Origin of the sequence: Bacteroides sp. AF39-11AC (assembly GCF_003474285.1) — a bacterium.
Lineage (GTDB): Bacteria > Bacteroidota > Bacteroidia > Bacteroidales > Bacteroidaceae > Bacteroides.
This window is the reverse complement of the sequence record NZ_QROH01000010.1, coordinates 57,672-173,014: the sequence shown is the minus strand read 5'-3', so window position 1 is coordinate 173,014 and position 115,343 is coordinate 57,672. Positions and strand designations below refer to the sequence as shown.

Here is a 115,343-nt window from a genome sequence, read left to right as displayed (position 1 = left end):
TGGCATCCATATAATTCACAGCATCGTAGTAACGGTCATAGAACTTTTCCGAACCCATTTCGTCGATGAATGCGGATGCATAGTTGTAAGAAAGGCGGATACTCAACCCTGACTTCTCAAAGAAGAGTGAAGCATTGGCTGTGTGCTCCGGAGATCCCGGCAGGCGCAGATCGCTTTCATTCTCGCGTCCTTCAAAGTTGAAGTTATCTACCCGGGAATAAGAATAGGTGTATGTTCCGTAGAAACCAATGCATTTCAATGACGGGGCGATGAAACTGAAATCGCGTTGGTAGGCTACTTCCACACCCAGCAGATCGGCATTGCCGGAGTTGCGCGGCTGACTGAATTTGGTATAAGTAGTTCCATTATAATTATAATTGCGCAAAGTCTGGTCTACAATGAAGTCGTTGATCTTCTTGTAGAAGACACCGGCACTGACGAGGCCGATACTTTTGAAATAGTATTCACCACTCAGGTCGAAGTTGTAGGAAAGTGTCGGCTTTAATCCCGGATTACCGAGAGAAATTTCGTTGTCACTGCGTTTAATTGTGATGTTAGGTGCCAGGGCGGAATACTTGGGACGTGCAATGGTGTTAGTGAATGAAGCACGTACCTTGAAGTCATCGTTTACATCATACTTTACCAGAACGGAGGGAAGTACATTCAGGTAACTGTCAGATTCGTAGGGTGTACGGGTTGTCTTTTCTTCGTCTGCATCAAACTGGCTGCCGGAATATTTCACATGTGTATTTTCCAGACGTAATCCGAGCATCAGATCCCATTTCTTGCCAAGTTTCTGGTCGAAACGGAGATAGCCTGCTGCAACGGTTTCTTTAGCGTTAAAATTGGTGGCGAGTTCCTCTTGCACTTGATCCTTTTCGAACAGACTTGCATTATTCAGGTCAAGTTCTCCCAAATACTCTTTGCTAACGAAGCTACCTACTTTATATTGATCTCCCGGAATGTAACCATCACGGTTCTGGTCAACTGCAGCAGCCAGGCTGGCTTTGTCGAAACCTTTTTCATCCAGTGGGGTATATTCGTAGAAGTCAATCTCCTTGTTCTTAGTCTTATGCACTACTTTGGTACCAAAGCGCAGGTGATTTCCAAATTCTCCTTTTGTTAGTGGTAGGCTGAAGTCGAGTTTGAACTTAAAGTCTTTCTCCTGAATGTCTTCTTGTTGTTCGGTCACTTCTTTTAGACTGAAATCATCATTCAGATACATCGTTGAACCTTCTTGTGGAGTAAGCAGTGGTTTGCGTTCATCGCTCAGGTCCATATTGAACTTCTGTTTCTTCAACTGATAGTCGATGTAACGTTCGTTGGGACGTTCTTCGCTGGCTTTGGCATAGTTGACACTCCATCTTGTATCAAGCTTGCCGAAGAGGTGCTCACCGCCGAGGGTAAAGTCCATGGTGCGTTGGCGTTCCAGGCGAGCGTTGCGATTATCAGGCGTACCACCTTTGGTCTGTACACGCATGGTACCTTTGTTATTGATAGAACAATATTCGTTACCGTTGTCATCCTCTTCCAGATTGATACCTTTCACGGTGAGACGATAACGGTTTTCCCAGTCATTGCGGTTATTGAAGATGCCTTTGAAGGTGAGTTTGTGGTTTTCGTTAATGTCCCAGTCGAGGGCAGCGGAGTAACTTTGACGCTCGCGCGTAACGTAGTATTGACGAACCTGGTAGTCGGTGATGCAGAGTTCTCCGGTTTCTACATCCTTGTCCCATACGAACTCAACATCATCCGAACCGGAAGGCGAGTTCTGGTAAGAAGCGGAAAGCATGACTCCCAGTTTGTCGTTGAAGAAACGGTCGCCGTAAGTAAATCCTAAATTCAACTGTGCTTTATCGCTAATCCAGTTGTAACCCGTTCCGGCAGTGGCACTGATGAAACGTTTATAAGGAGAATTCTTGGTTACTAAATTGATGGAACCGCCGATAGCATCGGCATCCATATCCGGGGTAACGACTTTATTTACTTCAATGGTCTGTATCATATCCGCAGGAATCAGGTCGAGCTGTACATTACGTGTGTCGCCTTCAGCAGAAGGAACCCGGTTGCCGTTGATGGTGACGGAACTCATATCTGCACTTGTTCCACGTACTTGTCCGAAGCGGGCTTCGCCCTGGTCATACTGTACGTTGATGCCTGAAATACGTTTCAATGCATCTCCAATGTTAGAGTCCGGAAACTTTCCTACCTGGTCGGCAGAAACCACATTCTTGATACCGAGACTGTTTTTCTGTGAATTAATAGCGCGGCGTTGTCCTTGGAAGGCTCCACCTACTACTACTTCCTGAAGTTCAACTCCTTCGTTCAGCATAACGTCTTTCTCTAAAGTACGTCCTTCGGGAATCGTTATTTTCAATTCCACAGGTGAGTAGCCTACATAACTTACTTTTACGGTGTAAGTTCCCGGTTCCAGATTTGGGAAAGTGTAGAAGCCGTTGACGTCACTCGTCACACCGGCATGTAGCTTTTCAATATAAACGGAGGCACCCGGAAGGGTTTGCTTTGAAGTGTCGATGATACGACCGCGTACAGTGCCTTGTCTTACTACGTTTGTTTTCTCGTCAGCTTTTATCAGATTACTGACCGCTGTAAATAAGAATAAGAGTATAAATACTCTAAAAAAGTGTTTCATACTTGTTATGATACGTTAATGAATTTGCCGCAAAAGTAAAGACATTGCGTTTCATACTTTTTGCGGCAAATTGAAGAAATGGTAACAAATATGATACATTTCAGTTACGAGAATTTTAGATAGTCATCTCGTATTTATTCTTTTAAAGTATTTTATTCGTATAGATAAAACATTCGTTCCATTAATTTCCATTTTTCAGTCGAAGTACTTTCTGCGACACACTCTTGGAATCTGGATACATAATTTTCCCACTCTGCTTGCCTGGGTAAGTGAGATAATTTATCCATGGCAGTTTTCCAATCAAAATCGAGTGGTGTTTCTACAATCATGAATAGCCTTGGTCCTGCTATATATATTTCCATTTCTAAAATACCTACTGAACGAATACCTTCTCTGATTTCCGGCCAAGCTTCTGTTTGGCTGTGACATTTCTTGTACATTGCAATTAAATCAGGATTGTTTTTTAAATCCATGGTCTGGCAATATCTCTTCACGGGACAATGATATTCTTTTATTTTGTATCCTTTATCTTTCATAATCTTGTTACATTAAGAAAACCCTTATACTAAATTAAGTATCCGGAAAAAATCCGGATACTTAACCATACCTATTAATAACTTAGTTATCTGTAGATTTGAAAACTAATTGTATCCTGTGTTCTGTTTGAGGTTTTTGTTGACATTCAAATCATTCTGTGGTATTGGGAAATAGCGATTGTGAGATGACCATGTACGCTTCTCAAACTGATAATACATATTCTCATCAACAGGAGAAGCAGCTGTTCCGCTCCCTCGATAATTACGGGCATTGGGATCATCTGATAGTTTAACTCCTGTAAATGTATGATTTAATTCTTTTTCTGCAATTTCCCAACGTAATACATCATAATAACGTAAACCTTCAAAAGCTAATTCAACACGTCTTTCTTTGCGGATAGCTTCGCGCACGAGTTCTTGTGTCGGTACATCTGCTTTTTTTATGTCTGTCAGTTTTACGCGATTGCGAATATCATTAATGGTAAGGTCCAGAATATCCTGATCTATGGCACTTGGTTGAGATTCATTCAATGCTTCCAGATAACTTAAAAGTACCTCAGCATAGCGCATAATCGGAGTATAGGTAGGCGTAGAACCTAAATTATTAATAATAGAAGGATCGCATCCTTTCTTAGGACAATATCCGTTGAATAAGGTGAATTTATTATAACTATCCGCTGTATTGGCACCTTTAAAACAGTCATATATGATATCATTATATTTAGTTCCGGAATAGCTTCCTAACGGTGGCAAGAATATAGAAGCGTACAAACGTAAATCACGATTGACATAAGGATCATTTTCGTCATACACTTCCGAAGTTTTGATATCCTTTCCATCTATACAGAAGTATTCTTTTACCAATTCATTGTAAGGTGAAAACTGATGCCATCCTCCATAAGCTACTTCGGGATACAGATATTGATAACGTGAGTTCGTATACATATCTTTCACTCCCATAATGCAAAATATCATTTCAGGACTATACTCACCACCTATTTGAAAGAGTTTATCGTAGCTTTCTTCACCATTCCTACGGTCTAATTCGTATATCTCCGAATCAATCACCTCTTTTAATATCTTAGCTGCATCATCCCATCTCTCCTGAGCAAGGTAAAGACGGCTTAAAAGTGTTTTTGCAGCACCACGGGTAAAGCGGCCATATTCCTCCGATGGATATTCTGTCGGTAATATAACAATGGCATCTTTAAGGTCATTTTCTACTTGAGTATATACATCTGCTTGAGAAGTTTGTGAAATGGAGTTTGCCTCTTCTACTGATAAAGTCGTCAATGGCATAGGAACATCTTTATAATAAAAGGCCAGATTAAATAGGAAATAAGCACGGAGGCATTTTACTTCAGAAGACCAGGCTACCTTTTTGACATCATCCATTGGGCAGTTCCCAATGTTATCCAGAAAAGTGTTATACTTTGCTATCTGAGTATAAGCATTTGCCCAAAACCAATAAAGATTGCTATTAGTAGCTACTGTGTTGGAACTGGCCATCAGAGTGGAAAAGTTTTCTTTTTCAGTACCATTACCTCCGGCGAAATCTAAGTAAAGTAAGCCCTGGGGAGTAGCAAAGTCGTCATGTGACCATCCCGTTTGAAAGCGATAACATCCTGTTAGTGCTAACATTGCGTCACCTTCACCGGTCCAAAAACTTCCATCAGAAATAGCTGAAGGAGGTTCTTTATCTAATAAATCCGTACAACTCATTGCACCGAACGATAGTGCCAAAGTTAATAAGCAGGCTTTTGTAATTCCTGATGTATGATATATCTTTTTCATATTATTCTGTATTGAATGGTTAACTTAGAACTTGAGATTAAATCCAAATGAATAAATGCTATTGATAGGATAATACGATGGAGAATCTCCTGTACCTATTTCATTTTCGGGATCCCACCCTTTATAGAAGCTGTTGAAAGAGCAGAGGTTCTGGCCACTTATATAAATGCGCACATTCTCCAATCCGACTTTCTTTGTCCATACTTTAGGTAGAGTATATCCTATTTGCACATTTTTTAAACGCAGAAAACTGGCATTACGTACCCAATAATCAGATGTTTGGAGGTTTGTATTATTCATGTTTAAAGTTTCCAGGCGAGGATATTCAGCCCATTTATCAGGGTTTGCTTCTGTCCAGCAATTGTCTGCCTGCCATCTCTGTATTTGTCCTCCATTATAGAATGCATAGGCCATGTAAGAACCTATCAGACGCTTATGGCCTCCTAAGCCTTGTAGTAAAGCTGAGAAATCGAACCCTTTATAAGAGGCAGATAGATTTAAGCCATAATAGAATTTCGGAGTTGTGCTTCCTAATACAGTACGGTCATATTGTGCATCTACTTTGCCATCGGGTACACCATCCGGTCCGCTGATATCTTTGTATTTCACATATCCCGGTTTCAAGTTCGATTTGCCGACCAATTGCTCAGGGGCTGCATCTATTTCTGCTTGGTCTACAAATAAACCATCTGTTTCATATCCATAGATAATGCCGATAGGTTGCCCAACAATACGGTTGTTGTTGATTTCTTCTGTAGCACCATTGGCCAGCTTCTCAACGGCATTTTTTACCCAAGTAAAATTGGGAGAAATACTGAAACGGAAACTGTTTCCGATTCGTCCGTTATAAGTTAAATTCACTTCGATACCTTTATTCGATACAGCTCCTACATTGGATTGTCCTACTGAACGTCCCATGATGCTGGATACTTCTACTGGTGCCAGAATATCTGAAGTATATTTATAAAAGTAATCTACCGTACCGCTAAATGCACCGTTGAATAAACTAAAATCCAGTCCAATATCAGTAATAGCTGTTTTCTCCCATGTGATTTCAGGATTATTGTAAACTGACATGTAAGCACCTGATTGCAGTGCCGCAGGATTACCGAAAGGATAATCATGTCCCAGATTATATGTTTGTTGATAGGGGTATACACCAATATTTTGATTTCCCAATACACCATAAGATGCGCGTAGCTTCAGGTTATCAAAAACATTGGATACACCGGAATTCTTCCAGAAATCTTCTTCCGAAACTCTCCAACCTGCGGAAACTGATGGGAAAAGTCCCCAACGGTGTCCGTCTGCAAAGCGTGAAGAACCGTCATAGCGTAAATTTGCTTCCAGCAAATAACGGTCTTTAAATGAATAGTTGATGCGTCCGAAGAAAGATAGTAATGCATATTCTTCTAACGAACTGTTATTGGTGGCTGTTGATTTATCTCCTGATCCCAATTCATAGAGATAATTATTGGGGAATGTATTTCTATAGCCTTCCAAACCTCTGTTAGCGGATTGTTCTACTGATGTACCGGCTAATAGCTTAAAGCTATGATTCTTTATTTGTTTTTCATAAGTAGCTAATGCCTCAAAGGTGGTATATGTGTTGTTAGCTGTCCAAACATTCAAGGTAGCCGGCCCTACTGTTTTAGTTTCGTCAAAATAGGTATCTGCACGATACGCTTTATCATACTTAGTCCAATAATTAACTCCGGCTTTTCCTGTAAATGAAAGTCCTGCTACAGGGGTATCCCATTTTAGCTGTCCGGAAGCACTGATATTCCGATTGATATTCTGCACAAAAGATTCGCTGGCAAGCCATGCTTCCGGACTATAATTGTCCTGATAACCGAAACTTCCGTCTGTTTTTTTTCCTGCATAAATAGGACCTTGACGTACCGTATATCCTATCATACCGTCAATACTTTGAGGTTCACCATTAGGTGCATTATATTTATTGTTGTAGGCGTTGATGTTTAAGTTCAAGGTAAGCCCTTTTGCTATTTCACTTTTCATCGAGAATAGGGCTGTCATACGTTCATTTGAAGTTCTGGCTGTCATACCTTCCTGATTGCGATATCCCACTGACAGATTATAACTTGTAGTGGCATTACCTCCTTGTATGCTTATGTTATGCTGATGTTGGAATCCTGATCCTGATTCCAGTAACCATTTTAGATGGTTGACATTCGGGTAATTGTCCGGGTCTGATCCGTCCCGGAATTTTTGTATCTGTTCGGGGAGATAGGCATCTTGTCTTCCCATATTATGCATGGCCATATTATAATACTCTGCATATTCCCATGATGGAAGAAAATCCGGTAGTTCCGTCGGGCGTTGCCAACCGAATGAGTTACTATAGGAAATCGTAGTCTTCCCTTGCACCCCTTTCTTTGTTTCAATTAAGATAACACCATTAGCTGCACGGTTACCATAGATAGAAGCTGAAGCAGCATCTTTCAGGAAAGAGATGCTTTGAATATCATTAGGATCTACGTCATCAATACTGCCTGATAGCCCATCAATCAGAACTAACGGGTCTGTTCCGGCATTTGAGAAAGTACCTGTACCACGTATTTTTACTGTAGCCCCTGTTCCCGGTCGGCCGGAAGTTTGTAGTACACTTAATCCTGGTGCTAAACCTGCCAATGCTTGAGCTGTACTCATAACAGGTTTATTGGCCAGTTCGTCTGCTGTGATCGAAGACACTGATCCGGTCAGGTTTACTTTCTTCTGGGTGCCATATCCCACAACTACGACTTCTTCCAGCCTTTTTGTATCTTCTTCCATTATGATACGCAATTGCTGGTTACCTGTTAACTTGATCTCTTGAGGAGTATAACCTACGTAACTGATACGAAGGATATCACCAGTCTTAGCTAACAACATGAATTTACCATCTAAATCAGAAATAGTACCATGTGTAGTGCCTTTTACTTGAATGCTGACACCTATTAGCGGTTCACCGGATGAATCTGTTATCAGCCCATTGACATTACTCTGAGTCTGTGCCCAAGTGGCGCCAGACAAACAACAAATCAATAAAATCAGTCTGATTTTCATTGACTGTAAAAGTCCATACGTTAATTGGTTTTTCATAAATTCTTAATTGATTATTGTTTTTTTAAGGTATAGTTGAGGCTTATCGACTTAAAAAAGCCGATAAACCAATCTTTTTATTTAGTGTGAGTTATTTCTTTATTTTGAATACAGGAGCAATCTTATTAATCTGTTTATCAGGCATATTTATAAGTAACCCTTTGTCCGTACGTGTGAATGAAACTTTGCCATAACCTAATAATTCCACTCTGCTAATTTTACCAGGGAACAATTTACTTTCATCAGACAATGACTTGATGAGTATTTGCTTTTCTGTTGGCCAAGCCAAAACCGTAGCGTATAAGTCCTTCTTAGTCTGTGTGAAGCGAATTTCCTGTGCCGTCGCTTTGCTATATGATCCTTCATTGAATCCTTGTGCATTAATTTTAATATCTGCTTCAGCTATCGGTCCTTCACCGAATATTTCCCAAGGACGAGTATCAAAGATGGCTTCTTTGTTAATGTTCATCCAGTCGCCAAACTCATTCAATATTTTCTCCTCCTTTTCATCAAAGGTACCATCAGCTCGTAATGGAACACTGAGCAGCAGATTACCATTTTTACTTACGATGTCAACTAATAGTTTTACAACATCTGCCGCAGATTTATACCAGTTATTCTCATAGATAGATGTATTGTAATGCCATCCTCCAATGCATGAGCAGGATTGCCATGGTTGCTCCATAATCTCATTGGGTGCCCCGCGCTCTACATCCCAGACTATAGCTTTGCGTTGGTTTTCATCCAATATCTTACTCAGCATGACAGCCTCCAGTTTCCCTTTATGAGTGGCCATATTATGATTGTAGAAGTGAGCTGCGATCTTCAATCCTGCATCGCTGATAGGGTAGAATGGAACTACTGTTACATCAAAATAGATGAGATCAGGATTGTAACGATTGATAGCATCTACCGTGCGGTCATAAAAATTAGTACAATATTCTTGAGTTGGTAAAGATGCTCCGTTTCCCCAGGCCCATTGGCTATGTATCATACCGTCTACCCAACTTCCTTTACTCATCGGATGATTTTGCGCATATAAATCCTGCGGATCGTATCCTTCCCACCACTTGCCTTTACCATCAGCTTTTGTCAGTGTGCCATCGTAAGGAACACCGGCTTTGGGGCCGTTTCTATCATAACGTTGAGAGGGCTCGTACCAAGTCCAGGCATGGTCGGCATGGAAACTGATACCGAATGGAAGTTCATACTTGCGTGCAGCTTGTTCCCATTCTGCCAGAATATCGCGTTTAGGTCCCATATTCTTTGAGTTCCAAGCCTGATATTTGCTGTCCCAAAGGTCGAAATTATCGTGATGGTTGCCTAAAGCGAAAAAATATTGTGCACCTATCTTTTTATAGAATTCAACCAATTTATCCGGGTTCCATTTTTCAGCTTTAAATAAAGGAATAATGTCTTTGAAACCCACTTCAGAGGGATGGCCATAGTGTTCTACATGATACTTATACTCCGCTGATCCTTCCAGATACATGGAACGTGCCATCCAGTCGCCCGAACCTTCCACACACTGTGGTCCCCAATGTGCCCAGATTCCGAATTTGGCATTTCTAAACCATTCGGGAACTTGATAAGTCTCCAGTGAACTCCATGTAGGTTGGAATCTACCATTCATCATGGGTTCATTTTTTTCCGATACCGGAACCTGATAGTTTTGAGCAGATAATGTTCCTATCGAAAGAGCTAAAGATGCTAATAAAATTTTGGTTCTCATAGGTATTAATTTTGTTTCTATTGTACATTGCAAAGATATGGATTAATTAGTAGCTTTGATAGGATTAAAAAGTGCTTGTATTGGAATATATCGATGATTTTGTTAGAAAATACCTTTTATGGTAGGATAATAACGATTTTTATATAGAGAATATCGATAACCGTTTTGAAGACTTAATAAAATCGCTTACCTTTATCAAGTTACTAAATACTATATACTATGGCTTCATTGGTTGATAAATTGCACCCTTTGGTGCTGAATGTCGGTTTGGCTGTACACAATGCAGATTGGAACTGGAAAAACGTAAATAGTCCGTTCACGCGCCTGTACTATATAACAGAAGGTACTGCCCAGATACAACTATCGGGAGGTATACAAATTCTGAAACCAAATTATTTGTATTTCATCCCGGCTTTTACTATACATAGCTATATATGCAATTCTTATTTCTGCCATTATTACCTGCATATTTATGAAGAGCATCAATCAGATACGAATTTATTGGATGAGTGGGAATTTCCGGTAGAGATACCTGCCGGTGATTTGGACCTTGCGTTGTTTCAACGTTTGTGTGCGATAAATCCTCATATGAGTTTGCCTAAATCGGACCCCTCGACTTATGATAATAACTCAACGTTGATGGAGAATCTTCTGAAGAACAAGCAGCGTGCATTATGTGATAAGGTTGAATCACGTGGTATTGTATATCAGTTACTGGCACATTTCTTAAAGCGTGCGCAAGTTAAAGTGGAGACAAAGGACGATCGAATAGAGAAAGCTATTCTTTATATACGCAAACATATCTATGAGGCTATAGACCTGACAACTCTGTCTGAGAATTCATGTTTGTCAAAAGATCATTTTATCCGTTTATTCAAAAAAGAAACTGGTGTGACCCCTTCAAAATATATCAATCAGAAGAAAATAGAAAAGGCACAACTCATTCTGGTAACAGATGAGATGTCTGTGAAGAACGTGGCTTTTTCTCTTTCTTTTGATGACTATTCCTACTTTAACCGTTTATTCAAAAAGGTAACAGGACTTACCCCGCAGGAATATCGGAACTCCTACCATTAATTCAGTTCCGATTCACCATACTTCAACATATACTCTTTAGGGGACATACCAAACTGTTCCTTAAAGGAGTTGGAGAAATGCGACAAATTGTTGAATCCAACGGAATAGGCTATATCCGATATATTCATCTTTTTGTTCTTTAGGAGCTTGGCTGCCTGCTGGATGCGGATACTTCGGATGAAATCTCTGGTACTGAGATTAGTCAGCTCTTTTAATTTCCGGTAGAGATGTACCCGGCTCAGCCCAACGTTTTTAGCTAACATTTCTACATCCAGTGTAGGTTCTGCCAGATTATCATTAATGATCTTCATAATTTTCTCCATCAGAATTTCATCCGTAGATTTTATATTCAGAACTTCCAGTTTTTCTTCCTGCTGCTGCATACCGCTGAATTTATTCCTGAGCAATTTTCGATTGGTGATAAGATTGCTGATAGTCTTTCTAAGGATTTCAACATTGAACGGTTTTACCATATACGCATCGGCACCGATATCCATACCTTCCGCATAATCTTCCAGTTTACCTTTTGCTGTAAGCAGGATGACCGGCACATGATTGATATTTATATTTTGTTTTATTTTTTTGCATAAAGTAATACCGTCCATTTCCGGCATCATAATGTCACTAATAACCAGATCGGGTTTGGTAGAAAGAATTGTATTGAATGCCTCTTTGCCGTTATTACAGGTTGTTATCTTGTAGAGATCCTGTAATTGTTCAACCAGATAATTCTGAATTTCCTTTTCGTCTTCTACGATCAGTAGATTGAATTTGGTTTTAGGCTTGCTTGTTGCTTTTTCCATGTCTGCTATTTCTGTCTCAAATTCCAATCTTTCTTTAGTAGATAACATATGAGTTTTTTCTTCTATATGGGGTAAACTCTCCAGTTCACTTGCTTCCAGATGTGAATTCCCTAACGGCATGCGCACGGTGAAGCGGCTTCCTTTACCATCTGTGCGATTCTCTGCAGTAATAGTACCATGATGAAGAGATACCAGGGAGTGTGTCAGGTGAAGACCTATTCCCGTACCGAGGTTGTTATATGCCGAACCATTATTAATCTGATAGAAACGGTCGAAGATACGCTCTATCTTGTCCTCTTTCAAACCGATGCCTGTATCTTCTATTATGATCTCGAAATACTCTTTGAGTGGCCCATTAACATTACTGTTGCCTTGTTTCAGCGTAATATTGATTTCTCCATTATTAGGGGTATATTTGAATGCATTTGATAACAGATTCATCAATATCTTGTCGAAGTTATTCATATCTATCCAGACTTTTAATGAAGGGGCTTCATGGATGAATGTCAGATGAATGTTCTTTTGTTTGGCGATGTACTCGAATGTCAGGATTAAGTCTTCGATGAAACCTACGATATCTGTTTCTCTGAATTTCATGAACATCTGTCCCTTATCTATTTTCCGCATGTCCATTAACTGGTTTACCAGACGCAGAATGCGTTGGGAATTACGGTAAATCATCAGGTAGGTTTTGTTAAGTTCAGGGTTAAGGTTCTCTGATAGCAATTTTTCAATCGGATTGATGATTAAAGTCATCGGTGTACGTATCTCATGTGAGATATTTATAAAGAATTGTAATTTAGCTTCACTAATCTCTTCCTGATGCTTACGCTCTGTCATCTCCTGTCGTTGGCGGATACGGTCGAGGATGTATTTTATAATACCCAATACAATTATTATAAATAGTATGGAATAAATAAGATAGGCCCAGCCGGACAAATACCAGGGTGGAGTAATAACGATATTTATGGTACGTATTTCCGATGTATTACCATGTTCTATGGCGCATACCTGGAAAGTGTATTTGCCATGTGGAAGTTTATTGTAAGTAACTTGGTTATTTCCTGTTTCCGTTGTTTGCCATTCTTCTCCTAACTCCTTAATTCTATATTGGTATTTTATCTGCTGAGGGTTATCATATCTTAATGTGGAGAAAACAATGCAGAATGTGTTGTCCTGATGGCTGAGGCGGAAGATGTTAGCATCGATTACGGCGGTTGAAATAATAGGTTTATTACCCGATAAGGTATTCTTGTTAATAGGTTGATTAAAGATAAGGAAGTCCGTGATATAAACATCATTCTTTCTCGGCTGTTCTATAATCTGCTCTGGCATGAAATAAGTGATTCCATCGCTGCCTCCAAAGTATATCTTACCGTTCTTCTCCTGAAAGAAGGCTCCATGAGTAAATTCATTCCCTTGTAGTCCGTCACCTGCATAGTAATTGATAAAACATTCTCTTTTTCTTTCAAACTTACTTATGCCATTGTAAGTGCTAACCCATATATTTTGCTGGCTATCTTCACAAATTGCACAAATAATGTTATTGGGAAGCCCGTCTTCTATGGTATATCTTTGTACCTCTTGTGTCTTATTGTTTATGCAATACAGCCCACTGGATGTACCTGCCCAGATATTTCCTTCTTTATCTTCGAGGAGGCTATAGCCTACACTACGTGGTATAACCTGGTTAGTCCTACTGAAACAGTCTTGCTTGGGGTCATAACATGATATTCCCTGATAACCGCCTATCCATATTAATCCTTTACGATCTGCAAGAAGGATGTTTACCCAGTTATTACTCAGTTCATTTGGTTGTTGCCCTACTCCTTCTTGGCGCGGGACATTGTGTTGCCGGAGTTCTTTTGTATCCAAATTGTAAGTATATAAGCCGCTCCCCAATGTAGCAATATACAGATTGCGTTGTCCGTCTTCAATAACATTCATAATCTTTTCGTGCAGAAGCTGGGGAATGTAATTACATTCACCTGTCTTTTTATTGAGCATAGCCAAACCTTTGGCGTATGCTCCTAACCAGATATTACCATCCGAATCCTGGAAAATACTTGTAATTGTATTCGATATGGAACTAGATGTATCTCCGGAATAATGTCTGACCTGTTTATAATTGGTATCTAACTCAAAGATACCTTCATTGTCTGCTCCTATCCACAAGTGGTTATCTTTGTCTTTGAAGATGGACATGATGCATCCTGTACCTATCGGATTATTGTGGAGTAGCTTGTGCCCAATGTATTCAAACCGTTCCCTGTGTGCAGGTAGGAAAACAATACCTTTTTGGAATATTCCCAACCATAGGTTTTTATCTTTGTCTTGCAATATGCTATGTACCTTTGCCGTGCCCAAGTTGAATGGTGCGGCATTGACTGGATAATCTTCAATTTGGTAGGTTGCAGGGTTGTAGGCTTTTATACCTTTTCCATCCGTACCTATCAATAGTTTCCCTTCTGTAAAGGCCAGATGTTTGATAGGCAGATCTTGCTTATTCTCATATGGAATTGGTTGAAATACCTTCTTTTCCCAGTTGTATAAGCATAGTCCTTTGGTTAGTGTTCCGATAAAGAGATTTCCGTTTTGATCTTCTTTGATGGCCGATATGTTGTTTTCTGGGATATCGGGATATTTGAAGTGTTGTATCTCTTCTGATTTTGGGTTAAAGCAAAGGAGTCCTTGTGTCTCTGATATAAACCAGAGATTCCTACGTGTATCTTCGTAGATAGAACTAAAACTCTTTAAACGGAGTTTCCGGTTGATTTCATCAATAGGTTCTATTACTTTTTGTGTGAGGTTTATACGAAAAATAGTATCTCCAGTGGTGATTCCCCAGACTTCACCGTTATGTAATTCCATGATATTTGTTACATGACGTCCTTCTTTTCCTTCTATTTTTATCAGTTCAAAATTGTCTGTTTCTGGGTGGTATAGCATCAATCCCCCCAGACACCTTATCCATAGATTTCGGTAACTGTCTTCGAAAACACCTCTTACATGATTATTAATCAGGGAAGTTGAATCATTGTCTATGTGTTTATAATGAATAAAGTGAGTACCATCGAACTTGTTCAGTCCGAATTCGGTAGATATCCAGATAAAACCTCTATGGTCTTGATATAGCTGGTTGATGAGGCTACTACTGAGTTGACCGTTGGTAGAGTAATAGATTCCCGTTTGTGCTGTCGCTTTTAGCGGAACTACCGGTAACAATAGTATAATGATGATGTACTTGATTATTTTACTGTTCATAGTGTTAGATGAATGAGATATGCAATACAAACTTAGTATAAAAATTGCTGATTTACAAGTGCCTCCAAATAGTCTGATTTTTGTAAAAGTATTGTTTCTCTGCTTGTTTTCTGATGAGAATGTAACCCATATATAAGGTTTTGTAACGTAGCGAAAAGTTATGTACTCTTCATATTATATTTGTGTAACCTCATGACAGCGGTTTCATTTCTTTATAATCTACATTTGCCATATCTGAAAAAGGAATACATGTAATACCTTAAATAATAGGATTGTTTAACTTTTAATTTCGATAATATGAAGACATGAAAAAGCAATTTTGCGACACCCCTCGACTTAAATCAACAATTTGTATCACTAATTTAATTAATGGTTTTATGAAAAGCACCAATCATTATTTTAAGCCTTTAGGGCTATTATTATTGTTATGCCTGATACCACTATGTGCATTCTCACAGAATGTTACAGTGAAAGGTATTGTAAAAGACGCACTCGGTGAACCAGTTATCGGTGCCAGTGTTGTAGAAAAAGGAACTACCAATGGTATTATTACCGGTTTGGATGGAGATTTTACGTTACAGGTAAAGAAGGATGCTGTGCTTGTTATTTCCTTTATAGGATATGTGACACAGGAAGTAAAGGCAGGAACTGCCCCATTGAACATTACCTTGCAGGAAGATTCAAAAACTTTGGAAGAAGTAGTTGTTATCGGTTACGGTACGGCAAAGCGTTCTGATGTTACCGGTTCTATTTCTTCTATGCGTGGCGATGACCTTCGGGCAGTACAGACGGGTAACATTTCATCCGCTTTGCAAGGACGTGTTGCTGGTGTAGATATGTCGCAAACCTCTTCAAGGCCGGGTGCTTCCATGCAGATACGTGTGCGTGGTACGCGTTCGCTCAATGCCAGTAACGACCCGTTGGTAGTATTGGATGGCATTCCATTTGCCGGTTCGTTATCTGATATTAATCCGAATGATATCAAGAGCCTCGATATTCTGAAAGATGCTTCGTCTACAGCCATTTATGGTTCGCGCGGTGCTAATGGTGTAATTATGGTAACCACTCATAAAGGTTATACCGAACAGAAAGCGCAAATAAGTTATAATGGATATTTTGGTATTAAAGATGCTCAGGAATATCCGATGATGAATGGAAAGGAATTTGCAGCTCTTCGTAAAGCTGCCGGTAAATATACTAACGGTATCGATGAATCGGATGATATGGATACTAACTGGCAGGATTTATTCTATCAGACAGGTATTGTTTCCAGTCACGATGTAAGCGTTTCGGGTGGTGGTAAGGCAAACAACTACAGTTTCGGCTTGGGCTACTATCATGAAGAAGGTGTGGTACCTACACAACAGTATAACCGTCTTTCTTTGCGTGGTTCTCTCGACCAGGAAGTAGGCAAATATATCAAAGTGGGCTTTGTTACCAACAATACCTATAATGTTACCGAGGGTGGAAATATAGGATTGTACGGAACACTGAGTTTATCTCCTCTTGTGAATCCGAAAAATGAAGATGGTACTTGGAAAAGAACCGTCAAGATGGCTACCGACGAACAGTATATTTACCCCAAAGAAGTTCTTGAAGGGATAGAAGACCTTTGGGTTCAGGAAGATAAGGCATTCGGTTCTTATAATAATGTATATGGCGAGGTGAAAATTCCCGGTATAGAAGGTTTAAAGTACCGTGCCAATCTTGGTTTGAACTTTCGTATGAGTAACGGTGGTTCTTTTAAAGGGCAAGGAATCAATGAAGTGAATCCTAATACAACATCTTCTGCTTCCATCAGTAATTCGTTGACTACTAACTGGACGATTGAAAACCTGGTGACTTATGACCGCACCTTTGCCAAAAAACATCGGGTGAATGCAGTAGCCATGTATTCTGCCGAGCAAACTACCTATAATAAATCGGCTGTTTCAGCAAGAGACATTCCTGCCGGTTATTTCCAATACTATAATTTGGGACATGCTAACGGTGAAATTACAGTGAATCCGAGTAATCAGGCTTATCAGCAAACGGGTCTGATGTCATGGATGGGACGTGCTATGTATTCGTATGATGATAAGTATATGGCAAGTGTCACATTCCGTGCTGATGCTTCCTCTCGTTTGGCTCCAGGGCACAAATGGCATACGTATCCAGCCATATCTCTTGGATGGAACATTGCTAAAGAAGCTTTTTGGAAAGATTTACTTCCCATAGTAGACCAGCTGAAATTACGTGTAGGATATGGAGAAACCTCCAATCAGTCTGTTGATCCGTACAAAACTCTTGGTCTTCTTTCTACTCGTCCGTATAATTTCGGTCCTGATACTTATGCAACCGGTTATTATGTATCGGAACTTCCTAACACTAACTTGGGGTGGGAATATTCCACTACTTACAACTACGGTCTGGACTTCTCATTCTTGAATCATCGCATTTATGGTACGTTCGAGTACTATGTACAAGATACTAAAGATGTATTACTTAGTGTAAGCTTACCTTCTACTGCCGGTGTAGGCAGCTATATGGCAAACATCGGGTCTACGCAAAATAAGGGTTTCGAACTCTCGCTTAACGGTGTAATCCTGGAAAATGTGAATGGCTGGAGTTGGGATGTGGGTGTCAATATCTATGCTAACCGCAATAAGCTGAAATCACTTGCTTCGGGTGCTGACCGAGATGAGACTAATTGGTGGTTTAAGGGACATCCCATTGATGTAATTTACGATTATGAGAAAATCGGACTTTGGCAGGAAAATGAAAAAGAACTGATGGATATTTTGGAACCGGGTGGCAATGCAGGTATGATTAAGGTAAAATATACCGGTGAATACGATGCCAACGGTAAACCTACTCGTAGTATCGGTCCCGATGACAGACAGATCATTTCATTGGAACCAAAATTCCAGGGTGGCTTCAATACTCGCGTGGCATACAAAGACTTTGATCTGAGCATAGTAGGTGCATTCAAGAGTGGCGGTACCCTTATCAGTACACTTTATTCATCATCAGGTTATTTAAACATGATGACAGGACGACGTGGCAATGTGAAGGTCGATTACTGGACACCGGAAAATACGGGGGCCAAATATCCGAAACCGGGTGGAATAGAACAGAGTGATAATCCGAAGTATGGCAGTACACTGGGCTATTTCGATGCTTCTTATCTGAAGATACGTACCATTACATTGGGATACAATGTTCCTAAGGATTGGCTAAATCGTTTTGGTATAAACAGTCTCCGGGTTTATGCTACAGTACAAAATCCGTTTGTCTTCTTCTCGCCCTATTATGATGAAAGCGGCTGCGACCCCGAACCCAACTCTTATGGTAATGAAAATCAGGCAGTAACTGGAAATCTTAAATCACGCTTACTGATTATAGGTACCAATTCGCCTTCAACGCGTAATTATCTGGTAGGCCTTAATTTAACATTCTAAACCCTCTAAAAAGATATAATATGAAAAAGTTATATACAAAACTCATCTTGGGTGCAGCGTTATTCTCGCTCTCCCTGACAGGATGTTCCGATATATTGAATGAACAGCCACGTAGCAGTTATGATCCTACTTTCTTCAAAACTGAGACAGGTGTGATGGGTGGATTGACAGCTATGTATGCCCATTTGCGCCAATTCTACGGACAGTATTATTATGCTGCTTGCCAGATGCCCACCGATGAATATACTTTTGCGTGGAGTGCTGACAATAACTTCAAGGATATTGACTTGACGGAAGGTGTGGGCAATTATGCTGCGAATACAGTACGTTCGGATGCATTGTGGAATGCTGCATTTCCTAATATCAATACTGCAAGCGGTGTGATAGAAAATGGCGCTGAAGCCGGAGTATCTGATGCGCTAATTGCCGAAGCTCGTTTCTTCCGTGCTTTTGACTATTTCCAACTGGTGCAGACTTTTGGTGGAGTACCTTTGGATTTAGGTTCGGGTGAGTTGAAGTTCAATACTACTCCTATGCGTTATTCCGTACGTAACACAGTTCCTGAGGTATATACAAAAGCCGTATTCCCTGACCTGAAGTTGGCGATAGAACTTTTACCCGAAACAGGACGTGTAACAGGAGGTGCAACCAAGACTCTGGCACGCCTTATGTTGGCAAAAGCATATCTTACTTATGGTTGGTGGCTTGAAAGCACTATTCCTACCTATCCCGAATGTCCGAGAACTGATCCTGACGGTCATGATAAAGCATGGTATTTCCAGCAGGCATATAATTTGGCAGTAGAAGGTATTGAAAATCCCGGTCCGTTCAGGCTGCTTGATTATTACTATGATGTACATCTTGGTTCCAACGACCGCAATGCTGAAGTACTGCTTTATGCAGATCATACGGAGAGTAGCGAATTCTATGACGGACAAAGTCATTCTTATTTTGGTGGTGGTGCCCCGGGTAATCAGATCGTATGGTTTGCTACATGGAATTATACATTGATCCGGAGTACCCAGAAATTATCAGACGGTACATCAAAAGAGGTAGAGTCCGTGCAACGTGAAGCCGCTCAGGCTTATGGGCGTCCATGGAGTTGTATGGCTCCTCCGATTGGCGTATTCCAAAATACTTTTGCCGATAAAACTAATGACTCACGTTACGACGGTACTTTCGTAACTACTTTCCGTGGAAACTGGACAAAAGGCAGTGTGAGTGATAATACGTTGTACAATGCCAATGGTCTGGCAGTACATCCGGGTGATGCTATCCTGACATTCCTTGATGAAGACCCGGCAAATGAAGGGGATATCAATTATGATTCCAGTGCAGCCAAAGCCAGTGCTGTTGCAGCAGGTGTGATGAATGGAAGAAGTGATTATGTTATTGCTCCCAGTCACATTAGCCGTGGCAGGTATCCGAATCTCTGGAAATTGGGTACTTATCGCACCAACAATGGTGACGGACTTGGTGAACCTAATGGGGGGATTACCCGTCCTGTCAACATCGCCTACTTCTCCGAATTGTTCTTTGTTGCAGCCGAGGCAGCTGTGAAAGGTGCTACAACGAAAACTGTTACCGGAACATATGCCAATGATGGAAGTGCAAGGGGGTTGATTAATATTATCCGTGCTCGTGCCGGTAAGTGGCGTTGGGATAATAATGGTAACGTAGCCAAGCAAGAGGATAATAGTGCAACAATGATCAGTCTTACACCAGCTACCATAGATATTAATTATATTCTTGATGAACGCAGCCGTGAATACTTCGGTGAAGGTATGCGTTGGTTGGATTTAGTTCGTACGCAGAAGTTGATAGAATATGCTACTACTTATGAGATAGGTAGCGGAACGAATGATGGTAAACCTATCGGAACGATGAGTGTACCCGGTAGCCACCAAAAACACACTTATACTCGTAATATAAAACCAAATCATTATTTGCGTCCTATTCCTACCGGGCAGCTAAATGCTTTGGAAATGACAGTAGAGGAAAAGGCTGCTTATCAGAATCCGGGATATTGATGGGTATTAGATAGATCATAACCTGTGAAGGTTGCTTGTAAAATGCCGCTTCTCGTACTTACGGAAAGCGGCATTTCTTTATTTAGATGTCTGTATCGATTTCTATGATATAATTTTCTTCAATCCCTTCTACAGTCATATATACTTTCATCTTTCCGGCTTTCCGGGTAGACTGTACAATTACCAGTGCTTTTCCGAAGTAAGTATTCAACTCATTGCCGGCGAATGACTTTTGCCGACGCAAGTCCCCGTTGTCTATCCCCAGGAATTTACCGTCTCCTTCTATCTTTACCGTCACTTTACGATCATCTGTCTGCACCGGATTTCCATCTGAATCTATCAGATTGATAGTGATATGTGAAAGATCTTGTCCGTCAGCCTTTATCTTTGTGCGGTCGGCGTTGATAATAGCGTTGGCTGCATTCTTAGACGTTACCAATTGATAGTGTGCCACTTCTTTGTCACCGTTATAACCTTTAGCTTCCAGTTTACCTGGATTATAAGGTAAATACCATACAATGGTGTTATTGGTAAAGTTGGCTGTTTCCTGTTTTCCCATTAGTTTATCATCCAGATACAGTTCTATACTTTCGCAGTTGGTGGTAGTACGTATCTCCATAACCATTCCCCGATATGATTGTGGGAAATTCCAATGTGCAGCCATTTTAGGCCATTGCCACAGGTCTCTGCCGTGATCAATGTTGAGTGACGGATCTACTACAGCTATCCTAACCATTGGCTCAGGATTCCACATGGCGCGATGATAAGCTGCACGTGGTTTCTCGAACATGCAGATATCAAACAAACCATTAGGCCAACCTTTACTGGGCCATCCCGCCTCACCCAGATAATCTACACCAGACCAGATGAAACCTCCTGCCACGAAATCATTTTCTGCTACTATCTGCCAGGGATTTAGGGGCGTATAACTACGTATTCTGCCTTCTTCACCTCTGAAGTAAGGCAACTCCTCTGAGATTAGGAATATTCTTTCCGGATACTTACGGCGGTCAGATAACATACGTGCTTCCAGATAGTTGTAGCCTATTACATCGGTCACTCCGGCAAAAGCTTCCTGATGTCCGTTCTGGGCAGCCAGCGTAGCTGGACGGCTTGGTTCGAGTTTATGTACAAAGTCTTGTAGCATACGAGCACGCTCCACTCCGGTATTGCTGTTATCCCATGCTTCCTGTACCTCATTGCCAATACTCCAAAGGATGATGCTGGGATGATTTCGATCGCGTACTATCATGTCCGTCATATCTTTTTGCCACCATTTATCGAAATATTTTTCATAATAACCTGATTTCCATTTATCAAAAGCTTCGTCTATAACTACAAAGCCCATGCGGTCACACATATCGAGAAACTCAGGTGAAGGTTGGTTATGGGCGCAGCGGATGGCATTGCAACCGTATTCTTTCAATATTTCGAGGCGACGTTCGTAAGAACGATCTGGTACGGCAGTTCCCAGACTTCCGGCATCCTGATGCAAGCACATACCTTTTAACTTCACATGTTTATCATTGAGGAAAAAGCCCTTGTCTTTGTCGAAGCGGAAAGTGCGGATGCCAAACGGGGTAGTATAGACGTCAGTTACTTTACTACCGATTTTCACAGTGGTTTCCATCCGGTACATATTGGGTTTTTCGATACTCCAACGTTGGGGAGAAGACAATGAAAAATTCTGTGTCAGGTCTGCTGTGGTTCCGGCATTTATCACGATTTGGGAACTGTTACTTTTCGTAATCAGTCTGTCGGTTGCATCAAATACACGTTGCAGAACTGTTATTGTTTGTTCCTTTTCTGTTTTATTGGAAAGAGTTGTCACGATATGTATTTCCGCTTTCTCATTATTGACTTCAGGTGTTGTAATGTAGGTACCATAAGTCGCCACATGCACAGGATTCACAGCCTGAAGCCAGACGTGACGATAGATACCGGCTCCTGAGTACCAGCGTGGTCTTCCGCCTGTCGTATTTACTCTTACAGCAATGGTATTCTCCTTATCGTAATGGATGTAAGGTGTCATATCGTATTCGATACTGCAGAAGCCATAAGGACGGTATCCTAAGTGCTGTCCGTTTATGTATACATCACTTTGCTGGAATATACCATCGAAGAGGATGGATACGTGGCGTCCCTGATAGGAAGAAGGAACTTTGAATGTTTTTCGGTACCAGCCGATCCCTTCCGGAAGATAGGCTGCGGAACCGCCTGCCTTTATATCGAATTCCTGCTTGATGTTCCAGTCGTGTGGCAACTGAATATCTTCCCAACTGACATCTGCATAATCAGGTTTTGCATATTCAGGATTATCACTTAAGGTGAATTTCCAGTCAAAATCGAAACAGTCTTTGATGTGTACCTGCTTCTGTGCAAAGATATGAGTTGTCCAGATGAGCAGGGCAAGCATTAATAATTTCTTTTTCATGGTTCTTGTTGTTAATTTAATGATTACTACTTCTATTGGACAAAAATAATGATTTTGAGGCAAGGAACTTTGCAAGTACGTTTCCGTATCATTTCCTGATGTTACAATTTGAAAAAGATTGGTTACATAAACTTTTCCTGATATTACATTGACTTGAGAGAGGGCTTATTACTTTGTTCTACGAAACAAAAAGAAGAATCTGCTTCCTTTTTATACACAGGGAAAGCAAATTCTTCTTTTCTATCAGGATAACAGAGACCGGAGTCTCTTTGCATTACTTATGTACCGAGAATTTATAGATGCATTGGCTTTGGTACTTTTCTCCCGGTCTTAACACTGCCGACGGCCATTCCGGCTTATTAGGCGTATCGGGATATTTATCCGTCTCCAGGCAAACTGCTGCACGGAAGTTATAAACAATGCCTTTCTTACCGGTCAGAGTACCATCCAGGAAGTTTCCGCAATATACCTGTATGCCAGGTTCATTGGTATAAACATCCAGAACGATACCGGTTTTGGGTGATTCAAGAGTAGCGCATACCTTAGTTACATCTCCTTGAGTGTTCAGTACCCAGTTATGGTCTATTCCGTTTCCATTCTTCAGCTGTTCAAACTCCTGATTGATATTTGCACCGATTGCTGTAGGCTTTCTGAAATCCATAGGAGTTCCTTCTACCGTTGCAATCTCGCCTGTTGTCATGAAAGTGCTGTCTACCGGGGTATAGTTATCGGCATTCAGCGTCAACAGATAGGCAGAGTTATCAGTTGTGGGATCACCATCCAGATTGAAGTAAGAATGATTGGTCATATTGACAATAGTCGGCTTATCCGTTTCGGCTTCATATTGAATATCGATGGCGTTATCATCCGTCAACTTCATAGTAACCGTACATTGCAGGTTGCCGGGAAATCCTTCTTCTCCGTCCTTTGCTAGATAAGTCAGTTGTACTTCTTGATCGTTCTTTTGTACTCCTTTGTACACACGGTACTGGAAACCTTTCGGCCCACCATGCAGACAATGACCATAGTTATTTTGTGGCAACTGGTACTCCACACCGTCCAGTGTGAAGCGTCCTTGGTTGATGCGGTTGGCATATCGTCCAATGCTTGCTCCGAAGTCAGACGGATATTTGATATAGTCCTGTATAGAGTCGAATCCCAGAACCACATCCTTCATGTTACCATCTTTATCGGGAACCATGACCGATACAATACGGCCTCCGAAATTAGTGATGCAAACTTCCATGTTGTTCTTGTTTTTCAACACAAACAGGTCTGTCTTTTCACCATTGACTTCTGTCTGGAAATCACTTCGCTTCAATCCGGATTCAGTCAGTTCTTCTTTTGTTGTTGCGGTACATCCAACCATCAGGATGGTACATACCAAAATCATCAGTTTATTCATATTCTATTAATTAGATTGCTTTTCGTAACGGAAGAAATCAACATCCACATATCCACCGGCAGCCTTCGTGGCATAATTGAATATAGCGAATTTATTACCAGTGAAGTGCGCCATACTGAATATCATGTGGAATTTGTCGCCTATCGGAGTCCAGTTAGTGTCATCCAGGCTATAGGAAAATTGGGCATAGTCTGTGGTAAAATCACACTCCATTTTCAGAAAGACAATATCCTGATTCAGTTCACGCCGTGCTTTTTCTACATTGCGGTCGGTCATTACCAGATACTTCTTCCCATATTCTTTCACAACGGAGAGGATTCCCGGTTCAGAACAGAATGCTGCCAATCCTGCATGGTCACCATCGTTCATGAAGGTGAGGTCTAAGGAAACGACACCACTACATTTGGGACCTTCAGTACGTTGCGTCAGTGTGTTGCGGGCTTCGAAGAGGTTCTTTACTACTTTTCCGGTTTTCAGTCTCAGATAGCCCGGGCGTTCGGTGAGAGTCCATAGCAAATTATCCGGATTATGATTCCATTGCCAGGTCAGTCCCAGCTTGGGAGCCTCGTCGAAGTTGTCGCTGACCACCAGTTCCGTCTTTTCATCATATCCCTGTACGGGTACTTTCATAACTGGAGGCACTTTGCCATTTTCGTCCCCCAGCATGGGCCAACCATTTTCCCAGCGGCAAGGCATCAGTACAGGTACACGGCCTACGGCTTCGTGGTCCTGGAACAACATAGCATACCATTCACCTGCTTCTGTATCGATGAAGCATCCTTGTGCTACACCGTGATTGGCATATCCGAGGTCGTCCGAAAGGATTGTTTTCATCTCGTAAGGTCCGGCCACTTTGTCGGAACGGAAGCAGAGTTGTGTGCGTATGCCGCCTTCCGGCCACCAAATAAGAGTGAGGTAATATTTACCGTCGAATTTATAAAAGTGTGTACCTTCGAGCAAGCCTCTCGGTTCGCCGGGGATGACTTCTACCTGTAGTCCGTTAGGGTTGATTCCAGACAAATCCTTATTGAATTCAATGATGCGGATGTGGCGTGCACCATAAGCCAGATAAATGCGTCCATCGTCGTCGAACAACATGGAAGCATCGTGCAGATACTCATCAATCACAAGCTTCTGTTCCCATTTTCCTGCCGGATCTTTTGCTGTATAAATGTAGGATTTGTTCCCTGTACCGAAGAATACATAGAAAAGCCCGTTGTGATAGCGTAAGGAAGCAGCCCATTGTCCGCGGCTGTAGATATTACCGCCTTCCAGATCATTGTATGGGCTCTCTTTGAGTTCATCAAACACATAGCTGATGATTTTCCAGTTAACCATGTCTTTGGAGTGCATGATAGGCGCTCCGGGTGACATGTGTGCGGTAGTACTAATCATATAATAATCACTACCTACGCGTATAACGTCAACATCCGGTACATCAGCATAGATGACCGGATTGGTGAAAGTTGTTTCTTCCTCAGCTGCTTGCTTGCCGGCATTCGTACAGCCGGCAAGGAGAAACAGCACAAGGCAACTTATCCATAAAGATGCTTTGTTCATTATTGTTTATTGATTTCAGAGTTTCAGTTTAATCATTTAACCTTTGTCCCTGACGGTTTTTTCAACCGCATCGTCTTTGGATAAGGTGTACCTAATACAGGGTAATCGTCCGCTTTCCATTCTATCTTCTGAGCACGGGGAGATCTTGTATCGCCCATGCCCGGAGGATCTACCTGGGTGTCGCGAGCATGATACAGGATATACCATTCTTTGCCATCAGGTGATTTGAAGAAGCTGTTGTGTCCTGTACCGTATACTCCATTTTCAGGAGACTGGCGGAACAGAGGTTGGGGAGCTTTCTTCCAGGATGCCGGATCCAACAGGTCTGCATTCGTATCTGCTGTCAGCATGCCCAAAGCATAGTACGGAGTCCATACACCGCTTGCCGAATAAGCAACGTGAATATATTTACCCTTCGGGCTCTTCAATGGTTGAGGCCCTTCGTTCACAAATACTTTGTGTGGAGGATTCCAACCGGTTTCGTTAATGTAGTGGCGTTCCCATTCCAGTTCCGGTTTAGAGATCAGGACTCTTTCGGAACCCAGTGTCCAGGGATTCTTCATCTCGGCAATGTAGATACATTGAGTTTCGGTATCCACACGACGGGTTTGCCAACCGGACCAAACCATGTATAACTTGCCTTTGTTTTCAAATACTGATCCATCAATAGCCCAGTTGTTATCTTTATCCGTACTGATACGGCCTTTCATCACGAACTCTCCCTTGAACGGATCTTTGTTTGTATTTTCCAGTACATACATCTGGTGATTGTCGGAGTTACCGTCATCGGCTGCATAATAGATGTACCACTTTCCACCGATATTGTGAATCTCGGGTGCCCACAGGTTATGCTTATTAGACGGGTCTGTCGGAATCCAGATTGTTTTTTTCTCTGCATTACGAATGTCGGTCACATCCTGTGTCTTCCACAACACAAGGCTGTCGACCATTGTATGCATGTAATAGTAGGAACCATCGTGCCAGATAGCCCAGGGGTCCGGACCATAATTGCATAACGGATTGGTATAAGTGCCTTCCAGATCTTCAGGATTCTTACTGAAGATACTGTGAATAAGTTTCGTATCAAACTTAGGAGTACGGTCATAGTAATAAATACCGTTTTGTTCCTGTTCCACATCCGTCAGCTGAGTATAGCAATATCCCCAAACCTGATCTTTCAATTCAAGAATGCCATTCATCTGGCTTTCCAGTCGTTCCAGGAATTCTTTTTCAGTCTTCGGCGGTGTGCCGTAACCCCATGATTGTGTGCTTGAGTTAGTCTTATCCTGGTCTTTCACCCATTTGATACCACCTACTTCATCAATCAGATACGGCATTTTGCCATCATATACGGGGAAGTCATATATTGCATTCTGGCGTAAACCGTTGAAACCAATATTGGCTGCAGGTACTCCAATCTTATAGTTGGGAGCCTGGAAGAATTTACCATCTTTGTAGATGATATCTTTCAGCTTGGCAGGATCCTGTTCATAGTTGTGTACAGTCCATATATCTGTCTTGATGTGGCAACCACCGCTGGCATCGTTCACCGGGCGGGTAGGGTCGAGTGACTTCGTCAGATTGTATAAATCGGTCGTAAAACGTGGGTACTGAACCAAATCAGGCCACCACTCTTCGTTCATCGGTGTCCAGATCAATAGAGAAGGATGGTTCCGGTCACGAAGTACCAGTTCCGACCATTCAACCAGGAAGTTGCGTGCCACCTCTATGTTATTGGCATCCATACCCCAGCTTGGAGCTTCTCCCCAAGTGATGTAACCCAGTTTATCCGCCCAATAATAGAAGCGCTCTTCGAATGCCTTCTGATGCAGGCGTGCTCCGTTGAAGCCGGCAGCCATTGATAACTCGATATCACGTTTCAATGCTTCATCGGTAGGAGCTGTCCAGATACCATCGGGATAGAAACCCTGATCCAATACCAGACGTTGATAGTAAGGCTTGTTATTCAGATAAATCTTATTTCCTTCAATATGCACTTTGCGCATACCTATGTAAGATGATACTTCATCGAGAACCTTTCCTGCCGGATCGATCATCTGATAAGTAATGTCGTATAGGAAAGGTGATTCCGGTGACCATAGTTTGGCTTTCTTTACCGGAAGTACGGCAACAGAATTGTTAGTACCTTTCACTGTGGCAGAAGCAACGACTTTATTACCATCTTTCAATGTAATCTTCAGCTTGTTGTTACTATCACTGTAGAATGTAGGCCATACGACCAATTGTTCCTGATCGACGTCTGCAACGGCTTGTACGGATTTTAAGCCGGAAGGATTGACTGCTTCCATCCATACAGTCTGCCAGATACCTGTAGTACGGGTATAATTACAGCCGTAAGAACCAAATTGCAGGCTCTGCTTACCGGCGCTCTGCATGCCCGAACGCAAATCACTGGATGCGCGTACTACCAGGTGGTGTACCTTGCTCGGAGTCACTAACTTGGTGATATCGATGCTGAAAGAAGAACTACCGCCGAAGTGGCGTCCTGCCAAAGCTCCGTCAATGTAAATCTCCGAATTGTAATAGACTGCTCCGAAATTCAGCAATACATTCTTGCCGCTCCAATCCTGCGGAATACTTATCTCTCGATGATACCAGATATGATTGATAAAGTCCTTATGTCCTACACCGGATAAACTGCTTTCCGGACAGAAAGGTACTGTTATCTTTCCTGAGAAGGAAGTAGCTTTGTGATACTCCTGCTCCATACCCGAATTGGCAAAATCGAATGTGTAATCCCATTCACCGTTCAAATTCACCCATGCCGTCCGCTCAAACTGAGGGCGGGGATATTCCTTGCGCGGAACATCTGCGGCATTTGTCTGAAATGCCATGCCGGCAGCCAATACGGCTGCAATCAAGATTTTTTTTAATTCCATAATAGTTATTATTTTATATATGTTACGTTAGGACCTAAGTAAGAGCGTTTCATCCCACCGAAGTCGATGACTACCTTCTGGATAATCATACCCGGGTCGGCACAGATAAGCTTCAGGGTATGTTTACCCGGTTTGTCGACATTTACATTGATAGTGCTGATGGCACTGTTGCGGAACACGTTCAGTCTCCACTGACTGGAGTATTCTTTGGCTGCAGTAGTCATCCATTGTACCATACCGTCATCGATCATGATGCCGTAGCGGGTGTCATGTTTGGAGTCGATGGGGAACAAAGGCAAGGCATAAACGTGTACGGTTGCATTGCCGCCATTGAATGTATAGAAGTCATACTCGGCTTTGGGGCTCTTGTTGGTGAACCACATATTGGGTACATTCTGGGTAGCTTCTCCCAACTGAACACAATCGTTCTCATATCCCAATCCCTTGATAGCTCTGATTTTTATACCGCTATTTTCCACTTTCCGGTGGAATTTACCGGCATTGATAGAAACACATCCGTTGTCTTCTACATACATTCCTTTCAGTTCCTCAACCGTGGGACTTGCCGGATTGAAGACAGGAACGAATACTTTCTTTGTCTGATTACCGGAAGTCAACTCGATAACCCCTACAACATCGTCACCTTGAGGTACCTTATTCCAATCTACGGATACTGTGATTCTATCCTGTAAACTTACTTTGCCCGTAGTGCGGCTTAGCTTAATCCAATTATTCTGAGTCGTAGCTTTCCAGTTGAAAGGCTTACTGCCTCTATTGTATAGTTCTATAAATGAGTTGTTCTTGGTATACGGATTCACACAGGGGAGTGCATGTACTGCCCCCATGCCATAGGTGCAATCCTGTCCCGGAATGAATATCTGCATATCAGCTTCTCCTGCAACGGTGATATTCTCTATAGGAGGCATGTTTTGGTAAGTTCCTGTCCAACCCGGAGTAATGGACATCATATGGTTCCATTTGCCGTTCAGCAGAGAGTTGAACTGATCTGTATAGTAATCCAGACTGTCCTGGTAAGATTTTACCTGATCGGCAAGCATATTGGTTGCTGCGCGCCCTTGGCGTGCATACCAGCGGTTTTGCTGGGCCACCAGCATCTTCTTATTCATCAGTGCAGCACCCTTCACTGGATAGTGAACCAGTTCGTAGTAGGCAGCCTTGTATTCTTTGGGCAGCGCTTTCCATATCTTTTCGCTCTTATCGGCTATGCGGTCGTATTCTTCCATACGGTTTTCCGCTTCGTTGTAATTAATGAAAGAGAAGTCTGTGTCGATGATCCGTTCGCGGTCATGGTGGTTGTTCCATTCATATCCCCATCCCATGGATTCCGGTTTGTGCTGGAATGCCAGAAGATAGTAAGTCTCGAAGATGTCGCTCAGCTCGTTTTCATATTTGGAGCCGAAGATACTTGCAAGAAATTCAGCTTCGTACGTGTAAGTCTTCTCAAAATTGAAGCTTTCCACATCCCATGCCATATCCAGGAAGAACTTCATGCCAAGTTCGCCGGGTTTGATGTCACCTACATTCAGTAACCAGTAACGGTCGGCACCTGTGTCGTAAGCTTTACGCATCTCTTCATAAATAAGTGTGGGAGTAGTGGTGTTGATCCATAAATAATCATGGGGTTCTCCACAGTAAGAGATATGGTAATAAACGCCCGAACCGCCTTTGCGCTTCTGTTCGTTTTTGTTGCTTAGTCTTTTCAGATAACCGTAGTTGTCATCCGGCCAAACCAAGGTTACATAATCGGGCACTTTCAATCCCTTTTCATAGATATCCATCACCTCTTTGTAAGGCACAAACTGTTGTGGAATAGAGTCAATATCCTGATTGATATGTTTAGCCAATATATTCCGTTGGTCATTCAGCACTTCCTCCATCAGTTTCACCTCGTTGTCCTTGGTTACTCCCACTAAACCACTGTCGTGAATACCGCGCATAGCCAGGGTGTAAAAGTTCTCATAAGGTGAATTTTCCGAGATTCTTTTATCCAGTACTTTATTGATACCGTCTTTATTGGTGATATAGTTCCAGTCTCCCATAGAGTCTTTGAACCACTCTGTCACATTGTTGAAAAGCAAAGGTTCACAGTGGGAGGAAGTCATTACGATACCATAACTGTCGGCTACCACCTTATTTTCAGGATATTTATTGAAGGCACCGGAACCCGGATGCATGGCAGGAGCCAGCATATTACCTTTCATACGGAGAATCAATTCACAGACTTTGGCATAAGTTTTCGGACCAATGTCACCGAGTTCCGGTTCAAAGGTCTTGGCAGCCCAGGGAGTGATACCCCAACCTTCATCATTGATGAATATACCACGATATTTGATAGAAGGTGTCTTGGAAATATATTCCGATGTCTCCAGATATAAAGCTTTTTGCTTCTTAGTCGGTACGTCAGACCACCAGTATAATGGAGATACTCCCATTGCTTCGGACAGGGCGAATGTGCCGTAAGCGGTTCCGCGCCGGTCGCAACCTGCGATGATTAAGGCTCTGTCTACTCCTTTGAAAGGTTTATCCAGGACTTTGATAACATACTGTTCCCATCCGTTTTCAATGGAGGAAACATTCAGTTTGTTTTTCTTCACCAGTTCATCTATGAACTTATTGTGTCCCAGTGTTCCGATGATAACCGCTTCTTTTCCTTGGACGGATTTAGAAGTGGATACCGTGCCTTTTACTCCTGTCACGCGTTCGATATCTTCGGCGAACAGATGTGCCACCTTGTTTACCACTTCATAATCGGCAGCATCGATCTGGATATTGCAGCTCTTTCCGTTGGAATGCAATGGAAAGTCTGCGGCCGATTTTTGCCGGTCGGTTATCTTTATTTGTGCGAATGCGTTGCAGGCATACGCAAGCAAGAAAAGAATAAATAGTTTTATTTTCATCAGCTTATTGTTAATTATCAGGTTGTTAATAGAATTTTATTTCTTATGTGGGCGTATCTTGGAAAGTTTTACCGTAAACAGGATGAGGTACAAGTAATAAATAATCAGGCAACTCAGTGCTGCCGATGTACCGATAGTCAGCGCATCCGTTCCGAAGCTCTGCTGAAGCGCTCCCATCAACGGAGGTAAAATAGCTCCGCCTATGGCAAATGTGCAGATGATGCCGGAAGCCCGTTTCGTATGTTCTCCTAAATCTTCGGAGGCCAGGTTAAAGATACTTCCCCACATGATGGAATTGAAGAAGCCGCAGAGCAACATCAAGATGATGGATACTTCATTGTTTATCAGCAAAGAAACAATCAGGAAAAGCATAGCCATACCTGAGCAGAATACCATAGCCGTGCGTACTTTTATTTTCCTCAACAGGATGGAGCCGAATAACCGTCCTACCATCAATCCACCCCAATAGATAGACAAAACGCCTGTACCTTTCAATTCGTAACCCAGCAGATTGACTGAGTCTATGCCTAAGGCTCTCATTCTATCGGGCAGGAAGCTTGGGATACCGATTTCTACACCCATGTAGACGAATATGGCGATGGCACCGAATATGAGGTGCGGATATTTATAGGGACTACTGCTGCTGTGTGCCTTATCTGCCGGCTCTTCTTTAATTTCGGGCAGATGCAGGAAATAGAGTAGCAGGCAAAGTACAAAAGCGATCCCTGCAATAATTAAAAACGGCATTTGCACGTTTGTAGCATCCGGGCGTGATTCAACAGGGGCTGTCTCGCTGATGGTCTCGGCAGATATAAGCATGGTTACAAATATGGGAGCGGCAACAGTGGCTGCAGAGTTGAAGAAGCCTACCAGGTTGAGGCGGCTGGCTGCCTCGTTGGGCGAACCTAAGGCCAGAACATAAGGATTCAGTACGATTTGTAACAGTGCTATGCCCGATGCCACAAGGAACATGGAGATCAGGAACGGTACGTATCCCATGGTTACTGCCGGATAAGTCAGGATAAACCCTACGCCTACCACAAACAGCGATAGTACGGCTGAAGCCTTGTACCCCAGCTTATTCAGCAGATAAGATAGGGGTATGGAGAATAAATAAGCTCCGAAGAAAGCGGTATTCACTAATTGCTTCTCAGAGAAAGAAAGCATCCACTTGCTGGAAGATAGAAAATCAATCAGCGAGTTGTTCATTGTTGTGATGAAGCCTACCATGAAAAACAGGATAGACATAATCACCATTGGAAAAAAGAAACTATTTTTTTCTATATTTTTATTCATAATATCGAGTATTAATTAAAGAAGATCCGAATCCTTCCCTGTATTAAACCTGTTCTTTCCCTCAGCTCTTCCTGACCTTCTCCTTGTCTATAAGGAAGGAGTAGGTAGGGAGTAGGTAAGGAGTAAGTAAGGAGAAGGTATGTACCTGTTACTTCTTACGTAACATCCGAAAACCGAATAAGCCTCCCGCATGGCAGTCAGGATGTGATTGGAAGCGTACAGTTATCTTTTCTTTCCCTTGGGTAAAGGAGAGGGGAATTGCATACTCTTCTTCAAATACCTTCGGTCCGTGTGTGCCTTGCAAGTTGATTGTTTTAAATTTCTTGCCGTCTATCAGGATGTCGAAGTTGCGTTTATCCTTGTCCGCTCCCCAATAGGAACAGAGCATTTGCATTTCTTTGGTCGGGTCTACTTTTACATTGAAGGAGAACCAACCATTGAAGGCGTCACGGTATTTATTTCCGCTGACATCGCCTGTATTTGAATTTTCCGCTTGCAGGTCATGGTCTCTTTCGGGTTGCATTTCACCGATGCGGAGGTGATCTGTAGTCCGGGCTTCCAGTTCTTTCTGTTTTTCGATCAGAGCCTGATATTCTTTTTCTTTCTTTGTCCATTCTTGTGTAGAGAACTTGTCGAAATAGACTGCATGCTTCTGACCGTGGATGGCATAGAAGGGCATCAATGGGAGCTGGGCGTTGGCAGTAGTGTTGGCTGCAAAAGCCAGAGGCTTGCCTGGGACAGGCTGGATGGCACTGATGATTGACTCTGCGTCAGAGGCGAAACAGGGAATTTCATATGCTTGTAAATCTTCTGTTCCTAAGGGCGCGGCCAGCAGTACAGGACCGTAGAAGATACCCATCCTGTTGGGATTGTCAGGCATGGATACGGTGTAGAGTTCCATCGGGATGTCCAGTATTAATTCGGTATCTTTTCCCCATTCATCGTTCAGGGTGAAGTAAGAGCCGGGGGTACCGGTTACTGTTTCTTCTTTGCCGTTCAGGGTTGCTTTGATTCCCTGTGTTGCCCAACGGGGATAGCGGATGTGCAAGGGAAACTTTTTGGATTTTCCCTCAAATGTGATACGTACCTGGTTATCTGCCGGGAATTGTGTTTCCAGTTTTACCTTCATACCTTTTTCTCTCCAGTTCAGTGAAGTCGGGATAAATAGATTGATGAATAATCCATCATCCTGAGTAGACTGGAAGAAGACACTTTCGGCATACTTTACATGATTCTCGATGCCGCTGGCTACACAACACCAGAAGGAGTCGAAACGAGTACTGAATTCTTTCTTTGTACCGGATTCTAGAGGAACACTGTAACAAACCATACCATCGTCCGGATTTTGTGAAGCGAGTATATGGTTGTACAAGGCACGTTCATAATAGTCCATATAGGCAGCTTGCGGGTCCCAGGTAAATAAATGCTTGGTGAGTTTCAGCATATTGTAGGTGTTACAGGTTTCCGAGGTGAACGGACTCAAGCGGTCGTTCAAGCAGTCTGGTTTGCCTAAATGCTCATAATTGCTATTACCACCGTTTACGTAGCTGTGATGGTTGACAATGCGATCCCAGTAGAAAGTAGCTATGGTTTGCATGTCTTTATCGCCGGTCAGTTCGTACAGGCGGGCTTCTCCTATAATCTTGGGTACCTGTGTGTTGGAGTGCTTGCCTTCCAGTTCATCCCGTTGTTCTTTCAAAGGGTCGAGGATGGCTTTGTGGTAGAACTGACGAGCCAGTTTCAGATAGTTTTCGTTGCCTGTTATGGCGTACATGTCGGCAAACGATTCGTTCATTCCTCCGAATTCGCATGCCAGCATTTTCTGGAAAGATTCTTCAGACAGATTTCCGAAACTGTTGACTGCCCAGTCAGATAGTTTGACAGCTACTTCTTTGGCCTGGTCATTGTTGCCGTAACGGTAGGCATCGATGAGCCCTGCCCATAGTTTGTGCAACGTGTACCAGGGCACCCAGCCGCCATTCAGGTCGAATCCTTGCGAACGGATATCACCGGAAGATACTTCTGCCCAGATTTTATCTTCATCAGGTATGCCACCTACATAGCCGGTCTTACGGGCATCCTGGCATTCTGCCAACTCTTTTATGATATAATCTACCCGTTCCTTGTAGCGTTCGTCACCACTGGCGGCGTACATCATGGCACATGCCGAGAGATAGTGTCCAAGTGTGTGTCCGGAGACTCCCCGACTTTCCCAGCCGCCGTATATTTCTCCTTTGGGCGTCAGACCCGCATTGAGACGGAAGCGATGCAGTAAACGGTCGGCACTTAAATCCAGTAGCCATTCACCGTTTTTGTCCATGGCATGTTTGAAAGGACTTCCCGGTAGTAACCTCAGATCGGAGAGAGGAAACGGTTGGGCTTCCATAGAGACTTTGTCGGCAACCACTGTTTTCTCAGATTCTGACTTGCAGGCTGAAGAAAGAATGGTTAGTGATAAAAGAAGTAGCAGCGATATATTTTTCATTTCCGGTATAAGATTTTTCCGTTCGAAGGAACGGGTTCTATTTTTTATTGACGGTTGTACTCGTTCAAGGCTTGGTAGAAGGCATCTATATTCTCCATCGGCACTTCGGGCGGAACATCGCAGCCTGATGATAATATGAAATTCTTCCATTTCCCTGTCTTCTGTAACAGTTCAAGTGTTTCTTTTTTGACTTTCTCGGGTGTTGCCATCTTGAATATGCCTACAGGATCGATGTTTCCCATCACCAGAATATCTTCGGGACATTCCTGTAGTACCTGTACCATGTCTATCTTATTGCCAAAGTGAAGTCCGGCTGCCTTGGTTTCAACCATGGCGGCGGTGCAATGGCCGGTATTTCCGCAATTGTGAAGCACAATCATGAAGTTATCATCTTGCAATTCTTCGACAATGCGGCTGATGTAAGTCGAGGAGAATGAAGAGCAGTCTTCATTGGAGACTAATCCGGCTGCCGGTTCGGCAATGATGACTCCGTTTACTCCAGTCTCTTTCATGGCACGCAGATAATTAGTAATGAATTCTGTGCATTTTTCGAGCAGAAGCCGTATACTGTCGGGCTCCATATAGAGGGCCATCATCATTTCCGACATATCGTACAATCGTCCTGCCAAAGAGAAAGGGCCGATACATCCGCCGAATACAGGTTTGTCAGTGATATTCTCTGCTGCCAATCTGTTGGCTTTCAGGTATTCGGGCATACGTCCGGACTGGATGGAAGGTACCGGAAGGGCAACGATGGAAGCATGATCGTGGACTAATCTGCCTACGACATTCGGCACTTCATTTTCGGCAAATACAATTTCCGAACCGAAACATTCTGCTTCAACCGTCAGGTCCATGATTACAGTGGATGCAGCTGCCGGATAGACTTCATTCAATTTGCAGATAGCTTCGGCGTGTGTTTCTCCGTTGGTAACAGCTTGTTTTACGGTCTTACCACACAGTTCGATGCCGGGGTGCGTCATGATGGGGATAGCTATTCTTTCGGGAGTAGCTATTACGCTGTGGCACCATTCTTTCATATTTTTCATATCTTGTTTTCCTTTCTTTTATAACATTGTTTATTGTTGCATATTTCACAACGGTAAGGCTGGGGGCGCAACTCTCTGCCTAAGCCTATGAATCCGCTGATGGACTTGACCGGGGACATGAGGAATGAATCCGACAAGGTTATTCCGCAAGGTTCCGGCGGGAAGAATGAGAATAACTTTTGCTGTTCCCGGATGTTCCATCCGCAGTATCCCGGACTATAGGGAAGTGTGTGGAAGAGCTCGCTAACAGTTTCTAATTCTTTAGCGAGCGAGATTCCACAAGCTTCGGCAATGACACTTCCGATGGAATCGGCAATGTATTCTTTGATAATGTTATCTTGCGCTTTGAGAGTATGCAGGTAGGCGTCATACTCTTTTCCCGCCGTTGCAACAAACAAGCATACTTGTGTCATTCCTTGCAGATAAGAACCGATAATGCCTCCTGTGGTAAACTCGGTACCCTCGATTTCCATTTTCTGCCGGGATATCTGTCTGGCTTCCTGTATCCGGTACATATACCGGGGGAGGCATAGGGATACTATTTCGGAGTATGTTTCAGCTATGAGTTCACACACATAGCTGTCGGGAACATTTCCCCGGTACCCCATAGCCAGATAGATATCTTTTTCGGAGATTTCTAAGTCTTGTATTCTTATCTGCCTTTGTTCTAGCATTTTCCCAAAATTCTTTTAGCTAAAATGACTGCGCCGTTGGCGTTGGAACTATATCCGTCTGCTCCGATCTGCATGGCAAATTCTTCACTTACAGGAGCGCCTCCTACCAGTACTTTCACTTTTTGGCGCAAACCTTCATTGGCCAAGGTATCGATCACCTCTTTCATATAACTCATAGTGGTAGTCAGCAGAGCTGATAAGCATACGATCTGAGGATTATACTTTCGTACGGCATCAACGAATTGTGAGTCGGAGATGTCTACACCTAAGTTAATGACTTCAAAGCCACAGCCTTCGAGCATAGATGCTACCAGATTCTTTCCGATGTCGTGCAGGTCACCTTTTACAGTTCCGATGACCAATGTTCCCAATGAAGCTCCTGATCCGTCTTTTAATCTTGGTTTAAGGATTTCAAGGCAACCTTTCATGGCACGTGCTGCCAGCAGCAGGTTCGGGACAAACGCTTTTCCCTGATCAAAACGTTCGCCTATTTCTTCCATTCCTTTGATAAGGTAGTTGTTGATTATTTCTTGTTCATCCACTCCAGCCTCAAGGGCTTCGTTGACAATAGCTTTGGCGTCTTCCAGTTTTCCGTTGACTATAGCCTCTTTTAAATTCATTAAATCGCTCATGGTATTATTGTTTTAATTGTTTCTGTGCAACTTCGATAAATGCTAACATATTCTCAAATGGCGTATCGCCTTCTACTGAGTGGGAAGGAGAGAAAATATATCCACCCTCTTTTCCCAGTTCGAGTAGTCGTTCCGATTCGGCAACTACTTCTTCACGGGTTCCGAATGGAAGTATCTTTTGCATGGATAATCCACCATGGAATGCGAGGCGTCCGCGGTAACGGGGGAGGATGTCGTATACATCCATCACTTCGGGTTGGAAAGGATTGAAAGAGTTTAGGCCGATGTCAACCAGGTCGTCGAACAGTTCGTCCACGTCGCCGCAGCTATGTATCATTACATATTTTCCGGCAGCGCGTACATGACCGTACATGCGTTTCAGACGGGGATATATAAATTCTTTCCAGATGTCGTATCCCATGATGAGACCTTTTTGCTGCCCCCAGTCATCACCAAAATAAACGGCATCGATGTCATATTCAAGTGCCTTATCTACTTGTGCCAGATTATAGTCGCAGATGGCATCCAGCAGTTGGTGAACAAACTCAGGATTGATAATGAAGTCCATCAACAGGTTTTCCATGCCACGCATGGTCCATGCGCGTTCGTACAATGAGAAACCGATCTGGAAACAACGGAACATATCCGGTTTGGCTGCTATTTCCGATTCGATGTTTGCAAAGAAGCGGGGATCCAGTGGGTCGGGGAATGTATATCCCTCCAGAGTAGGTTCCGGTAGTACGATACTTTTTACGTCACCGATGTCTTTGTCGATGCTACGATCCCATACTACTTTAAATACATCTTGATACAGGTTATTGCCCAGGTATTCGAAGAAACCGATATCGCTACCTAACTGAAGAACATGGTTACCTAATACTACGTCCAGATCTTCTACACCGTAGTACTTTTGCAGTTGTTCTTTGGGCTCCTGTGTAAATTTGAAAGACCAAGGTACATAAGGAGGTTTTTGACCATCCAGCACCATTTTTATTACTTCTCTTTTGGTTTTACAGTTTTGCATAACTACATAAATTTAGTGATTAACAAATCTAACTCTGCCTGCTGCAAACATACTGAAGATTAGCCCAAAGCCTTGGCAATACAACACCAAAAAATGACACTTTTCACTCATTCTATATATTAATGAGAAAGGGCAGGAGGTGCTGAAAAGATACTATTTTGCCATTTTTAGCGTTTTTCGACCAGAATGGGCCTTTTGGCCTTTATTCTATGCTCTTCTTATACCGGAATTGATTTTAATTTCTAAATTTGCATCAGTAGTTCGAGCTATATGAAAAACATATTCTTATGAGAAAGATTATACTAATATTATTCTTGGGGATATTCTGTTTGGGGAACCTTTGGGCACAACAGATTAAACATTATAACAATAATTCCGGTTTGTCACATAATACGGTAATGTGCTTGTTTCAGGATAGCAAAGGGTTTATCTGGGTGGGAACCAAGAACGGTCTGAACAGGTTCGATGGGCATGACTTTAAGGTCTACCAACGTGGTGACTCTATTAATGAACTTCGGAACAGTATGATATACTGTATCACTGAAGATAAGGACAAAACCTTGTGGATTGCCACGGATAAAGGGATTTCTCTTTATGATCCTTTTACGGAGACTTTCTCGAATTTCAATAAGCAAACGGATAAGCAGGAAAGGGTAGATGGATTTATCAATAAGATTTATATTGATAAGTCGGATAGGGTATGGATACTTTCCGGTGACGGACTATTCATTTACCAGCCATCAGAGGATAAACTTTATAATATGCATGAGAGGTTTGCCCCTTATACGGCTTATGCTCCCCGGGCATTATTTCTGGATGAAGATGGAACCGCTTATCTTGCCTTTCCCGATATAGGGGTTATCAAATATGATATCGATGGAGATAAAACAACCTTTTTAGCGCGGAATGATAATACTCCTACCGCTATCTGTGCTTATAAGGAACAGTATATACTTTTGGGTACTCTGGATAAAGGATTGTTTCTTATCAATAAAGAAACCGGAGAATCTAAGAAACTTCAGATTGACGAATCGCGAAATTCGGATGTCTATGTGCGGCACATTGAAAAGATTTCGAAAGATGAGTACTGGGTAGGTGCGGAGAGTGGCATTTACGTCTTGAAAGGTGGGTCAGTTCAACATATCACTTATGAAGCATACAATGATTTGTCTATTTCTGATAATGCTATTTATGCCCTTTTTAAAGATAGGGAAGGAGGAATCTGGGTTGGAAGTTACTTCGGTGGCGTGGACTATATTCCTAAGCAGTATTCTTATTTTGAGAACTTTTATCCCATTGCCTATAAAAACTCTATTAGCGGTTACAGGGTCAGGGAGTTTGTGAGTGACCGGAAAGGAAACTTGTGGATTGCCACGGAAGATAACGGATTGAATTATTACGATACACATACCGGACTGTTTACACATATATCCGACAAGACCAGACCGACGAATATTTCTTTCACGAATATTCAGTGTCTGAATCTGGTGGGTGATAAGTTGTGGATCGGAACTTTCACTAAGGGAGTGGATGTACTGGATTTGAAAACAAACCATTGCAAACATTACGAAAAGGATGGACGTCCAAATTCGATCCTCAATAATGATATATTTGCTATTTATACGGATAGCCGGAATACGACCTGGGTGAGTTCGACTACGGAACTTTATACGTATGTGCCCGAAATAGATGGTTTCAAGGTATTCATGCCTATGAATGGTATGTTCATCAGCGATATCCTGGAAGATAAGAACGGAAATATCTGGTTTACTACTTACAATCTTGGGGTAGCCAGATATAATCCGGATACCAAGGAAATAAAGAGGTTCCGCCATGATGTGAAGAATCCTAACAGTCTCTGTTATGATCGGATTACCTGTGTTTTTGAAGATAGTAAAAAGCGCCTGTGGTTTGCATCCGAGGATGGTGGATTCTGTCGTTACAATGAGACGGATGATACTTTTACGCGTATCACTACAAAACAAGGACTTCCCAGCAATGTGGTGTACAAGATTCTGGAAGATGATCATCAGCATTTCTGGTTGAGTACCAGTAACGGGTTGGTGAACTTCAATCCTGAAACGATGAGTGTGGAGGCACTGTATAATCTTCCTAATGGATTGCGGAGTAAGCAGTTCAATTACAATTCCGGCATCAAGACTGAAGATGGTACACTGTATTTTGGCAGTATAGATGGTTTTGTAGCTTTCAATCCTAAGAACTTCCATCCGAATGAAAACAAGTATTCCGTTGTCCTGACGGGATTCTATATATTTAATCAGGAGGTTCAGGTAGGAACTTCCGATCATGTATTGGACAAGGCTATACCGTATGCAAATACGATAAACCTGAATTATGACCAGGCTACTTTCAGCTTTACCTTCTCCGCGTTGAACTACTCAACCGAAGGAAACGGGAAGTATGCTTATATGCTGGAGGGGATTGATAAGAAATGGAATTACGTGGACAATGTCTTCAGAATATCGTATAACAGCATTCCTCCAGGTGATTATATACTTCATATCAAATATTCGCGGGACGGGCATGATTGGAGTGATACGAATACTGTAGTGAATATCAATATTATTCCTCCGCTGTGGCGGACCTCTTGGGCTTATGCGCTATATACCTTACTTATTTTAGGTATATTTTTCGTTGTCATCCGATTGTATGTGCTGAAAAAGAAGAGGCAGGTAGATGAGAAACTAGCCCATCAGGAACAGCAGAAGAAAGAAGAAATCTATAAAGCTAAAATAGACTTCTTTACGAATGTTGCACATGAGATACGAACTCCGATTACGTTGATCAAGGCACCACTCGATTATATTCTGACATCTCATCCGGATGAGCATGAAACGAAAGAAAACCTGATAACAATGGAACGGAACACGGACCGGTTGCTGGTGTTGGTGAATCAGTTGCTGGATTTCCGTAAGATAGAGTCTAAAGCATTTACGTTGTCTTTGAAGATACGGAATATCAATGTATTGGTGGCTAATACATTCAATCGCTTCGTCCCGACAGGTAAGCGGAAGAAGCTGGAGATGATACTGGAATGTCCCGATCATGCGGTCATGGCACTGGTGGACGAAGAAGCGGTAACGAAGGTATGTAGTAATCTCTTTAATAATGCTATTAAATACTCGTCTACATACATTAAAGCCATACTGTCGGTGAGTGAGGATGGTCGCATTTTCCGGATTACTGTGAAGAATGACGGTACGCCCATTCCACCGGATATGCGGGAACGTATTTTCGAAGCTTTCTTCCAGATAAAAGGGGCTCATCCTACGCAACCGGGTTCGGGTATTGGACTTACATTGGCATCTTCGTTGGTGCAGTTACATAATGGACAGTTATATCTGGATGAAGGGGCGGAAGATACTTCCTTTGTAGTGGAAATACCTACCAATGCATCAGCTGATGCTCAACAGGCCGAGGAAGATGTTTTGATTGAAGATGCAATCGCTGACGGAGAACAAGTTTCGACTGTGGTGCTTGAAGATTCTTTCTCTGCTAAGGAAACCATACTGGTGGTTGAGGATAATGAAGAACTCCAATCTTTCCTGTCTGTCCAGTTGAGCAGGTATTACAAGGTGCTCACTGCCAATAATGGAGAGGAAGCAATGGAGGTACTCAAGGGAGAGATTGTAAATCTCATTGTTTCGGATATCATGATGCCATTGAAGGATGGACTGGAACTGTGTAATGAGATTAAATCGAATCTCGAAACCTGCCATATTCCTATTATTCTGCTGACGGCTAAGACCACGTTGAACAATAAGATTGAAGGATTGAATAGTGGGGCGGATGCGTATATGGAGAAGCCTTTTGCAATGCCTCATCTATTGGTTCAGATTAAAAATTTGTTGGAAAACAGAAGTAAACTCCGGCAGAACTTTGCCAATAGTCCGTATATTGCTACCAATAGTATGGCACAGAATAAAGCGGATGAGGACTTCCTGAATAAACTGACGGAAATTATCAGGCAGAACCTGGATGATGATACGTTTAATATTGATGATTTGGCACGGGAAGTGAATATGAGCCGTACCAGTCTGCACCGGAAACTAAAGGGGATTACGGAATTGACTCCCGGTGACTTTATTCGTATCATCCGCTTGAAAAAAGCTGCTGAGTTGTTGCTGGAAGGGGAGTACAGGATTAATGAAATCTGTATGATTGTGGGAATACGCTCGTTGTCGTACTTCTCAAAGAGCTTCCAAAAACAGTTTGGGGTGCTGCCGAAAGACTTTGCTAAGAGTCATGTGAAGCAGTGATAAAGAAACGCAGGTCATTGAAAAAGAGAACTTTTCAATGACCTGCGTAGTTTAAAAACAATCTTTCTATCCTTATTTATTTGAAAACTTATTGTATTTCTAATGTTACGATGCTTAATGGAGGCAGTTTTATACTGATATTGCCGTTACTTTCCTTTTTGAAGTCTTTATATTCTTTCATTGCAATCTTGTCGGGCTTATCGAAAGAGTTATAATCTGTGTATGAAGCGGATGTCAAAACCTCTCCTTTTATTTGTTTAGCATTGTAGCCGTTCAGAATGACATTGGCGGGTACTGCTTTCTTAGGATTCAGGTTTACTACAGAAACATGTATCTTTCCGTTTTCATCCTTGGATGCCGAGACATTGACTCCCGGAATACTTTCATTACCATATTGATAATCGTTGACGCTGACACTGGATTCCAACAGGTTGGCTTCCTGATGTACTTTATACATCTTGAATATATGATAGGTAGGAGTCAGCAACATCTTTTCCTTATCTGTCAGGATCAAGGCTTGTAGTACATTGATAGCTTGCGCCAGATTGGCCATGCGTACCCGGTTGGAATGATTATTGAAAATATTCAGGGTAGAGGCGGCAATAAGGGCATCGCGTAGGGTGTTCTGCTGATACAGGAAGCCCGGATTGGTGCCTGGCTCTACATCTGTCCAGATACCCCATTCGTCTACGACTAATGCTATTTTTTCTTCCGGATCATATTTATTCATCATGGCAGAGTAGTTCTTCACTAAGGTTTCCATGTATAATGCATTTTTTACTCCGCCAAAGTATTCTTTCTCGTCAAACTGGGTAGAAGAGCCTTTCTGTCCCCAATTTCCCGTAGCAATGGTGTAGTAATGCAATGAAATGCCCCATAATGCATAGGACGGTATTTTCTTCAGACATACTTCCATCCAGTTATAATCGGCACTGTTGGGACCGGAGGCTATTTTCTTAATGGGGTGGTTGGAGTAATTACGTGCATATTCCTGGAAGACACGATATTGCTCAGCGTAATATTCAGGAGTCATATTACCACCACATCCCCAGCTTTCATTTCCAATGCCGAAGAAACTTACTCCATAGGGCTCTTTATGGCCATTTTGTTCACGGAGTTGTGTCAGGTGGGTTTTTCCACTGAAGTTGAGGTATTCAATCCAGTCGCGCAGGTCTTTAGGGGTTGAAGTACCCATATTGGCTGAAAGATAAGGTTCGCAGTCAAGTAACTTACAGAGTTTCATGAATTCATCTGTACCGAAACTGTTATCCTCGGTTACACCTCCCCAGTGACTGTTGAGCGTTACGGGGCGTTTGGTAGGGTCTCCAATGCCGTCACGCCATTGGTATTCATCAGCGTAACAGCCACCGGGCCAACGGAGATTAGGTACACTGATGTCGCGCAAAGCGTTGACAATATCCATGCGGATACGTCCGTCTTTGGGTACATTCATGTTGGGATCTACCCAGAAGCCATCATAGATACAACGTCCCAGATGTTCGGCAAAATGCCCGTAAATGTGTTTACTGATGGTCTGTCGGGGCTGGTTTGCCTGAATGGTTATGATAGCCTGTTCACTTTGCGCCCACAAAGAGGTGGAGGCTGTTAACGCAAGGGTCAATAGAAATGTTTTCATGTGATTACTTGGTTGTTTTCTTGATTACTTCAATTTCTTTGGCTGAATATGGGGTATAATCTCCTTTGTAAATGTCATGTTGCCATACACCAGTGTAAGGCAATTGTTCAGGACGGTGTCCCCAGCATAGATGGGTCTGTGTCTTTCCATTTACCAGTCCCCACATCATACTGCCTACATGTGCTTCTTTCAACATTGGAAGAATCTCTGGAATGGTGGAGTGGGCTACACGGTTCATCCACTCGGTACAGATGGTAGGTCGGCCTAATTTAAGATGTTCTTTCATCACTTTCTCAGTTTCTTCTTTCGAAGCATAGCAGTGGAAAGTGATGATGTCTGAGTTTGATGCCAGGAAGTCATTTAGCTCTTTGTTTCCGTTCCAGAGTCCTGATGTGATGGGTTGCTTCGGATTTACTTCACGCGCCCATGTGAAGACTTTACGGAGGAGTGGCCAGCTTCTTTCCGGCATGGTGGTGTTGGTAGGCTCGTTGTATAAGTCCCATACAAAGATGCGCGGGTCATTTTTGAAGTGGTTCATTACTTCTTTTACATACTTTTCCAGTTTACCGTGAGTCCGTTCATCTACCACCATTGAATAACCGGGAGATGGAGACCAAGCCCAAGCGTACCAGCCTTCCAGCGGTTCGGGTTGTTTTCCTACTGTCGGGTCTGTATTGACACCGAAGGCGCAATCATCAAAGAAAATAGGCATTACTTTTACACCATACTTGTCACAGATACTTAGAAAGCGGTCGAGTGTACGCATGAAGTATGCGGGATCTTCTTCATATACCGCATATTGCATCACTACGCGCGCGCAGTTCATACCTAAACTCTTCATTAACTTCATTTCTTTTTCTATCACTTCGGGTGAGAAGGAAGTTTTATCCCACATGGCAGTGTAGTTGATGGCATTGGCAGGAATGTAATTAACTCCACAATACCAAGGATTCTCTTTACCCCATTTCTGGGCTTGTTCTGTACTCCATACTTTGCTTTGAGCAGTAGCGGAGATGGCGGTAGTCAGTGCCACACAGATGCAGATTAATAATCGTCGCATATTCATGATATTATATATTTAAGTTCGATGCAAATGTAGGCGAAACTTTCCTTTTGGAATGATGCTAATTTTTCAGAAAACAACAGCATTCGACCAATCTGTAAGAGCAAGCCGATTTTTGCTCATGTGGGGTGAACGATAAGTATACCGTTGTTCCCAAATGGTAACTTTGTTAACCCCACACGGTAACTTCATTTACATACCGAGGTAAAGCTCGTTACATGCCGGGGTAAATGGTGTTACAATAAGGGGTAAAGGTCGTTACATACGGCAGTAAATACGTTTACATTTTGTAGTAAGCCATTGGTAAATACTATTGGTTGATTATCAGTAAATTAACAAAAGTCCATTAGTAATCTTTGATTTATTTCTATACTACAATATGCGGATATGACCTCTAATTTCCCCTCTTTGAACAGAAACAGCATTTTTTTGGAAGAATAGAGCGTTTTTGCTCTTTTCCCCTTTCTGGAGGCTGTTTGAGGTGATTTTGCAAATAGACAAATTAGAGCAATTTTTTGGTACGCATGGGATATTCTCTTATTTTATTTCCCGTTAGATTTGCATCATCAAAACGAATGTTACATTGTAATCGAAGTACTATTATGAAAACGCTAAAACTTCTTTTCCTGTTAAGTTGCTTACTCTATAGCTCTTTTGCTTTTTCACAGGAAGCAACTTTGTCGTCCGGTGAAGTAACACTGAATATTACCCGTCAGAAAGATAACACGTATGGTGTTACATTCTCTGCTTATGGCAAAGAATTTAATGCGGGTACTGAGCAGAATCCTGCTTTACTGATTGACGTCAAGATGAATACTTTCTATCCGACTTATACATCTTATACAAAGGATGGAGATAAAGTAGAGTTGACAGCACGCCTGACTACTACCCCCCGGACTACTGTTTTTGAAATAAATGACGTATATATTGCGAAGGGAAATGGTGAGTTTGAACTGAAACGCAACGTGAAGGTTGCTGAGTTGGGAGATAATCCTTATGATGAAGGTTTCTCTTCTTCCTTCGGCTTACAGTTTGCACCGGAAGATGTATTGGCGAATAGCGAATACTTTATTCCCGCTGTTTGGTATAAAGGTAACTTTGAGAAAGATGGGAATATTCCTGCAGGCATTCCGGTCGCTACTGATTTGAGTTTTCTTTATAGAGAAGACCGCATTCCTCTTCCGGTGGTGATGATGCGTCAAAAAGAAAGTGGATTGACTTTCACTTTAGTACATAAAGATTCAAAATGTGAAACTGTACTGAATGATTCACGTGGTGTAGTAGTCGACGAAAATTATCAGTTTGGTGGCGTGGGTGTTGTTAACTGGAAAAAATCTGATTCTTTTGCTGCTGTGGTTACTTATCCGGGTTCTGACTTGCGTACCGGAGGAATGGGCAGACGTATGCATCCCATAACAAAAGGATTTGATAAACATACTTATAATGTTTATTTCAAAATAGATAAGACTTCGGACTATGCTATTGCTGTAAATGAAGCTTGGGAACTGGCTTTCAATCTGTATAATCCAAAGATTTATGATGTTAATTTGAATTCTGCTTATCGGGGATTGATTGAAACTGTTAATCATTACTATCTGGACAGTTCGGTTGATAAGGATATAAAAGGTCCTGGATTTCCATGGAGTGTGAAACTGACAGATTTCTCTTTAAATAAAAATACATATGAGATTGGTTTTGTTGGTTCGCAACCGACAGCTGGTTATGCATTGTTTCGTGCAGGTGTGGAAACTGGTAATGAGGAATATAAGGTAAGAGGAAGCAATGTACTGAATTTATGGGCTTCTCAAGGATTGACAGATTTAGGACTTCCCAAGACACGTTATGCTGCATTGTGGGGTACGTGGGATAATTGGGCAAAGACTTCTATGCGCCAAGCTTGTAACGGAATGGCCGGATTGCTGAATGCATGGTGTTATGCTAAACGTAATGGAATAGATATCCCCTCATGGCTGGATGCTTGTAAGAAGTTTGGTGAATTTCTGGTGGCTAATCAGAATTCGGATGGTAGTTACTATCTGGAATATGATCCTTTCAGTGTTGTGGGTGGTAAACATCCGGCAGGTAACCAGAATAAGTTTTTGACAGTTTGTGCTGTCCGTTATCTGGTGGAGCTTTACATTGCTACTAATGACGAACGTTATAAGACGGCTGCTTTGAAAGCTGCAGAGTTTTCTTACGCCAATATTCATGAAAGATATCTTTATGTGGCTTGTGTGGTAGATAATCCGCAGACTATTGACAGTGAATCTGGTCAGCAAGCCATCAATGGTTTTCTTGCTATCTATGATCTTACAAAAGATCCGAAGTGGTTGGCTGCTGCAGAGCAAGCTGCTACATACACCGAAAGCTGGAGCTATATGTTTGAAGTACCGGTAGAAAAGGATCAGACTGCTAAAACAGATTGGCCTAAAGACAGAAGTATTGTCGGACAACATATTATAGCTATCGGTCATTCAGCTACGGATTTAGGTTTTGCATGGTCCTCATTTGTGTACTATCGCCTGTATCTGTTGACAGGTAAAGAGCACTATTTACACGTTGCACGTATCAGTGCTCACAATACGAAACAATCTATGAATCTGGGACAGGAACTTTATCCCGGACAACCAGAAGGTTTGCAGCAAGAAGCTTTTCAAGTAAGGGTAAGCAATGGTGCGGGTCGAAGAATGAATTCTATAATGGAAGCATTGACGTGGAACTTTGCTGCTCACTTGGATCCGATGATTCGTTTTAAGGATGCTTTTGGTACTTATGATCTGGAGGAAGTAGAAGCTATGCCGAAATCCAAGGTAGAGGAATTGAATAATAGATATTCTAAATATCAGTCTTCCGATTATGGACAGGACCCGGAGACCGGAATCGAAACGATTGATGGCAATTCACTTTCGGCATATATTTCAGGGGATCAGCTTTTTCTAGTAAATAAAGGTAAAGAAGATATTTCAAAGGTAGAGCTTACAGATTTGGCAGGAAGACGGTTATGGACCGAAGATATGAAGGTAACAGATGAGGAATACACATTCCCGCTGCATGGAGCATTTTCAGGGTTTTATATTTTGAATGTGTGTTTGGTTTCAGGAGAACAAAAAGCATTTAAAGTTTATAAAAATAAATGAGTGTTCACTTTTTAGGATCAAGAAAGGAGGGCGTTAAAAAGACATTGAAACAAGCATGATATAAGATATTCATAGTTAAGGTAAAATAATAAGTTTTCAGATAAGTTCTCATTTTTCAGTTTTCAATAATATACAGATAAACTAATTTATGTTTAATTTTAAATAATAACTTATGAAGCACTTTTTAAATGAGTTAATCTCGGCTGGTAATAGAAGGAAGAATTTCTTCTTATTATTAGTTGTTCTAGTGTCTTCCGCAATGCTTCAGGCACAAAATGTAGCTGTGTCAGGTATAGTGAAAGATGTTACAGGTGAACCTTTGCCTGGAGTAAACATTATGGAGAAAGGAACTACCAACGGAACGATTACTGATGTCGATGGTAAGTTTACACTTTCTGTTAAGGGAACTAATGCAGTTCTGACAGTTTCATTTGTGGGCTATGCACCACAGGAGATCAGCGTAAAGGGAAAACGAAACCTGGACGTTACACTGAAGGAAGATACAGAATTGCTTGACGAAGTTGTGGTAGTGGGATATGCCACTCAGAAGAAAGCTACAGTGGCTGCTGCAGTAAGTTCGGTGAACAATAAAGATTTGGCCCGTTCTACATCAACGTCGGCTGCCAATGCTTTGGTAGGTAAAGTATCAGGTATTACGGCACGTCAGAAGTCAGGTCAACCGGGAACTTCGACTAACCTTGAGATTCGTAACATGGGTACTCCTCTCTATGTTATCGACGGTATTATGAAAGATGAGACAGCATTCAATGCCCTGGATATTCACGATATTGAGAATGTATCTATTCTGAAGGATGGTGCTGCTGCTATTTATGGTGTGAAGGCTGCCAACGGTGTGGTTTTGATTACTACAAAAACCGGTAAAAAAGGACAGAAGCCTCAGATAAACTTGAATGCTCACATGGGCTGGCAAGGATGGACAAAGTATCCTGAATTGTTGAATGCTTACCAGTGGAAATGGGGTAACTACATGAAGCAGGCCAATGATGGCAACCTGACTGGAGCTGATAACATTGCCAATGCCAAAGCTGATTTGGAGAAATGGAGAACTGGATATTATAATCCGGCTACAGGTGAAGATTATCGTGGATATGATTGGAAAGATAATTTTGTAAGCAATGCTGCTCCTCAGTATTATGTAAATGCTAATATCAGCGGTGGTACAGAGAAGACCGACTACTACATTTCTGTAGGACATATTGATCAGGATGCCGTATTCAAGGAATATAACTATAACCGTACGAACTTGCAGGCCAACTTTAATATGCAGTTGACTGATAATTTCAAGGTAGGTTTTCAGACATTGGGTAAGATAGAGCAGAATGTCAATCCGGCACTTCCGGGCGGTGACGATTACTTCCAGATGCGTAACTCTATTTTCAACTTGATTCCGACTATGCGTCCTTATGCTAATGATAATCCTGATTATCTGAATTACATCAGTCCGACCCATGATGGTGCCCGTAATATGGCTGCTTATACAATTGACAATGCAGGTAAGCATCAGAAAGATTTCCGTACTATTCAGCTTAGTGCAAATTTGGAATATAAGACACCGCTTCCAGGACTGACTGCTAAAGGTTTGCTGTCTTACTATTATGAGAATATGCGTCAGGAAGATAATGAGAAAAGCTGGAATGAATATAGATATAATGCTTCAACGCAGGAGTACAAAGTAGCTTCTACCAAGACAAATACTTATCGTGGAAAGGAGACGAACTCAAAAGTTGAAATGATGGGACAATTCACTTTGAACTACGACCACATATTTGCTAAGGATCATCATGTGACGGCTGTTGCCGGCTTCGAGTTCTTCAAAGAAGATATCAAAAATTTAAATGTATATCAGAGTCCGGTAGAGAATCCATTCGTGGACGTAATTACGAAGAATGCCAATAATGATGTGAAAGAATATCTGCGTACCGTTACTACGGCCAGTTTCATTTTCCGTGCAGGCTATTCTTATAAAGAAAAATATATCATTGACTTTGCCGGTCGTTATGATGCTTCCTGGCGTTTCTTGCCGGGCAATCAATGGGGTTTCTTCCCGTCAGTTTCAGGTGCATGGCGTCTGTCTGAAGAAGAATTCTACAAAGATTCTAAGGTGGCTGATTGGATTTCCAGTATTAAATTGAGAGCTTCTTATGGTGAAATGGGCGATGACATGGCTAGAAACTTTAATAGTAGTTATACAGACTTTGCTTATCTGCCTGGCTATGCATTTAACAATGGAGGAGCTATTATAAGTAATAATCCTTTGGGTAATGGCCCAGATGCTTATACTACAGGCACTGCTTACAAAGGAATTCCTCAAACCGGACTTTCTTGGATGAAGATTTCCATGATGAATGTCGGTTTCGATATGGGCTTCCTGAACGACCGCTTAAAACTGGAAGTGGATTTCTTTAAGAGAAAAAGAAGTGGTATTCCTGCCACCCCGACTGACATTATCTATCCTTATGAGGCAGGTTATAGTGTACAGAAACAGAATCTGAACTCTGACCAGGTTAGTGGTATTGATGGCATGGTGAAATGGAATGATCGCGTTAATGACTTCAATTATTTTGTAGGTGTTAACCTGACTTTGGCTCGCCAGAAGACAATTAACAACTATGGTGAAGTCTTCTTGAACGGATGGGATCAATACCGTTGGGGACAGGCTAACCGTTGGTCTAATGTGAAGAATGGTGCTGTATGGATGTGGGAAACGATCGGTGTGTTCCAGACTCAAGAAGAAATTGATAACTATCCGGTGAATATTGATGGTGCTAACAACGTGAATCTGCGTCCGGGTGACTTGATTTTCAGGGATGTTAATGGTGACGGTGTGATTGACGACTACGACAAGCGTCCTTTAGGTTATGCAGCTACTGACTATGATTGGGATAGTGGTAATGCCAACAAGAACCCTTTGCTTTCAATGGGTATCAACTTGGGCTTCGAATATAAAGGAATTGACTTTGCAGCCGATTTTGCGGGTGGTTTCATGAATACATTTATCGGTGACTGGCATGTGAAATATGGTATTGGTACTGACCAGATGGGATATGTATACAATGTAGTAGATTCTTGGCAGCACGAAGATATCTTTGATACGAAATCTCCTTGGAAACGTGGTAAGTTCCCCGCTGTTCGCAGCAACAATCCTTCTATCAGAGACTGGAATGACTTTTATGCAAAGGAAATCAACTATTTACGTCTGCGTAACTTAGTGGTAGGTTATACATTGCCGGTTAAGTGGACAAAGAAAGCTTTGATACAGAAGCTCAGAGTTTACTTTGAAGGTTCTAACCTGCTTTGCTGGGATAGCTTGAATGACTTTGGTTTCGACCCTGAAATCTCTTCTGTTACCGGATTCGACTATCCGCAACACAAAGTGTACACAGTTGGAGTAAACGTAACCTTTTAATTGAATGTAACATGAAAAAAAATAGATTATCAATAGCATTATTATCAGGCTTATTGCTTTTCTCTTCTTGCGACAGTTGGTTGGAACAAGAGGACAAGATGTCTTTTACCGAAAATCAGGCCTATACATCAGAGGTTGGTATTAACAGTATTGCCGCCAATTTATACGGTCGCATGAAGTACTGGCAAGATTTCGGTGCCGATGGAGAATCTTATGATCTTACCCGCTGGGATGAAGCATCCAATAACAGTCAGTATTGGGGTTTTGCAGGAAATGTAGGAACCGATTACAGAAACTTTTATGATTATGGTTTCATCCGTGAATTAAATCTTCATATCCGGAATTTGAATACGGTATCTGCCGGTTCGATTCCCGCTGATAAGTTGAAGTATTTCCAAGCAGAAGCCCGTTATTTTAGAGCTTATAATTATTTCAAAATGGTGGTTCAGTATGGCGGTGTTCCTTTGGTTACTGAGGTAACGGAATATATGGAAGATCCCACGCCATTGGCTGTGCCCAGAAATAAGGAATCTGAAATTTACGACTTTATCATTAGTGAAATGGATGCAGTAAAAGACGATTTCGGGACTTCCCGTGTTAAAACTCGTGCCACCAAAGGTGCAGCTATGGCCCTGAAGTGCCGTGCAGCTCTGTACGCCGGAACTTTGGCATACAACTATGATAAAAGTGCTACCAAGACTCTAAACTTGTCAAGTGGTGCTACAGGTATTGAAAGAAGTAAGGCGGAAGGTTATCTGAAGGCTTGTATCGATGCTTGTGCTGAACTGGAAACTATGGGCTATCAACTCTATCAGAAACAAGCTGATTTAGCAACCAACTATGCAGAAGCATTTATTGCTAAACCGGAAAATAATCCAGAACTGATTTTCTGTAAGGCCTATGATGGAGTAAATGTGAGGAATAACTTTACTACCCGTGCCCTCACACGCAAATTGGTGCGTACTTCGAATAATAAAGCTGGTTGCCAGGTTAATCCTGTCTTGAATCTGGTAAATGATTATGAGATGCTCAATACTCACGAAGCGAAAGAAATGGATGCCTATGTAGGTGATGAAGTAATCGAGGACATGAATGTGTATACATCTACTTACAAATACAATTTGTACAATAAGCCGGAAGATATCTTTGCAGGACGTGATCCTCGTCTGGCTGGTACAGTTTTGTATCCGGGAAGCTCATTCAGAGGTGCTTCTGTTGATCTTCAAGCTGGTCTGGCTATTCCTACTGCCGATGGCTATCGGTTTGAAACTGCGCGTTCTATTGGACAAGTTGATACCCTTCATTATATGGGTCAGAAAGTGACCGGAGAAGACGGACCTCTTCGTGGCGATGATGGTAGCAGTAACTGGTATATTTCTCATTCCGGTTTCTTATTGAGAAAGTTTGTCGATACTGCCGCTGGAAGTGAGATAGAAGGTGTTAGCTCTGTTCCTTATGTAGTGTTCCGTTTCGGCGAAGCTTTGTTGAATGCTGCTGAGGCTGCTTTCTACTTGAATGAACTGGGAGTAGCCAGCTACAATGGCCGTTCTACTAAGACTATAGCATTGGATTACATCAACCGCGTACGTCAGCGTGCAGGTGGTGAGGGATTCAAGTTGGCTGAGAACGAACTGACATTCAATCGTATTGTAAACGAAAGACGTGTAGAGTTGGCATTCGAAGATCATCGTTATGAAGACTTGAAGCGTTGGAGAGTTGCCGATGAGGTGTGGTACAACGACCAGGCGAATAAAACTGCTACTATCTACGTATTGTGGCCGTATAAGATTTATGCTCCGGGCACGCCCGAAGATGGTAAGTGGATTTATCGGAAAATGAAAGCTCAGAACAGAGCAAATAATGCTATTTTGTACTTCGACAACAAGATGTATTATAATGCGTATCCGATGAATGAAGGTAACCCGAATATTGAGAAGAATCCTAATCATTAATTTACCAACTAAAGCTTAAAAACAATGAAATTAAAATCTATAATTGCAGCAGCATTTGTCATATTAGGATTTACTATGACATCCTGCGAATATGATAATTACGATGCTCCGTCTTATGTTTTCAGCGGCCAGTTGAAGTGTGACGGTGAGAACTTTCCTTTCGACTCAAATAAAGGGTTATTAAGAGTCTTCCAGAGCGGTTATGGTAAAGTAGATGGCGGCGGTACGGGTATACGTGTCGACGATCAGGGACACTACCAACAGCTCTTCTTCGATGCGGACTATAAAATGACATTAGTGAATGAAACATTGCCTTTCGAACTTCCTGATTTTGAATCACGGGGTGCAGGTAAAGGTTATGATTCTATTGCCTATCATTTTAACTCGAATGTTACAAGAGACTTTGAAGTGCGTCCGTACTACAAATTGAAGAATTTGAAAGCTGAATTGAAGAATGGCAATATCGTTGCTACTTTCAATATTGAGAAGATGACTAATACGGTGAAAGCAGCTCCGAAGATTGTAAAGACTCGTATTTGGCTGAGCACAAGTTCTTTGGTTAACAGTGGTATTAAGTGTACACGTAGCAGTGATGTGGAATACATCGATGATACTACGTTGCAGGTATATATCCCATTGTCCGAGTATCGCAAGAAGGAAAACTTCGTAGATAACTATCGTACTTATGCTTTCTATCGTGTAGCTATTGAGTTGGAGGGAATGAATCAGTATTTTCTCTTCTCAACAATACAGAAGATAGAAAACTTGCCGGTAGAGTAAACACTATGTTTTGATATAAAGACTCTGTCGGCATAAACCGGCAGAGTCTTTTCAACTTAAATTTATTGTATCCCTGATAATGTCTGAAACATGAAATATCTATTTATACTCGTCAGTTTCCTCTCGTCCATCCAGTTTTCTCTGGCAGCAGAAAAAGCATATGCATTGCAAAGTGGTGATGCCAGCCTGTCTGTAGCCAAAGATGGAAAACGCCTGAGCCTGCAAACTGGTAACGCCCATTATTTGAGTTTAAATGCTCCTTATGTAGTTACATTGGAAGTGAATGCGGAAACGCTGAACGGTTATTATTCTTCTGTAAAGGAAGAAAAAGAGTCGTTGGTTTGCATCGCAAAGTTAAAGTCATCTCATGGAACCTTATTTCATGTAAAAGATGTGTTTACCCCCGATACAGAGAATCATTTCCGCATGGATAGGGAGGTAACGATTGAAAAGATTGGAAAAGGAGACGACTACTTCAACTCTTATTTCGGATTGACTCTGCAACGTAAAACGCAGATTGAAGATTTTGAATTCTTTGTTCCGGGTATCTGGTACAGGAACAACTTGAGCCTTAGACGTGGTTCTCTTGCCAGTGACTACACCGATAATTACTTTTATTTCCGCGAAGACCGTTTACCCTTACCATTGGTATCTGCCCGTGAGAAGGCTTCCGGATTAGCTATTGACATGGTACACCTGAATGCTGATCCAGAAACTTTCTATGGTGAAAATGGAGTAAACCGTATTGTGGATGAACGTATGCAATTTGGTAGCTTGGGTTTCACAGAAACCGATTCACACTCTATTCTTTTTGTCTTCCCGGGAATTGAGGGCGAAACCACCTATGTAGGCCGCCTTCCCGAACAGAAAAGAAAAGGCTTTGCCTATCGCAGTCATCCTGTGAAGGCCGGAGTGAAACATACATATAGCCTGGCTTTCGGTTTCAACCAGACGAAAGACTTCCCCGAACTGGTGGAAACAGTATGGAAACAGGCGTGGAATAAATATACCCCTGTCGTACATAAAGTAGATGTGAAAGATGCTTATGAAGCCAGCATTGAGGTGCTTGATGCTTACCTGCTGAATCTGAATGGTGCACCGGGCTGGCCTTTCTCCATCTATCTGCCTAATGGAATAGCCCGTGCTTATAACTATCAAATGGGCTTTATCGGTTTCCAGATTTCAAATGCCTATTTCCTTTTGCGGAAAGGATTGGAAATTGACAATCAGGAATATGTACGCAAAGCATCGGAAGTTGTTGACTTCTGGGTGAATAACTCACAACAGGAAAGTGGCCTTGTAAGTTCCTGGGCAGATGCCTATGTAGATCGGAAAGCAACCTGGCGTGATTATGAAGCTTATATGCGTGTTGCTGCCGGTGGTATGGAAGGTATGATGGGTGCATGGAATACCATGAAAAAGCATGGAATTAATAAACCCGAATGGCTCTCCTATTGCAAAAAGTACGCTGATTGGCTAGTACGGAATCAGGAAAAGGACGGTAGCTTTTATCTCCGTTATGACTGGAGAACCGGAAAGCCGACTCATGACAGTAAATATACAACTACTAATATCATCCGCTTCTTGATTGAACTCTACTCGGCTACCCAGGACAAACGCTATCTGGATACAGCCTTGAAAGCAGGTGAATTTAGTTATGACTTTATCCACCATGATTACCTTTATGTAGGTGGAGTTATTGACAATCCCAATGTAAAAGACCGTGAGTCCGGACAAATGGCTATTTATGCTTTTCTGGCACTTTATGACGTTACAGGTGATGCCAAGTGGAAGGAAGCCGCCATACAGGCTGCCCGCTATACGGAAACCTTTATGTTTGCTTATCATGTACCGATGGCTATTAACGATACTTTGACTGATTTTCCAAAAGATGTAAGTATTGTAGGGCAAACCCTGATTGCTACCGGACACTCTGCAATAGACAACGGACTGGCTTTCTCTTCCTTCCAGTACTATCGCTTATACCTCATGACGGGAGATACGCATTTCCTGGAAATGGCAAAGCTGATTCAAAACAATACTCTTTCCATTATGGATCTGGATGGGGATATGCGATACCGTTACAGAGGTTTGCTTACGGAATGCTTCAACCCGCAATCCAATCGTGGACATAGTGTGCGTCAACAGCTTCCGTGGAATCAAGCTTCCATCCTCGAACCTATGCACCGCTTTATGGATGCTTTTGGCGAGTGGGATATCGATGTCATAGAACAGTGGCCGATGGAAAAGCGGCAAGAGATGATAGAGCGTTATGCGCGTACACAAGGTTTGGAAAAAGAATAAAAAAGGAACAGGCTATGAAATATTATATCGTAACAATGCTATTGTGGGTTGGTGTCATTCAGGTTTTTGCACAACAACCCCGTCTGAAACAAGTAGATGAATATTTGGCTGCTACCGGGCAAACCGTTGAACTGAAGGGTGCTCCCGAGAGACAGTACGGGTTATTGAGTACCCTCTACAATAACCAGAAGAATTTGATGCTAAACTTGCCCGATCTGGAAGATTACGGTGCACGTGAGGTCATCCCTTTCGGCTTTCGACTGAATACTGCTTCGGAGATAGAATTGGCGGGTCAAAATGAGAATATGGCAGAAAGTACTGTGCGACCTTTTTATAGTAAAAGTATCTTTTCAGGAGTTTCCTATCAATTCTGCGACAGCGTGATTTATGGCATTACCCTGTTTTATGATACCCAGGATAATGCTAAGCGTGCAGCAATAGAAAAGAACCTGGTCAGACATTTTAAGAAAGCAGATTATGAACAGGGAGGTGCTGTGGTTTATTCCGATCCGGATTATGCTGTAAGACTACTGCCCGGCAAAGTGGAGTTCTATTCTTTATTCCATTTTCCGGTAGTTGAAACTTTCTATCCGGGAGTATCACACAAAGTGTGGTATGGACCTTATAACTATGAGGCGAACGGTGCATCGGTGATGCTCGCCTTCTATAATCAGGAAAGTAAAGAGAATAATATCCAGTCGGCCTTTAAAGTCAGCTATAAATATCCTGCCGGAAAGTCTTTCAAGATGAATCTTATCCGGTTTATTCTGGACGACATTACGTATGAACTTCCTTTGGAGATAGAATATTCCGACGTAACAGATGGTGGTAAAGCAGTGGAAGAACTTGATACGCGCACCTTCGTGTTTCCTGAAGTATTGAAAGCGATAGACCGTTCGAAGACGGTTAAAGTGGAATTGGTGGGTGAAGGTGGACGGTTGCTTTATGAAATGCCTGCTTTTCAGCGTGCATCCGTTCATACTGCATACGAATATTTCCGTTGGAATGTAACCAATCCGATGGCTAAATACAGAGCCTGGTAACTAATAGTCAACAACTCTAATATGATAAAATATGAAAATTAAGAATTGCTTTGTTGTGATGCTGGGAGTCGCAGCATTACTTTCTGTAACCTCATGTGGAAATACTAAAGTGAAGAAAGACGGATTGGCAGAGGTTGATTCTCTGGCAACTACGTATGTGAACCCTTTGTTCCAGAAAGGTCCTGATCCCTGGGCGCTGTTCCATGAAGGTACTTACTACTATATGCATACCGTGCAAGATAGTCTGGTACTCTGGAAGACTACTGACGTTACCGATGTGAAGAATGCTCCCCGGAAGACTGTCTGGATTCCTACCGATCCTTCTAATAAATACCATCTTTGGGCACCTGAAATCCATAATATCGATGGCAAATGGTATATCTATTATGCCGCTGATGATGGTAATACGGACAATCACCAGATGTATGTATTGGAGAATGTAAACAGAGATCCTTTTGATGGAGAGTTTGTAATGAAAGGCCGTATCAGTACGGACAAGGATAACAACTGGGCTATCGACGGTTCTGTGTTCCAGAATAAAGGTGAATTGTATATGGTATGGTCCGGTTGGCAAACCCGCCGTGTGGATACCGAAACTCAGTGTATCTATATTGCCCGTATGGAGAACCCCTGGACACTGGGCTCCGAGAGAGTTCTGATTTCCAAACCGGAATTGGAGTGGGAAAGACATCATAAGAACGAGAACGGCTGGAATCCTTCTTACGATATTTTTGTAAATGAAGGTCCTCAACCCTTGTTGAGTCCTAAAGGTAAGTATGTTCATATAGCTTATTCCGCCAGTGGGGTATGGACTCCGTATTATGCTCTGGGTATGCTGACGGCAAGCACTGACAGTGATATGTTGGACCCGAAGTCATGGTCTAAATCCCAGCAACCTGTATTCAAACAGTCGCCTGAGAACGGCGTATACGGTACAGGACACAATAGCTTCTTCCCCTCTCCCGATGGTACGGAATGGTATATCCTGTATCATGCACGCGATACACAGGTAGATCCTGAAGGTGCTGGAGATACCCGTTCACCACGTGCCCAGAAGTTTGTATGGCTCGAGAACGACTATCCCGATTTCGGAACTCCGCTTCCTACAACGGCCCGTCTGAATAAACCGTCGGGAACAGTAGCAACTTCTGCAAAGTAATGTCCATCCGATAAAAAGAAACCCTGATGATGAGAAACCGATTATTCTTTTGCTTCATACTCCTGATAGGCGTATCGTTTCTTGCGAAAGCCCAGGATAAGAAAGAAATCCGGAAAGCTGTGAAGCAGCATAACCGGGCAGTCTATCTGAAAGACGGGTGGATACGAGATCCATATATCTACTTATGTGAGGATGGTTTCTATTATCTGACTGGTACCACACCTACGTATGGAGATACCCGTGAAGCTGGAGATCCCTATAATCTGGGACTGGACCATGTTTCCCGGAAGATGGGTTTGAAACCGAGTATAGTCGGTTATCAGATTCGCGTATGGCGTAGCCCGGATCTTGCTGAATGGGAATATCTGGGCGAACCCTTTTCGTTGGAAAAGGGATACTGGGCCCGGCAATTCCCGGATGCTTTCCAGAATAAATCTAAGAAAAACTGGTTGCTTTGGGCTCCCGAAATGTACCGGGTAGATGGCAAATGGGTATTTGTACATACCTCACCCGAACCTGTAGGTAATGGCGCCAATCTTATTATTGCCGATCATGCGGATAAGAATGATTCTTTCGCTTTCCCTATGGGAGATGATATGAGAGATAAGCACGATCCTTCTCTTTTTCGTGATGACGATGGCACTTGGTATCTGACGTGGAGCAATACCGAGATTGCCCCTCTGAAACCGAATTTTCAGGGATTGGCAGCAAAGCCTGTACATATTGATCCTTCCGACCGCAGCATCGGGCACGAAGGTGCAACTATACGGAAGATAGGAAAGAAGTATGTACTTTTCGGTACGGCATGGTCTACGGATGACTCCCGTAAGGGATCATATAATCTGTATTATTGCACAGCCGACCGGATTACCGGTCCTTACAGTGAACGTCGTTTTGCCGGTCGTTTCCTGGGGCATGGAACTCCCTTCCGGGATAAGAAGGGGCAATGGTGGTGCACGGCATTTTTTAACGGGAATATCGCACCTGTATCCAAAGTAGGCATTCAGAATCGCGATTTAAGTGAGACTGCTCAGACCATCAATGAGCAGGGAACTACGATCGTTCCTCTGGAAGTAAAGACAGGGAAAGACGGGGATGTTTATATCCGCGCTATCGACCCTGCATATGCTGTGCCCGGACCGGATGAGGCGCAGAGGTTTCAGCCCTAACCCTTTGGCTCTTATGTCTTATTCCGCTGATGCAAAAGATGCCATCTTTTGCATGAAGTCTCAAGGAGATCTTGCTGAAAGGAATAAGGGAAAGAGTTCTTGGGAGTTATGTAGAGGCTTTTGGGCATTATATATTTGGTATTGCAAGTGATAATTTATATTTTAGCCACCTTACAATAACAGGCTTACGAGTTATCATTTACAGGAAACCCCTGCAGATTATCATAAAATAATTTCAAAATATAGGCTTTATGAGAAAGAATATTATTGCTTTAACCCCATTAATGATTGCTCCCCTCTGTTGGGCACAAGAGAAGCCGAATGTCGTTATCTTTCTGGTAGACGACATGGGCTATTCCGACATCGGTTGTTATGGGGGTGAGATTATGACCCCGAATCTCGATAAGTTGGCATCTACCGGGGTTCGCTTTACCCAGTTCTATAATACATCCCGTTCTTGTCCGGCGCGTGCCAGTCTGATGACCGGACTTTATCAACACCAGGCAGGTATCGGGCAGATGTCCGAGGACCCGGGAACGTTTAAGAAAGAGACGCAACGGGATATCAATGATTGGGGTTCCGAAGGTTATCAGGGTTATCTGAATCGTAATTGTGTCACCATTGCCGAAGTGCTGAAAGAAAACGGTTATCATACCTATATGGCAGGTAAGTGGCACTTGGGTATGCACGGGCAAGAGAAATGGCCTTTGCAGAGAGGGTTCGAACGCTTCTACGGTATTCTGGCAGGCGCTGCCAGTTACTTACGTCCGGAAGGTGGACGTGGTCTGACGCTGGACAATGAACATCTGCCTGCACCTGAAGCCCCTTACTATACCACGGATGCTTTCACTGATCATGCCCTTCAGTTTGTTGGTGAACAGAAGGATGACAAACCGTTCTTCCTGTATCTGGCTTTCAATGCTCCGCATTGGCCCTTGCAGGCAAAAGAGGAAGACATTCAGAAGTTTACCAAACTTTACCGTTCCAAGGGTTGGGATAAGATACGCCAGGAGCGTTACAACCGGATGCAGAAGATGGGTATTATCGATAAGAACGTTGGTTTCGCCGAATGGGAAAACCGTTCCTGGGATGAACTGACGGAGAAAGAAAAGGATGAATCCGCCTATCGCATGGCTGTGTATGCAGCACAGGTACACTGTGTGGACTACAACGTAGGTAAGGTGATCGACTACCTGAAGAAAACCAAACAACTGGATAATACCTTAATCCTGTTCCTTGCAGACAATGGTGCTTGTGCCGAACCTTATCTGGAATTGGGAGGTGGCAAGCAGGAAGATATTAATAATCCTGCCTGCAATAATATGCCGTCCTATGGTAGAGCCTGGGCGCAAACCTCGAACACTCCGTTCCGGAAATACAAATGCCGTTCTTACGAAGGTGGTATATCCACTCCTCTTATCTTTTCCTGGAACAAGAAACTGGGCAACCGGCATGGCAATTTGTGTACTACTCCGGGATATCTGCCGGATATTATGCCTACTGTTCTGGAAGCAACAGGTGCTGCATATCCTGAAACCTATCATGGTGGAAATAAGATTCATCCTTTGGTAGGTACCAGTCTGTTCCCCGCCATTACGGAGAAAGTGCCTTCCCTGCACGAATATATGTACTGGGAGCATCAGGGTAATCGTGCCATCCGTTATGGTAACTGGAAAGCAATACGTGATGAAGCAGGCACGGAATGGGAACTCTACGACATAGTGAAAGACCGTACAGAGAAACATAATCTTGCTTCCCAGCATCCCGATGTACTGAAGAAGTTGCGGAATGAGTGGGAATACTGGGCGATAAAGCACAATGTGCTGCCTAAACATCAGGACTCTCCGATGTTGTTTGCCGATACTACCCGTACAGGCTGGCCTTTCTCGAAAGATCCGCATGTGATTCCATTCCACGGGAAGTACCTGATGTATTATTCTGTACCTCCTAAGGGAAATTCGGGTTGGGGAATAGGTATAGCAGAGAGTACGGACCTGACGCAATGGAAGCCTATCGGTTCCTTGTCTCCGGCTGCCGACTATGAGGCTAAGGGCTTGTGTGCACCGGGTGCGCTGGTGCGTAACGATACGATCCATCTGTTCTATCAAACGTATGGTAATGATAAGAAAGATGCGATCTGTCATGCATGGTCGGTGGATGGCGTGAACTTCACGCGTAATGCTACCAATCCTATTTTTGCCCCTAAAGCGGGTGACTGGAATTGCGGACGGGCCATTGATGCGGAAGTCATATTTGCAAAAGGAAAGTATTTCCTTTATTATGCTACCCGTACACCCGACTATGTGAAACAGATTGTAGGTGTGGCTACTGCTCCTGCAGGTACGAATTTCAATCGGGAAACATGGACGGAGGCCTGTGACCGTGCCATTCTGATTCCCGAATGGCCGTGGGAGGAAACTTGTATAGAGGCTCCTTCGGTAGTAGAGATGAATGGTACGCTATATATGTTCTATGCAGGAGCTTACAATAACCGTCCGCAGCAGATAGGACTGGCAACCAGTACAGATGGTATCCACTGGAGGAAAGTTTCGAATAAACCTTTCCTGACAAATGGAGATCCGGGAGCCTGGAATTATTGCGAATCGGGTCATCCCCATATCTTCAAAGATAAAGACGGGCAGACCTACCTCTTCTATCAGGGCAATGAGGATTTCGGCAGAACCTGGTTCCTTTCACAACGAAAGATTATCTGGAGGGATGGTTTCCCTCAACTGAAATAACTATCTTTTTACCAAATCTCTGCAATTATATGGTAGGATGTTTTTAGGATTAGTTAATTAGTGAAGAAACAGTAGAATAGGATGTAAATCCTGAATCTACTGTTTCTTTTTTTAGGGTTATGCTCTAAGTTTACTTCTCAGGGAAGATGATGTGGTAGTTTCCGCTCAGGTGCATAAAAGCGAAGAGGCGGAGCAGTCCGTCATAGTAAGCATCGAAGTATCCGTCTTCATACGGCTCGTGTTTTGCGTTCCACAACTTGTCTACGAACTCACGGCTTTTCTCGTGAGTGCACATCAGTGAGGCGGCGGCAGAAGTGGCTACCAAACCTAAAGAGTGTCTCAACGCCTTGTGTTCTCCGGCTTTGAGGGTATCTTTTACCTGCGTACCGTCTATGTTGTACTGGTCTACGAAGGTATCAATGCCCTGACTGTAGAGAAAGTTCTGGATTTTATTGCCGTATTCCTGTTGCCACTCTTTGTCGGCACATGCCCAAGAGTAATCTAAAGCAATATTCATCGGTACACGCCAGGAGTCGAAGCGGAAAGCATCACCAATAATGCGGTTATTGCCCAGCAGGCTGCCGTCATAGTTGTTGTAATCGGGGTTCAGACCGGTTACGGGGTGGATGCTTTTGTGCAGGTATTCACGACTACGTTCGGCACATTCACGCCAGAAGTCGGCTCTGCCATCATCGGCCCAGCGTGCCCATACTTCATAGAAAGCGGGTACGTGATAAGATGGATCGGTGAAGAGGCCACCCCGTATGTCGGGGACGAAGGTGATAAGCTTATGCTCTACGTTGATAAAAGGTATTACGCGGTCTGTACCATCTTTCTCCATGGAACAGTTCAGGATATTCCGGGCTTCGGCAAGGTAGTTGATGCCGGTATCATTTCCCCAACGGTTGGAGGCGAAGATGAGGGCGGTTACATAGTAAAGTTCTCCGTCGGAGGCCGGCCCTTGGGAGTTACGGGTACCGTCCGTCTCGCAGCTCCAGGCGAAGTATCCTTTCAACGGACCGTCTTGGTGCTGCATGTACTTTGTGCCCCATCGCCAAAGGCGGTCGAAGATGTCTTTACGGTCGAACTGGACAGCAATCATTAATCCGTAAGACATACCTTCGGTACGGACATCATGGTTCTTGATGTCACTGATGTATGCCATGGAATCACCTACTTCAAAGTAAACTTTGTCCGGACCGTAGAATACGCCGTTGAAGACGGATTGAAGTTTGGCATCGATATCTGCCTGTTTGTAACCCATCTCAGCGAAAAGATTCCGGTACTTTTGCGTTTCAAAGGCACCTTTATCCCAAGGCTTTGTGGGGTCTGCCTGGCTGCACGATGTACCGGCGATGAGGCATAGGAGAAGGTAGAATAAGTTCTTCATAGGAGTAACTTTAATAGAATCATTATTTGATAGTGACAGGAATGGATTTCAGCTGTTTCAATTCTGATGTACCGCCATATAGTATTTCATACTCACCTTCTATCGGTCGCATTGTATTGGTACCCGTATCGAACCATTCAAAGTTTTCTTTGCTCAGAGGTATGGTAACCTGATTTGTTGTTCCTTTAGCTATCGCTACACGTTTGAAGGCACGGAGTGCGTGCGACGGTCCTTCCTTATCACCCGGACGGCGCAGATATACCTGTACAACTTCTTCACCATCGTATTTACCCGTGTTGCTAACAGGGATGGTTAGAGTGACTTGTTCTCCGTCCTTGATTTCCGGTGTATTCAATAAAGCGTTTCCATATTGGAAAGTCGTATAACTCAATCCATGTCCGAAGGGGAAGAGGGGAGCTTCCGTCATGTAACGGTAAGTGCGTCCTTTCATGGAGTAATCTTCGAAGTCCGGCAATTGGTTGGTGCTCTTATAGAAAGTCACCGGAAGACGTCCGGCCGGGTTATAATCTCCGAATAGAACGTTTGCGATGGCCGTACCACCTGCCTGACCGGGATACCATGCCTGCAAGATGGCATCGCATGTTTTTGTTTCGGGAGTCAGGGCAATGGCAGAACCGGAGAAGTTGACAAATACAATCTTCTTCCCAGCTTTCTTTAGTTCGGCAAGCAGACGGCTTTGGATAGACGGAAGTTCGATGGTTTCGCGGTCACCTCCTTTAAAACCGGGGATGTTGACGTGCATTTCTTCGCCTTCCACTGCAGGGGATATACCTCCGGCAAAAATGATGATATCTGCTTCTTTCACCTTATTTACAGTCTGTTTCAGGTCGACGGGAACTTCGCGTCCCATATCGAAATCGAGTGCGGCATCACGGTTGCGGAAAGCAAAATCAATCTTGATATGATATTCTTTTCCGGCTTCTGCCTGGAGGGTATAGACTTTGGTTTTATTCTTGAAGTTCATGCCTGCAGCCACTTCCTTACCGTCAATAGAGAGTTTCGTTATACCTTGAGTCTGGAAGCGGAAGGCGATGTCTTCACTTTTAACAGGGCGGAATACTGATTCGTAGCTGGCGGAGAAATCTTGCAAGTTGATGCCGGCTGCAAAAGTAGTGGCACCGGTGGTGATGAAGTGGAAAGGAGTGCTGATATAGTTTGTCACATCCGGTGTTCCTTCCTGTTTCGTATTGTTCCAGTATTTGGCACTGAAACCTTGTTTGCCATCCATGCTGCATTGCTGGAATACGCTTTGTAAAGTGACGTCGGAGGTAAGGTCGCATCCGGGTTCATAGATGATCTGTGATTCGGGCAAGTATTTGCGGATACCTTCCAGTAGAGTAACGGTATGTCCGGGGAAGCCATTATAGTTACCCCATTGCATTACGGAGTCATTGGCGTTGGGGCCTACGAGCGCTACTTTCATATTTTTGTTCAGAGGCAGTATATCTTGGTTATTTTGCAATAACACAAGACTTTCACGTGCCATGCGGAGTGCCAGTTCACGATGTTCCTTACTATCTACTACACTGTAAGGAATCTGTGTCCAGGATACTTGCGAGGGCTCGTCCATTTCGCCCAGCTCAAAGCGGGCTTTCATCAGGCGCTTCAGTGAGATATCTATTTGATTTTCGTCAATCAGGCCTTCTTTTACAGCCTCGGGCAGTGATCCGTAGCTATCTCCGCATTCTATATCTGTTCCGGAGAGTACGGCCTTGGCTGAGGCATGTTGTTTGTCGGGATCGGTTTCATGGGCACCCTTATTGTAGAAGTCGCTGATTGCCCAGCAATCCGACACTACTATTTCTTTGTATCCCCATTCATCGCGGAGGATTTGCATTAACAGGCGGTTACTTCCACAACAGGGTTCACCTTCAAAACGGTTGTAGGCACACATCACTTCTTTGACATGGGCTTTTTGAACGAGGTCTTTAAATGCAGGCAGATAGGTTTCCCAAAGATCACGCGGGTCGATGTTCTCGACATTGAAACTGTGACGGTTCCATTCCGGACCGGAGTGTACGGCATAGTGTTTGGCGCAGGCATGCAACTTGTCATACTTCTCCCCCTCAGGACCTTGCAGGCCGCATACGACTGCTACTCCCATCTGGCTGGTGAGGTAGGGGTCTTCTCCGTAAGTTTCTTGCCCCCGTCCCCAACGCGGGTCACGGAAGATGTTGATGTTGGGTGTCCACATGGTCAGCCCCTGATAACGCTTCAATCCTCCTTCTTTGCTGAACTCGGTGGTTTTGGCGCGTGCTTCGTCCGAAACTGCGGTGAATACGTCGTAAAGTAATTCGTTGTTGAAAGAAGCTCCCATGCCGATGGCTTGCGGGAATACGGTTGCCAGTCCGGCGCGTCCTACACCGTGCAGGGCTTCGTTCCACCAGTCATAGGCTTTTATACCCAGTCGGGGAACGGCGGGAGATGTGTTTTGCATCAGGGCGGCTTTCTCTTCTAGTGTGAGTCGGCCTACCAGATCATTGGCACGCTCTTCCGGGCTCAGTGCCGGGTTCTTGTAGGGAGGTTGTGAACAGGAAAGGAAGCACAAGCAAAGGCATCCGATTCCAGTGAGCAACTGAAGTTTCTTTTTCATGACAGTAGTGCGTTTTTATAGTTATTAATAGACTTCTGTTTCGTCATTGTGGATGACGATTACAAAAATAGTGAGAAAAGGGGATTCAAGGGAAGAATCGTATTTCAGATAGTTGAGCCTATGTTACAGATTTCCTTCGGATGTTACATCTTGTTTTGCTGAGGTTACATTCAACGAAAAAATGCCTTGTAACAGGCATTTATATCTTCTCACACCGGATCAAGACTTTCTGTTCATTGTTCAAGGTGGTAGCAAATAGATAAACATCTCCGCCTTCGCCTAACTTAATCCGTTTACGAAGTTCCGCTACTGAACTTGGAAAGTTCCGAACTGTGATATTGGCTTTCTTTATATCCCCTAATACGGTTTTTAGTTCTTTCTTATTTAATGTGCACATATCTGTTATCTGGAAACTTCTTCCGGGAAAGTTCTCTATCAGTGCATCGGAAGTATAGAGGTGGCTGTTGGGGTGCAACTTCTTTGTTTTATATCTACAAGCTATATTGCGGAAAGCACCTGCTTTGAGGATAGATGCATTGGGTTCATACAGATATTTATCTAAGGTATCGGTATATTCACTTGGACTTGATAGTTCCTGTTCGCGGGTGAAGGTGAAGAATTGCCCGGTTTTCTCTGTACTTCTTCTATCTTTCGTTTGCAAGTTGATGCAATGAATAGGAATATTTTCTGCGGCAACGGAGTTATGTGCTAAGATAAGTAAGAGTTCCTTGCACTCATTATTTACAGAAATAATATGCGCTTCCTGTACGTGATTTAAATCCTGAATGGCTAAAGACAAGTCGAGCATAGGGGAGAGCTTCACCATGATATGCTGTGCTTTTTCGAGCAGTAGCGATTCCAGTTCAGCTACATTCGGTTCACAGTCGGCAATTGCAACAGTCTTACCGCCATGTCCGTCGCGACGGGCGGGGTCAATGAATATCCAGTCAACGGAAGACATTTCTTGCAGATGCTGGATGGCGTCTTTGTTTTCTATCCGGATATGGTTCAGACCCAGTAGCGGAAAGTTATGCGAAGCAATCTCACAAAGTGCTTCCTGTCGCTCCACATAGGTGACGTGATGGAATTTAAGAGAGAGAAAGGCACAATCTATACCAAAACCTCCGGTTAAGTCAGTCAGTGTACCGGATGAAGCCCCCGGAATGATGGAGGCTTTATATCGTGCCGTAGCTTCAGAGGAACATTGTTCTAAGGATAAGTGGCGGGGATATAGAATACCTTCTTCTGTATACCAGGATGGTATTTTCTCTGCTGCTGACTGTCTGCCTGCTATCTGTGTCAGTGCGACAGGCATATCCACATTGGGATACTTCGGTGCTTGCAGAGCCAGGTTACGTACATCATCCTTACAGTGTTCACGTATAAAACGAAGGGTTTCGTCATTCAGTTCCATAGGCTTTACCGTTTAGAGGTTTTTCACTTACAGCTGTATTTGTGCTTCCCGAAGCATCGTCTCCATGATGTCCAGATCAGAGTTAACTTCACCTTGCAGCAAATATTTGTCCCGCTTACGGACTACCTTTTCATAAATCTCCTTCGCACGCTCCGGCCGGTTCTCCCAATACAAGGCAAGTGCACACAGCAGGCGTTGTTTGGAGGACATCATGGTCTTGTATCGCTGGATGTATCTCTTTGTCCTGTCTGTATAAAGTCGCTCCACTTCTTCTTGTCTTCGTTCACCTATCAGTTCGAGGAACAAGAGTTCGCACTCGATTTCTTTTACGTATAATCCTACAATTTCTTCTTTGTGTTGCTCTATCTCGCTGAAAAGGACCTGTGCTGTCTTGAACTCTTTCCGGTCGACATAGCGCGAGATATAGAGTAACTTTACGGCAACTTGCATGATATTTTTGTAGTCTGTCACTTCATCGTTCGGGAACCATTCGTCCGGCATATCTTTTAGTCTCATGCCTCTCTGAACTTCAGCGTTGACGGCTAATTGAAGGGCCAGATACTTCCGGGTATTCAGGTCGCGGTGCATCAATATCAGGTTGTAGGCATCATTCGTGATGCCCGACATTTTCAATGGGATGCCGTTCATCAGCGCCAGGAAGAAACCGCAGATGAAAGAAAATAGGAGGAATAGATGCAGGGGTAACGGCAGTTCAGGGTACGAAATCCAAAGGATAAGTGCGATGATTCCCGTCAGCAGATTCATCAGTACCCCGCCTGCATTGTACCAGAAGTAAGGCATTTGCTCGTAAGGCTTATCCGGTGGGGAGAGCAGGCATTGTCCGCCTGTGCCGGAGATGGAGAAGCGTTTGAAGCGGAACTTTCCACCTTCTTTTATCAGAGTGAGGCTACCCACACGGAAAGAGACGAACCGATAGCCGGTAACAAGCCCGAAAATCAGATGTCCGCCTTCGTGCAGGATGATTTGTACGAAGACAGCAAGTATGAGGCAGACCAACGACAGGATACAAGAGAGCAATAACCTGCTTAGCTGTACATTCCCCATGTTACCGAAGAATTCACTGAGCGTGGTTTCCGTAAAGAATGTAATGCAAAGCACCACTGCACCGAAGCCGATGCATGCACCGAACAGGGTGGAAAGTATAAGTTTGAGAGCTTGTTTCATAGTTCTATGGATGAAGTTCTTACCCGGTTTGTCTGCACAAATATAAAGGAATATGGGGAACTTTAAGGTATAACCTTGTATTTTTGTTTGGCTTCCTGTCGGCTGCACCAGTTGAAATGCCACCATTCGCTGGATAAAGCGCGAAAGCCTGCGGTGCGCATGACGTTACGCAACAGCAACCGGTTGGCCTGTTCCTGTTTGGTGATTTTTCCACTTTGGACCAGTGCGGCTTCATTGGTGATATGTGCTTCTGGACCGAGGTGGTCTACTTTTGTACCCATTGGCAGGGGGCGGCCCGCTTTATCCAGTATACTGATATCTACTGCCAGGCCGTAGTTATGCAGTCCGCCACCACGGGCGGGGTTGGAGACGTAGATGTACTTGGAGGTGCCTTTCACTACGTTCCACATTTGCTGCTGTACACTCATCGGGCGGGCGGCATCATATACAATGAGGCGATACGCAGGGTGATGTTTCTTCAGCTCTTGTTGTGCTTGCAACAGTCCTTTCATGGCGTCGGGATGCAGATAGGCTTCGTGCAAATCTTCATAGAGGACTTTTCCGGTGAAATTGTCCGCGCGGGTGTACATCAGGTCTATGGCGATGCTACTGTCTGCTTCGGCTATGTTCACCAGTCCGATGCTCTCCAGATATTTTGCAGTTTCGCTTTTCTGGGCGGATGCGGAGATGAACCAGAGGGAAAGTAGAAAATAATATATGTACTTCATACCTTTTTTCTTTGCCTGCAAAGGTACGAATTCCTATTGGATTAGTCGTTTTGTGCGGATACATAGATTTTGTCTATCTGTCCATAGAATTTATCTGTTTGACGTGAACTTAAGAATCCTTACATTTGTTCTATATATTAGTTCTCTAAACAAAAATACCATGGAAAAGAAAAAACTCACATCTGCCAACGGGCGCCCGATCGCCGACAATCAAAACACTCAAACAGCAGGACAACGTGGACCTGTAATGATGCAAGACCCCTGGTTTCTGGAAAAGCTTGCACACTTCGACCGTGAAGTAATCCCTGAAAGACGTATGCATGCCAAAGGTTCCGGCGCATATGGTACGTTCACCGTGACACATGACATTACAAAGTACACCCGTGCTGCTATCTTCAGTGAAGTGGGCAAGAAGACGGAGTGCTTCGTACGTTTCTCCACCGTAGCAGGTGAGAGGGGAGCGGCGGATGCTGAGCGTGATATTCGTGGTTTTGCCATGAAATTCTATACGGAAGAAGGTAACTGGGATTTAGTGGGAAATAATACTCCTGTATTCTTCCTGCGCGATCCGCTGAAATTCCCCGATCTGAACCATGCCGTGAAGCGTGACCCGCGGACCAATCTGCGCAGTCCGAACAATAACTGGGACTTCTGGACCTTGCTACCTGAGGCGTTACATCAGGTGACCATTACTATGAGCCCCCGTGGTATTCCTTATTCTTATCGCCACATGCATGGCTTCGGCAGCCATACTTACAGCTTCTACAATGCTGCCAACGAACGCATTTGGGTGAAGTTCCATCTGCGTACCCTGCAAGGTATCAAGAATCTAAGTGACCAGGAAGCCGAAGCTATTGTTGCCAAGGATCGTGAATCGCACCAGCGTGATTTGTATGAGAGCATCGAAAAGGGTGACTTTCCGAAATGGCAATTCCAGATTCAGCTGATGACGGAAGAACAGGCAGACGAATACCGTATCAATCCATTCGACCTTACGAAGGTATGGCCGCACAAAGATTTTCCGTTGCAGGATGTAGGTATTCTGGAACTGAACCGCAACCCGGAGAATTACTTCGCTGAGGTGGAACAGGCTGCTTTCAATCCACAGAATATTGTGGAAGGTATCGGTTTCTCTCCTGACAAGATGTTGCAGGGAAGACTTTTTTCCTACGGTGATGCACAGCGCTACCGCCTTGGAGTGAATGCCGAACAGATTCCGGTGAATAAACCCCGCTGTCCGTTCCATGCTTATCACCGTGACGGTGCCATGCGTGTAGATGGTAACTATGGCAGTGCCAAGAGTTACGAGCCCAACAGCTACGGCGAATGGCAGGACTCTCCCGAAAAGAAAGAACCGCCTTTGAAAGTTCATGGAGATGTTTATAACTACAACGAACGTGAGTATGATGATGATTATTTCAGCCAGCCGGGCGATCTTTTCCGCCTGATGTCTGCAGAGGATCAGCAACTGACATGCGAAAATACTGCCCGTGCCATGGGTGATGCCGAACTCTTTATTAAGCAACGCCACGTGCGTAATTGTTATCAGGCGGATCCGGCTTACGGTACAGGGGTAGCTAAAGCCTTAGGTATAGACTTAGATGCAGCTTTGAAAGAAACTCGATAACCATAGAAAATATTGAACCCCTCCGGAATAAGCCAATTACTTCGGAGGGGTTTTTCACACTCAATACTCATCACTTAGCGAAACGATCTTTAATTGTTTCTCGAGTACATTCTGCGGTAAACTGGTGTGGATTTTCACTTTTACCGAACTTCTCGGTAGTATGTCAAAGTAGTTATCGCTAAATGAACTGTTCACATCTCCGGTAGCGATGAATACGGCACGAGCAAAGTTATCACTATTGAGTGTCACTTCGAAACCGTCCTCGATTGGCTGTATACTCTTCGTAATCATGGCGTGCGGATAGTTGACTTCTTTTTGTTTTACCAGGAAGTAGTTATTGGCATAGTCGTTCTTCCCTTTATTCGTCGACAAGACAGCATGAATAAAGACATCTTCCTTGCGTGTTCCGTTCAGTGCTTCTTCCAGTGGAACGGAAAAGAGTGTCCGGCTACTGTTAGCATCTATTTTCACATTACGACTATACTGGTTCAGAACTTCACCTGTCAGTTTTATAACATTTACTTCAAGTTTCCCGCTACAGGATTTGAGACGATCGGAAACCACCTGGACTTTCAATATCCCTGATTCATCAGCTATGGGAGATACAAGGATATCCCGGTAAGCCTTGCGGGTAAAGTAATGTTGTGCTTTCCAGCGCCCATAATAGTCGCGGCTTGCCCAGGAGGCTACCGGCCAACAATCGTTATGCTGCCAGAAGAGCGTACCCATGCAATAAGGCATATCCCGGCGGTGCGCTTCGATGGCTGTTTTGATCGCATCGCCTTGCAGCACATGATTCATATAAAGAAAAGCCTCGAAGTCTTTGGGCTTGCGGTATTCGTTCAGCAGATAAGTTTCAATCAGTTCATTGGCATGGGCTCCGCCGCGCTGATGAGACATCATAACTTCCGAGTAGATATTCCAATCTTCCTCACGTGGAGCATAGCGTTTTACCGATTCGAACTCCGGGAAAGACTGGAAGCCATATTCACTGAAGAAACGGCTCCGTTCCTTATTGTACATCTCAATCGGCTTCTTGCCGTGCCATACTTCCCAATAATGTCGGTCACCATTATGGTCGTCACTGCCGCCATCATAGCGGGCAAATGGGGAAGAAGGCCAATAAAAGCTTTCAGGAGCATATTCTTTAACCACTTGGGGAAGGGTGACATTGTATTGGTCGTTGAACTGCTTCCAGATGATCTGTTCGTATTCAGGATTCTGTTTTTTGTATCGTTTCTGCCACCCCCAATTGAACCAGGCATCATTGCATTCGTTGTTGCCGCACCAAAGGGCAACACAGGCATGGTTGCGGAGTCGCTTTACATTGTAAATAGCTTCTTGACGGATATTTTCCAAAAGTTCCCCTTCAGCTGGATAAAGGCTGCATGCAAACATGAAATCTTGCCAGACAAGGATACCGTAGCGGTCGCAAAGTTCATAGAATACATCTTCTTCATAGATACCGCCTCCCCAGATGCGGAGCATATTCATGTGGACATTAGCTGCATCGAGAATAGTCTTTTCATACTGTTCCCGCGTGACACGTGGCAAAAAGTTATCCTGTGGAATGTAATTAGCACCTTTGGCAAAAATAGGAACTCCATTCAGTTCTACATAAAAAGTCTTTCCATCCTTGTCCGGTTGGTTAATAATCTTAAGCGAGCGCAGGCCGACTTTCTTAGTTTGAGTATCAGCTGTACGATTGTCGATGGTGAGGTCTGTGCGGAAATCGTATAGATATTGTTCGCCCAGGCCGTTACTCCACCACAATTTTGGGTTCCGGATGGAGAGAGGCAACGACACCTTGTTCATCCCCTTTTTGAGAGAAACGACTTGTCCGGCCAGGACTTTGCCGGAAGAAGCTTCGGTAATGCTGATAATGGCTTTGTCTATCTCTTTGTCCGCAAGGATTTCTATTTCTCCGAGAATGGTTGCACGGTTTTTGTTCACTTCCTGCTGCCGGATGAAGACGTCATTGAGCCTCGCATCGTCCCACGCCTCTACGTATACCGGGCGCCAGATACCGGAAGTAACCAGGCGCGGCCCCCAGTCCCAACCGTAATGATAGCCTGCTTTTCGGGCAAATACGCCGACTTTCTTATTGAATACCCCGCCGTTTTCAGACTGGTCGTTGCCTGCTTCATATTGGTAGGGGAGAGCATCCCATTTGGGAATATCTACTTTGATGGGAGAATGGAAATAGATTTTCAATATGTTTTCGCCAGATTCCAGATTTGGCTTTATGTTTGTTCTCCATTCGCGAAACATATTGTTGGCTTCCAGTATCTTCTTATCGTTCAGGTATACGTCTGCATACGTATCCAGTCCTTTGAAGACGAGTTCGATGTTTTGTTTTTCCATCATTTCAGGAGTGAGCCGGAAAGTAGTCTGGTAAATCCAGTCTTCCTTGTCAATCCATTGCATGCTGCGTTCATTGAGGCGGAAGAAAGGATCTTCGATAATTTTGTTGTCCATCAGGTCGGTATGTACTACACCGGGCACGGTGGCAGGATACCAGTTGTTGAGTCTGGCTTGTTTAAACTTCCAATCCTCGTTCAGCTCTTTTCGGAGGGGGACGGCTATGAGGAGGGCACTACACAAGAGTGATGAGGTCAGCAAAGACGCTCGCTTCAGGTTTAAATTCGGCTTTTTCATATGTATAAGATATTTCTCAGCCCAAAGATAATAATAATAGGCGCGAAATCTGCAGATTCCGCGCCTAAATCAATGTACCTTTACTTTATAATTATCTTAGAGATATGGAATGATCGTGATATAAATACCCGTAATAATAGCCGAAGTGATGACCCCGGAGATATTTGCCCCCAAGGCATCCCCCAGAATGAACGAGTCAGGATTATCCTTACTAACCAGCTTTTGAGCTACCTTTGCTGTAGTCGGTACACAACTGACAGCTGCAATGCCGATTACCGGATTATAATTTCCTTTCTTAATGAAGTACATGATGTATCCTCCCATAATGCCGCCGATACCTGAAAGCAACAGTGCCACTATGCCCAATACCAGCAATTTCAGAATCTTCGGGTCGAGCAGTAAATGTGCATCACAGAGCACGCCCAGCAATACGCCCAACATAAATGTAGAGCCATAAAGCAGCGGGCCGCTAACGAAATCATAAATATGCTTCATGCCCGATTCACGTACGGCAACTCCCAGGAAGAGAGAGAAGAACAACGGCGAAGCCACCGGGAACAAGAAGCACAACACTGCACACAGCACAGCCGAGAATGCCAGTTTCACCTTGGCATCGTAGTTTTTGGGTGCTTTCTTCGAAGTCATCTTGATGGCACGCAGACGTTTTGGAACCAGTAACTTCACCAGATACGGGTAACCGCCATACGTTAGTCCCAGATACAGATAAGCCACTACTGTGATAGGTACAAATAAATGTTTGGCCAGAGCCAGTGATGTGAATAGAACCATAGGACCATCTGCACCTCCTACCATAGCTACAGAAGCACTTTCTTGCAATGTCAGTCCAAGGGCGGAAGCTACGGGGATAGTCAGGAAAGTACCCAATTCGGCACATAAAGCCAGGAAAAGGCTGACGAAAGGCTTTTGTAGCAGAAAGCCTACATCCAACAAAGTGCCTATGCCCATAAATACAAAGCAGGCTATCAATCCGTTACTGAAGGTGAGTGTATAGACAGGTTGCAAAAAGTCTATCTGCATCGTATTCATCAGGTCGTCCGTATCCGAAAGCATCGGATCGAGAAAGAGGTTGCCTAATGTGCCGTCTGGCATGAAAAGTGTTCCACAATTAATGGCAACCATACCCAGCCCCATCGGAATCATTACCATAGGCTCAAGTACTCCTTTCCAGCCCAGATATATGAGTAACAAACCTAAAAGGATTAAAAATACACGGGCTGATGCAAGCAGGTAGCCACTTTCCATCATTGTTCCAAAACCTTGGAATAGGGTCGCGAAATCTATATTTTCCATACTATTTCTTATTTGGTCTTACCGGTAGATTTTCCGGACTGTTTCTTATGATATAACATCTCTTCTTGTTGCTTCAGATACATCATGTGCGTATCTTCGGGGTAGTAGTAATCCATCAGGTTAGCGTTGGAAACTCCGGCGCTTACTCCATGGTAATATCCGCGATAATCGGAAAGTTCACGGTTGACTCCGCGGCTAAACTCTTCGCGTTTATCGTTGTAGAGTTCATTTTCTTCTATAGGGATATCCCGTATCATGAGTTCCACCTTCTGGCGCAACTTGCGCAGGCGTCGCAGGCGAAGCAGTTCTTTCTGGTGTGAACTGTAAAAGTCGAATGAGTCGGCAGCAACGGCAATCATTTTGATAATGAAAGCCACGAAGAAGCCGATCACGAACGTGAGCCCCATCATTTCGAGGGTGGCTATTAATAAATCGAGCATAGTAATTACATTAATTTAGATGTGAATAAACAATAGGTTGACCAAAGACATGCCAACGGCATACCTCCGGTAAAAGGGGGAGTAACAAGTAGAGTGGTGGTTTAAATCAGAATATGCTTCAACTCGTAGACGTAATATCCATAAGAATAACGGATGGCGCTGGGAGTGAAAGAGAGGCTGGCATTTTGTTCCACCGGTAAATGGGTGGAGAATATACGTTGCATCTGTCCTACAGACGGATGGATCTTAAGTTTCAGTAATTTCGATGGAGCATTAGCTTGATTATAAAAGTTCTCCTGAAAGAGGATACCGTTGATTTTACGTTCATTGTTTTCATCATTAAAGAACGGACGGTGAACGATGGTTGAGTAACAATCTGCTGACATTGAAATGAAACATCCTGTTTGTGTAGGGGTGACGGAAGTATCTGTCGAGGCTTCGGTAATCATCCGAAGTGCCGGCTGTTCCTCTTGCAGAATGACAGACATTCCTAATGAGAGGCACATAAACAGAAATATGTAGTGCAGATGTTTCATCATAGCGTCCGCAAACATAACAAATATCTTTGTGTAATGTTGCTTTCCTCCTCAAGAAAATTTTGTTAAATAGAGAACGGTTTCTTTGTGCATGTTCTGCAAATGTGTATATTTGAAATAATATATCTAAATATATTGTAAACCACAATAATTCAAATTCCTATGAGCAGTAATATATTTCTGATTATCGCCGTGGTCACAACTGGTATTTTTGTGATACAGTTCATTCTTTCCATTTTCTTCGGAGACATTGATGCGGATACAGACGTGGATGCCGACATTAGCAGCGTGGTGTCTTTTAAGGGACTGACACATTTCGGTATCGGTTTTGGATGGTACATGTATCTGATTGGAAATACTGACATTCAGAGTTATTCTATTGCTATTTTGATTGGTCTGTTTTTCGTATTTGCGGTATGGTTTCTCTATAAGAAAGCCTATCAGTTGCAGCAAGTGAATAAGACGGAAAAGACGGAACAGCTTGTAGGGCGCGAATGTACCATCTACTTTAAACAGGGAGGCAGCCGGTTTACCGTACAAGTAAGTCGCGACGGAGCCATGCGAGAGGTTGATGTGGTATCTGAAATGGACATAATGTATCAGACCGGTGATAAAACCATAATTACGGGCTACGAGGACGGAACATTGTATATTCGGTAAACAAAACTCAAAAACATAGATTTATGACACAAGAAATGATGATTATGGCCGCCATACTCGTGGCGGTTATCTTACTTACCTTCATTGGTATTCTTTCCCGCTACCGGAAATGTAAAAGTGACGAAGTACTGGTAGTATATGGTAAAACGGGCGGTGATAAGAAGTCAGCCAAGTTGTATCATGGTGGTGCTGCATTTGTGTGGCCGATAATCCAGGGGTATGAATTCCTGTCCATGAAACCGATGCAGATAGACTGTAAGCTGACAGGTGCACTGTCTGCCCAGAATATCCGTGTGGATGTACCGACTACGATTACGGTGGCTATCAGTACCGATCATGAGGTTATGCAGAATGCTGCCGAACGTATGCTGGGACTGACGATTGATGATAAGCAGAATTTGATAACGGATGTTGTGTACGGACAGATGCGTCTGGTGATTGCTGATATGACGATTGAAGAACTGAACTCCGACCGCGATAAATTCCTTTCTAAAGTAAAGGATAACATCGATACGGAACTCCGCAAGTTCGGTTTATATCTGATGAACATCAACATCAGCGATATCCGTGATGCTGCCAATTATATTGTCAACTTAGGTAAGGAAGCTGAAAGTAAGGCACTGAATGAGGCTCAGGCAAACATTGAGGAACAGGAGAAACTGGGTGCCATCAAAATTGCCAATCAAATAAAGGAACGTGAGACGAAAGTTGCCGAAACACGTAAAGACCAAGATATTGCCATTGCCGAGACTAAAAAATTGCAGGAAATCTCTGTGGCTAATGCTGATAAGGATAGAATCTCGCAGGTAGCTATTGCCAACGCTGAAAAAGAGTCGCAGGTGGCAAAGGCTGAAGCTGAAAAAAATATCAGGATTGAGCAGGCTAATACGGAAAAGGAAAGCCGTATTGCCGAACTGAATTCTGACATGGAGATTAAGCAGGCGGAAGCGGGAAAGAAAGCTGCCATCGGACGAAATGAGGCTCAGAAAGCCGTGGCACAATCTGATGCCGAACTGGCTGTAACGCGTGCCAATGCCGACAAACAGGCCGGTGAAGCTGAAGCACGTTCGGAAGCTGCCGTACAGGCTGCCCGCGAAATAGCTCAAAAAGAAGTGGAAGAGGCTAAAGCCCGTAAAGTGGAATCTTCTTTGAAGGCTGAAAAGATTGTACCTGCTGAAGTTGCAAAGCAAGAAGCCATTCTTCAGGCTGATGCTGTTGCCGAAAAGATTACCCGTGAGGCCGAAGCTCGTGCAAAAGCAACTCTGGCACAGGCTGAGGCTGAAGCAAGAGCCATCCAGATGAAGTTGGAAGCTGAGGCTGAAGGTAAGAAGAAATCATTGCTTGCTGAAGCTGAAGGTTTCGAGGCTATGGTACGTGCAGCAGAATCTAATCCGGCTATCGCTATCCAGTATAAGATGGTAGATCAATGGAAGGAAATTGCCGGAGAACAGGTGAAAGCATTCGAACACATGAATTTAGGAAACATTACTGTATTCGATGGTGGAAACGGAGGTACAAGCAACTTCCTGAGTTCGCTGGTGAAGACGGTTGCTCCGAGCCTCGGTGTACTGGACAAACTGCCTATTGGCGAGACCGTAAAGGGAATCATTCACCCGGAAGGAAAGGAAGATAAGCAGGAAACCCAAAAGGATGAACCAAAGAAAGACGATAAGAAGAAATAATCAGATAACCTTATCTGCTAAAAAAGAAGCGAAGAATCCACAATGGGGCGGATTCTTTGCTTTTGTTTTATAGAATAGTTTAGGTCTTTATATTCCCAGTCGTTCTTTCAATAGCCGGTAGCCCGTCAGGCTAACCCTTAACTTGGTTCCGTTTTTCAATAACACCTGGTAAGTTTCTTTTCCGAATAGTTCTACCCGGGATATTTGTGTCACATTTACAATGGTGGAACGATGGATACGTACAAAGTTGTCACTTGGCAAATGTCCTTCAAAATACTTCATAGTTTGTTCTTTGATGTACTCTCCTGTGGGGGTGATCAGGGTCGTATAATCTCCACACGCTTGGATATATAGCAATTCATCTACTTTGATGATATGTATTCGTGGTCCGTCTTTTACAGTAATGCGATCAATGGTTTCCTCTTGTTCTTTCTGTTTTTCTTCTTTTACGGCTTGCGGTACAATGAATTCATCTTCTTGTGCTTCCGGAACTTTCACTACTATCAGGTGATACCACAATATAATCGCTATCCATGTCGGTATGCCGAACAAAAGCCTGAAAGGTATGGTAGAGGCAAAAGAGATATAAGGTATTCCTGCAATTCTTACCATAATGTCGCAGACCATGAAGCTACCCGCAATCCAGAGCAATATTCCTGATACAACCGTAATGACATTTGTCTGAAGAATGGATACTTGGCCTACTACAAACCAAGCCAGATATACCAGTGCCGCAAGCCATCCGATTGTTGTGATTCCGTCGATGATGGCAGGTAGCCAGTCAGTTCCGGTATATCCCCACAACAGAGTTGCCTGGATGATTGCCAGAACCAATGCAAGCACAAGCATCGGAAACCAACGATAAGGATAATCTATAATTGGATGTGCTCTCATAGGATTAGTCTTTAATCTCTAATCCACCAAAGGAAATATTTCCACGGATTATGAGTGTGCTTTCTTTATTAATATTCGCTCCCTGCCAACGCTTATCTTCGCATCCGCCGGCAAAAGCATTGCATTGAGGTACAACGTTCCAGTCTGAAGGAATGTACAACTCTATTCCACTACAAGTACAGTCGATATCGATATAAGTTTCTCCCGGTGCAAGATGCGTGTGGCGCAGGTCAATGACAGTCCCTCCGAATGAAGCCCGGATACTGGCTCCTTTAAACAATTCATCCAATACGACATGGCGTACAGAACCAAAAGCATTGTCGGAACGCAGATAACCGTTTTCCGATTCGCATTGTTGCTCATTGTTTTCCATATTTATGTGCATATGTCCACCTCTTCTTTTAGTCCAGTCCTGATAACGGCCACTCATATGGCTTTTCATCCAGCGTTCCCTACGGCGGGATTTTACAAAGAACAGGATACCTGCCACAATCAGTGCAACAGGCCAGACAATGGTTTGTGAGTTCTCCGGTAGCCACGATAATCCTCCAACTAAGAAATAGATGCCTATCAGGGTGAGGATAGAACCGCTCAGGTAATGGCGGCGTGTCATCGTATAGATACCTAATACAATAAGAAGACTATGCCAAGATACCACTATGCTAAATAAGTCATACGTAATCCAACCTACGTTACGAGCAAACAGTAATATTCCGGAGATGATGAAGAGCGAAGCTATCAGTGCTTTGCCCGATAAGCCTGCATGAGACGGGAAGTTTTGTTTCTTTTCCATTATTTCTATTGTTATTGATTCATGGTTCAAAGGTAAGCGAATTATTCATCCCTGTATAGCCCTTTCGGGTGATTTCCGGTAGAAAAGCCGATAAGTTCCGGGTATGAATCGGTGAATTCGGAGGGCTTTCGTACGATAACGACATAGATTTGTCCTATTTTTATATAGGTCGTACATAGATTCCGCTATTTTTGTTTCTATAAAAACAGGAACCTTATAACTGAAGTGTACGATGATGAAAAAGACTCTCTTATCAATAATAGTGTTGCAGATGCTGTTGCTGCTCTCATTTTTGACTCCCGGATTGTTGTTCGCACAGGATATCCATTTCCAAACATTCGGAGTAGAAAATGGCATCTCACAACCAACAGTTACATCTATTTATCAGGATGAATTCGGAATTATCTGGATAGGGACTAAAGATGGTTTGAACCGTTATAACGGTACCGATTTTTATATATTCCGTCCGATTGAGAACGATAAGCATAGTCTTTATAATAATAATATAGGTACGATTTGTGGTGATAAGGATGGGCATATTTATATTCGTTGCAAGTATGCCGTAGTTGAATATGATATTAAGAAGAATATTTTTCATACGATTCGCGATAATAACATTCAGGCCATTAGTTACGGTAACTCTCGGCTGTGGGCATGTACCAGGGATTCTTTATTCACCTATAACCATGCGGAAGATAGGTTGGAATATTATTATCACTTGGAGGATGTACGCATGTCCTGTGTGACCGAAGACCATGAAGGAAATCTATATGTAGGAACCATGAATAATGGCTTGTACATGCTGGACAGTAATAAGAAATGGCTTAATTATCTTCCAACAAAGGATATAACCTGTATTTATGAAGACTCCAAAAAGAATATTTGGGTAGGTACCAAAGATGACGGGCTTTTCCGACTGGACAGGAACGGTGGAAAAACAAACTATGTGCATGCACCTTATAAGAATGGACTTTCCAGCAATTACGTCCGTTGTGTGGTCGAAGATAACTTAGGTAACTATTGGGTGGGGACTTTTAAAGGTTTGGATAGATTGGATGTCACTACCAATATTTTCACCAATTACAGCGAAGATAATAAACCCTATAGCTTGAGTAATTCTTCCATCATCTGTATGATGAAGGATCAGCAAGGAACTTTCTGGATTGGCACTTATTATGGCGGGGTTAATCTGTTTAATCCGGACTATGAGATTTATACCTATTATTATTCCGATGAATCTCAGCAAGGAAAGCTGACCTCTCCTTTTGCCGGACGAATGAAAGAAGACTCTAAAGGAAATATCTGGATTGCAACGGAAGGTGGTGGAGTGAACTATCTCGATCGAAAAACAAGAAGCTTCGCAGAGTTTAAGTATGATATAAATAAGAACTCTCTTGCATCCAATACGGTACAATCCCTGCATTTAGATGAAGATAACCAGATTCTGTGGATAGGTACACTACGGGGAGGACTGGATAAGCTGGATTTGAAAACGCATCGATTTACCAACTACAGGCATATTCCCGGGAAAGAGAATTCATTGATTAACGATATAGTTCGCAAAATTATTCCGTATAAAGGGAATCTTTTGCTGGCAACCCATAACGGAATAGGTTCATTCAATCCTCAAACAGGAGAATGCACAAAGCTACTGAAAGATAGTAGACTCAATAACAGACAGATCATTGATATGCTTCTTGACAGGAACAATAATTTATGGTTCTCCTATTCATTGGGACTGGTTAAATATAATCTTGAAACCCGGAAACAAGATGAGTATTTCGTTCCTAATAGTTCGAAGCGGGTTATAGGCAGTAATCTGATAAATGTACTTTTTGAAGATAAGAAAGGTAATATCTGGGCGGGTTCTTCGGGAGATGGTATATTCCTGTATGAGCCGGATATCAATTCATTCAAACCGTTTAACTCACACAATTCGGACCTGATCAATGATTATATCCTCGATATAAAAGAGTCTTTGTCCGGCTATCTCCTGATAGCCAGTAATCAAGGCTTTTCACGTTTTGATATGGAGAACCAGCGCTTTTATAACTATAATAAACAGAATGGTTTTCCGATGACGGCATTGAACCCTTACGGATTGTTTGTGGCCAGCGATAATGAGATATTTCTTTCCGGTCCCAAGATGATGATATCTTTCTTTGAAAAAGAATTGAATTCTTATGTAAAGCCCTATCAGCTTAACTTTATCTCATTGGAAGTGAATAACCAGGTTATATTGCCAAATGATGACTCCAATATTCTCTCTGAGTCTATTTTGTATCAGCCACAAATTACGCTGAATCATAATCATTCCATCATCACTATAAATTTCTCGTTATCCAATTATGTATCGGTACTGAGAAACCGGATTTACTATAAATTGGAGGGATTTGATAAAGACTGGATGAGTGCAGGTTATCGTAAAGGCATTACTTACACCAACCTGAATCCGGGTAAGTATAAGCTAAAGATAAAGAGCTCTGAGGAATATTCCGGTAAGGAAAGTATCTTTAAGGAAATCGATATTGTGGTGAAGCCACCTTTTTACAAATCGGCCTGGGCATATTGTATTTACGTTATTATTGTGATTGTATCTGTCTATATAGTGGTTAGTTTCTATTCTTCCAAATTAAAGTTGCGGGCTTCACTTGAATACGAGAAGAAAGAGAAGAAACAGATAGAAGAACTGAACCAGTCCAAACTTCGTTTCTTTACCAATATTTCACATGAATTCCGTACTCCGCTCACATTGATTGTGAGCCAGTTGGAGATGCTGATGGAAAGGAATGATATTCAGCCGTTAGTGTACAATAAACTGGTGAATATCCATCGAAATACATTACGTATGAAGCGCCTGATAACCGAGCTTCTTGATTTCAGGAAACAAGAACAGGGTTTCGAAAAGTTCAAATACAGCAAGCAGGATATTTATGCGTTCTTGGATGAAATCTATCTGTCTTTCAAAGAGTATGCACGGGGTAAACAGATTAATCTTGAATTTCTTAATAAGGATAGGAATCTGGAAGTCTGGTTTGATGTGGTACAGCTTGAAAAGGTGATTTATAACTTGCTGTCCAATGCTTTCAAATATACATCTCTGGGTGGTACAGTCTCCTTATCAGTACAGGAATATGAAAATAGTGTAGTTATTCTTATTTCAGATACGGGTATCGGTATTGCCGAAAAGAGTCTGGATAAGATATTCGATCGTTTTTATCAGGTCGACAGCACAGACAACCAGAAAGGTACGGGTATAGGATTGGCACTTGCTAAAAGTATAATTGAAGCCCATAAAGGCAAAATCAGTGTGCGGAGCATGGAAGGAAAGGGAACCACTTTTGTGGTTGAATTGCCTTTGGGCGATAGTCACATTGCCGATTCACAAAAAGTGGCAACTCCCGATATCGATTCATCATGCATTTCAGAATTGACCATGTATGGTGACAAGGCATTGACTGATGTGATGGACGATGAGAATCCCGCTAATGAATCGGAAAATACAAAGAGCAAAATCTTGATTGTTGAAGACAATGAAGAACTCAGAGGCTTACTGGTCCGTCTGTTCTCCAAAGTATATTCCGTTTGCGAAGCGCAGGATGGTGAAGAAGGACTGGAAAAAACAAAAGAAATGCAGCCCGATATTGTATTGAGCGATATCATGATGCCCAAGATGTCCGGTATAGAAATGTGCAGGAAGATAAAGAGTAATTTTGAAACATCCCATATCCCAGTGATATTACTGACGGCCCAGACAGCTGAAGAATATACAATGCAAGGGTTAAAAACGGGTGCAGATGACTATGTGACTAAACCTTTTAATGTGAAACATTTGTTTATGCGTTGTAACAATCTGGTAAACAGCAGAAAGCTGTTACAGAAAAAATATGCAAAACAAATGGATAACAATGTGGATATACTGGCAACAAATAGCGCAGACCATCAGTTCATGGAACAATGTGTAGCGTGTATTGAACAGAATCTGGATAATCCGGATTTTGACGTGAATATGTTTGCCCAGGCCATGAATACCGGCCGTACCAAACTCTTCCTGAAGATTAAGGGTATCACAGGGCAGACGCCCAATGACTTCATTCTGAATATCAGATTGAAGAAGGCGCAGATGCTACTGAAACAGATGGATACGAAGACTGTTTCGGAGATAGCATATGAAGTTGGCTTTAACTCCCCAAGCTATTTCATAAAACGTTTCAGGGAGTTGTTCGGGGTGACTCCCGCCCAATATCAGAAAGGAGAAGAATAAGTTTACTATTATAATTGATACTATGAAAACAAGATTATTGTGTGCTTTATGTGCATTCTTTCCGTTGTCTCTGTTGGCGGCAAAGGTTCATAAGGTAACTCCTGTCACTACCGATAAGGATATCAGGATTGAAGTAATGTTGTCTGCTGAGGCGAACGAAAGTTTATCCCTTGATGCTGTAATTACGCATGCCCGGAATAAGGTGATATTGTGCAACCATTCCGGAGAATTTTATTTTAAGAATAAAGTGGATACAACGGTGGTCTGGAAAATAGACCAATTGACTCCTGAATTATGGAGTCCTGTTAATCCTGCACTTTATGACTTGGAAATAAAGGCTGGTACTGAAACTTTTCATAAGCGGATTGGGTTCAGAAAGTTCGAGATGCGGGGTGGTGTATTTTATTTGAATGATAAACCTGTCTATCTGCGGGGGAATGCCATTAATCCGCCTGAGCGGGGAATACCCGAACAACTGGAAAGAAGCAAAGACTTTGCACGTGATTATGTTCGCTTTATGAAGAGCCTGAACATAAATATCATCCGTATTCCCGATGACCAGAATTGGATGGATGTGTGCGATGAAGAAGGTATGATGATATTTGCAGGTCGGTATGGTCGTCCCAAACATGCAACCAAGACTGCACCACCGACAGACTTTGACCTGTCACTCAGAACCTATAAGGAAATTGATCTGGGACCGTTCACTCCCCATCCTTCCGTAGTCATCTATATTTTATCCAATGAAATGCCTTATGAAGGTAAAACGGGCGATCTGTATCGGGAGTTCCTGACAAAGATGTGTCGTGAACTCAAGAAATGGGATGATACCAGATTGTATATAGGCAATACCGGTTATGGGCTGGGACATTCGGGCGATATCTATGATGTACATAGGTATTGGGGATGGTATTATAATACTTTCCTTACTTATCTCAATATGCGTGATAAGGCGATGTGGCAAAATCCGGGAAGAGTACAACCGATTACTTTTACCGAATGTGTAGGAAACTATACAGGAATAGACGGGCGTTTTAACCTCTGCTCCAGAACCAAACAACCGGGTTCGCAGAAGTGTTGGACAGGACATCTGCCCGATGATGAACAAGCCGGAGCAGCTATGACCTATCAGGCTTTTGTACTGAAGAATGCAACGGAATTATTCCGTCGGTTGAGAAGTCAAAACAGCTGCCTGGCAGGTACGATGCCTTTTACAATTATATTTCATAACTGGGATGGAGTAAAATCCTTTGCCGAGATGAAACCGAAACCTGTAGCCTGGCAATACCAGATCAGTTATCAGCCTGTATTGCTGAGTTGGGAGAATTGGCAATCGCAGATTTATGCAGGGAGTAAGCTTGCGGTGGTAGCCCATGTCGTCAATGACGATGATTATGGCAATGATTTGGATGAAGTTCATTTGCAGTGGTGGATTGAAAAGGAAGGTGAGAAAGTATTGGAGGGAGAGGTCGATCTTCCATCTGTTCCCTATTATGGCACTTGTAAAAGGCCTTTGTCGATAGATATTCCTAAGAATCTGCCTTCGGGAGACTATATGCTGAAAGGTGAGATTTGGTCGAAAGGCAGTAAGGTGTCCTATAATGAGAGTGAACTGTTCATAGCCGGAAAAGACTGGCGGGGTACAGAGGTGATAAAGAAAACCATTTATGTGTACGATTCTTCGGCAGGAGAGCAAACCTTGAGCTGTTTGCAGAAACTCGGTTACCCTGTAAAAGCGGTACGTATGGTTAAGGAATTGCCCCGGAACTCTACCTTAATTCTGGCTAAGAATTCATGGGATGATTCACTGAATAATCAGTCAGAGCAGTTGAAAGAATATGTAAGTAAGGGTGGGCGCATTATTTGCCTGCAACAGGATGCTGCAACATTCAATCAATCGTGGCTGCCAACTTCCGTAGAGTTTCTGAAAGACAGCAATAATGATCCGGTTTATCTTTCACCGTCTCTGGCGTATGCAGATGGTATGAATATCAATCTCGAACGTCCGTATCATCCGGTTTTTAACGGATTAACCCCTAAGCAGTTCCGCCTTTGGTCCGACTATACCTCCTATGATGAATCGAAGAAAGGTTTTCCTGCCATTTATCCGGTGGACAAAGGATATGATCTTCGTGAATCCGGGATGGAGAATGTAGCCGTCCTTGCCAACTATAGCCGTGCTTTGGCAGCGACAGCCTTGTCGGAGATGTTTATGGGTAAAGGCTCCATACTGTTGTCTGGTTTCGACTTGATTAATCATTGCGGAGTAGACCCCGTAGCTGATAAACTCCTTTTCAATATGCTTCGTTATATGTCTGTCGACAAGCAGCATGAACCGTATGTGGAAATGACTGACTCAATTATCTGGGGAGACTATGCTTCCGAACGGGGAATCGTGAACGCATCTTGTAATGGTCTGATGGTAAACACTGTTCCTATCATTCCAAAAGGACAGGAACATGACCCCAGATATGAAGTGAAGATTGATGAATATGGTTACCAGTATGCCGGTGCTTATGGTGGGTGGAATTCAAAACCGGGTGTGCAATATGTACCTTATGGAAGAAGACCTATGGCTCCATTCACTTTTTCAAAAGGAGGAAGCCCGTTGATCGGTAAATCATCTACCAGCGGCGAAGGATATTTCTACATGACATTGTCCGGGAAGAAGAAAACCATGATTACCATATTGGAGAATCCTGTGGACGAACCTCTTAACATCAGCATCACCGTCAATGACACAACAACAAGGAACTATGTGCTTCAACCCAAGCAACAGTTAAGTGTCGAAACAGATATCTCGCATATAAAGAATACAATGAAAGTTTCTCTGAAAGGAGATCGCCGGGTGATATTACTGAAAACAATATTAAGTACAGAGCGTCCGGATCATACGGAATAAGATTTCTGATAGTTGCCAATATTGTACACGGCTGTACAAAGTTGCTTCATAAAAGAACGATTGTTATATGTCTTCACTCGGTAAACGGACATCTTTGCAGAGTCATTTTAAAACCGAATTGAACTATGAAACGCATTTTATTTTCTTTATTTTTATTTCTGACCAGCATCGTTGTTTTTGCTGGCGGCAGGTTTACGGTTGCCGGTGTTTTTACGGATCATATGGTATTGCAACGTAATGCAAACGTGAAGATCTGGGGAGAGGCGGCAGACGGTTCGCAGGTTGAAGTGTTGTTTGAAGGACACAGTCGGAAAAGTAAGGTTGTTGATGGAAAATGGATGGTCACACTAAGGACCGGAGAAGCCGGAGGACCTTATAAATTAGAAGTCATAAATGGTAATAATAAGGTTAGTTTTAGAGATGTTTTCGTAGGTGACGTATGGCTGGCGGGTGGTCAGTCAAATATGGAGTTTGCTTTGCGCAAGGTGAAGGATGCGAAGGCGGAAATCGATTTGGCTGATTATCCTCAGATACGTTATTATAAAGTACCGAGAAAATACTATCCGGAACACGAAGTGCCTGAAACATCCTGGAAGACTTGTACTCCTGAGACAGCACCGGAGTTTGCAGCTGTTGCTTACTACTTTGCGAAGAATCTGCATAGAGATTTGAATATTCCTATCGGTATCATTCAACTACCCGTAGGAGGAACGACGGTTGAGGCGTGGACGAGCCGGAAGTTGCTGTTGTCAGATAAAGACTTCCGCCCTGTCATAGAGCGTTATGATAGTATTGCTGATGCTTATCAGCCTGGAGAGTACGAGAAGATATATGACCGTTATATTAAGTCTCTGGCAGAGTATAACAAATTATCAGCAGAAAAGAAACAATACATTGGTAAACCTACGGAGCCTATGGGGAAATGGAACTTTCGTCGTCCGGTCGGTTTATCCGAAACGATGTTGAACGTTGTCAGTCCATATACTCTGAAAGGATTTATTTTCTATCAGGGAGAGTCGAATACAGCACGTGGGGCACAATATCGTAAACTGTTCCCCGCGATGATAAAGGAGTGGAGGATGTCGTGGGGGCAGGGAGATATTCCTTTCCTGTTTGTACAGTTACCTCGATTTGAAACAAAGACCCGTTACTGGAATGAGTTGCGTGAAGCGCAATACCTCACCTCACTGCATGTGAAGAATACAGGTATGGCCGTTGCTTTTGACCAGGGAAATCCCAAAGATATTCATCCGATTGTGAAAGATACAGTTGGCTGGCGCCTTGCACAGTTGGCTTTGGGTAAAGTTTATGGTAAGAAGATCGTCTATCAGGGACCTGAATTTAGAAAGAAGACGAAAACCGAAGATGGCAGTTTACTTCTGGAATTTGCGAATGTGGGTACAGGGATTATTGCCAAAGACGGTTCTTCCTCGCTTTCCGGATTTATGGTTGCCGGTAAAGACGGCCAGTTTTATCCGGCTGAAGCAGTGATTGTTGATAACAATCGGGTACGTGTAAAGAGTAATCAGGTAAATAATCCTGTAGATGTCCGTTATCTCTGGGTGAATAGTGGATACATGAATTTCTTTAATAAAGAAGGCTTTCCCGCCCTTCCCTTCCGCACGGATAAATACATGTTGGAGACGGAAGGCGTATGTGTCAACCCTGAACCGGTGATACCCCAGCTTGATCTGTTCCTTTTCATTGGCCAGTCTAACATGGCAGGACGGGGATATATTACTGATAACTATAAAGGCAGTATAAAGGATGTATACTTGCTGACTCCGAACGGTGATATGGAACCTGCAAGGAATCCTTTAAATAAGTACTCTACTATCCGCAAGCAAATAGATCTGCAAGGAGTAGGCCCGGCCTATTCTTTTGCAAAGGCCATTGCAGATAAAACGAGGCATAAACTTGGATTAGTGGTTAATGCACGCGGAGGGAGTTCCATAAACTCATGGTTGAAAGGAGCTAAGGATGATTATTATGGAGAAGCTTTGTCACGTATACGCCAAGCCATGAAGTACGGAACGTTGAAAGCAATTATCTGGCATCAGGGCGAAGCCGATAGCCGGAATCCGGAAGCGTATATGGCGAAGTTACAAAAGTTGGTTGCCGATTTGCGGGAAGATTTGGGAGATACAAAGCTCCCCGTTATTGTGGGAGAGATTGCCGAATGGCGGGTGAATGGGACTTCGGATGCGTTTAATAAGATGTTGCGTACGGTTCCCCGGCATATTCCCTATTCCTATTGTGTGTCATCCCGGGAATTGGTGCCCCTGATCAATGAAAATGACCCTCATTTTAGTGCTGACAGTCAGATAATCCTTGGTAGGAGATATGCTGAAGCGGTTTATAAAGCCTGTTACTCTAAAGAATAGAAATACCCATTAAAAGATAATTTATGAGCTTGAAGAAACAACTATTTTTAGTCTGTGGTGCTATTGTCATGCCCTTTTTGGGGCTACATGCAGATAATGTCAATGTAGCATTACACAAACCGGTCACTGCCTCATCGCAGCAGGAAGAGTTTCCGGCATCCAATGTGACGGATGGAATCGTTTCGCGTAAATCTACCTGGATGAGTGGTAAAAGTGCGCGTCCACCCCATACACTGGATATTAATCTTGAGAGATATTATAATATAAACCGGGTTGTTATCTATACGGGAATTCCGGATGTCGAACAAACAGAGCAGGAGAAAGGAAAAGCACCGGGATTCTGGTCGGTGAAGAATTTTAAGATTCAATACTGGGATGATGCCAACTGGACGGACCTGCCGGATACGGAATGCACGGAGAACAGGTTGGATAAGCTTGAGTTCACCTTTCATCCGGAGCTGCTCACTTTTCAGATTCGTCTGGTATCTACCGATGGTGAACCGATCCGTATTAATGAGTTTGAAGTATACGGTAAGGAGAAGGCGGGTATGCCGATTCCTGTTACTACAGGTGAAGCTCCAAGAGTTTCCCAGGAACCTTTGGAAAAGGAAATGCAGGTGACGGTGGCTAAAGAAATCATTGGTAAGTCCATGAAATACGTGGCTTACAATCAAGGATATTATTTACCGGGAAGTAATGTTTCCGGTTGGCTTGAATACTCTAATGTGAACAGTTTGCGCGTATGGACTTCTCTGAACGATTATATTCCCCAGTCCGTTGTGCTGCATGATAAAGAGCTTTCCACATTGGAGGATTTTGAGTCCTACAAGAATGAGTTGCGAAACAATCCGGAGCATAACCGTTTCATTCAATGGGAACCTATCCTGGCGAAGTGTGGGGAAGCACATTTCTCTACCAATTCCATGGTATTCGAATACACGTTGAAAGAATTGAAACGTCTGAATATCGATGCTATTCTTCAGATAAATTCCACCGATTTTGATGGAACGTGGAGTAATAAATGGAAGCAGTGGCAGCGTTTCTATGCATTGGCTTTTTATGCGGCTAAGACGGGAGATGTAACCATGTACGCCATGCACAACGAACCGAATCATCGCCATGCCGGACCAATGAAGATCACCCAGTATGTAGATGCCATGAAAATAGTTTCGGATGCTGTTTATTGTGCCGTGCAGGATGTGAATAGGCTGTATGGGAAGAATCTGAAATCACGTTTTGTGAGTCCGGTTACAGCGGGTTCCAATACAAACTGGTGGGCCGAAGTCGTGAAGAATCTGCGTATAGACTATCGCGGCTTGCCTTCGGACAGGGATTTGATAGATGTATTCTCTACCCACTCTTATAATCTTCCGGCAGCAGGTTATGCGTCCAAGGTTTCTGATATAAGAAAGATTATAGTGGAAAATCATCCTTTGAAACAACCGCTTCCGATCGTTTATACGGAAACAGGGCGTTGGATGAATGCATATCTGATCGATAAGGAAGAAACGATGGATTCTCCTTCCTTGTTCACAGAATGGGCCGGCGAATATACAAACAATACGTTCAATCAAGGGTATGGAATGTGGGCTTTTAAGTTTGCCAATACTACCAGCGGAACATATCCGCGTGGAATTAAGTCAGGACATCACTTTATCTGGCAAGGCAAACGGATTGTGGAGGATGCCTATACCAATGTGGCATTGGGTAAGAAAGCAATGGACTTGACTTCATCTCGCCCGGTAGCGGTGAAAGTAGTAACCGATGGTAATAAGACAGATGCTTCCATGTGGGTGTCTCCGGATACGGATACAGAGAAATACCTGGAAATAAGTCTGGGAAAAAGCACCTTATTGGGTGGGGCTGTAGTCTATACGGGTTCGGCATATGGAGTTTATACGGCTCCCGACCGCGTGAAGAATTTTCGTTTGCAGTATTGGGACGGTACCGGATGGGCGGATATAAAAGAGACCGTTGAGAAAGATGCACGTTATGCGCAATCCTTTTTTCTGTTCGATGCTCCTGTAACTACTTCCAAAGTCCGCTTTGTTGCAACGGATAAGGGGAGTATCAAAGTGAGGGAAATAAAACTGTTTGATGCGGAGTCCGTCAAGGAGATTCCTTCCTCTTTTGATATAAGTGGCATTCAGCGTACGGGTGAAGTTGTTCGCCTGTTTGCAAAAGGGTTTAAGGATGAACGTCCGTTGCTGAATACAGTGAAGTCGGTTGCTGATAATGATGTGGATGCGATAACTTCCTTTAACCCGGAAGAAATGAGATATTATGTATGGCTGGTACAACGGAAACTCTCTTCAAACCATCTCACACTGGACCTGAAGTCGCTGAACCTTTCGGTAGGAACCAAGGTGATTGCTGAGGAAGTAAGTGCAAATGCTTATGGTGAAGTAGTCTGGATAAAAGAAACCTCAGAAGAAGGACAGCTTTCGTTTGAACTTCCTGCCCAGAGTGTAATGCTCCTTACCATTCCTATCTGTTCCAATGCTGCAAGTACACTGGTGGCAACGGCGGATGCAACCGTTAAGGCCGGGGCAAATAGTGAGAAAAACTTTGGTAAAGCCAAAGTGATGAATATAGAAATGAATGCTTCCCGAGCCAATGGCAATCAGGTTAGCTATCTCAAGTTCGACTTGTCGGGTATGAATAAAGAGGAAATGAATGCCGCTATACTCCGGCTGTATGGCAATTCGTCAACCAAATCTCCCTATCGCTTCCATGTCTACGCGCTGGATAATAGTAATTGGGATGAAAGTACCCTGAACTGGAAGAATGCCCCCAATCTGGAAAAAGACCAGGTGCGCGTAACCGATGTAGGTAATACGGCACATGTAGCCGGTGAGATAGTTGTGACTGAAACAGCATCCTGGCATCAACTGGATGTCACTTCATTGATACGCAAATGCCGGCAGCCGGAAATTACATTTGTGTTGATCAGGGAAGTCCGCCAATTGGGAGATGATTCTGATAATAATAAGAATAGTTCCTTCGGAACCAGAGAATCTGTGAATAAACCAGCTCTGATAGTGTGGTAAGCGGAAAAGATTTATTTCGTTCGTACGATTGTGCTTTCTTTCCGTATGATTTTTAGATTCCGATTCTGTGTTTTTTGTGAATTTTGTCTTGTTCCTTTATTAGTAATATATAAATCTAATGTATTAAATGAAAAACTGTTGTTTTAAACTAATCTTATCGGTTGTATTTCTATTGATTATGGCCGATGTACATGCGCTGAACGTGCGGGTAACAGGTGTTGTGTCTGATACGCAAGGTCCGTTGATTGGCGTGAATGTTCGCGTGAAAGATTCTGCAACTGGTGTGATTACCGATATAAACGGTAAATATTCTCTTGAGGTACCTTCGAATTCTACACTCGTGTTTTCGTATATCGGCTATCTGAACCAGGAGCATAAGGTAGGTAATAAAGGTGTTATTAATGTAGTTATGGTAGAGGATACCAAGCAACTGGAAGAAGTTGTAGTCGTGGGCTATGGTTATCAGCGGAAAAGTGATGTCGCTACTTCTGTAGCTTCGGTTAAGACGGATGAACTGAAAAGTTACCCGGCAGGAAACGTAGCTGATATGCTTCGTGGACGCGTGGCCGGTGTTAATGTAACAAGTTCATCGGGAAGACCGGGTTCCAATCCTAATATTACGGTTCGTGGTAACCGTTCTATCAGTGCATCCAATACTCCTTTGTATGTTATCGATGGTTCTATTTCAGACAGTGAAGAGTTCAGTACGCTGAGTGCGGAGAACATCGAGTCCATTGAGATTCTGAAAGATGCCGCTTCGCAGGCTATCTATGGTGCCCGTGCCAGCGATGGTGTTATCCTGGTGACAACGAAACGTGGTAGCCAGGGTAAGATGGAGGTAAGTTATAACGGATATGTAGGTATACAGTCTTTATGGCGCAACTTCGATTTCTATTCACCCGAAGAATATGTAATGCTGCGGCGTGAAGCAAAAGCCAATGATAAAGGTGTGATTGATGCACGCGAAATATCCATTGCCGAAGCTTTGGGAGACGATGTCATGCAGCAAGTGTGGGCAAGCGGGCAATTTATAGATTGGGAGAAAGAGATGTTGAAGAATGCACTTTATCACAATCATGATGTAACGTTGCGCGGCGGAAATGATAAGATACGGATGGCTGCCGGTGTCAATTACTTCGATCAGGACGGAATGGTAACCACCGGTTCCGGCTATCAGAAGGCAGCTTTTCGCCTGAATGTGGATTATAACATTAATAAGTGGATCAGCCTCGGTGTAAACTCGTCTTATGCTCTTACCAAATCCGATCGTGAAGACGGTAGTTTCAGTGAGTTTATTACCCGTACTCCGATTGCACAGATTTATAATGAAGATGGTAGCTATTCACGCTATATTAATTCTAATAATGATGTCAACCCGTTCTATAGAGCGGAAAACTATAAACGTGAGATTTCCACCAATAGTTACCGTTTGAATGTCTTTCTGGAGCTGAAACCTTTCAAAGGGTTCAATTACCGCCTGAATACATCGCTCTATAACAGAGAACAGGAAGATGGCGAAGCAAAAGGAGTGAATTATCCGGGTGGTGGAGCTACGGCTAAACTGACCGACAGGGAAGACAGAAGTTATCTGATTGAGAACATCTTTACATACAATGTCCCTATTAAAGACCAGAAGCACAAACTGACGATTACCGCAGTACAGTCCGTAGACCATAAGCAGACAAAGCAGTTGGGCTATGCTACCGACCAATTACCGGTGGATATGGATTGGAACTTCATCGCAAACGGTCAGTTTACAGGTTCTCCCATACGTTCCTTTACCGAGAATAACCTGGTTTCTTTCATGGGACGTGCTTCTTATGTCCTGATGGATAGATATATTATGAATGTTGCAGTCAGAAGAGACGGCTCCAGTCGTTTCGGAAAGAATAACAAATGGGGTACATTCCCGTCTGTAGCCCTTGCATGGCGTGTGAATCAGGAGAAGTTCCTTCAGAATGCAACCTGGATCGATAATCTGAAACTACGCTTGAGTTATGGTATTGTAGGTAATCAGAACGGTATTGGTAATTATACGACTCTTGGTCTGACTGACCAACTCAGATATGAGTTTGGCGATAATTCCTATATGGGTTATCTTCCCGGAGCAGAACTTACCAATCCTAACCTGAAGTGGGAGCAATCCAGAACCGTCAACATGGGCTTGGACTTTGGTTTGTTCCGAAACAGACTGTCGGGTACCATTGAGTATTATAAAACCCGGACTACCGATTTGCTTGTTTATCGCGGATTGAATTCAGCCTTAGGTTACGAAAAGATGCTTGATAATCTGGGAGAAACGAAGTCGAGCGGTATTGATATCAGTATTAGCGGTGACGTTATCCGTGCGAAGGATTTCACATGGAGTCTGGGAGCTAACTTCAGCCAGTATTCCAATGAGATCGTGAAGATTGACGATCAGGTGGATGAGAATGGAAAACCGTTGAGCCAGCCCGGAAACAACTGGTTTGTAGGTAAACCTATCAATGTATATTACAATTATGAACCGGACGGTATTTATCAATACGCAGATTTTGATATTACCCGTGATGCCTATGGTAAACTGACATATACCTTGAAACCGACCATTGATACGGATGGAGACGGTATACCCGACAAAGTCCTGGAACGTCAGGATGCAGTGGCACCGGGTTCCGTGAAAGTGAAAGATCTGAATGGTGACGGAAAGATTACGGCAGACGACCGTACCCCCATCTCCAAAGACCCGGACTTTACCCTGTCATTGAATACAAGTCTTAAATGGAAAGGCTTCGACTTCTTTATGGATTGGTATGGAGTGTCCGGGCGCAAGATTCAGAACGCCTATCTCTCAGAATCAAACAGTGGTGGTTCATTACAGGGAAAATTGAACGGTGTGAAGGTGAATTACTGGACTCCGTTTAATCCTTCAAACGACTTCCCGCGTCCTACCCATAATTCGAATGTGACGTATCAGAGTGCCTTGGCCATACAAGATGCCTCTTACATCCGTTTGCGTACTTTGCAACTGGGATATACATTTCCTACCGCCTGGATTAAGAAAATCCAGCTTCAGAAGTTAAGAGTATATGCAACCGCTACGAATCTTCTTACGTTCACAGACTTCCTGTCGTATAGCCCGGAGTTGACTCCCGGTGCATATCCTGAGTCAAGACAGTTTGTGTTTGGAGTAAATTTGTCATTCTAATTATTAAAGACCGAAAAAATGAAGAAAAGATTATATATAGCAGCTTTAGCAATTGCAGCAATTGCGACGTTGCCTTCCTGTGAAGACTTTCTTAATCCTGAATCGAAGACGGATATCACTTACAACTATCTGATAGGTACTCCCGATGGTCTGAGCCGCGCCGTGATAGGATTATACAATATGGAGAGACAGATAGCCAATGGAGATGGAGGTAACCTGTACGTCGTAAATATGTGTGACTATAACACGGACATCATGGTATTCCGTGCCGGAACAAGTGCAGCTATTGCTCGTCTCAATACGCTATTGCCTAACAATGCTGATGTCGAATCATTCTGGACACACCATTATTCCATTATAGGCAAAGCCAATGAAATCATTGTAAGCGCCGAGAACCTGGGGCTTGATGACGAAGTTGTCCATAAGGCATGGGCTGAGGCTAAGTTCTTCCGCGGACATGCATACTTTGAACTATGGAAACGTTTTGAACGTCTCTATTTGAATACACTTCCTACTATGGTAGATAATCTGGTGCGTGACTATAAACCGGCATCTACGGAAGAAGTATTCACTCTGATTAAAGGTGACCTGGAAGATGCAATAGCCACCCTTGCTTGGGACATCCCGAATAAGGACTATGGACGTATCACTAAGGCAACTGCCAAACATGTGAGAGCGCAGGTAGCCATGTGGGAAAAGGACTATGATAAAGCAATAAAAGAGTGTGAGGATATCTTTAGGGATGGCACGATGTACTCCATGATGCCGAAGACGGAAGATGTTTTCAGCGGGGCGGATTTGCGTAACTCCGAAGTGCTGTGGTCCTACCAATTCTCAGAGAACCTGGGAGGTGGCGGAAGCGGTACTCCATTGATGGGACACCGTCTTGCCATTATTACCACTACCCGCTATCAGTCTAATGCCGGATGTACCTTTGAAGCAGCCCAGGGTGGTTACGGTTGGGGACGTGTTTATCCGAATACTTACTTGTTCGGTCTGTATGATAAAGCAAAGGATACCCGCTATGAAAAGCTCTTTATCCACAAGTTCTATTACAATGATCCCACTAATGTCAATTATGGCAAAGAGATACCAGCCGATTTGTATGGCAGTTCTGCCGGATATCTGGAGAAACTGCATCCGATGTCAAAGAAGCATTTTGACCAATGGACCAATGCTACACAGCCTGACAGGACTTCCAGTTTCAAGGACCTGATTGTTTACCGTCTGGCAGAGACCTACCTGATGTGTTGTGAGGCTTACTTCCATCGCGACGGCGGTTCGAGTTCCGAAGCCATTGAATACTATAACAAGACGTGGAGCAGGGCAGGTAATGCCCGTGAGAACGGTCCGCTTACCCTTGATATGATTCTGGATGAATATGCCCGTGAACTGCACTTCGAAGGAGTACGCTGGCCATTGTTGAAACGTCTTGGACTCCTCTATGACCGGGCTCGTGAACACTCGGGCGACTTGAAGTCGGAAGACCCATATCTGGATACCGATTATGCCTTGTGTCGTGATTACTTCGTGAAAGGCAAACACGAAATATGGCCTATACCACAGAAACAGATAGACCTGATGGGAGCAGAGAACTTCCCGCAGAGCGATCCGTGGAAATAGGAGAGTTGACTTTAAATTATAAATTAAAAACAGAATCATAATATGAAAAAACTAACTCTGGTTTCATTGATTTTGAGTATGATACTGATTTCATGTAAAGAGCGTGGAGAAGTGCGTATCATGCCGGAATTTAATTATGACCAAACCACTATAAACATATCGAAGAATGAAGGTTCTTCTGCAACGGCTCTTATTTATACGACGGAGGGTGAGGTTACCGCTGAGTATACGGCAGACTGGCTCTCGGTAGATGTGAATCCGAAACGTGCCATTTATAAAGCTACGGCTACCAATGAAACAGGTGAACCGCGTTCGACTGTCGTGAAGTTGGTTTCCGGAGAGTTCTCTGTAGATGTAACAGTGACTCAATCAGATAAAGATGCTTCGGAAGAGAAGGCTTTGAAAGTGGGACAAGTGACAGAAGACGGACTCGGTATGATATTCTGGGTTGACCCGTCTGATCCGGAATCCGGAAAGGCTATCTCACTGGAACGTTGGGGTGGCAATCCGTATGAAGCATCTATCATGTCACATGGCGCCCTGTCGGCAGTAGATGGCCCGGCGAATACAGCCCTGTTTGTAAATGCAGGCCCTAATGATGCTGCCGCCTTGTGTACAGCATTGGGAGAAGGTTGGTATTTACCGGCATCCAATGAATTGCTCGATTTGTTTGACGCATACAATGGTATCGGCCATGAAGACCCGGCATTCACCAATGCAGTGCCTGCCAGTATCAGCGATACGGAAAAGGCAGCCCGTGCCATGTTCGACCAGTACCTGACCGATTTGGGTGGAGCGGTTATAAATGCAGCGGCTGATACGGGCAATGGTGAAAGCTACTGGGCAAGTACGGAAAGTGAAGATGGGCAGAAAGCAAGATACGTCCGTTTCGGTAAGTATGGACTTGACTTTGGTGCCAAGACTGGTACAAGCCGCTTTGTACGTGCCATGAAAGTGATAGGTAACTATAAGTTCCCCGAAGAACCTGCCACACTGACCGTTACCCCTACCCAGGTTGGACTGACCAGTGAAGCCGGTGCCACGGCAGAGTCTACCGTAACTACGAATAAGAGTTCGTATACGGTAACCATTGAAGGTGATGGTTCCACATGGCTTTCCGTAAGCAAGGCAGAAAACAAGATTACATTCACCGCTTTGTCGGAGAATACCACGGATGGTTCGCGTACGGCGACTGTGACCGTCGTAGCCGGTTCCGGTGAAGGCCGGGCTACGGCTACCATTACCGTAAGCCAGCAGAAAGCTATAGCTGTGGAACCTTTCACAATAGGTGAGTATGTGACGAAAGATGGAGATACGGAACTTGCTGAAGGCGGTATTGTGTTCTGGGTGGATCCGGCAGATCCTTCCAAAGCTAAGATTGTGTCCCTTAAGCGGGAGAGCCTGAAGTGGACAAACGGATTTGCCGATGGTTTTGGTGTAACGGATGGTGAAGATGGATATGCCAATACGCAGACCATAGCACAGAGCGAACATGCAGCAGACATTCCGGCAATACAATATTGCAAGGAGAGGGGTGAAGGCTGGTATTGGCCGGCAAAAGACGAACTGGTAGCTTTATATGATGCCTACAACGGAAATCATAGTTCGAGCCTGCTTCCCGGTCAGCTCCCGGCGGAAGAACAGGCAGCACGTGCTGCGTTCGATAAAATATTCACCGATCATGGTGGTGTGATCCTGAATACCATGGGAGATACGGAGAATGGTGATAGCTATTGGGCAAGTACGGAGACTACCGACGGTAAGAAAGCTTGCTATATACGTTTTGGTAAATATGTCAGTACCAATAACGCCAAGACCGGAAGTGCGCGTTATGTTCGTTGTGTGAGAAGTGTTTCCAAATAAAATCTTTAAAGGCAAATATCATGAAAATAAAATCATTTTATATAACGGCATCCTTTGCGTGTCTGTTTATGTTGACTTCATGTGTAGACTATGAAGTGAAAGATCCTAACTTCATGCCGCCGGACGTTGTTCTGGACGAGGGTGACGATGATGAGATTATAGAGGGGTTGCCGACTCCCGGAGAGATGCAGGCTTACAGTCCTTCACTTCTGGGTAAACCGTACCGCCCGATCAAAGTGAAGTATTCGAGCCAGTTTCCACCGGTTGCCAGCTGGACTGAAGCGAATACCCGCATCGTGGCTTATATGGGCGAGTATAAACCAAGCATAAAAACAGAGAGTGACTATAAGGCTATTACCAATAAATATGGTAGCCTTACCACAGGTGCCAAGCAACAAGCCACAGGACGCTTTTATGTGAAGAAAGTCAACGGTCGTTGGTGGATTATCGATCCCGAAGGATACCCTCACTATGAAAGAAGTGTGACTTCCCTCAGATATGGTTCTTCTTCGCGTAATAAAGAAGCTTGGAATAAGCGCTTTGGTAATGATAATATGTGGTTGTCGAAGACACAGGCAGAACTGGCCTCTATCGGCTTTCATGGCACCGGTGCTTTCTGTACCAATACATATAGTAAAATTCAGACGCATAATCAAAGTAATCCCAATGCACCTATGACTCTTGCACCTTCGTTCGGCTTCCTCAGCCAGTTCAGGTCGCAGAACGGGCATGCCTATCCGGGAAATACTTCCGATAATGAACTGGGACTTGTGTTGTACAGTGATTGGGCGGAGTTCTGTAAGACTTATATCCGTTCGGCCATGGCATCTTATTTGAATGATGCGAATGTATTGGGCTTCTTTTCGGATAATGAGATAAACTTCTCTTCGCAGAATTCAAGAATACTGGATCGCTTCTTGCAACTGACCGACCGGACAGATGTCGCCTACCTGGAAGCTAAGAAGTTTATGGAAGAGAAGAATGCAACAAGTGTGACCGATAATCTGAATAGCGAATTTGCCGGCAGACTGGCCGAACTCTATTACAAGGGAGTCAAGGAAGCCATTAAAGAGATCGATCCGGGAATGATGTACCTGGGAACCCGTCTGCATGGAACACCGAAATATCTGCAACATGTAGTGGCTGCTGCGGGCAAGTATTGCGATATCATCTCTATCAATTACTATAGCCGTTGGAGTCCGGAGCTGACTACCTATGTGAAGCAGTGGGGTGAAGATTGGGCGGATGCTCCCTTTATGGTTACTGAGTTTTATACAAAGGGTGTGGAAGATTCTGACCTGAACAACCAGTCGGGTGCCGGATTCTCTGTTCCCACTCAGAATGACAGGGCGTACGCATACCAGCATTTCACTTTGGGTTTGCTGGAAGCCAAGAATTGCGTCGGCTGGCATTGGTTCAAGTATCAGGATGATGATGGTACGGACAATAGCAGTAAGCCCGCTAATAAAGGGGTTTATGATAACTATTACGAGATGTATCCCTATCTGAGTAAGTTCATGAAGGAAGTAAATTACAATGTTTACAACCTTATTGAGTATTTTGATAAATAAACAGATTTATCAGATTGACATTTTGAATTTCTAAAGCCCCGGGAGTCTCTGCTTTGCAGCCCGGGGAGAGGAGGTTTGCAAATTCGCGAATGAAAATCTATATTTGTCAGATTATGAGTTGGATATATAAATACGTACAACTCTAAAAAACGGGAAATTGCTTGTTCGGGCTCTTTGACTATAAGGCTTTTGCAGAATATATGCTTCTTTGGTACAGAAACTATATATCTAATGTGCAGGAACTATATATCTGACGCGTTGGAACTATATATCTGATACGTCAGAACTATAGATGCAATCTGCAGAATATAGAGTTCCTGTACATAGAATATGTATAACGGACGTATATTATGCAATATGCCGCATTTATATTCAAAGACGGGAGGCGCTGATGGCCTGTTTTGTCTTTCCGAATAAAATGCATAGTAAGACAAAAGCCTGTTTTCCTCTCTTTTTGTAAAGACAAATGGGAAATACCGATATTAATGAGAAATAAAACAAATAAATATAAACCTTTAAAAGGATGATGATGAGAAACGGAAAGAAAGTTTTAGTTATAGGTTTGGTTCTGTTGGCAGGATTCACCTCTTCGGCATCGGCAGTGACAAAAGGTATGAAAAAGGTTGTTGAGGATGCGCTCGACTTCTCTGTCAGACAGTCAATGTCCATGTTCGGTGAGATGAAAGACCAGAAAGGCATATTGCCCAGAACAGCGAAGGATGGAGAGATGATTACCTGCGATTCTGGTTGGTGGACAAGTGGTTTCTATCCCGGTACGTTATGGTATTGTTATGAGTATAGCAATGATCCGCAGGTGAGGGCAGCCGCCGAAGAAATGACTTCGCGTGTGGAAAAGCAGAAGTATACGACCAGCAATCACGATGTTGGTTTTATCATCAATTGCAGTTTCGGCAATGGCTACCGCCTTACCCGTAATGAAGCTTACAGGGAAGTGATAGAGACTGCGGCCAAATCCTTATCCACCCGCTTCCATCCGGTGACGGGTTGCACCCGCTCGTGGAACAGCAAGAAATGGCAGTTCTCCGTAATCATTGATAACATGATGAATCTGGAGCTTTTTACGGTAGCCTCATCCATGACGGGAGATAATTCTTACTATAATAAAGCAAAATCTCATGCCGACCGTACAATGATCAATCATTTCCGTCCGGACGGCAGTTCATGCCATGTGGTCAGCTATGATACGATTACAGGAAAGGTGCTGAATCAGGTGACACATCAGGGGGTAAACGACCAGTCCGCCTGGTCGCGTGGACAGGCATGGGGATTGTATGGATTTACCATGATGTATCGTCAGACGGGTAAGAAAGAGTATCTGGACCATGCTGTTAAAGTCGGTAAGTACATTATGAATCACCCGCGTTTGCCTAAAGATAAAATCCCTTACTGGGACTTTGATGCTCCCGACATTCCGAAAGCTGATAGAGATGCTTCGGCCGGTGCCATTATGGCTTCGGCTTATGTGGAGCTGAGTACTTATGTAGAAGGCGAACTGGGCAAGCAATTCCTTGCAATAGGTGAACAGCAGATAAAGTCGTTGGCTTCTCCGGCCTATCGTGCCAGGAAAGTGGGCGATAACAATCATTTTATCATTAAGCATTGCACTGGTTTCATGGCAAAGCAGTATGAGATAGATGCTCCATTGACGTATGCCGATTATTATTTTGTAGAGGCTTTGCTTCGCTATAAGAATTTGTTGGAAGGGCGTCCGGTAGTTGAGACGATTACGGCTTTCTCTGAAAATCCGGATCGTTCCGCCTGGTTGAGTTCACTCCATCGTATCTCTTATCCGTTGCTGGCGAATATGGCGAAAGGTGAACTTCGTAAAAATATGCCGGTTGAATCTATCGCCGCCGATATGCAGAAAAGAAGAGAAGTGACACATCTGGAAGCTTTAGGCAGACTGATTACAGGAATTTCGGCTTGGCTGGAACTGGGGCCCGACAATACGATAGAAGGTAAACTGCGTGCCAGGTACATCGATCTGGCTTTAAAGTCGATTGCCAATGGAGTTGATCCGGAATCGCCCGACTACCTGAACTTCAATAACGGACGTCAACCCTTGGTGGATGCCGCTTTCCTGGCTCACGGATTATTGAGAGCCCGTACACAACTGTGGGATAAACTGGATAAGACCACTCAGGAACGGGTAATCAAAGAGCTCAAATCATCGAGAGTGATAAAACCTTCCGAAACCAATTGGCTGTTTTTCTCGGCAATGGTGGAGGCTGCCTTAAAGGAATTTACCGGCGAGTGGGAGTATGACCGGGTGAAATATGCCTGTGACCGCTTTGAACAATGGTATAAGGGAGATGGTTGGTACGGTGACGGGGCCGAATTCCATCTGGACTATTACAATAGTTTCGTTATCCACCCGATGATGGCGGAAGTGCTGGGTGTGATGAAGAAATACCAGATAGAAGGTGCCATACCTTACGAACTTGAACTCGAACGCTATGCCCGCTACGCAGAGCAACAGGAAAGAATAATTTCTCCCGAAGGGACTTTCCCGATAGTGGGTCGTTCATTGGCTTACCGCTTCGGAGCTTTCCATGCCTTGTCCGACGTTGCTTACCGGAAATTGCTTCCGGAAAGAGTGAAACCTGCACAAGTGAGATGTGCACTGACAGCAATTATCAATCGGCAGACACAAGCTCCCGGAACATTCAACCCCGAAGGATGGCTGCGGGTGGGCTTTGCCGGCTATCAGCCTCATATTGGAGAGAGTTATATTTCAACAGGTAGCTTGTACTTGTGCTCTGCCGTGTTTGTAGCCCTCGGTTTACCGGAATCAGATGAGTTTTGGGCTTCGCCTGCAGCAGACTGGACTTGCAAGAAAGGATGGGCAGGCGTCGATCTGGATGTGGACAAGGCTTTGAAGAAATAAGGATGAATTCTAAGAAGAATTGCTTATGAAGAAATTAGCAAGTGTCGTGTTGTATGGATGTGGCATTTCATTGTTTGCTTCCTCTTGTGTGCAGAAAGCTGAAGAAAAGAAGCTGAATGTCCTTTTCATCATGACCGACCAGCAGAGATATGATATGCTGAGTTGCGCAGGCAATCGCTATGTCAATACCCCTTCACTGGACCGTCTGGCAGAGAATGGTGTCAGGTTTGAGCATAATTATTGTGCAAATCCTGTATCGATGCCGTCACGTTTTGCAATGGCAACGGGGCGTTATGCCGGTGAAATAGGTTATACAAATAACTCTACCAAGCCGGATACTTTAAGGGTCTTGCCTGTTGCCCGTGAAAGTTCGGTTGGGAATCTTTTCCGTAATGCCGGCTATCAGACAGTCTATTCCGGTTACCCAGGCTTTTATTGTGGAAGGACTCACATGGAGGAGTATGGTTTTACCCAGAATGGTACGGATTATTACGAGGGTCCTGCCGATTTTGCCGAGAACTTTTTTGCTGGTTATGATCCGGCTCAGGATGCCCCTTTTTTCCTATACCTCTCTTTCATGAATCCTCATGATATTTGTTATGGGGCAGGTTTTGATCCGAGATTTCCCGATGAACTGCGTCCTCATCAGATAGCTGCTACGCAGAAGTATATAGATTTGCGTAAAACACTAAGTGATGAAGAATATCGTGCACAGATACCTCCGGTACCTGCCAATGTGGAACCTAACGGGACATATGCAGAAATGAAGGAAATCGGTTCCGGTTCCCGTGACTGGACAGAAGGGCAGTGGGACTTTTATCGCTGGATGTACTGCCGGCTTGTAGAAGATGTGGAACAACAGATCGGACGTATCCTGACTGCGTTGGAAAACTCTGGTCTGGCAGATCATACGATCGTCGTCTTTACTTCAGATCATGGAGAGATGGGACAGTCGCACGGTCTTGTTTTTAAAAGCCGTTTGCTTGAAGAAGCTACCCGTACACCGCTTATTATTTCCGGTCCGGGAGTGAAGAAAGGAGTTGTAGACTCAAAAAGCCTGACTAGCGGAATTGATCTGGTACCTACGCTATGTGACCTGGTAGGAATTCCCGTACCAGAGAACTTGTCCGGCAAGTCACTGAAATCGGTTCTGACGGGGCAAACGGATAAGATTGATCGTGAATATATTATCGTAGAGTCTAGTTCAGGCTATCAGATTAATGACGGACGTTATAAGTATACGGCCTTTACGCGTGGAGATAAGGAAGCGTCTTTGATGGATATCCTGGCTGATCCTGGCGAAATGTCCGATAAAGTTGCTGATCTAGCTTATGTAGCAGAGAAAGAACGCTTACACGGTTTATTGATGAAGGAAATTAAAAAAATAACAGAACAGGTTCCGGCAGAGAAATAAGCCGGAAGCTCTATTAATCTCAGTATTGGCATGAAAAATAAATTATCCCTCTTATTGGTGTCTTTTTTTCTCTTCTCCTGTGCGGAGAACAAACAGGTAACGGAACAGCAGACTACGTTTTGTAATCCGATGAATCTGGATTACGGCTGGGGATGTTTCCAGAAGAGAGAGAAGAAAGCCCGTACGGCTGCCGATCCGGTAATCGTATTGTTCAAAGACAAATATTATCTCTTTACTACAATGGATATCGGCGGTTATCGTGTATCCGACGACTTGATTACATGGAAGGATGTCTATTTTAATCCGGAGATACATGCATCTGCCCTTGATATTGACCATTATGTGGCACCTGCTGTAGCTGCGGATGATAATTATGTCTATTTTATAAACTTTACCCGCGACCGTTCCAAGAAGAAAGTGGACGTGATTCGTTCTGCTGACCCGGAAAATGGGAAATGGGAAAAATGCGGTGAGGTACGGCGTATGGCCGATCCTTGTCTGTTTATTGATGATGGGCGCTTTTATTTCTATTATGGGCTGGGTGCAGAACAATCTACCACTTTCTTTGAAGTGAATCCCGAGACTTTTGAGGAAATAGAAGGTACGAAGAAGGTGCTCCGTGAATATATCACGGACGTTAAAGAGTGCACTTCCGGTTATCACTTCGGGCGCAGAGAACTGTATGATGAAATAGACGCTTCTGCCTGGATGGGTAAGTTCGAGAAGATACCTTGCCCTGAGGGTGCCTGGATTGTGAAGAACAATGATAAGTATTACCTGCAATATGCCACACCGGGAACCATTTGTAACTGGTATTGCGATATCGTTATGGAGAGTGACAGCGCGAATGGAGGTTTTGTTGAACAGCCTTACAATCCTGTTTCGTTGAAGGTAGGTGGTTTTATTGGTGGGGCAGGCCATAGTTGTGTATTCAAAGATAAGTATGGTAACTGGTGGCAGGCAACTTCCATGTGGATTGGTAACCACGATGAATTTGAGAGAAGAATCGGATTGTTTCCGGTATCATTTGATGCGAAAGGGCGGATGAGAACTCATACCGTATTGGGTGATTATCCGATGCTATTGCCTCAGAAGAAGTTTGAGCCACAGGATATCTCTGCTTTCGGCTGGATGCTCCAGTCTTTCAATAAAGCTTGTATGGCTTCTTCTTCGCTTCCGGGCTTTGAACCGGAGAAAGCAGCGGATGAGAATGTCAGGACATGGTGGTCGGCAGAAAGCGGTAATGCAGGTGAGCATTTCGTAATGAACTTTGGTAAGAAAGTGCAGATTAATTCTGTTCAGATCAACTTTGCCGAACAGGATATAAATCCGGAAGCTCCCAAAGAGACAGACTATCATGCCTATAAACTGTATACTTCGAACGATGGGCATACCTGGAAGCTGCTTGCTGATAAGTCCGGAAACAAAACAGCGGTTCCTCATGAATATCTGGAACTCTCCGAACCTGTAGAGGCTTCTTATATGAAGGTGGAGAATGTGCATACTCCCAAAGAAGGTAAATTTGCACTGTTGGATTTGCGGGTATTCGGTTCTGGTTATTCGGATAAGCCCGGACAGGTGAAAGAACTTTCTGTGAAAAGAAACCAGGAAGATGAAAGATACGCCTCGCTTGCCTGGAATAAAGTATCCGGTGCCGACGGTTATTTGGTTCGCTTTGGGTATCAGCCCGACTTCCTGAATCAATGTATTCAGGTGAAGGGAAATGAAACCACTGAACTTTTGCTGCATATTCTCACTAAAGGCGTGAAGTATTATTATTGTGTGGATACCTATAATGATAGTGGAATTACGGAAGGTAATGCTATTTCGGAGTAGGGCTTAGAAGTGTAATCCAGCCTGTTTTATTTGAGAACGAGATATTGGAATTGGAGAAATATGAAAAAAAAACTGTTTTTTCTGCAACCAAACTTCATCTTTTTGCGTCTAATAGATAAATAAAAAACAGAAGAGCTATGAAAGTAAATTTATCTATGGATGATATCCGTACAAAAGTAGAAGAGTATATAAAGAAAGCAGGCCGTGCTACAGGTCGTCCTGTGCTTACAGCCTATTATGTAATGACTGCTGATACGACTCCCGATAGTGAGCGCACCAATATAATGCTTGCTTTGGTAGCCATCGTCTTCCCTACCAGTATAGAGGATATTCTGGGACAACTCTTTATGGTAGGTAAAGGTTTTGCTGCTGTCTATGCTTATAAAAAGGTAAAGAAATATATCACTCCCCAAATAAAGGATAAGGTAGAGGCAAAATTGGATGAGTGGTTCCATGATAATGTGACGGAGGTGGAAACGCTGTATCTGGAATAAGGGGGATCAGATTCATAATCTGAAGGTCATATCTTCCACATAAAGAAAAAGGCTGTATTCCCTTAGGAATCAGCCTTTTTCTTCGTGGACCAGCCTGGGCTTGAACCAGGGACCTCCAGATTATGAGAACGATAAGATGATATTCTGTGATAACTTATTTGGTTTATCTTGATTGTATATCAGGAAGTTGTAAAATTGCTATCCACTATGAAACTCACTAAATATCCCTAACTGAAATAGTTTGTTTACGCATTGTTTACGCAGAATTTGAGAGATTGCATATTGTCGTTGAACCCATTAAGCATACAGTACTATTACTTTTATTAATAGTCAATGTAAATATCGCCTCATATTTTAATACCCAATTTTTGCCAATTCAGCTTGATTGTCCATACGATGTGCATCATATTCATGATCTCGGCTCAATGAGTCGAAGATTGATGCGACATCTGGGTACGTGTAGCGTGTCTTATCTGCATATTTCTTGTATTTCTCACTTCGTGTCCTTTCAATTCGTCCTCCATCGTAGGGCAGACGTGAGGTCATACTACGATTGTTAAAGAACTGGCATCGAAAAGAATTTAGGATTGATTTGTCACGACCATGTTCACTATATTTTGTCAATAGTTTACAGAGAACATCCTGTGGGTAGTCTTCCCTGTCAGGAATGTTGCCTAACAATTGACCAAACACTATCTTTGCAGCACGAAAATACTTCTCTCTTTTTGCAAGAGACATAAATTCATCGGCATATTTCATCAAAGCATCTTCATCTAATGTCCCGTTTTTTGTCAATCCAGGGCAACTTTTTACATGGCCTTTGATAAAACGCAGTGAAAGCAACCCGATGTTTCTCTCTGAATCAGAATAAGTCTTATCGTCAAAATCTTCATCTCCACGGTATGCAAATGATATTAGTTCTAACAAACTTTTTGGCTCTGTGTAAATAGAATGATACAGGAGACAATCAGAATCCAGATGGAAAATTTCGCTAAGTAAAAGTTCTAAACTAACTATTTGTTCATCTTTGACATTTGGATTTTTATCAAGATATTCCAGTATTTCTTCTGCATCATGCTTGTACTGCTCCAATTCTGGTGTTTTAATATTGTTCAACCATCCTTGTAAGGCATTAAAGGCTGGTGCAACAGGAATGTCCTTCCCACCATAACTAACATGACGTAGCAAAGATAATACATCGCCATACCTACCCACTTTAAGCAGTTGTTCTACCATTATGTTCAGCGTATCGTCAGAATAGCACCAAACAGATACGGTCTTCCAATAATTTTCCTTAGCTTCTTCTGGTAGAGTTTCGACAAATCTGGTTAATTCTTCATTTGTTCCGATGCTAATAAGAATATCATTCCGATTATTGTATTTCCTCACCACTTTCCAATAGCGTTCCTTGTTTGTGTTGAATAAAGAGACAAAGAATCCTGCTAAAAGTTGATTGTCAAAACCTTCGTTTATAACAAAATCAACCATCGGGTATGTGGTCTTGAATTTTGCAAATGCAAGACCTGTTTGATATTTGTCTTCAGATTTCTCGGCAATCTTTCTTAAACCATCGAATCCTATCTGCTTGTACAGTTCTTTCACGGCAGTTACTCTGAAATTCAACTGTTTTTCTGTCCACTTACATATATCATCCTCTCTCCGATGCAGTTCATGTACAGGCAAGAAAATCTTGAATTTCCACAAGTTAGCCTCAATAATATCATCTGGCAATATGGCTTCTAAGAGATTTTTTAGCCAGTTCATCTCATCATCACTTATACACCAATCTGAATCACGGGCTTCTTCAAAATGATATATTTTTTCTCTTATTTTGTCACAGAACTTATTTTTACCTTTCAGAAAATCTATATTTGAAGAAATCGCATCTTGGACTTCTTTCCTAAGATGAGTAGGCAAGTCAGGAGCAGTCGCTGTTTCCAACATGCATTCAATAGCATCATTGCTATAATCGCAATTTTTTATCAACATTCTCACTGTAGCTGTTAATGCTGTCAAAAACTCATCCATTGTCACGGCTTTAACGTCTTCTCCGAAATATCTCCACCGCATTATACGGCCATTAATGCTTTGTGATTGACGACTATAGTTCACTAAACATCTACAAAGTCTGAAAACAAATGGTCTAAACTCCTCTGCCATGGATTCAAGTACCATAAAACATTGCTCTATGGTTGCTTTTGTTTTAGGCATCCAGAGACAATATATTTTGCACAACGACTCAAAAGGATTTCCAACATACCCTTCTTTCTTCCCTAAAGACGAGAGTTCAAACAGGATTCGGCTAATTCTGGAAAGATTCTCTGCAGGCCAGGCCAAGTCTTCCAATGCAGATAAAACATATCCATAGTGCGAACTATTACCCCACAAGGAGGTATGCTCAAAATTGATTCGGAACATCTCACGGATGATAGAATTATCGCTCATCACATCATCTTCAATTTTCTGAATAAAAACCTGAGGCGAAGCTTCTGCCAAGAGAGATATCAGATTATGTTTGCAATAGCCAAACCACCATTCTAAAGTGTTTATATTTAATATTGCTCTAACCTTTTCGTCAACCCACGGAATCAGTTGAGCATTTTTGTCACCTCGAAGAGCCAATAACACCAATGTCAAGAGTAACCCTTCTTTAGCATAATAGCTATACTTCGTATTATGTTTTTGCCAGAATAAGGAATCAGTCGTGGCTGCCTTTTTGTCATCAAGGTCAATATCATTTGCTACTTTGTCAATAATGGCAGAGAGTCTATCCAAGTATTGGGGTGTGATAAAATCTATTGCATAATTTATAGCGTCAAATGGAGATATAACATACCATAGACTATCAATAAGTCCAAAAGGACTATCGTTGCCTTTAGCAAATGTCTGAATAAGATTTTCGAATTGGCAATATTCCATCCCTGAAAGCTCCTCAATTAGTTTTTTGTCTCCTTCCAGATTATTCAGCCAACGCCCCATCAGAAGAGCCGGGAGTAATCGGCTGATATTTTTAGGCTTCGCCCAATCAGGGTTGTTGCGTTCAAAACCAAGTTTCCTTCTCAAGATAGCTGTGCTTCGCCCTGTATCAGAACAAAGCTGCCTTGCTTGCGTTTCATTAAATCCGCTTTTTTTTAAAGCATTAATAAAATCGTCAGGCTCTGGTGTTCGTAGAACGATAGACACTCCACTTCTGCTTCTTGCAGATGGATGTGTAACATACACCAAGCAATTCTCGTTTGGATTAATGTTTTTATCATCTCCACTAGAGATAATAACCATATTGGAACATTGTGAAGCCAATAAGCCTGTGGTTTCATTGTCTTTTGCAATAACCACTCTGTTTTTAAGATTGTCATCTCCGCATTGTAATATAGCAGCCACGACAAATGCGAGCGATTCCTCTACAGAATGGGAACAAACATCTATTGCTATATGATTTTCTGTTTTCTCCAGAAGTTCTTTGACAGATTCCTCGCGTCCTCCAACGGCAACACTATAGCAAAGTTGCTGTCCTTTATCGTTGGTTGACCATTGACGCCAATACGATTCTATACTCTGAATTTTCTCTCTGTGGGAGATGTTAAGTTTTTCTGCCACCCATAAAGCGACAGAAGGATAATAAGATAGCCAATCCTCTAATTCTACGGCTGTTATCACCTTAACCCTTTTCCACTTATTCAGTTTATTTTTGTCTGCTTCCCAAGATGGCGCTTTGGGCCATTCGCGAGGAGTGATGAAAACGAAGGTACATTCTCCTTTCTCAAATTCTAATGGGCCATTCGTACGTTTTGTATAATCGTCATTAGCTTTTGTTGCCACTTTCTCATTCGTCCCCATCTCGATAAGACATGTACCAGCTGGCAGATAAGTGTCATTGTCTTCAGAAACAACAATGCCATCCCATCCGGCAGAATGAGTGCTTTCTTCAGTCGGTATGTACACCTTTGAAAGATGCGGCTTAGTTGCATGCACCAATCGGCGTATTAACTCAGGAAGCAAACCACGGATTTCCAACGTGTCTGCCCATCGTTTGAGGTCATTGGCCTTAATGAGTTTCATTCTACTTTAAAATATATCTTGCCTAAACGCTTGTTTTTTTAACGGCAGTGTTTCCTTAAGTGTGTCTGAAACTAGTTTGTTTCAGAAGTGAATATGCAAAGTTAATTCAATTTTTTATCAACTCAATCATAAATGCTAATTTTGTGTTACAGCCGGACACAGCTCTTTCATTAAAAATGCCTCTAATTTTCAATGTTTATGGGTATTAAGCGGTTAAAAGCTATTTTTAACTTACCCCAACAAGGCATTCCTTATATTTATAAAGGTTGATTTTGAAGTAAATGTAACTTATTCAAATTGTTATCAAACAATGCCAAAGTTAAATGAAAGAGCCGTAGCAGCCCGACGAGAAAACAAGTTCTACTAAGGATAAGCCGCCACCAACAAGTTGTGTCCACACAGGAAACAATGAGCCGTTAGAAACCGTCTCAACCGAGTCGATTCCACTATTTTTAGGAACGCCATTCAACTAAGAAAACCTTTACATCCCCTCCCAGTCTTGGAAAAGCGTTTTGTTGCAGATCTATTACTCACAAAGGAACAAATGCAGATTACATATTGACGATATAACCAATTATTTATAAAAAAACGCTCTTTTTTTGACGTATTTCTTCGTGAATCTCATGGCTTATTTGTATTTTTACATCGAAAAGAATGTCTTTTATGGAAAAAGAAATGATTAACAGGCTGAAGATAGTGCTTGCCGAAGAACAAAAAAGCAGTAAGTGGCTGGCAGAACAATTAGGAAAAGACCGAGCTACTGTCTCCAAATGGGTGACGAATACCATGCAGCCTGACGCAAGAAACCTCCTACGTATAGCAGAGGCTTTGAATATTGATGCAGGTAGACTGCTCAACCAAAAACATTTGAAGAAATGAAGGAAATAGATATTATTCAACAGATAAAGTCAGGTGAAGTCAGTAAGGTGCAGTTCAAAGAACGGCTCCTTGACAGCTACGACATCGGCTGCGAATTGGTGGCATTCAGCAATGCACGTGGTGGAACACTAGTCGTTGGCGTGAAGGACAAAACTGGCAGCGTCAATCCTTTGTCGTATCTGGAAGTACAGGAAACGACGAATACACTTGGTAACATCGCATCTGAGAATGTTGTTCCTGCCATCCTTGTTGATGTAGAAACTATTTCTGTGGATGACGGAAGCCTTGTTGTGGCTCATATTAAAGAAGGGGTGAATAAACCTTACCATGACAATCGTGGCATTGTGTGGGTGAAGAATGGTGCCGACAAGCGCAAAGTGTTCGATAATGCCGAGCTTGCCGAAATGATGACAGATTGCGGCAGTTTCTCGCCTGATGAAGCAGGAGTCCGTGACGCCACCATTAAGGATTTGGACGAGAATACCATCAAAACCTTCCTAAGTAACAAGTTTGAAAAAGTATTAGTGAGAAAAGGGCTGGTGGGCGATGCTTTACGCGAGGCCTCTTTAGATACTGTCTGCTCCGCTATTGCAAGTGGTCACGATGGAGAGAAGCTGTTGCGTAATCTACGTTTCATCCGACCCGATGGGAAAATCACAGTGGCTGCAATGTTATTGTTTGGAAGGTACACTCAGCGTTGGCTTCCAGTAATGACAGCAAAGTGTATTTGCTTTGTGGGCAATAGTCTTGGAGGTTCACAATTTCGTGATAAAGTGAATGATGCCGACATTGAGGGCAATCTGCTTCATCAGTTTGAGACTATTATGGATTTCTTCACCCGAAACTTGCGTCACATACAAGTAGGAAGAGAGTTTAATTCGCAAGGAGTGTTGGAGATACCCTACACCAGTCTTGTTGAGTTCATTGTAAATGCTTTAGTGCATCGCTCGCTGAATGTGACAGCCCCAATCCGCATCTTCATCTTTGATGACAGGGTGGAGATACACAGCCCTGGAACTCTCCCCAATGGACTTACTATAGATGATATCGTTGTGGGAACCTCCATGCCGCGCAATACGTTCCTTTTCACAAATGCCATTCATTTGCTTCCCTACACAGGAGCGGGTAGTGGTATGCTTCGTGCATTGTCAGAGGATATGAATGTTTCGTTCATCAACAACGATAGGACGAATGAGTTTGTGATTACTATAAATAGGCCAGTAGGTAACCAAGTCAACGAGAAAAGTAACCAAGCTAGCAATAAAAGTAACCAAGTTAATGGCAACTTAGACACCAAACTTAGACACTTGGACACCAACCCTGACACTGGACTTGGACACTCTGACACAGACTTAGACACTAACTCTGACACTCTCAATGCTTACTTAGACACCAAGCATCCTAAAATAACAAATAAGCAAAAGGACATTGTAAACTTCTGTAGTGTGCCACGCAGCAGCAAGGAAATTCTTGATAGA

General features: G+C 43.1%; 61 protein-coding genes and 1 pseudogene (2 of these 62 cut by a window edge). 31 read left to right on the top strand and 31 right to left on the bottom strand.

Features of this window, described 5'->3' with window-relative positions:
- The 5 genes from DW036_RS21310 to DW036_RS21290 all read right to left on the bottom strand — a co-directional run.
- Nucleotides 1-2,653, bottom strand: partial view of a TonB-dependent receptor gene (locus tag DW036_RS21310; RefSeq protein WP_118466097.1) — the 5' portion only. 164 nt of this gene lie to the left of the window's left edge; 2,653 of the gene's 2,817 nt are visible here — the first part of the coding sequence; the start codon lies at nt 2,651-2,653; its stop codon lies beyond the left edge, outside the window.
- A gap of 152 nt (nt 2,654-2,805) precedes the next feature.
- Entirely contained in the window at nt 2,806-3,189 is a 384-nt protein-coding gene (locus tag DW036_RS21305; protein WP_118466096.1) for an L-rhamnose mutarotase, read from the bottom strand.
- Between the two features lie 105 nt (nt 3,190-3,294).
- A complete protein-coding gene (locus tag DW036_RS21300) occupies nt 3,295-4,983 on the bottom strand; it encodes a RagB/SusD family nutrient uptake outer membrane protein (RefSeq protein ID WP_118466095.1) in 1,689 nt (562 codons plus the stop codon).
- 24 nt (nt 4,984-5,007) lie between these two features.
- Complete coding sequence (locus DW036_RS21295) at nt 5,008-8,085, bottom strand: TonB-dependent receptor (protein WP_118466094.1); 3,078 nt, start codon at nt 8,083-8,085, stop codon at nt 5,008-5,010.
- A 91-nt stretch (nt 8,086-8,176) separates the two neighbouring features.
- Complete coding sequence (locus DW036_RS21290; RefSeq protein ID WP_118466093.1) at nt 8,177-9,817, bottom strand: alpha-L-fucosidase; 1,641 nt, start codon at nt 9,815-9,817, stop codon at nt 8,177-8,179.
- A gap of 219 nt (nt 9,818-10,036) precedes the next feature.
- On the opposite strand from DW036_RS21290, the gene DW036_RS21285 reads away from it, so the two are divergent.
- A complete protein-coding gene (locus DW036_RS21285) occupies nt 10,037-10,894 on the top strand; it encodes an AraC family transcriptional regulator (RefSeq protein WP_118466092.1) in 858 nt (285 codons plus the stop codon).
- Here the strand turns inward: DW036_RS21285 and DW036_RS21280 are convergent.
- Nucleotides 10,891-14,961 (bottom strand): two-component regulator propeller domain-containing protein, encoded by a 4,071-nt coding sequence (locus DW036_RS21280; protein ID WP_118466091.1) that lies wholly within the window; start codon nt 14,959-14,961, stop codon nt 10,891-10,893. The two genes, DW036_RS21285 and DW036_RS21280, sit on opposite strands and share 4 nt — an antisense overlap.
- Nucleotides 14,962-15,338: 377 nt before the next feature.
- Here DW036_RS21280 and DW036_RS21275 point away from each other — a divergent pair, with 377 nt between their 5' ends.
- Nucleotides 15,339-18,401, top strand: coding sequence for a TonB-dependent receptor (locus DW036_RS21275; protein WP_118466090.1), 3,063 nt, complete (start codon nt 15,339-15,341; stop codon nt 18,399-18,401).
- A gap of 20 nt (nt 18,402-18,421) precedes the next feature.
- Nucleotides 18,422-20,431, top strand: a complete 2,010-nt coding sequence (locus tag DW036_RS21270) for a RagB/SusD family nutrient uptake outer membrane protein (RefSeq protein WP_118466089.1) — start codon at nt 18,422-18,424, stop codon at nt 20,429-20,431.
- Between the two features lie 82 nt (nt 20,432-20,513).
- Here the strand turns inward: DW036_RS21270 and DW036_RS21265 are convergent, their stop codons facing one another.
- The 11 genes from DW036_RS21265 to DW036_RS21215 form a co-directional block, all read right to left on the bottom strand.
- Complete coding sequence (locus tag DW036_RS21265) at nt 20,514-22,865, bottom strand: glycoside hydrolase family 2 TIM barrel-domain containing protein (RefSeq protein WP_118466088.1); 2,352 nt, start codon at nt 22,863-22,865, stop codon at nt 20,514-20,516.
- 274 nt (nt 22,866-23,139) lie between these two features.
- Nucleotides 23,140-24,270: an aldose epimerase family protein gene (locus DW036_RS21260; RefSeq protein WP_118466087.1), complete on the bottom strand. Its 1,131-nt coding sequence runs from the start codon at nt 24,268-24,270 to the stop codon at nt 23,140-23,142.
- Nucleotides 24,271-24,276: 6 nt separating this feature from the next.
- On the bottom strand, nt 24,277-25,830 hold the full coding sequence (locus tag DW036_RS21255) for a glycoside hydrolase 43 family protein (RefSeq protein ID WP_118222414.1): 1,554 nt from the start codon (nt 25,828-25,830) through the stop codon (nt 24,277-24,279).
- Nucleotides 25,831-25,862: 32 nt separating this feature from the next.
- Entirely contained in the window at nt 25,863-28,730 is a 2,868-nt protein-coding gene (locus DW036_RS21250; protein WP_118466086.1) for a family 43 glycosylhydrolase, read from the bottom strand.
- Between the two features lie 8 nt (nt 28,731-28,738).
- Nucleotides 28,739-31,648, bottom strand: coding sequence for a glycosyl hydrolase 115 family protein (locus DW036_RS21245; protein ID WP_118466085.1), 2,910 nt, complete (start codon nt 31,646-31,648; stop codon nt 28,739-28,741).
- Nucleotides 31,649-31,684: 36 nt separating this feature from the next.
- Nucleotides 31,685-32,944 carry a glucose/galactose MFS transporter gene (gene gluP, locus DW036_RS21240; RefSeq protein WP_118466084.1) on the bottom strand — a complete coding sequence of 420 codons (1,260 nt, stop codon included), beginning with the start codon at nt 32,942-32,944 and terminating at the stop codon, nt 31,685-31,687.
- A gap of 148 nt (nt 32,945-33,092) precedes the next feature.
- A complete protein-coding gene (locus tag DW036_RS21235) occupies nt 33,093-35,429 on the bottom strand; it encodes a glycoside hydrolase family 127 protein (RefSeq protein ID WP_158585978.1) in 2,337 nt (778 codons plus the stop codon).
- Between the two features lie 44 nt (nt 35,430-35,473).
- Nucleotides 35,474-36,478 carry a uroporphyrinogen decarboxylase family protein gene (locus DW036_RS21230; protein WP_118420791.1) on the bottom strand — a complete coding sequence of 335 codons (1,005 nt, stop codon included), beginning with the start codon at nt 36,476-36,478 and terminating at the stop codon, nt 35,474-35,476.
- Nucleotides 36,475-37,152 (bottom strand): vitamin B12 dependent-methionine synthase activation domain-containing protein, encoded by a 678-nt coding sequence (locus DW036_RS21225; protein ID WP_118466082.1) that lies wholly within the window; start codon nt 37,150-37,152, stop codon nt 36,475-36,477. The genes DW036_RS21230 and DW036_RS21225 overlap by 4 nt, the downstream gene beginning before the upstream one ends.
- Nucleotides 37,146-37,784, bottom strand: a complete 639-nt coding sequence (locus DW036_RS21220) for a corrinoid protein (protein WP_118466081.1) — start codon at nt 37,782-37,784, stop codon at nt 37,146-37,148. Before DW036_RS21220 ends, DW036_RS21225 begins: the two co-directional genes overlap by 7 nt.
- A 4-nt stretch (nt 37,785-37,788) precedes the next feature.
- A complete protein-coding gene (locus tag DW036_RS21215) occupies nt 37,789-38,808 on the bottom strand; it encodes a uroporphyrinogen decarboxylase family protein (RefSeq protein WP_118466080.1) in 1,020 nt (339 codons plus the stop codon).
- Between the two features lie 287 nt (nt 38,809-39,095).
- Between DW036_RS21215 and DW036_RS21210 the strand changes: the two genes are divergently transcribed.
- Nucleotides 39,096-43,088: a hybrid sensor histidine kinase/response regulator transcription factor gene (locus tag DW036_RS21210; RefSeq protein WP_118466079.1), complete on the top strand. Its 3,993-nt coding sequence runs from the start codon at nt 39,096-39,098 to the stop codon at nt 43,086-43,088.
- 88 nt (nt 43,089-43,176) lie between these two features.
- Here the strand turns inward: DW036_RS21210 and DW036_RS21205 are convergent, their stop codons facing one another.
- Nucleotides 43,177-44,724, bottom strand: coding sequence for an alpha-N-arabinofuranosidase (locus DW036_RS21205; protein ID WP_118466078.1), 1,548 nt, complete (start codon nt 44,722-44,724; stop codon nt 43,177-43,179).
- A gap of 4 nt (nt 44,725-44,728) precedes the next feature.
- Nucleotides 44,729-45,784 carry a glycoside hydrolase family 2 TIM barrel-domain containing protein gene (locus DW036_RS21200; RefSeq protein WP_233560502.1) on the bottom strand — a complete coding sequence of 352 codons (1,056 nt, stop codon included), beginning with the start codon at nt 45,782-45,784 and terminating at the stop codon, nt 44,729-44,731.
- Nucleotides 45,785-46,389: 605 nt separating this feature from the next.
- Here DW036_RS21200 and DW036_RS21195 point away from each other — a divergent pair.
- From DW036_RS21195 to DW036_RS26080, 10 genes and pseudogenes are all read left to right on the top strand, one after another.
- On the top strand, nt 46,390-48,924 hold the full coding sequence (locus DW036_RS21195; protein WP_118466076.1) for a hypothetical protein: 2,535 nt from the start codon (nt 46,390-46,392) through the stop codon (nt 48,922-48,924).
- Between the two features lie 172 nt (nt 48,925-49,096).
- Nucleotides 49,097-52,351, top strand: coding sequence for a TonB-dependent receptor (locus DW036_RS21190; RefSeq protein ID WP_118466075.1), 3,255 nt, complete (start codon nt 49,097-49,099; stop codon nt 52,349-52,351).
- An 11-nt stretch (nt 52,352-52,362) separates the two neighbouring features.
- Nucleotides 52,363-54,303 carry a RagB/SusD family nutrient uptake outer membrane protein gene (locus DW036_RS21185; protein ID WP_118466074.1) on the top strand — a complete coding sequence of 647 codons (1,941 nt, stop codon included), beginning with the start codon at nt 52,363-52,365 and terminating at the stop codon, nt 54,301-54,303.
- A 24-nt stretch (nt 54,304-54,327) separates the two neighbouring features.
- A complete protein-coding gene (locus DW036_RS21180; protein ID WP_118466073.1) occupies nt 54,328-55,083 on the top strand; it encodes a DUF3823 domain-containing protein in 756 nt (251 codons plus the stop codon).
- A 90-nt stretch (nt 55,084-55,173) separates the two neighbouring features.
- Nucleotides 55,174-57,387 (top strand): glycoside hydrolase family 76 protein, encoded by a 2,214-nt coding sequence (locus DW036_RS21175; protein WP_118466072.1) that lies wholly within the window; start codon nt 55,174-55,176, stop codon nt 57,385-57,387.
- 14 nt (nt 57,388-57,401) lie between these two features.
- Nucleotides 57,402-58,430, top strand: coding sequence for a hypothetical protein (locus DW036_RS21170; RefSeq protein ID WP_118466071.1), 1,029 nt, complete (start codon nt 57,402-57,404; stop codon nt 58,428-58,430).
- 31 nt (nt 58,431-58,461) lie between these two features.
- The gene (locus tag DW036_RS21165) at nt 58,462-59,589 is read left to right on the top strand and encodes a family 43 glycosylhydrolase (protein WP_118222397.1); all 1,128 of its coding nucleotides are present in this window, start codon (nt 58,462-58,464) and stop codon (nt 59,587-59,589) included.
- Nucleotides 59,590-59,615: 26 nt separating this feature from the next.
- The gene (locus tag DW036_RS21160; RefSeq protein ID WP_118466070.1) at nt 59,616-60,758 is read left to right on the top strand and encodes a family 43 glycosylhydrolase; all 1,143 of its coding nucleotides are present in this window, start codon (nt 59,616-59,618) and stop codon (nt 60,756-60,758) included.
- A gap of 284 nt (nt 60,759-61,042) precedes the next feature.
- Nucleotides 61,043-62,593: pseudogene (locus DW036_RS26085) on the top strand (arylsulfatase); the annotation flags it as partial.
- Nucleotides 62,567-63,499 (top strand): family 43 glycosylhydrolase, encoded by a 933-nt coding sequence (locus DW036_RS26080; protein WP_233560505.1) that lies wholly within the window; start codon nt 62,567-62,569, stop codon nt 63,497-63,499. The pseudogene DW036_RS26085 and the gene DW036_RS26080, both read left to right, overlap by 27 nt.
- A gap of 130 nt (nt 63,500-63,629) precedes the next feature.
- On the opposite strand, the gene DW036_RS21145 is transcribed toward DW036_RS26080, so the two are convergent.
- The 5 genes from DW036_RS21145 to DW036_RS21125 form a co-directional block, all read right to left on the bottom strand.
- Nucleotides 63,630-64,889 (bottom strand): glycosyl hydrolase family 8, encoded by a 1,260-nt coding sequence (locus DW036_RS21145; protein WP_118466069.1) that lies wholly within the window; start codon nt 64,887-64,889, stop codon nt 63,630-63,632.
- Nucleotides 64,890-64,911: 22 nt separating this feature from the next.
- Nucleotides 64,912-67,503: a xylan 1,4-beta-xylosidase gene (gene xyl3A / locus DW036_RS21140; RefSeq protein ID WP_118466068.1), complete on the bottom strand. Its 2,592-nt coding sequence runs from the start codon at nt 67,501-67,503 to the stop codon at nt 64,912-64,914.
- 199 nt (nt 67,504-67,702) lie between these two features.
- Complete coding sequence (locus DW036_RS21135) at nt 67,703-68,917, bottom strand: SAM-dependent methyltransferase (RefSeq protein ID WP_118466067.1); 1,215 nt, start codon at nt 68,915-68,917, stop codon at nt 67,703-67,705.
- A gap of 27 nt (nt 68,918-68,944) precedes the next feature.
- Nucleotides 68,945-70,102 (bottom strand): M50 family metallopeptidase, encoded by a 1,158-nt coding sequence (locus DW036_RS21130; RefSeq protein ID WP_118466066.1) that lies wholly within the window; start codon nt 70,100-70,102, stop codon nt 68,945-68,947.
- A 62-nt stretch (nt 70,103-70,164) separates the two neighbouring features.
- Nucleotides 70,165-70,830, bottom strand: a complete 666-nt coding sequence (locus tag DW036_RS21125) for a M15 family metallopeptidase (protein WP_118466065.1) — start codon at nt 70,828-70,830, stop codon at nt 70,165-70,167.
- Nucleotides 70,831-70,990: 160 nt separating this feature from the next.
- Between DW036_RS21125 and DW036_RS21120 the strand changes: the two genes are divergently transcribed.
- Nucleotides 70,991-72,457 (top strand): catalase, encoded by a 1,467-nt coding sequence (locus DW036_RS21120; protein ID WP_118466064.1) that lies wholly within the window; start codon nt 70,991-70,993, stop codon nt 72,455-72,457.
- 60 nt (nt 72,458-72,517) lie between these two features.
- Here DW036_RS21120 and DW036_RS21115 read toward each other — a convergent pair whose 3' ends face one another.
- From DW036_RS21115 to DW036_RS21100, 4 genes are all read right to left on the bottom strand, one after another.
- Nucleotides 72,518-75,115 carry a glycoside hydrolase family 2 protein gene (locus DW036_RS21115; RefSeq protein WP_118466063.1) on the bottom strand — a complete coding sequence of 866 codons (2,598 nt, stop codon included), beginning with the start codon at nt 75,113-75,115 and terminating at the stop codon, nt 72,518-72,520.
- A 96-nt stretch (nt 75,116-75,211) separates the two neighbouring features.
- A complete protein-coding gene (locus DW036_RS21110) occupies nt 75,212-76,426 on the bottom strand; it encodes a sodium ion-translocating decarboxylase subunit beta (protein WP_009130245.1) in 1,215 nt (404 codons plus the stop codon).
- A gap of 8 nt (nt 76,427-76,434) precedes the next feature.
- The gene (locus DW036_RS21105) at nt 76,435-76,866 is read right to left on the bottom strand and encodes a LapA family protein (RefSeq protein ID WP_118466062.1); all 432 of its coding nucleotides are present in this window, start codon (nt 76,864-76,866) and stop codon (nt 76,435-76,437) included.
- A gap of 101 nt (nt 76,867-76,967) precedes the next feature.
- The gene (locus DW036_RS21100; protein ID WP_118466061.1) at nt 76,968-77,420 is read right to left on the bottom strand and encodes a hypothetical protein; all 453 of its coding nucleotides are present in this window, start codon (nt 77,418-77,420) and stop codon (nt 76,968-76,970) included.
- A gap of 144 nt (nt 77,421-77,564) precedes the next feature.
- Between DW036_RS21100 and DW036_RS21095 the strand changes: the two genes are divergently transcribed.
- Nucleotides 77,565-78,062 (top strand): hypothetical protein, encoded by a 498-nt coding sequence (locus tag DW036_RS21095; RefSeq protein WP_118466060.1) that lies wholly within the window; start codon nt 77,565-77,567, stop codon nt 78,060-78,062.
- Nucleotides 78,063-78,085: 23 nt separating this feature from the next.
- Nucleotides 78,086-79,744, top strand: a complete 1,659-nt coding sequence (locus DW036_RS21090) for a flotillin family protein (RefSeq protein ID WP_118466059.1) — start codon at nt 78,086-78,088, stop codon at nt 79,742-79,744.
- Nucleotides 79,745-79,831: 87 nt separating this feature from the next.
- Here the strand turns inward: DW036_RS21090 and DW036_RS21085 are convergent, their stop codons facing one another.
- On the bottom strand, nt 79,832-80,638 hold the full coding sequence (locus tag DW036_RS21085; RefSeq protein WP_118466058.1) for a LytTR family DNA-binding domain-containing protein: 807 nt from the start codon (nt 80,636-80,638) through the stop codon (nt 79,832-79,834).
- Between the two features lie 4 nt (nt 80,639-80,642).
- A complete protein-coding gene (locus tag DW036_RS21080) occupies nt 80,643-81,431 on the bottom strand; it encodes a LiaF domain-containing protein (protein ID WP_118466057.1) in 789 nt (262 codons plus the stop codon).
- 271 nt (nt 81,432-81,702) lie between these two features.
- Here DW036_RS21080 and DW036_RS21075 point away from each other — a divergent pair, with 271 nt between their 5' ends.
- The 12 genes from DW036_RS21075 to DW036_RS21020 all read left to right on the top strand — a co-directional run bounded on the left by DW036_RS21075 (nt 81,703) and on the right by DW036_RS21020 (nt 108,927).
- A complete protein-coding gene (locus DW036_RS21075; RefSeq protein WP_118466056.1) occupies nt 81,703-85,695 on the top strand; it encodes a two-component regulator propeller domain-containing protein in 3,993 nt (1,330 codons plus the stop codon).
- Nucleotides 85,696-85,717: 22 nt separating this feature from the next.
- Nucleotides 85,718-88,597: a glycoside hydrolase family 2 TIM barrel-domain containing protein gene (locus tag DW036_RS21070; protein ID WP_118466055.1), complete on the top strand. Its 2,880-nt coding sequence runs from the start codon at nt 85,718-85,720 to the stop codon at nt 88,595-88,597.
- Between the two features lie 125 nt (nt 88,598-88,722).
- Nucleotides 88,723-90,981 carry a sialate O-acetylesterase gene (locus DW036_RS21065; RefSeq protein ID WP_118466054.1) on the top strand — a complete coding sequence of 753 codons (2,259 nt, stop codon included), beginning with the start codon at nt 88,723-88,725 and terminating at the stop codon, nt 90,979-90,981.
- 23 nt (nt 90,982-91,004) lie between these two features.
- Nucleotides 91,005-94,031, top strand: a complete 3,027-nt coding sequence (locus DW036_RS21060; RefSeq protein ID WP_118466053.1) for a DNRLRE domain-containing protein — start codon at nt 91,005-91,007, stop codon at nt 94,029-94,031.
- Between the two features lie 127 nt (nt 94,032-94,158).
- Nucleotides 94,159-97,218 (top strand): TonB-dependent receptor, encoded by a 3,060-nt coding sequence (locus DW036_RS21055; RefSeq protein ID WP_118466052.1) that lies wholly within the window; start codon nt 94,159-94,161, stop codon nt 97,216-97,218.
- 18 nt (nt 97,219-97,236) lie between these two features.
- Nucleotides 97,237-98,841 carry a RagB/SusD family nutrient uptake outer membrane protein gene (locus DW036_RS21050; RefSeq protein WP_118466051.1) on the top strand — a complete coding sequence of 535 codons (1,605 nt, stop codon included), beginning with the start codon at nt 97,237-97,239 and terminating at the stop codon, nt 98,839-98,841.
- Between the two features lie 42 nt (nt 98,842-98,883).
- Nucleotides 98,884-100,704, top strand: coding sequence for a BACON domain-containing protein (locus DW036_RS21045; RefSeq protein ID WP_118466050.1), 1,821 nt, complete (start codon nt 98,884-98,886; stop codon nt 100,702-100,704).
- Nucleotides 100,705-100,724: 20 nt separating this feature from the next.
- Nucleotides 100,725-102,275 (top strand): hypothetical protein, encoded by a 1,551-nt coding sequence (locus tag DW036_RS21040; RefSeq protein WP_118466049.1) that lies wholly within the window; start codon nt 100,725-100,727, stop codon nt 102,273-102,275.
- A 523-nt stretch (nt 102,276-102,798) separates the two neighbouring features.
- Nucleotides 102,799-105,183, top strand: coding sequence for a DUF2264 domain-containing protein (locus tag DW036_RS21035; protein ID WP_118466048.1), 2,385 nt, complete (start codon nt 102,799-102,801; stop codon nt 105,181-105,183).
- Between the two features lie 25 nt (nt 105,184-105,208).
- Nucleotides 105,209-106,597 (top strand): sulfatase, encoded by a 1,389-nt coding sequence (locus tag DW036_RS21030; RefSeq protein ID WP_118466047.1) that lies wholly within the window; start codon nt 105,209-105,211, stop codon nt 106,595-106,597.
- Nucleotides 106,598-106,627: 30 nt separating this feature from the next.
- Nucleotides 106,628-108,433 (top strand): family 43 glycosylhydrolase, encoded by a 1,806-nt coding sequence (locus DW036_RS21025; RefSeq protein ID WP_118466046.1) that lies wholly within the window; start codon nt 106,628-106,630, stop codon nt 108,431-108,433.
- Between the two features lie 137 nt (nt 108,434-108,570).
- Nucleotides 108,571-108,927: a hypothetical protein gene (locus DW036_RS21020; RefSeq protein ID WP_118466045.1), complete on the top strand. Its 357-nt coding sequence runs from the start codon at nt 108,571-108,573 to the stop codon at nt 108,925-108,927.
- Between the two features lie 354 nt (nt 108,928-109,281).
- Here the strand turns inward: DW036_RS21020 and DW036_RS21015 are convergent, their stop codons facing one another.
- Nucleotides 109,282-112,986, bottom strand: coding sequence for a hypothetical protein (locus DW036_RS21015; RefSeq protein WP_118466044.1), 3,705 nt, complete (start codon nt 112,984-112,986; stop codon nt 109,282-109,284).
- Between the two features lie 663 nt (nt 112,987-113,649).
- On the opposite strand from DW036_RS21015, the gene DW036_RS21010 reads away from it, so the two are divergent.
- A complete protein-coding gene (locus tag DW036_RS21010; protein ID WP_008767280.1) occupies nt 113,650-113,865 on the top strand; it encodes a helix-turn-helix transcriptional regulator in 216 nt (71 codons plus the stop codon).
- Nucleotides 113,862-115,343, top strand: the 5' portion of a protein-coding gene (locus tag DW036_RS21005; RefSeq protein WP_118466043.1) for an RNA-binding domain-containing protein. The gene runs 132 nt beyond the window's last position; 1,482 of the gene's 1,614 nt are visible here — the first part of the coding sequence; its start codon is at nt 113,862-113,864; its stop codon lies off the right edge, out of view. The genes DW036_RS21010 and DW036_RS21005 overlap by 4 nt, the downstream gene beginning before the upstream one ends.

Excerpts from the sequence above, each read along its gene's own strand:
- DW036_RS21305 (WP_118466096.1), bottom strand. The coding sequence starts at position 3,189 with ATGAAAGATAAAGGATACAAAATAAAAGAATATCATTGTCCCGTGAAG.
- DW036_RS21300 (WP_118466095.1), bottom strand. The coding sequence starts at position 4,983 with ATGAAAAAGATATATCATACATCAGGAATTACAAAAGCCTGCTTATTA.
- DW036_RS21295 (WP_118466094.1), bottom strand. The coding sequence starts at position 8,085 with ATGAAAAACCAATTAACGTATGGACTTTTACAGTCAATGAAAATCAGA.
- DW036_RS21290 (WP_118466093.1), bottom strand. The coding sequence starts at position 9,817 with ATGAGAACCAAAATTTTATTAGCATCTTTAGCTCTTTCGATAGGAACA.
- DW036_RS21285 (WP_118466092.1), top strand. The coding sequence starts at position 10,037 with ATGGCTTCATTGGTTGATAAATTGCACCCTTTGGTGCTGAATGTCGGT.
- DW036_RS21280 (WP_118466091.1), bottom strand. The coding sequence starts at position 14,961 with ATGAACAGTAAAATAATCAAGTACATCATCATTATACTATTGTTACCG.
- DW036_RS21275 (WP_118466090.1), top strand. The coding sequence starts at position 15,339 with ATGAAAAGCACCAATCATTATTTTAAGCCTTTAGGGCTATTATTATTG.
- DW036_RS21270 (WP_118466089.1), top strand. The coding sequence starts at position 18,422 with ATGAAAAAGTTATATACAAAACTCATCTTGGGTGCAGCGTTATTCTCG.
- DW036_RS21265 (WP_118466088.1), bottom strand. The coding sequence starts at position 22,865 with ATGAAAAAGAAATTATTAATGCTTGCCCTGCTCATCTGGACAACTCAT.
- DW036_RS21260 (WP_118466087.1), bottom strand. The coding sequence starts at position 24,270 with ATGAATAAACTGATGATTTTGGTATGTACCATCCTGATGGTTGGATGT.
- DW036_RS21255 (WP_118222414.1), bottom strand. The coding sequence starts at position 25,830 with ATGAACAAAGCATCTTTATGGATAAGTTGCCTTGTGCTGTTTCTCCTT.
- DW036_RS21250 (WP_118466086.1), bottom strand. The coding sequence starts at position 28,730 with ATGGAATTAAAAAAAATCTTGATTGCAGCCGTATTGGCTGCCGGCATG.
- DW036_RS21245 (WP_118466085.1), bottom strand. The coding sequence starts at position 31,648 with ATGAAAATAAAACTATTTATTCTTTTCTTGCTTGCGTATGCCTGCAAC.
- gluP (WP_118466084.1), bottom strand. The coding sequence starts at position 32,944 with ATGAATAAAAATATAGAAAAAAATAGTTTCTTTTTTCCAATGGTGATT.
- DW036_RS21235 (WP_158585978.1), bottom strand. The coding sequence starts at position 35,429 with ATGAAAAATATATCGCTGCTACTTCTTTTATCACTAACCATTCTTTCT.
- DW036_RS21230 (WP_118420791.1), bottom strand. The coding sequence starts at position 36,478 with ATGAAAAATATGAAAGAATGGTGCCACAGCGTAATAGCTACTCCCGAA.
- DW036_RS21225 (WP_118466082.1), bottom strand. The coding sequence starts at position 37,152 with ATGCTAGAACAAAGGCAGATAAGAATACAAGACTTAGAAATCTCCGAA.
- DW036_RS21220 (WP_118466081.1), bottom strand. The coding sequence starts at position 37,784 with ATGAGCGATTTAATGAATTTAAAAGAGGCTATAGTCAACGGAAAACTG.
- DW036_RS21215 (WP_118466080.1), bottom strand. The coding sequence starts at position 38,808 with ATGCAAAACTGTAAAACCAAAAGAGAAGTAATAAAAATGGTGCTGGAT.
- DW036_RS21210 (WP_118466079.1), top strand. The coding sequence starts at position 39,096 with ATGAGAAAGATTATACTAATATTATTCTTGGGGATATTCTGTTTGGGG.
- DW036_RS21205 (WP_118466078.1), bottom strand. The coding sequence starts at position 44,724 with ATGAAAACATTTCTATTGACCCTTGCGTTAACAGCCTCCACCTCTTTG.
- DW036_RS21200 (WP_233560502.1), bottom strand. The coding sequence starts at position 45,784 with ATGCGACGATTATTAATCTGCATCTGTGTGGCACTGACTACCGCCATC.
- DW036_RS21195 (WP_118466076.1), top strand. The coding sequence starts at position 46,390 with ATGAAAACGCTAAAACTTCTTTTCCTGTTAAGTTGCTTACTCTATAGC.
- DW036_RS21190 (WP_118466075.1), top strand. The coding sequence starts at position 49,097 with ATGAAGCACTTTTTAAATGAGTTAATCTCGGCTGGTAATAGAAGGAAG.
- DW036_RS21185 (WP_118466074.1), top strand. The coding sequence starts at position 52,363 with ATGAAAAAAAATAGATTATCAATAGCATTATTATCAGGCTTATTGCTT.
- DW036_RS21180 (WP_118466073.1), top strand. The coding sequence starts at position 54,328 with ATGAAATTAAAATCTATAATTGCAGCAGCATTTGTCATATTAGGATTT.
- DW036_RS21175 (WP_118466072.1), top strand. The coding sequence starts at position 55,174 with ATGAAATATCTATTTATACTCGTCAGTTTCCTCTCGTCCATCCAGTTT.
- DW036_RS21170 (WP_118466071.1), top strand. The coding sequence starts at position 57,402 with ATGAAATATTATATCGTAACAATGCTATTGTGGGTTGGTGTCATTCAG.
- DW036_RS21165 (WP_118222397.1), top strand. The coding sequence starts at position 58,462 with ATGAAAATTAAGAATTGCTTTGTTGTGATGCTGGGAGTCGCAGCATTA.
- DW036_RS21160 (WP_118466070.1), top strand. The coding sequence starts at position 59,616 with ATGATGAGAAACCGATTATTCTTTTGCTTCATACTCCTGATAGGCGTA.
- DW036_RS21145 (WP_118466069.1), bottom strand. The coding sequence starts at position 64,889 with ATGAAGAACTTATTCTACCTTCTCCTATGCCTCATCGCCGGTACATCG.
- xyl3A (WP_118466068.1), bottom strand. The coding sequence starts at position 67,503 with ATGAAAAAGAAACTTCAGTTGCTCACTGGAATCGGATGCCTTTGCTTG.
- DW036_RS21135 (WP_118466067.1), bottom strand. The coding sequence starts at position 68,917 with ATGGAACTGAATGACGAAACCCTTCGTTTTATACGTGAACACTGTAAG.
- DW036_RS21130 (WP_118466066.1), bottom strand. The coding sequence starts at position 70,102 with ATGAAACAAGCTCTCAAACTTATACTTTCCACCCTGTTCGGTGCATGC.
- DW036_RS21125 (WP_118466065.1), bottom strand. The coding sequence starts at position 70,830 with ATGAAGTACATATATTATTTTCTACTTTCCCTCTGGTTCATCTCCGCA.
- DW036_RS21120 (WP_118466064.1), top strand. The coding sequence starts at position 70,991 with ATGGAAAAGAAAAAACTCACATCTGCCAACGGGCGCCCGATCGCCGAC.
- DW036_RS21115 (WP_118466063.1), bottom strand. The coding sequence starts at position 75,115 with ATGAAAAAGCCGAATTTAAACCTGAAGCGAGCGTCTTTGCTGACCTCA.
- DW036_RS21110 (WP_009130245.1), bottom strand. The coding sequence starts at position 76,426 with ATGGAAAATATAGATTTCGCGACCCTATTCCAAGGTTTTGGAACAATG.
- DW036_RS21105 (WP_118466062.1), bottom strand. The coding sequence starts at position 76,866 with ATGCTCGATTTATTAATAGCCACCCTCGAAATGATGGGGCTCACGTTC.
- DW036_RS21100 (WP_118466061.1), bottom strand. The coding sequence starts at position 77,420 with ATGTTTGCGGACGCTATGATGAAACATCTGCACTACATATTTCTGTTT.
- DW036_RS21095 (WP_118466060.1), top strand. The coding sequence starts at position 77,565 with ATGAGCAGTAATATATTTCTGATTATCGCCGTGGTCACAACTGGTATT.
- DW036_RS21090 (WP_118466059.1), top strand. The coding sequence starts at position 78,086 with ATGACACAAGAAATGATGATTATGGCCGCCATACTCGTGGCGGTTATC.
- DW036_RS21085 (WP_118466058.1), bottom strand. The coding sequence starts at position 80,638 with ATGAGAGCACATCCAATTATAGATTATCCTTATCGTTGGTTTCCGATG.
- DW036_RS21080 (WP_118466057.1), bottom strand. The coding sequence starts at position 81,431 with ATGGAAAAGAAACAAAACTTCCCGTCTCATGCAGGCTTATCGGGCAAA.
- DW036_RS21075 (WP_118466056.1), top strand. The coding sequence starts at position 81,703 with ATGCTGTTGCTGCTCTCATTTTTGACTCCCGGATTGTTGTTCGCACAG.
- DW036_RS21070 (WP_118466055.1), top strand. The coding sequence starts at position 85,718 with ATGAAAACAAGATTATTGTGTGCTTTATGTGCATTCTTTCCGTTGTCT.
- DW036_RS21065 (WP_118466054.1), top strand. The coding sequence starts at position 88,723 with ATGAAACGCATTTTATTTTCTTTATTTTTATTTCTGACCAGCATCGTT.
- DW036_RS21060 (WP_118466053.1), top strand. The coding sequence starts at position 91,005 with ATGAGCTTGAAGAAACAACTATTTTTAGTCTGTGGTGCTATTGTCATG.
- DW036_RS21055 (WP_118466052.1), top strand. The coding sequence starts at position 94,159 with ATGAAAAACTGTTGTTTTAAACTAATCTTATCGGTTGTATTTCTATTG.
- DW036_RS21050 (WP_118466051.1), top strand. The coding sequence starts at position 97,237 with ATGAAGAAAAGATTATATATAGCAGCTTTAGCAATTGCAGCAATTGCG.
- DW036_RS21045 (WP_118466050.1), top strand. The coding sequence starts at position 98,884 with ATGAAAAAACTAACTCTGGTTTCATTGATTTTGAGTATGATACTGATT.
- DW036_RS21040 (WP_118466049.1), top strand. The coding sequence starts at position 100,725 with ATGAAAATAAAATCATTTTATATAACGGCATCCTTTGCGTGTCTGTTT.
- DW036_RS21035 (WP_118466048.1), top strand. The coding sequence starts at position 102,799 with ATGATGATGAGAAACGGAAAGAAAGTTTTAGTTATAGGTTTGGTTCTG.
- DW036_RS21030 (WP_118466047.1), top strand. The coding sequence starts at position 105,209 with ATGAAGAAATTAGCAAGTGTCGTGTTGTATGGATGTGGCATTTCATTG.
- DW036_RS21025 (WP_118466046.1), top strand. The coding sequence starts at position 106,628 with ATGAAAAATAAATTATCCCTCTTATTGGTGTCTTTTTTTCTCTTCTCC.
- DW036_RS21020 (WP_118466045.1), top strand. The coding sequence starts at position 108,571 with ATGAAAGTAAATTTATCTATGGATGATATCCGTACAAAAGTAGAAGAG.
- DW036_RS21015 (WP_118466044.1), bottom strand. The coding sequence starts at position 112,986 with ATGAAACTCATTAAGGCCAATGACCTCAAACGATGGGCAGACACGTTG.
- DW036_RS21010 (WP_008767280.1), top strand. The coding sequence starts at position 113,650 with ATGGAAAAAGAAATGATTAACAGGCTGAAGATAGTGCTTGCCGAAGAA.